The following is a 114164-nucleotide window of genomic DNA, read 5'->3' as shown; positions in this document are numbered from 1 at the left end:
GCGTATCGGACTCGTTGCGCAGCGCCATGCTGGCGGCCGTGGTTTCCTCCACCATCGCTGCATTCTGCTGCGTCACCTGGTCCATCTGGTGCATGGCGGAATTGACTTCCTTCAGTCCGGATGCCTGCTCGCTCGCCGAGGCCGAGATCTGTCGGATGAGGCCGTTGATCTGCAAAACCTGTTCGGAGATCTTGTGCAGCGTCTCGCCGGCCTGGCCGACGAGCTGCACGCCATCCTTCACCTGCGCACCCGATGCATTGATCAGCGATTTGATTTCCTTTGCCGCATTGGCAGACCGCTGCGCCAGTTCGCGCACTTCCTGGGCAACGACGGCAAAGCCCTTGCCGGCTTCGCCCGCACGAGCCGCTTCAACACCCGCGTTGAGTGCCAGCAGGTTGGTCTGGAACGCGATCTCGTCAATGACGCCGATGATCCGCGAGATCTCCTGCGAGGACTGTTCGATGCCCTGCATCGAGGCAACCGCTTTCTGCACAACCTCGCCCGATTTTTCCGCATCTTTCACCGCGATGCTCACGGTATTGGCGGCGATCCCGGCATTGTCGGCGCTCGAATTGACCTGTTCGGTCAGCTCGTTCAGCGCCGCCGCCGTCTCTTCGAGGCTCGCAGCCTGCTGCTCGGTGCGCTTGGCAAGGTCTGCAGCACTTTCCGAGATTTCACCCGTACCGGCGCTGATATTGACCACGCCTGTGTTCACCGAGGCAATTGCCTGTTCGAGGGTTGCCAGGGCTTCGTTGAAGTCCCGCTTCAGGGCGCCATATTCGCCAGGGAAATCCTCGGCGATCCGGAAGGTGAGGTTGCCGCGCGAAAGTTCGGACAATCCGTTGCCGAGGGCTGCGACCACGTGCTGCTGTGTCGCGGAGGAGGCGCTGCGCTCCTGTTCATTGCGACGCCGCTCGCCTTCGGCTTCCTGGCGCTGTGCATCGGCTTCGGCGGCGAGAACGCGGCTTTCGGCCAGGCGATGGCGGAAGCCGTCCAGAGCCTTGGCGACCATGCCGATTTCGTCGTCACGATCCTGGTTCGGCACGGTGTCGTCATATTTGCCGGTGCTCAGCACGGTCACACTGCCGACCAACCCGGCAAGCGGCTTCCGCACGAAGCTGCCGACGGCCAGGTAAAGAGCCGCCATCACGGCGACAAGCACGATCACGCCGCCGATGATCATCATATAGGTCTGGGCTTCGACCGGAGCGCTGATCGCCGCATGCGGAACGTCCACTAGGATAACCCAGTTGGCATTCACGTCGGGCAGCTGGAAGGGATAGACCACCCGGTCGAACCGCTTGTCTGCTTCGCCGAGATCCTTGATCACGCCGCCGCTCAGCGAAGCCAGGGCAGATTTTATGAGATCCGCCCCGGTTTCCTCATAGGGCTTCATCTGAAGGTCCGGTGTCGGCCCCACGATCCATTTTCCGCTTTGCGAAAGCAGGGTCACGCGGCCCGTCTCGAAGGGATGCAGCTTGTTCAGCTTGTCGGTCATCGCCTTCAGCGAAATGTCGACGCCGCTCACGCCGATCAGCTTGCCGCCGGCAATCACCGGATAGGCAATCGACGTCATTGCGGTGTGCTCGCCCGTGGTCTGTTCGGCATAAGGCTGGGTAATCGCGCCCTTCCGGCTCTTCGCGGCAAGTCCATACCACTCGGCCTCGAAATTGGAATTGAAGGTCGAGAAGGTGAAGCCTCCGTCCTTGCTCTTCGTCCAATAGGGGTTGAAGGCGCCGTCCTTGGCCGATCCCGTCTCCGTCTTCCCGGCCATGCTGGGGGACTGGCCGTCAAAGGCGTTGGGTTCCTCGCCAAACCAGCTGCCAAAGGCAAAGGCGTTCTGCTCGAGATTGGCTTTCAGCACGTCGACGACGGATTTGCGATCGAGGTATTTACCCTCCTGCGCGCGCCCGATGACGCCGGCCATCGATCGGGCCGCACCGGCCAATTCTCCGACCGAGCCTGCGACATCCGTCGCAATGGCCTTCGCTTCGGCATTGGCCTGATCCATCGTCAGGGTCTGGACCCGCTCGCGTGTCTGAAGGATAAGAAAGAGGTTCGATACGAATAGAACGACGGCAATGGCGGCGCCGGTCACGACGATCAGTTTCGCTGCCAATGACTTCATCTTGAAAATGGACATTGCTTCCTCATGCTCACATGAAAAACGATGACATTGGAGACACGTGATGCGTTCGCAATGCTGGAACATGCTCCATCATGGAAGCACGGGGGCAGGGAGCCGTCCGGAAAGGTCGGGCGGCCTTGCACCGGAAGATGAAGGTTCATTCGTAAAAAATGCTTGAAGGCAAACGCCCTCAAACCGCCTCAGGCGATTGATTTTTTGCTAATATATCAAGAGTTTGATCAGGAAGACGTTTTATAGCCTGCCCGCGACATCGCCCGCCACGGGGATCGAGGGCTGCGCGCCAGCCTTGAGGCAGGCCAGAGACCCCGCGACTGCCGCGCGTCGAAGCGCCGCGTCGAAGCCGAGACCCGCATCCAGGCTTGCGGCAAAATAGCCGCAGAACGTGTCCCCGGCGCCGACGGTGTCGACCGGCTCGATCTTCAGCCCTTGTGCCTTGTGCAGCACGCCGCCTTCGGCGGCGATCACGCCGGCAGCGCCGAGCGTGATGATCAGCACCTGGCCCGTCTCGCGATGCATGGAAAGGGCGGTCTCTTCCCGTTCGGCGGCCGTCAATCCCTGGCGTCCGGCGAGGAGCTCGAATTCGGTTTCGTTGGCAATCACCACATCCGCGAGTTTTGCCAGGGTCGCGGCTTCCGCCGTCAGCGGTGCCAGATTGAGGATCGTCCGCACGCCGGCGCCCTTGGCTGCCTTGAGCGCCGCTTCCACGGCCTTGGCCGGCACCTCCAGCTGCAGCATCAGTGTATCGCCGGCCTTCAGTGCCGAAACGGCCGCTTCCGCCTGCCCGGCGTCGACCGTGCCGTTTGCCCCGGCAACCACGGCAATCATGTTCTCGCCGTCGCCGCCGACCAGGATGAGAGCCGTACCCGTCGGCCCGTCGACCGTCTTCACGCCGGAGAGATCGGTTCCCGCCGCGTCCAGCAATGCGACCGCAGGCGCCGCGAATTCGTCGCGACCCACGGCGCTCACCATCCGCACGTCGGCCCCCGCCCGCCGTGCGGCCAGTGCCTGATTGGCGCCCTTGCCGCCGGCCGCCGTGGCAAAGCTCGTGCCGGCCACCGTCTCGCCGGGAACCGGCAGGCGTGGCGTGGTGGCGACGAGATCCATATTGATGGAGCCGAATACGGTGATCATGAGCGCGGGCCTCCCTGAAGCAATTCCCAGCAAAAGTCGGAACCGGTTTTGCGTCCGCAATTGCGAGAAAACAAGACATCAGACCATGGAAGGCGCCACGGAGGTCGCCGGACATGGTCTGGGGGTATTGCGCTCTTGTGGACCAGCCCGTCAGTCTTCGTCAACAACCCTGAGCTTGAGCAGCCCCGTGCGGCTTTCCACGGCCCGGGACGCGCCGTCTCCGGCATCGGCGGCACCGCCGGGCACCTCGAACTCCATCGCCTCGATCTTGGCGCCGCGCTTGGCCAGCTTGTCCGAGGAGGTGATGATCTGTTCAACATCCTTCTGCGCGGCCAGAAAATGGCTCTGCAACTTGCGTGTCCGGTCGTCCAGGCGGCTGAGGTCCTCCATCAGCCGGATCACTTCGCCCTGGATCAGATGCGCCTGCTCGCGCATGCGCTGATCCTTCAGTACGGCCTGGATGACCTGGATCGAGAGCATCAGCAGGGATGGCGAAACGATGACCACCCGCTGGCGATGCGCCTTCTGCACCACGCCTTCGAAATTCTCGTGGATCTCCGCAAAGATCGATTCCGACGGCACGAACAGGAATGCCATTTCCTGCGTCTCGCCCGGCAGAAGATATTTGTCGGCGATATCCTTGATATGCACCTCGATGTCGCGGCGGAACTGCTGGCTGGCGATCTTCTTGTGCTCCGGTGTTTCCCCGTCACGGATCGCATTCCACGCCTCCAGCGGAAACTTCGCATCGACCACCAGCGGCGGGGAATTGTTCGGCATCCGGATCGTGCAGTCGGGCCGCGATCCGTTCGACAGCGTCGTCTGGAATTCATAGGCACCCATCGGCAGCCCGTCGGCAACGATCGTCTCCATACGTGACTGGCCAAAGGCCCCGCGCGTCTGCTTGTTGGAGAGGATCGCCTGCAACCCGACGACATCCTTGGCCAGCGACTGGATGTTGTTCTGCGCCGCATCGATCACCGCCAGCCGCTCCTGCAGCGTGCGCAGGTTGTCGTGGGTCGATTTCGTCTGCTCGGTGATCGTCGTTCCCAGCCGGTGCGTCATGCCATCAAGCCGTTGGCTGATCGACTGGTTCAGTTCCGCCTGCCGGCTGCCGAAGACCTCGGCCATGGTCGCGAGCCGCCCCTGCATCTCGGCCTGCGCTTTCAGCAGTTCGGCGAGCCTTGCCTCGGCCGCCTCGTCGCGCCGCAGCGTATCCTCCATCATCTGAGCCCGGATGCGCGCGGCGCGCATCGAGCCCAGGAACAGGGCAAGAATGGGGAGGAGAACCAGTCCTGCGGCGAGCGCCAGCAGAATGCCGGGGCCGAGCGTGACGGAGCCGATGGTGATGGCGGGAATGTCTTGGATGTTCATCACAAGACTATACGCGATTCGCCCCGCCGAAACAGATCAAAGAGTGAACGTTTCCAGGCCCTGCTGTTTTGGCCTGGTGGACATGAGACTTTTTGTGCGGGCATAACTGATAAAAGACAAGGGCAGGGCCGATAAGTGGTCACCAACGCTATACCCTTCATAAATAGGGGGAAAGCTTCGCATTTTAGAAACCATAGATTTACCATTTCAGGGTCTGCTTATGAAACGGTTCGGCGATTTTGCCGCAGTCTTGCAATGGATAGTAGAATTACGATGGTGTCGCAGAGTGACAATGCCGATCTGAAAAACCGCCTTCGCTTTCTCGGGTTGGACGACAAGGGGCGAGAGACCCTTCGGCGCATGGGTCCCCTGATCCGGGCCAATATCGGCGCTGCGCTCGACATCTTCTACGACAAGATCCGCAAGGTCCCGGAAACTGCGGCGTTCTTCCGTGGCGAGGATCATATTCGCGGTGCCAAGGGCCGTCAGGAAGAACATTGGGGCATCGTCGGCACGGGCGACTACACCGAAAGCTATGTCGATGGCGTCACCAAGGTCGGCAAGGCCCATGCCCGCATCGGCCTCGAGCCTCGCTGGTATATCGGGGGCTACGCGCTGGTCCTCGAACAGTTGATCCATGCCGTGGCCCGCGATCGCTGGCCAAGCCGCTTTGGCCGCCAGAAGGCGCCGCAACTGGCCGACGAGATTTCGGTGGTGATGAAAGCGGCCATGCTCGACATGGATTATTCCATCACCGTCTATCTCGACATCCTCGCCGCCGAGCGCCAGAAGGCCGAGGACACCCGCCTGCGCGCCGAGGCAGAACAGGCGACTGCGCTGGCCGCATTGCGCACGGTCCTGACAAAACTCGCCGCCGGCGATCTCGAAGCGCGTCTGCCGGATGATCTGCCGGCCAATTTCGTCGAAATGGCACGGGACTACAACGCCTCGGTGGATGCCCTCCGCTCCACCATCGGCACGGTCCGCAGCTCCGCCGACGAGATCTTCAAGTCGACGTCGGCCATCGCGGAGGCGACTGACGATCTCGCCCAGCGCACCGAACAGCAGGCAGCCGGCCTCGAGGAAAGCACGGCCGCCCTGCATGAACTCACCCAGAACGTTACCCTCACCGCTGATGGCGCCCAGAAAGCCGCCCAGGTCGTCGGCGTGGCGCTCGACGAGGCGCGTGTGTCCGAAGCGGTCGTCTCCCGCGCTGTCGATGCCATGGGCGCCATCGAGAAATCCTCCGATGCCATCTCCAAGATCATCGGCGTCATCGATGAAATTGCCTTCCAGACCAACCTGCTCGCGCTCAATGCCGGCGTCGAGGCCGCGCGTGCCGGCGAGGCCGGACGTGGTTTCGCGGTCGTCGCGCAGGAAGTCCGAGAACTTGCCCAGCGCTGCGCCAATGCGGCGCGCGAGATCAAGAGCCTGATCTCCCAAAGCTCCACCCAGGTCAATTCCGGCGTCGGCCTCGTCAACAATGCCGGCGACGCCCTGAAACAGATCATCGTCCGCATCGGCGAAATCAACGAGATCGTCGGCACCATCGCGGCCGCCGCCGCCGACCAGTCCGGCGGCCTGCGCGAGGTCAACACCTCGATCGCCTCCATGGACCAGATCACCCAGCGCAACGCCGCCATGGTCGAGGAAACCTCCGCCCAGACCGCAACGCTCGGCGAAGAGGCCGAACGTCTGCTGGCAGCCCTTCAGGGTTTCCGCATCCATGATGGTCACGCCCAGCCCCGGCAGCGCTCGACACCCGTCCGGCGCATGGCGGGATAGAAATGGCCCCCGGCTTGAAATGAAGGGTTAAGGTTCGGTGGTGTTTAGCTTCTGTTTAGAAAACCGTGACAGGTCTGCTTGACGACTGTCAATCACATAACCTCGCGTTGGAACCATGCATCAGAAATCGAACACCGATCTGTCCGAACGCCTCGACTTCCTGGAAATCGACCAGAAGACGCGCGACACCCTGGGAGAGCTCCGTCCGACGATCGGTGATGTCATGGGACCGGCGCTGGACAAGTTCTACGCCAAGGTCGCCAAGACCGCCAAGACGGCAGGTTTCTTCCGCGACGGCGCCCATATGAGCGGTGCCAAGAACGCGCAGATCGGCCATTGGGACAAGGTCGCCAAGGGCAGCTTCGACGAGGATTACGTGCGCGGCGTCACCGCCGTCGGCAAGGCCCATGCCCGCATCGGGCTTGAGCCGCGCTGGTATATCGGCGGCTATTCCATGCTGGTCGGTGAACTGCTCTCCGGCATTCTGGTCAAGCATTGGCCCTTCCCCTTCGGCAAACGCCATGCCGAAACCCTGGCGAATAAGATGAGGGCCGTGGTCAAGGCCGCCATGCTCGACATGGATTATGCCATCTCGGTCTATCTCGACGAGCTGGAAACCAAGCGCAAGGCGCTCGAAGAAGAACGGGCCCGCTTCGAGGCCGACCAGGCGATTGCCATGGAGCACCTGCGCCGTGGTCTGGAATCGCTCGCCCGCAGCGATTTCGAAAGCCACATGACCACCGACCTGCCGCAAAACTTCAAGGAAATGGCCGGCTATTACAACGACACGGTCGACAAGCTGAACGTCTCCTTCGCCGCCATCCGCCGCGCATCGGAAGAAATCCTCGGCGGCACCGATGCCATTGCCCATGCGTCGAGCGAACTTGCGAGCCGCACCACCCGCCAGGCCGCCGGTGTCCAGCAGAGCTCGACCGCGCTCCAGCAGCTCTCCGTCAGCGTCAGCCAGACCGCGGCCAATGCCGAACGCGCCTCGGCGGCCGTGCGCGAGACGCAGCAACAGGCGCAGACCTCCGGCACGGTCGTGTCGCGTGCCGTCAACGCCATGGATGCGATCGAGAAATCGTCCACCGAGATCTCCAAGATCATCGGCGTCATCGACGAAATTGCCTTCCAGACGAACCTTCTCGCCCTGAACGCCGGCGTCGAAGCGGCCCGTGCTGGCGATGCCGGCAAGGGTTTTGCGGTTGTGGCGCAAGAGGTCCGCCAGCTCGCCCAGCGCTCGGCCGATGCCGCCAAGGAAATCAAGCAGCTGATTTCCCAGAGCTCAGGCCAGGTCAAGCAGGGCGTCGAACTCGTCACCGGCACCGGTGAGGTCCTGGGCGACATAATCGCTCGCATCGATGCCATCGACAGCTTCGTTTCGGATATCGCGACCGCCGCCAAGGACCAGGCGACCGGCCTCAACGAAGTCAACCAGGCGACCCGCAACATGGATCTCCTGACCCATGAAAACAGCGGCATGGTCGAGCAGACCTCGGAAGAAACCCGCCGCCTGCGCGCCGAAGTCGCCGGCCTCGTCGAACTGATGAGCCATATCCGCACCCGCACCGAGAACACCGGCCACGGCCAGCGCCGCACCGCCGCCTGATCGCAACATCGGATACGGGAGGAATTCGATGCTTTTTTCGATTTCCTCCCTTTCGAACTTGCGCTAAGGGAGGCTCATGACCATCAAGCCACTCATAATCCTGCCCGATCCGCTGCTGCGCCAGGTCTCCGAACCTGTGGAGCGCGTGGATTCCGAGCTGAACCAGCTTGTCGATGACATGCTCGAGACCATGTACGAGGCCCCCGGCATCGGACTCGCCGCGATCCAGGTCGGCGTGCCGCGCCGACTGCTCGTGATCGATCTCGCCAAGGAAGGCGAAGATCCCAAACCCCTCGTCTTCATCAATCCCAAGATCATCCGCTCCTCCGATGAGCGCTCGGTCTATGAGGAAGGCTGCCTGTCGATCCCGGATTATTACGCAGAAGTCGAACGCCCGGCGACGATCACCGTCACCTCGCTCGATCGCATCGGCAAGGAAGTCACGACCGAAGCCGACGGCCTGCTCGCCACCTGCCTGCAGCACGAGATCGACCATCTCGACGGCGTGCTGTTCATCGACCATATCTCCCGCCTGAAGCGCGAGATGGTCATCAAGCGCTTCACCAAGGCTGCCCGTCAGAAGATTTGATCGAGGCCGCGCAGCTTTGCGCGACCCTCCGCTCTTGAAGGCGAGACCCGACATGGCACTGCGCATCATTTTCATGGGGACGCCGGCCTTCTCCGTCGCCACCCTCAAGGCGCTTCACGCCGCCGGCCACCACATCGTCGCCGCCTATTCCCAGCCGCCCCGCCCGGGCGGCCGCCGTGGCCTGGACTTGCAGAAATCCCCGGTCCATCAGGCCGCCGAAGAGCTCGGAATCGAGGTCCGCCACCCGCTCAATTTCCGCGACCCCGCCGACCGCGAAGCCTTCGCCGCCCTGCAAGCCGATGTCGCCGTGGTCGTCGCCTATGGCCTGCTCTTGCCCCAGGCCATCCTCGATGGCACGCGCCTCGGCTGCTACAACGGCCACGCCTCGCTCCTGCCGCGCTGGCGCGGTGCCGCCCCCATCCAGCGGGCGATCATGGCCGGCGATGCCGAGACCGGCATGATGGTGATGAAAATGGACAAGGGCCTCGACACCGGCCCCGTGGCACTCACCCGCAAGATCGCGATTGCCCCCGATATGACCGCCGGCGAACTGCATGATGCTCTGAGCCTCGTGGGGGCCGAGGCCATGGTCGAGGCCATGGCGCTCCTGGAAAAAGGAGCGCTCGAAACCGTCGCGCAGCCGGAAGAGGGCGTGCTCTACGCCGCCAAGATCGACAAGGCCGAAACCCGCGTTGACTTTGCCCGTCCCGCCCGCGAGGTTCACGACCATATCCGGGGTCTCGCCCCCTTTCCCGGCGCCTGGACCGAAATCGAGGTCGGCGGCAAGCCCGAGCGCGTCAAGCTGCTCGCATCCCATCTGGCCGAAGCAGACGGCCAACGCGGCGCTCCGGGCACACTACTTGACGATCACCTGACCGTTGCCTGCGGCACCGGCGCCGTCAGCCTCGTGCGCCTGCAAAAGGCCGGCGGCAAGCCGCTCGATGCGCAGGATTTCCTGCGCGGCACGCCGCTTGCCAAGGGCACGGTGATCGCCTGATGCCCCGCTTTCGCATGATCGTCGAATATGACGGCACGGCCTATGTCGGCTGGCAGCGCCAGGACAATGGCCATGCCGTGCAGTCGGCCATCGAGAATGCCATTCTGGCGCTGTCGGGCGAAACCGTCGTCATCAGAGGCGCCGGCCGCACCGATTCCGGCGTACATGCCAAGGGCCAGGTCATCCATGCCGATCTCTCCCGCGCCTGGGTGCCCTACAAGCTGCGCAATGCCCTGAACGCCCATTTGGCCCAGGCCGGCGAACAGGTCTCGATCGTCGATGTCGCCGCCGCCCCGGATGATTTCGACGCGCGCTTCTCAGCCCTTCGCCGCCATTACCTCTACCGCATCATCACCCGCCCCGCGCGTCTTGCGCTGGAGGCGAACCGCGCCTGGTGGGTGCCGAAGCCGCTCGACCACGAGGCCATGCATGAGGCCGCCCAGCAGCTCGTCGGCCACCACGATTTCACCACCTTCCGCTCGGCCCATTGCCAGGCGGCAAGCCCGGTGCGCACGCTCGACCGGCTCGATGTCTCCAGGCATGGTGATCTGATCGAGATCCGCGCCAGCGCCCAGAGTTTTCTGCACAACCAGATCCGCTCCTTTGCCGGAACGCTGAAACTGGCCGGCGAGGGCAAGATGACGCCTTCGGATGTGCGCGCCGCGCTCGACGCCCGCGACCGTGCCGCCTGTGGCCCGGTGGCGCCCCCGGAAGGGCTCTATTTCATGCGGGTGGATTATCCCGGCGACGAGCCGCAGCCGGACATCTGAGCAATTCCGGCTAAGGGCGTTCCCAATGTCTTTGCGCAGAAACTGCTCGACCCCGAATACGTTGCGCCAGAACGACGCGTCTATCGATGAAGCGTACCGCCACGCCCTGTCCTGGCCAAATCACGGTCGGCTTTCGTATTCGCTACTCACTGACAACCCATTCAAGACCGAGGCCCTGGCTTCGCGACGCCGCTATGTGTATCCTCGTTGTCTTCGTCATCACTATTGTCATAGTCGGCAGCAAGTTCGTCAGGCGTATATGCGTCCTTCTGCCGTGCGTCTCTCATTGCCGCAATCTCAACCATGCCCTCGCGTGCGCGGATCGTGAGCACCAGAGGCGGCATACTCACTTTGCGTGTACCTTCCAGAACACCTTTCTCGGTCATTTGCGGGAATGACGAAAGAAGGTCCTTCTGCCTCTCCAGACGCTCGATGAGCTTTCTGGCCGCAGCGGGGTTCACCTCAGCAAGTTCGATAACCTTGTTGAGGAACCAGCGTTCTGCACTCTTGGATAAACGGACAGGAGGCATCAACCAGCCCGCTGGCTGCGTCGGTATTCGGCTGCATCAACGATAGTTCGAGCCTTATCAAGCACGTCTTCAAGATCGACACTTTCGCCGCTATCCAGTTCAGCGATGCCTTGGGCATCCCTGAGAACTTCAGCACCTTCACCTGCCAGATATTGGCCGAGGGCTTTCTGCATCACCCAAGTCCGATCCCGATCAAGGAGCCTCGCGATTTCATCGAATTTGGCAACCAGGTTCGATGGCAGGCGCAAGGAAACCTGGGTTTTTTCGTTGTTCAACATGGCCAGGAGCTCCGTATTTCAGTGAAATACAACGTAACCCAATCAGGAAGAAAGTCAATTTCTATCGCCCATACCGGCCCCAACAAAATCGAATAAGCCTATTTAAATCAGTAGCTTAGAGATTTTCATTGGTCATCAATATTCGGTAGAGCCGACGCTAAAGGGATAGGCCGTCAAAAGTGTGAAGCGATGTTGCGTCCGGACTTCTGTGAAGAAGGGCCTCAGCCCGGATAAACGCCGAGATAACGTTCCAGCACTTCCGCCAGGATCATTGAGGGCACCAGCACCACCATGATGATCGTCGACACCGTCAGCAGGTGATCGCCGATGATCATCCGGACGATCCGGAACAGGATGGCAATCAGCGTCACCATCAGCAGGAACCAGAGAAGCGCCACCAGTCCGCTGAGGCTGGGCAGCAGCATCATGATCAGCACCAGCAGGCCATAGGCGTAAGAGGCCGGCAAAGCCAGCCAGTTCGTCACCACCACAAGCGCGGCGAATTTTTCGCCGAGCCCGACCATCCAGCACAACACGCCCAGCAGAATGACCGGCACCAGCCAGTTCGCCGCTTCCACCAGGGTCAGCCGAAAGAAGAACAAGAGCCCGGTTGCCGTGCCTGTCGGCTGGCCCTCGAGAAACAGCACACGCCACCAGGCGAACGAGAGAAGGATTGCCGGCAACGCCCAGGCGATCGACCAGAAGGAGCGCGCGGCTCCCCGGTCGCTGAAATCGAGATGGGCAAACCCCGCCGGGTCCTGCTTCACCAGCAGCCACAGGCCCTTCAGGTAGATCTCGATTTCCTTAAGCGTGGGCATGGGCGAACCACTGCTCGATGAAGGTCTGGTAGATCACCGTCAGCGTTTCCAGGTCGGCAACCGAAACCCGCTCGTCGACCATATGCATGGTCTGCCCCACCAGGCCGAACTCCACGACAGGGCAATAATCCTTGATGAAACGCGCATCCGATGTGCCGCCAGTGGTCGAAAGCTTCGGCGTCCGACCTGTGACCGTCTCGATAGCCCCCGATAGCGATGAAATCAGGCTGTTGCTGCGCGTCAGGAACACATGGCTCGGCCGTTCCGACCACACGATTTCATAGGCCATCGCCGCGCGACCCGGCCGAAGCTCTGGATCGACCGCTGCCGCATCGAGCCGGCGCAGGATCTCGGCCTGCACGCTCTCGGCATCCCAATGGTCGTTGAAGCGGATGTTGAACTTGAAGCGGGCGGTCGCCGGAATGACATTGGTTGCGGCATTGCCGACATCGATCGAGGTCACCTCGAGGTTCGACGGCTGGAAGTTCTCCGTGCCTGCGTCGAAGGCCGGGAACATCAGGCTTTTCGCCAGCGACAGCGCGCCGCGCACGGGGCTGTCGGCAAGATGCGGATAGGCGGCATGGCCCTGCACGCCGCGCACGGTCACCGTGCCGGAAACCGATCCGCGCCGGCCGATCTTGATCATGTCGCCCAGCGTGTCGGGATTGGTCGGCTCGCCCACCAGGCAGGCATCCCAGCGCTCGCCGCGTGCGGCCGCCCATTGCAGAAGCTTCACCGTGCCATTGACGGCCGGTCCCTCTTCGTCGCCGGTGATCAGCAGCGAAACGGAACCCTGCGGCACCTTGCCGGCGTCCACCAGCCGCGCATAAGCCGAGATGAAGCAGGCAATCCCGCCCTTCATGTCGACGGCGCCCCGGCCGAAGAGCATGCCGTCGCGCACCTCGCCGGAGAACGGCCCGGCCGACCAGTCGGCCTCGTCGCCGACGGGCACCACGTCGCTGTGGCCGGCAAACATCAGATGCGGACCATCGGTGCCGGCGCGGGCATAAAGGTTCTCGATGTCGGGCGTATCCACATCGCGCTCGACCATCCGGTCGACGGCAAAGCCGAGCGGCTTCAACAGGTCCTCCAGCACCGAAAGCGCACCGCCTTCGGCCGGCGTGACCGACGGGCAGCGGATCAGGGCTTGGAGAACATCGACGGGGCTGGTGGCGTTCATGGCGGTCTATCTGGGCTGTGCGTCGGTGAGAAAACGGGTCCTTGCCGAGACTTAGCCGAAGGCTACGGCGGTGTCATCTCGTGTGCAGCGACAGAAGTGTCGCACAGCCGGACCGGTGGAGAAGGGCGCCGGCCGGAACCGGCGCCCTCGCATGCAATCAGTCGCGCAGCAGCTCGTTGATGCCGGTCTTCGAGCGGGTCTGTGCGTCGACGCGCTTGACGATGACGGCGCAGTAGAGGTGCGGCGCCGCAACGCCGTTCGGCATCACCTTGTCGCTTCCCATCGAGCCGGCGACGACGACGGAATAGGGCGGCACTTCGCCATAGGTCACTTCGCCGGTTGCGCGGTCGACGATCTTGGTCGACTTGCCGATGAACACGCCCATGCCGAGCACCGAGCCCTCACGGATGATGCAGCCTTCGACGACTTCCGAACGGGCGCCGATGAAGCAGTTGTCCTCGATGATCGTCGGGCCCGCCTGCATCGGCTCCAGCACGCCGCCGATGCCGACGCCGCCCGAGAGATGCACATGTTTGCCGATCTGCGCACAGGAGCCGACAGTCGCCCAGGTATCGACCATGGTACCTTCGCCGACATAGGCGCCGAGGTTGACGAAGGAGGGCATCAGGATGGCATTCGGCGCGATATAGGCCGAGCGGCGCACGACAGCATTGGGAACCGCGCGGAAGCCGGCCGCGCGGAACTGGTTTTCACCCCAGCCCTCGAACTTCGACGGCACCTTGTCCCACCAGGTGGAGGCGCCGGGGCCGCCCTTGACGACTTCCATGTCGTTCAGGCGGAAGGAGAGAAGCACGGCCTTTTTCAGCCACTGATGCACGGTCCAGGCACCATCTTCGCCACGGGTCGCAACACGCGCCTTGCCGCTGTCGAGCAGGTCGAGCGCTGTTTCCACGGCATCGCGGATCTCGCCCTTGGTGGCGGTCGAGACCGTGTCGCGGTTTTCGAAGGCCGCTTCGATGACGTGTTCGAGCTGGGTGAGATCGGAGGCGCTCATCTGAATTCCTTAAACTTCGTTGTCTAACCTTGGGGATGGAAGCGATCAGGATCTGATCGAAAATTCGCGCAAAGCTCTAGCGCATAAGTCGCTGCATGAAAACAGCGTCTGGCGGCCTTGCGCGTCGGAAAGGAACAAGCATGGCGAGACTGAAAAACGGCAAACATCGGCGCAAGGACGGCTCCTGGGATCCGTTGAAGGATTCATCCACCGATCGCCAGACCGCGCAGGTCATCCCGCGCACGCCGCAATCCGCGTCTTCGTCCTACACGCTCGCCTATGTCGACGATGAATTCCTCTGCCGCGAGGAGTTGCGCCCGGTGCGCCTGCAGCTGGAATTGCTGAAAACCGAGATGATTCTCACCGAGCGCAACATCAAGTCGACGGTCGTCATGTTTGGCGGCGCGCGCATCCCGGCGCCCGGCCAAGAGGCCTGGGCGGCGAAAAACGATATCCAGAAGAAGAACCTGGAGAATGCCTCGATCTATTACGATCAGGCCCGCCGCTTTGCCCAGCTGTGTTCCAACCAGTCGAAGAGCAGCGACTATCACGAATATGTCGTCGTAACCGGCGGTGGCCCGGGTGTCATGGAAGCGGGCAATCGCGGTGCCGCCGATGTCGGCGCGCCCTCGATTGGCCTCAACATCGTGCTCCCGCATGAGCAGGCGCCGAACCCTTACGTCACGCCCGAGCTCAGCTTCAACTTCCACTATTTCGCCATCCGCAAGATGCATTTTTTGATGCGCGCCAAGGCGATCACCATCTTCCCCGGCGGTTTCGGCACGCTGGACGAGTTTTTTGAAGCCGTGACGCTGATCCAGACCAAGCGCATGGCGCCGATCCCGCTCATCCTCTTTTCCAAGGCCTTCTGGCACGACATTATCAACTTCGAAGCGCTCGCCAATTTCGGCACCATCGCACCGGAAGATCTGCAATTGCTGCACTTCGCCGAAACGGCGGAGGAAGCCTGGCAGATCATCGCCGACTTCTACGACCTCAACGCAGAAGCGGCCCCGTAAAGGGCCGCTCCATCGCGTGTTCGGTCTGGTCGTTCGGCAGTCGGCTCCGGCTTAGCGGAACATCACCGGCCGCTTTGGCATGTCGTCGACGCTGATCACGCCGTCCTTGTTGCGGTCCATGCGCTCGAACATCCGGTCGCCCAAGGCGATGGCCTCGGCCTTGCTGATCTGGCCGTTTTCGTCCTTGTCGGCCACCCGCATCATGCGGGCAGGGCCGCCCATGCCGTGTTCGCGGCGACCTTCGCCGCGCTCGGCCCGCTCATTGTGCCAGCCATGGCGCTTGCCGTCATGGTGTTTGCCCTCATGGCGCGGGCCACCGGCCATATTGTCGGGAGCCATCGCATCGGGACCGGCATCGGCCATGTCCTTGGGCACTTCGCCCGGCGCCGGCGGGGCAGGGGGAACGGCGGCTGCGTCACCCGGCTTTGCAGCCGTGCCGGCCTTCATTTCGGCGCGGGCCTTCAGAATTTCCGCCCGCATGGCCTGGCGATGCTGGCGCATTTCGCCCGGCGTGATCGAGCCGTCATTGTCCGCATCGATCTGCGTGAACAGCGCCTCGCTGCCGGCCGTTGCTTCGGCCTTCTCGATCTTGCCGTCCTTGTTCGTGTCGAACTGCTGCAGCATGCGGACGAACATGACTTCGGGGCCGCCGCGCGGCGGACCGCGCCGCTCGCCGCGATCCTGGGCAAAGGCGCTGCCGGCCGCAGTGCCGACCAGGAGAGACGCCGCAAGGGTGGCCAAGGTGATGGTTCTGCCGTTCATCTGTGGTCCTTTCAAAGACTGGGTCTATGGAAGAACTCTACGGCCTGCCGCCCCGCTGGCCTACTTAACGATCCGTAAGGCGCATGAAACTTTCGTAAGCTTCCGCTAAATTCAGGCGGCATCTCCCAGCACCTGGCCGAGAAAGCCGGCGAGATCGTCGGTCATGTAGTCGACATTGTCACCGTCGAGATGCTCGACCCGCTCCCAGGTTTCGAGCAGCGCCGTTTCCAGATTGCGCGGGACCAAAAGCACCGTCTTCATGCCGAGCGCCTTCGGCACTTCGAGATTGCGCGGCAGATCCTCGAACATCGCGGCATGTTTCGTGTCGATGCGGTTGAGGCTGGCGAACTTGTCATAGGTGGCGCCTGCCGGCTTCGGCACGTAGTCGGCCGCCACGATGTCGAAGATGTCGTCGAAATGGTCAAGGATGCCGAGTGCGCGCGCCGCATCCTGCGCATGCGCCACCGTGCCATTGGTGAAAATGAATTTCCGCCCCGGCAGCCGCTTGATGGCATTGCCCAGCGCCTCGTCGGGCAGGAGCATCGAATAGTCGATCGCATGCGCCTTTTCGAGAAAGGCATTGGGATCGACCTTGTGATGCAGCATCAGGCCGGCGAGCGTCGTTCCATGCTCGTGGTAATAACGCTTCTGCAGCACCTTGGCCTCGACCGGGTCGACCTGCAGCAGCTCCGCCACGAAGGCGGTCATGTTCGTGTCAATCTGCGCGAAAAGGTTGATGTGATGCGGATAGAGCGTGTTGTCGAGGTCGAAGACCCAGTCACGCACATGGGCAAAATCATCGGGCGAGGGGAGCTTGGCAGGTTTGGTCATCGGGTCCTTATGGCAGAAGCCTCAGAGGATGCAACGGGGCGCCATGACGGCGTGGCTTGAACGGCTATCGAGGAAATAGGATTGGTTGGCGCTTCGGGAAGTGCTATTGCGAACGCATGGAAAAGAAGATGTCGATCCGGACCGGCAAGGCCAGTGTGATCCTCCAGGATCGCAAGCGTCTGCCATGCCGTTTCCATCCCATCGCCTCCGGCACGATCCGCCACCGCTCGGCCTGATCCGGGCCTCGTCGGGGCCATTTCCACCCAAAGCTTTCGTCGTCGTCGCGGCGTCCATGACGCCCGCACATCTTTCCGGATCGATCCCCCATGGAATTCTGGGCCATCATCACCATCGGCAGCGCCTTCCTGCAAAATATGCGCTCCGCCCTGCAGAAACATCTCAAAAGCCGCATGGGCACGACAGGGGCCACCTTTGTGCGCTTCGGCTTCGGCCTGCCCTTCGCCTTCCTCTATCTCGCGATCCTGCATCTGGGTTTCGGCCGGCCCTTGCCGGTGCCGGGCCTGGTCTTTGCCGGCTGGGCGGTCATCGGTGCGCTCGCCCAGATCGCCGCGACCTTTCTGCTGGTGCATCTCTTCTCCTTCCGCAACTTCGCCGTCGGCACCGCCTATTCCCGCACCGAGCCGGCCCAGGCAGCGCTGATTGCGCTGATCTTCTTCGGTGAGACAGTGACCGCCGGCACCTTTGCCGCGATCCTCGTCTCGATTGCCGGGGTCATGCTGATTTCGGTGGCCCGCACCACGCTGACGCCCTCCGCTCTGGTGACCTCGGTCGTGAGCCGCACGGCGCTCATCGGCCTCGCCTCCGGCTTCTTCTTCGGCCTCTCCGGCACCGCCTATCGGGCGGCGTCCCTGTCGCTGGCGCCGACCCTTCCGGCGCCCGATGCGGTAATGCAGGCGGGCTATACGCTCTGCGTGGTCATCGTTGTGCAAACCGTCTCGATGCTCGCCTGGATGCTGTGGCGAGACCGGGCGGAGCTTTCCCGCATCCGCGCCGCCTGGACGATCAGCGCGCTCGTCGGCTTCGTCGGCGCGACGGCCTCCTTCGGCTGGTTCATCGCCATGACCCTGCAGCAGGTGGCGGTGGTCAAGGCGCTGGCCCAGGTAGAGATGCTCTTCACCTTTGCCTCGTCGGTCCTGTTTTTCAAGGAGCGGATCAACCGGCTGGAGGTGGCGGGATGTGGGTTGATCGTGCTTGGGGTGTTGTTGCTGGTGTTGGTGTGAGACGCCATCTCCCCTCTCCCCCGCAAGGGGGGAGAGGGGCTCCGCGCTTGTGTCTCGGCCCCCTCATGCTGAGGTGCCCTCGCATGGCGAGGGCCTCGAAGCATCCCTCTTGGTTGCTGTATCGGTGGCCTCGTGCTTCGAGGCCGGGCGTTGCCCGGCACCTCAGCATGAGGGGTGGCGGGGTGGCCTCGTCCTTCGAGGCCCGACGGTGTCGGGCACCTCAGGGTGAGGGGTGATGTATCACTGTCAAAAAACCCAAGCTTCGCCGCCGGTCGGGATCAACTCCCTCCGGGGATGGCCATGCTTGTCTCGGACGAGGCGCCAGAAGCAACCTGTCTAAGTAATGTATGTGGCTCCTTCCGGCGCCTCGTTCGACGTCTATTCCCGCTGCATGCGTCCCTCTGACAAGGCGGCGACGGTCCTCGTCATCCTCGGGCTTGACCCGAGGACCGAGGAATGACCGGGCGCGGGTCCGGCTGCGGCGGCACGCAATATGCCGCTTCAGCCTGGCCGGTGGCCCGGGAGGTTCCCGCCGGATGGTGCACCAATCCGACCGGGACCCTCGCCCGGGGGATGATCGTCTGGCCATTTGCGGCCTGGCGTCCATCCCCGCCGTTTGTTTCGCCCCGCTGTCTGGGTGTTCGCGACAGCGCGGGCGCCTTGTCTGTGTGCCTCTGAGGCACGTCCTTCCGATCAGGGTATCCAGGCTTTGGGGCATCCGACCCCATCACCCTCGTCAAGCCCTTCGTCCGGAGGGAGACCGTTGCAGCGGGCCGGGGGTCTGTGCCTGCGACAGCACGCCACCCCGGCGCCGGCCCCGCCTCGCCTGACATCGCATCGTCAGGTGTATCCGAGGGCGGGACAGCGATGATTCTACGAAAGGAAAAAGGGTGGGGGATGAAAAAATGTGTCGGGGTTTGATTTTGTTGGGAAATGTTCGGAATTCATCCCCCTTTTTTGGGAAGTGGGGCTGTCTGTCATGACCGTCTGGCCTCGGAAGGCTTGTGTTTGGATCCTCGGGTCAAGCCCGAGGATGACGGAGTGTGGGGGAGTGACTGGTATCCTCCGCTGCTGTCTTCACCGGATACGTCTGCGGATAACGTCTGCGGAGGATACCCCTATCCCCCCGAGAGGTCGTCATCCTCGGGCTTGACCCGAGGATCTAGACACAAGCCAATCTCGGGCTCCATGCCCCCCCCTTGCGGGGGGAGACTTCGGAGCGGCGGCCGAAGGCCAGAAATCGATCCAGTGAATCGATTTCAGCGAACGGAGGCCTGAGCGCGACGACGCGCGAAGGCTGTGAGAGGAATTGGCCCGATCAGGGCCAAAGCTTGAGATTTCGCAAGAGAGGGGGTCGGTGATGTCGGCGCCCACGGAACTGTGCCCCTCTCCTGGAAAATCTGAAGTTTAGGCGGCTTGCGCTCGCCTAAGCCTTCGATTTCCGTCCTCCCCCGCATGGGTGGAGGTGGCGCGCCGCTGGCGTCGAGTACCTGGCCCTTTGCCCCTCACCCTACCCTCTCCCCGCAGGCGGGGAGAAGGTGCCCCGAAGGGGCGGATGAGGGGCAGCTGCGGAGAGGCCGGCAAAAACATTTGCGCTTTTGCCACCGCGCGGTACATCCAGGATACGCAATGCGCAGAACCGCCGGAGATCCCATGAGCCCATCAGACAAGCCCGGCGCTGCCGGATCCGCGCAGGCCTATCCGAAGCGCTGGACGGCGCTCGCCGTGATGATGCTGGCGAATTTCATGAACCTGCTGGATGTCACCATCGTCAATGTGGCGCTGCCGAGCCTGCAGTCGGGCCTGGGGGCGACGTCGAGTGAGATCGAATGGGTCGTGGCGGGATATGTGCTGGTCTTTGCATTGGGGCTCTTGCCCTTTGGCCGGCTGGGGGATGTGCGCGGCAAGAAGCGCGTGTTTCTGGTTGGCGTTGGTGCGTTTACCTTTGCCTCGTTGCTCTGCGGCCTGGCGCCCGGCATCGACAGCCTGATTGCAGCGCGCCTGCTGCAGGGGGCGGGTGCGGCCGTCATGACGCCGCAGGTGCTGGCGATTGCCCAGATGATGTTTCCGCCGAAGGAGCGGGCCGCTGCCTTTTCGCTGTTTGGCCTCAGCGCCGGTCTCGCCTCGGTGTCCGGGCCGCTGCTCGGCGGCTGGCTGATCAGCCTGGATCTCTTCGGCCTCGGCTGGCGGCCGATCTTTCTCATCAACATTCCGGTCGGCCTGGTCACCATCCTGCTCGGCTGGCGCCTCATCCCGGCGCTGCCCGTGCGCCCTGGGTTGAAGAACGATCTGGTCGGCATCGTGCTTGCGGCCTTCGCGATCTTCTGCGTCATCTTCCCGCTGATCGAGGGGCGCGGCTTCGGCTGGCCGGCCTGGTGTTTCCTGATGCTGGCGCTGTCCGTGCCGTTCGCCATCGCCTTTGCCCTGTGGGAACGCCGCCAGCATCGGACAAACGGGCCGGAGCTGCTGCCGCTCAATCTGATGACCAATCGCAACTATGTCATCGGCACGCTGATGACGGCGACCTTCTTCTCGACGCTGCCGGGTTTCTTCCTGACCTTTGCGATGTTCCTGCAGCAGGGTTTTGGCTTCACGCCGCTGCAATCGGGCCTCACCACGGTGCCGTTCTCCTCCGGCATCTTCGTCGCCTCGCTGATCTCGGGGCGGCTCGGCAACATCACGCCGCGGCTGCGCGTGATCACAGGCGTGTTGATGGTCATCGTCGGCATGGCGGCGCTGCGCTATCAGGTCCTGGGCTTCGGCGATGTGGCGGATCGCGTGGCGCTGCTGCCTTGGCTGCTCTTGAGTGGGCTCGGCATGGGGATCGCGATTGCGCCGATGTTCCAGCTGGTGCTGGCGGGCGTGCCGCCGCATGATGCGGGTTCGGGCTCCGGCGCGCTGCAGGCGATCCAGCAGGTGGGAAGCGCGCTTGGCATTGCCATCGTCAGCCAGATCTTCTTTGCCGATCTTTCAACGAATGTCGCTGCCGGCATGGCCAACCATGCGGCCTATATCCATGCGCTGGCGACCGGGCTGTTCTACAATTTCGGCGGCTATGCGCTGGTGCTGGTCGCCGTGCTGATGATGCGCGCCCATGCGGGACCGGCCGTGCAGGAAAGGCCCCTGCCGGTCGAGTGACCGGAAGGGGATTTTGTGCCTCAGGGCACGAGAAGCGTTCCGGCACCGGTTTCGGTGAAGAGTTCGAGCAGGACCGAATGGGCGGTCTTGCCGTTGAGGATGACCACGCCCTGCACGCCGGCCTGGATTGCCTCGATGCAGGTCTCGACCTTCGGGATCATGCCGCCTGATATCGTGCCGTCCTTGATCAGCGCATGCGCTTCCGCGACCGACAATTCCTTGATCAGGTTGCCGTTTTTGTCGAGCACGCCGGGCACGTCGGTGAGGAAGAGCAGACGCGAGGCGTTGAGCGCGCCGGCAATGGCGCCGGCGAAGGTATCGGCATTGATATTGTAGGTGGCGCCGTCGCGGCCGGGGGCGACAGGCGCGATGACCGGGATCATTTCCGAGCGGGCGAGCAGGTCGAGAAGCGTCCGGTCGACCTCGACCACTTCGCCGACAAAGCCGAGATCGAGCACGCGCTCGATATGGCTGTCGGGATCGCGGACCTTCTTCTGCGCCTTTTCGGCAAAGACCATGTTGCCGTCCTTGCCGCAGAGCCCGATCGCCCATTCGCCGGTCTGGTTGATCAGCGCGACGATTTCCTTGTTGATCGAGCCGGCGAGCACCATTTCGACGATCTCGACCGTCTTCTGGTCGGTGACGCGCAACCCGTTTTCGAAGCGTGATTCGATGCCCATCTTGGCGAGCATGGCGCCGATCTGCGGGCCGCCGCCATGCACGACGATCGGGTTGACGCCGGACTGCTTCAAAAGCGCGATATCGGCGGCAAAGGCCTTGCCAAGCTCGGGATTGCCCATGGCATGGCCGCCATATTTGACCACGATGGTCTTGTTCTCATAGCGCTGCATGAAGGGCAGCGCCTGGACGAGAAGGCGGGCCTGGATTTCGCTTTCGGGAGCTGACATGGAAAACCTCGCATTGGATCGCGGCCTTTTAGCGCAAGTGGCGCCGCGATGGAATAATCGCCTCGCAATATAAGCGGCAGATGACATGCATCTTCATCCCCTCGCATTGCAGAAAGAAACGGCTGCCCTACATTAGCAGCGGTTGGAGCACGGGGGCATCATGGAACGCGACGAGATCGGCGAGCTGCTGGCCCGGGTGGCCCTTCGCGACCGTGCGGCGTTTTCGCGCATCTATCAGAAGCTTTCGCCGAAACTTTTTGCCATCTGCCTTCGTATGTTGAAGGACAGGGGCGATGCCGAAGAGGCATTGCAGGACGTTTTCGTCCGGATCTGGGACAAGGCCGGCAGCTATACGGGCGATGGCCTCAATGCCTATGGATGGCTGTGTGCCATCACGCGCTACCGCTGCATCGACCGCTTGCGGGCACGGCGTCCGCAAGGCGAGGATCTGGACGCAGCGGAAGATCTGGCCGATCTTGGGCCAGACCCCGAACAGACGGCGATGCTGCGCTCTGAAGGCGCACGCATTGACACATGCATGGAGGCATTGGATCCTGACCGGGCGCGCGCTGTCAGGCAGGCTTATGTCGAAGGACTGTCCTACCAGGAGCTGGCTGAAACCTATGCCGTTCCGCTGAACACGATGCGCACATGGCTGCGACGCAGCCTTTTGAAACTGAGAGAATGCATGGATGAGCACGCCCGACCAGAGCAAGGGTGACAGATCGCGGGACGAGGTCCTCGCCGGGGAATATGTCCTCGGCGTTCTCGGCGTGCCTGAACGCGCCGAGGTGGAGGCGCGTCTGCGCCATGACCGCCAGTTTGCCGAGGTCGTGCGCCGCTGGGAGGCCAATCTTCTCCAGTTCAACGAGGATTACGCCGAGGTTCCGGTTCCGGATCAGCTGTTCGGCAAGATCGAGCAGCGGCTGTTTCCTGCGATGGCGGAGGCTGCGGCCCCGCGTGGGCTGTGGAATGCACTCTGGCTCTGGCGCGGACTGAGTTTTGCCTCGCTCGGCGGCCTGGCGCTTGTCGCCGGCCTGCAATGGGCGCCGGCCTTGCGGCCGCAGCCGGTGGCCACTCGGCTGACGGCGGAGCTGTCGGGTGAGAAGAGCGATATTGCGCTGGTCGCCAGCTACGACGCCCGTTCGGGCCAGCTGGCGGTGACGCCGGTGGCAGCCGGTGGGGCCGAGCAGAAATCGCTGGAGCTCTGGCTGGTCGAAGGCGAACAGCCGCCCGTCTCGCTCGGCGTGCTGCCGCAGACGGGGCAGGGCGAGATTGCCGTGCCGGACGCGCTGCGTGGCCGTCTGGCGGAAGGCGTGGTGCTCGCCGTCAGTCTCGAGCCGTTCGGTGGTTCGCCGACGGGCAAGGCGACGGGCCCGGTACTGGCCGTTGGCCCTGTTCATCCCTGATTGGTTGAAAGTTTTCAATGAAATCAAGAAGATGAAAGAGCGGCGAGAAAATTCTCGCCGTTTTTGAAACTTCTGTTCGAAGCGGTCCGTCCTTTGTGATGTCCCCGATAGAGGGATCCCACTCAGGCGTCCGATGGCCCGAACCGTCAGGACGCGTTCAAGAACACCAAGGACAGAGGAAACCGTAATGTTCAAGATCGCCCTTCGCCCGCTCGCACTCACCGCCGCCCTTCTTGCCGGCACCGCAACCGTCTTTGCCGCCAATCCGATGGTCGGCGGCGCTGAAATGCTCGACAGCAAGAACATCGTCGAAAATGCCATGAACTCGAAGGATCACACGACGCTCGTCGCCGCCGTCAAGGCTGCCGGCCTCGTCGAGACGCTCCAGGGCGCTGGCCCCTTCACCGTCTTTGCCCCGACCAACGAAGCTTTCGCCAAGCTGCCGGCCGGCACTGTCGACAATCTGCTGAAGCCTGAGAACAAGGACCAGCTCACCAAGGTTCTGACCTGCCACGTGGTCGGCAAGGCCGTGATGGCCGAAGCCCTGGTCAAGATGATCGCCGATGACGGCGGCGAGCACGACGTCAAGACCGTCGGCGGTTGCGTGCTGAAGGCAAAGGCTGCTGACGGCAAGGTGACGCTGACCGACGAGAACGGCGGCGTCTCGACCGTCACCATCGCCGACGTCAAGCAGTCGAACGGCGTCATCCACGTCGTCGACGCGGTGATCCTGCCGAAGATGTAAGATCGGGGGATAGGGGGCTGTTCAGCCCCCTGTTCCAAAACAGGTGCCTGATCGTCAAAGGCCCTGTTTGACGGCCTCGGTGATTGCGCCCCGCAATTGCTCGAGGCCGTCTGCTTTTTCAGACGAGGTCGCGAGCACTTCCGGGAAGGCGGCCGGGTGTTTCTTGATCTTCTCCAGCGTCTCGGCGATCAGCCTGGGCACACCGGCTTCCTTGATCTTGTCGGTCTTGGTGAGCACGATCTGGTAGGAGACGGCGGCCTTGTCGAGCAGCGTCAGCACTTCGTCATCGTTCTTCTTGATGCCGTGGCGGCTGTCGATCAGCACATAGACGCGCTTCAGCGTCGCCCGACCCCTCAAGTAATCGAAGACCAGCTTGGTCCAGGCATCGACCTGTTCCTTCGGCGCCTTGGCATAGCCGTAGCCGGGCATGTCGACGAGCGCCATCGGCGGCAGGTCGCCGGCCTGGCCGGAAAAGCCGTCGGGCACGAAATAATTGAGTTCCTGCGTGCGGCCCGGCGTGTTCGACGTGCGGGCAAGCCCGGCCTGGCCGACCAGCGCATTGATCAGCGACGACTTGCCGACATTCGAGCGACCGGCAAAGGCGACTTCGAGCGGACCTTCCGGCGGCAGGAACTCCATCGACGGCACGCCGCGGATGAAGATCCACGGGCGGACGAACAGGGGATAGTCACTTCTCTGATTGGGGTCGCGCATCGCTGAGGCCTCTCGTGAACCGGTCAATTCAGGGTTTTGCGCGGCAAAGTCAAGCCGGCGCGCTGTTTGCGCTGTCTCTCGGGGGGCGCGTGTGGCTGACGAGATAGGTGAAGAGCGCGGCCATCACGATTGCACCGCCCAGGATCGTCCGGCCCGAGGGGATCTCGTTGTGCAGGAGGACCATCCAGACGGGCGCGAGGATCATTTCGGCCGTGCCGAGGAGGGCGGCGAGTGCGGACGGGATCATGCGCGCGCCGGTGACATAGAGCGCCATGCCGAGGCCAAGATTGAGGGCGCCGAAGCAGAAGAGCAGGGCGAGATCATGGCCGCCGACGACAAGGGCGCTGGCCTGGGTGGCGGCGATCGCGGACGCGATGAAGGAGCCGCCACAGGCAGCCGGCGTCATGCGGATGCCGGGATAGCGACGCGTGATGACCGTCATGCAGGCGAAGATCGCCGGGATGCTGGCGGCAAGCGTCAGCCCGAGGATAGAACCGCCTTCGCCGATCGAGGCCGAGACCATGATGCCGACTCCGAGAATGACGGCAAAGATCGCGCCCCAGGTGATCGGCGTGATCGGCTCGCTAAGCACGATGCGCGCGAGCAGGGCGGCAAACAGCGGGATCGAGGCCATGAACAGGACGACATTGGCAACGGGCGTCATCGACACAGCGAGCACGAAGAAGGTCGAGACCAGGGCGAAGCCGACGGCGATGGAGAGGCCGGGCCAGCCGAGCGCGCGAAACAGACGAATGGTGCCCTTTGGCCCGTCGCGCAGCAGCATGAAGACGGCAAGGAAGAGGCCGGCGAAGAGGCAGCGCCAGAAGACGATCGTCCAGCCGTCGGCCACGCCGATGAAACGCTGGATCGCGCCGCCATAACTCCAGGCAATCGCGGACCCCAGGACCAGGGCGATACCGGCGAGCGAACGGGCGGGGGGAAGGGAGGCGGACTGCGTCATGACATCTCTGAACTCTGCGGCAACGAGAAAGCCCCGGCAGGACCGGGGCTTTCAAGGATCATTTGGTTTCGGCGGGTTTTCGCCGGAAGACCTTGCCGATGTTCTTGAACAGTTCGATGTCGACGCCGTGGCGCTTCATGATGATCGACTGCTGCAGGACCGAGAGCGTGTTGTTCCAGGCCCAGTAGATGACGAGACCGGCCGGGAATGTGCCGAGCATGAAGGTGAAGATCACAGGCATCCAGTTGAACAGCATCGCCTGGGTCGGATCCGGAGGCGTCGGGTTCATGCGCATCTGCACCCACATGGTGACACCCATGATGATCGGCCAGACGCCGAGATGCAGGAAGGTCGGGGCTTCGAAGGGAAGCAGGCCGAACAGGTTGACGAAGCTCGTCGGATCGGGCGCCGACAGGTCCTGGATCCAGCCGAAGAACGGCGCGTGGCGCATTTCGATGGTGACGTAGATGACCTTGTAGAGCGCAAAGAAGACCGGGATCTGCAGGAGCACCGGCCAGCAGCCGGCAACCGGGTTGATCTTTTCTTCCTTGTAGAGCGCCATCATCGCCTGCTGCAGGCCCATGCGGTCGTCGGCATACTTGGCCTTCAGCTCTTCGAGCTTCGGCTGCACGCGCTTCATGTTGGCCATGGAGGCATACTGCTTGCTGGCCAGCGGGAAGAACAGGAGCTTGACGACGATGGTGGTGAGCAGGATCGCCACGCCGAAATTGCCCACGAGATGATAGAAATAGTCCATCATCTTGAACATCGGCTTGGTGAAGAAATAGAACCAGCCCCAGTCGATCATCAGGTCGAACTTCGGGATGTTCAGGTTGGCTTCATAGGCATCGATGACCGGAACCTGCTTGGCGCCGGCAAAGACCAGCGTCTTCAGCGAGGTGTTCTGGCCGGCCGGAATGCTGACGGCGTCGGCCTTGAAGTCGGCCTGGAAGCGCGGCTGGCCGTCGGTGAAGTGCGAGAAGCGCGATTCGAACGGCAGCGTCTGGGCCGGAATGATCGACGAGGCCCAGTATTTGTCGGTGATGCCGAGCCAGCCGCCGGTTGCCTTCGGATTGACGACGGCTTCCTTCTCGATGGCGGAATACTTGTCCTGAACCAGGCTGCCTTCCGTGCCGAGCACACCGAGGAAACCTTCATGCAGAACGAAGATCGAAGGCGTTGCCGGCTTGTTGTAGCGGGTGATGCGGCCATAAGGCGCGATGCTGGCGGACGTCGTGCCACCATTGGCGATCGTGTCCTCGACAGTGAACATGTAATGTTCGTCGACGGAGATCTTGCGGGTGAAGGTGAGGCCGGCATCATTGGTATAGGTGAGCGTGACCGGGGTCGCTTCGGTCAGCGTCGCGCCTGCGGGCGCGGTCCAGACCGTGTTCGGGCCGGGAACCTGACCGGCGTTTTCGCCGGCGATGAAGCCAAGCTCGGTGAAATAGGCGTCCTTGGTCTCGGCCGGATTGAAGAGCGTGACGATCGGGCTCGTCTTGTCCACCGTCTCCCGGTACTGCTTGAGCTTCAGGTCGTCGAAGCGCGCGCCGGTGAGGTTGATGGAGCCCTGAAGGTCCTGCGTGTCGATGGCGACGCGGGCGGTCTTGGCGACGGCAGCCTCACGGCTTTCGGCCGAGCCTGCGGTGGCGGCACCGGCGGGCAGCGCGCCGTTCACGGCGGTTCCAGCAGCCGGCGTCGTCGTTGCGGCGGCGGGATCCGCGGCCTTGGCGGCCTCCTGCTGCGCGATCTGGGCTTCCTGAGCCTTGCGCTGGGCTTCGATACGCGGGTTCATGTAGAAGAACTGCCAGGCAAGTACGATCAGCACCGATAAGGCAATCGCGACGAAATAATTGCGGTTGTTCTTCATCATTCTTTCCTGGGACCGGTCTTGTGCGACCGCGTGTTGTTCGTCTGGCGGTTTTCAATACGATGGATCAGCTGTTGCGACAGCTGACTGAAGGGTGCACCGAGCACCTCGCGCCGGCCGACAATGACATAGTCGTGTCCCGGCTTCATTGCAAACGCCGCATTCAGCCGCACGGCTTCTTTCAGCCTGCGCCGCATGCGGTTGCGTTCCACTGCATTGCCATGTTTCTTGGTGACCGTGTAGCCCACCCGGGCCTGCGCGTCATCCTTGCGGTCGAGGACCTCGAGGAGGAACAGTCGACCCTTGCGCGCTTCGCCTTTTCTGACGGCGAGAAACTGGGGCCGGCTTTTCAGCCGGCCGACAGATGTCTTTGTGTCCGTGGACGTCATGGGCCCGTCAATCTCGTCGGGCACTTCAGGCCTTAGGCCGAAAGCTTCGCACGACCGCGCGAGCGGCGAGCGTTGAGGACCTGACGGCCGCCCTTGGTTGCCATGCGTGCACGGAAACCGTGGCGACGCTTGCGAACAAGCTTGGAAGGTTGGAAAGTACGCTTCGACATTTATTTAATACCGCGGTGTGCGGCCCTTCTTGGATGTGCAATCAAGAGATTGCATCAGCGTTTGGTTTTGTCGCACGGGTAAGCGCCGCCGGGGCGCCTTTTCCGAACGTGCGCGGCTTATACGGGCGGGGGTGCGAAGAGTCAATCGCGCGAAGCCGGATTTGAGCGGGGCCGTGACCGCGGCGCAATCGTGCTCGTGAATGACCCTTCGGCCGGCCGCGCCACCCCAAATCTGGTGTGGAACGGAGCTTTAAACACTCCCTCCTAAGGTTCCCGCAAATTGGGAGAGATGCGCCAAGGCGTGTCGCGTGGAGTGGAGTGCGGGTCGTGAAGGTCAGCGGCAAGGTTTATTCATTGGTCGGCATCTTGGGAGTGGCGGCGATCGTCATCGGTGCCATGGGCCTGTTCGTGACGGTGCAATACGGCGCCAAATCGGCAGCCTTGCTGCAGATCTCGCAGCGTGCCTATCTCGGCGAGCGCCTGAACCGCATGGTGACCGCTGTCGTCATGGACGCCCGCGGCATTTACGCGGCACCCAACAGCGAAAAGGCCAAACCCTTCGCCGAAGGGATCATGAAGAGCCTGGACAAGATGGATGCCACGCTCGCCCAATGGAAGCCGCTGGTGCCCGAGGCGCAGAAGGCGACCTTCGACGGCATGACGGCGAAATCGGCGGAGTTCCGCACCTTCCGCGCGGAAACGGCGCGTCTCGGCGTGGACGTCGGTCCGAAGGACGCCAATGCACAGGGCAATACGGACGCGAACCGCGCCAACCGCAAGACATTCCAGGCCGATATCGACGCCGTCGTCGATGCCGACCTCGCCGAATTGACGGCCTTGACCAACAGCCTGGCATCGTTCCGCAGCACCATGATGCTGCTGATCTCCAGCGTCACGCTGCTGGCGGTCGCCGTCGGCGCCGGCCTCGGCATGCATATCGGCGTCAACCATCTGAGCCGTCCGATCCGCCGCGTGACCGCAGCGATGAACGGCATTGCCGGCGGCAATTACGGCACCGAAATCCCCTATAGCGGCCGTCCCGACGAAATCGGCGAAATGGCCGCTGCCGTCGAGGTGTTCAAGGAGAATGGTCTTTCCGTCCAGCGCCTCAATGCCCAAGAAAGCGCGATGCGCGCCAAGAGCGACGACCTGCAGAGCAGCATGGCGGCCGTCGTCGCCTCTGCGGCAGCCGGCGATTTCTCCCGCCGCATCGAGAAGGACTATGAAGACGCCAACCTCAACCGCTTCGGCGCCAATATCAACGAGCTTCTCGCATCCGTGGAAACGGGCGTTTCGGAAACCAACCGCGTCATCGGCAGCCTGGCCGCCAACGACCTGTCGCAGGAGATGAATGGCAATTTCCGTGGCGTCTTCGCCGAGCTCCAGGCCAACGTCAACAAGTCGTTCCAGAGCCTGCGGCAGTCGATGTCGGACATCCGCGGCCGGACCGAGTCCATCAACGACAATACGGTGCAGCTGACCTCGGCGGCCAACGACCTGTCGAAACGCACCGAGCAGCAGGCCGCAGCCCTGGAAGAAACGTCGGCAGCCCTCGACGAGATCACCGTTGTCGTTCGCCAGTCGAGCGAGCGGGCCCAGGAAGCCAGCAACATGGTCACCGAGGCCAAGCACAGCGCGGCCCAGTCGGCCTCCGTCGTTGGCGAGGCGGTCAACGCCATGGGCCGCATCGAGCAGGCCTCGCGGGAAATCTCGCAGATCATCAACGTGATCGACGAGATTGCCTTCCAGACCAATCTTTTGGCGCTGAATGCCGGCGTGGAAGCCGCCCGTGCGGGCGAAGCCGGCAAGGGGTTTGCCGTCGTCGCCCAGGAGGTGCGGGAACTCGCCCAGCGCTCCGCCAATGCGGCCAAGGACATCAAGACGCTGATCACCAAATCCGGCGAGGAAGTCGCCGGCGGCGTGAAGCTGGTGCAGCGCACCGGCGCCGCGCTCTCGGAAATCGAAAGCCGCGTCCTGAAGATCAACGACCACATCCATTCGATCGCAGCCGCGGCCAAGGAGCAGTCGACGGGTCTGGCCGAGGTTAACACCGCCATCAACCAGATGGACCAGGTGACCCAGCAGAATGCGGCCATGGTCGAGGAGACCTCGGCCTCCACGCACAAGCTCTCGGGCGAAGCGGCGGGCCTTGCCCAGATCGTCGCGCAGTTCAAACTCGGCGGCGATGTGCGCGGCATGCGCGCTGCCCCGGTGGCGGCCCAGCAGCATCGTCCGGTCGCCTCGCCGGCGCGGCAGCTCGCCGGCAACGTGGCGCGCGCCGTCAGCGGTTCCGGTCGTGCGGCGGCGGCGGCGGCCCCCAAGGGCGACAGTTGGGAAGAATTCTGATCCCCAAGGGGCAGTTCTGATGTCGACGGCCGCAGCATCCGATGCTGCGGCCGTTTCGTATTCATGACCAAAGATTAACGTGTGCGGCGATCTTCCACTTGGCCTTGTCTATCGCACTGCACTAAGATAGCGGCGCGCCCCGATCCGAAATCGACCTTTGGGATGACAGGAATTCGACGTGATGTTTGACCGGCAGGACAGCGATATGCAGTCCGACCTCTCGGGCGGCTACCGCATGCCGAGCCGGATCAGAGGGCTGTCCGGCAAGCTCTTGTGGCTGACCATCGCCTTCGTGATGCTGGCGGAAATCCTGATCTTCGCGCCGTCCGTGGCGACCATGCGGCAGCGCTGGCTGCAGGACCGGCTGAACACGGCGGCGGCCGCCGGCGTCGTCATCGACGGCCTGCAGCCGCTCGAACTGCCGCGCGGCGTCCAGGAAGATACGCTGGCGACCACCGGCACCAAGGCGATCGTGTTGCGCAAGGACGGGACCTCCCGGCTGCTCGCGGTGACCGAAATGCCGACGGAAGTCGATGCGGCCTATGATCTCGCCGACTACTCCGAGATCGAATCGATTCGCGACGCCTTTTACACGTTGGTCTTCGGCGGCGACCGGCTGCTGCGCGTCTATGGGCCGATTGCCGATTCGCCCGACACGACGATCGAGATCGTCATGGAGGAGCGGCCGCTTCGCCGCGCCATGCTGGGCTATGCGCACAACATTCTCATCGTCTCGCTGATCATTTCGGTGATTACAGCCCTTTTGATGTTCCTTGCCATCAACAGGGTGATGATCATGCCGGTGCGCCGGCTTGCCCGCAGCATGCAGGCCTTTGCCGAGAACCCGGAGGATCCGGAGCGCATTCTGGCGGCCACCGACGGCAAGGACGAGATTGCGGTGGCCGGGCGTCACCTGACCCGCATGCAGGATCAGCTGCAGAAAACGCTGCGCCAGCAGAAGACGCTGGTCGATCTGGGCCTGGCGGTCTCGAAGATCAACCACGACATGCGCAACATCCTTGCCTCCGCCCAGCTGATGTCCGACCGGCTGGTCGATGTCGATGATCCCCTGGTCAAGAGTTTCGCGCCGAAACTGCTGCGCGCGATCGACCGGGCGGTCGGCTATACGAGCGAGGTCCTGTCCTACGGTCAGACCTCGGAAGCCGAACCGCAGCGGCGGCGCTTCCGCCTCGCCGAACTCTGCCAGGAGGTGCGTGACCTCCTGCAGCTGAGCCACGAGACGGGCATTGAATTCGTCGATCTGATTGCTGCCGACATCGAGATCGACGGCGACAGCGAGCAGCTCTTCCGCGTCATTCACAATATCTGCCGCAATGCCGTGCAGGCTCTGGCGAGCTTCACGCCTGAGGATCCCGATCATCCGCGCCGGATCACGATCTCGGCCCAGCGCACCGGCTCGGTCGTGGCGATCACCATCGACGACACAGGCCCCGGCATGCCGGCCAAGGCGCGCGAAAACCTCTTTGCCGCCTTCCGCGGCTCGGCCCGCTCGGGCGGAACGGGGCTGGGGCTGGCGATTGCCCGCGAGCTGGTGCTTGCCCATGGCGGCACGATCGCGCTTGTGGAAAAACCCGGTCCCGGCACCCTGTTCCGCGTCGAAATCCCCGACAGACCAGTGGCTCTCGACGACTGGCGCGCCCGCGCCTGAGGGCCTCTTTGACGGTTGTCTGAGGGGAAGTGACGGCAAAATGACTCTTTTTTGAAAAAGGGCGCTTGCATTCCAAAGCGTCACGCTTTAGAGGATCGCCAACGCCGACGAACAGTCGGCTGGCACGCACCCGTAGCTCAGCTGGATAGAGCACCAGACTACGAATCTGGGGGTCAGGAGTTCGAATCTCTTCGGGTGCGCCATTCTTTCTTTTCCTTGAAATCACTGTCCACACCAGACTTTCAGTCTGTTGCCGTCGCGCTTGATGGAACATGTCGACGAACTCAGTGCCGGCGATTTCACCCTGATGGGCCGATGCCGCGCGAATGGTATTGCACGACGGGCGATGCAGAAATGCGTCGCCCGTCTTTGTTTTGCCGCTTCCTCGGACAATAGGGCTTGGTGAACACGAAAGCGTGTTCTAACTGTCAACATTATCGTTTCAGGTCCGGATTCGGCCTTCCTTCGATGCGGCAGCGGGGTCGCGCGTCATCGGCAGGGGAAAGGCAACAGGCCGGGCCGATGCCGCCAATGTGAGATATTCAGATGAGATGGAAACGCACGATTCAGCTTCTCGACGTCCATGCCGAGGGCGAGATCGGTCGGGTTGCGATCGGCGGTGTGCCGAAGATCCCCGGTGACACGGTGGCCGACCAGCTGGCCTGGCTGAACACGGATCCGAAGGGCCAGGAATTGCGGCGCATGCTGGTGCTTGAGCCGCGCGGCGCGCCGATCGGCTCGGTCAATCTGCTCCTGCCGCCCAAGCATCCGGACGCCGATGCGGCTTTCGTCATCCTGCAGCCGGATCAGGCCCATGCCAGCTCCGGATCGAATTCCATCTGCGCGACGACCGCCTTGCTCGAGACCGGCATGGTGGAGATGCAGGAGCCGGAAACCATCGTGATGCTGGAAACGGCGGCGGGGCTGGTCAAGGCGACGGCGACCTGCCGCGACGGCCGCTGCGAGCGGGTGAAGCTGACCATGGTGCCGTCCTTCGTGCACGAACTGGATGTGCGGCTGGAGACGGAGCACTGGGGCACGATCACCTTCGACGTGAGTTATGGCGGTATCTTCTATGCGCTGCTCGATGTTGGTCAGGTCGGCCTGACCATCGACAAGGCCAATGCCCGCGCGCTGGTCGAGGCCGGCATGATTCTGAAGGAAGAGATCAACCGCAAGATCCCGGTCGTTCATCCGGAAATCCCCGCCATTTCGGGCGTCGCCTATGTCATGTTCCGTGACGTCGATCCGGATGGCGCGATCCGCACCTGCACCACCATGTGGCCAGGCCGCGTCGATCGTTCGCCCTGCGGCACCGGCAATTCCGCCAACCTCGCGACGCTGCATGCGCGTGGCAAGGCGAAAGTGGGTGACGTCATGCTGTCGCGCTCGATCATCGGCTCGGAATTCGAGGTCGGCCTGTCCGCCCTGTCCGAGGTTGCCGGCCGGCCGGCCGTGATCCCGACCATCAGCGGCCGCGGTTTCACCTTCGGCCTGCATCAGGTGGCGCTGGATCCCTTCGATCCCTTCCAGCGGGGCTTTGCCCTGACCGACGTCTGGGGACCCTCCTCGGGCTCGATCGGCTAGGGCTGGAGGCTTTGGATGACCTGTGATGGATGCCGGGCATTTGATGCAATTCCGAGCGGTCTTCCTAGGTGAATTGTAAGGGTCTTGGTCGCAGCCATCTTGCTATCTGGTGGATCGACCGAGATAAGTGCATTCTCGATATCGTCAGCGAAAAGATCAACAAGTACTGCAGTAGATGAAGCCACATACAACGACAGGTTCCATGGTTCAAACTCTTGCAGGCGTGCCGATGACACTCAAAGGCTGCTCGGTATTCTCTGGCCTGAGCCTGGAAGAAGATCGTGAATGGCTGTCGCGTTGCCATTCGCGGACGCTGTCGGCTGGGGAAAGTCTGGTCGATTTCGAAGATATGTCCAAGGATGTCTTTATCGTCCAGACCGGCGAGATCCGCGCGGTTCTGCGCTTCACCGTCGGCAAGGAAGCGATCCTCGGCAGTTTCAAGCGCGGCGACATTCTGGGGGAGCAGGCGGCAATCGACGATCTCGCCCGCTCGGCAAGCCTGATGGCCGTGAGCGACGCGACGGTGACGGTTATTCCCTATACCGTGTTCCACGACATCCTGAAGCAGCGCGCCGATGTGGCGCTTGCCCTGCTTCAACTGCTGTCACGGCGCATCCGCGCGATGAACGACCGGCTTTCGGAACTGTCCTTCCTCGATACCAAGCACCGGCTTTACAACACGCTGCTGCGCCTGTCGCGGGTGCGCAATGATGGCGGCCGTGAGCGCATCATCTCGCCGCCGCTCGTTCATGCGGAACTGGCCGAGCATATCGGCGCGAGCCGTGAAACCGTGTCGCGGGAAATGTCGCGGCTGGCGCGCGAGGAACTCGTGGAACGCACCAGCCGGGCCATCGTGTTGAAGAACCCGGTCGAACTGTCCCGCCGCATCTCGCGCGCGCTGGAAGGCTGAGCGGGCCTCGGCCGCCGGTCAGGGATAGATGACGCCCTTGCGCAGGATGACATTGGCATAAAGTCGCGGTTCGCCGGTCTGCACGACGGTGTGCGCGGCCTTCACCCGATTGTAGAAATCCGCACCGATCAGCTTTGTGACAGGCACCTTCGGCTCGTGGCGGGCACAGCAGTCGATGATCTCCTGATGCACCGGATCGACCTGGTCCGGCTTGCCGCCGACCACCGAGCGGAAGATCGCCTCGGGAACGAAATCGTCGATCGGCATGACGCTCAGGATCGCATTCAGAACGGGAACAAGCGCATGGCCGTCGAGCCGCACCAGACGGCGGGCGTGTTCGAGCGCCGGATAGTTGCCGTCGACGATGGCGATCTCGTCGCCGTGCCCCATGGCGCGCAGGGTCGCGAGAAGCTCGGGGCTCAGGAGGGGATCAATTCCCTTCAGCATGGTGTGTTTCCTTGAACAAGACTGTTTGGTCGATGAGGTAGCGGTCGAAGATCGGCAGGCTCGCCCCGCCGATGGCGCGGGCCTGGGCGCCCACTTCGCCTTCGATGATGTCGGGCACCATGACGCCCTGGAGGTCGAGGCGGTTCATGGCTTCGATCGTGGCCTGGACGAGGCGTTTGCGCACCCAGTCCGGGAAGCCGCCATCGATGATGGCCGCGGCAAAGTCGATGATCGATGAGGCGGCGACGACGGCCTGGGCAAGGGCGGCCGCCGTGTCCTGGATCCAGATTTCCAGCGGTTCGCCGAAATCGATCCACTGGTCGGCTGCATACCAGAGCGGCTGCGGGTCGATGCCGCGTTCGCGCAGGAGGTTTTCGAGCACGAAGATCGAGGCGATGTCCAAGAGCTGTCGCGTCTCGCCGTGTTTGTCGCGCACGGGAAGGGGGCCGATCGCGCCGGCAGTCCCGGTGCGCCCGACGAAGAGGGCGGCATTGACGACGATGCCGCCGCCGATGAAGGAGCCGATGTAGAAATACACGAAGTCGGGATAGCGCTGTCCGGCGCCGAAGACGAGTTCCGCACCGCAGGCGCTGGTCGCGTCGTTGCGCAGATAGACCGGATGGCCCATACGCGCCTGGACGGCGGCCTGCAGATCCACTTCGCGCCAGATGTCCATGGCACCGGGCGGTGCACCCACCTCTTCGGCCCAGTTCCACAGCTCGAAGGGTGCTGCAATGCCGATGCCGGCGATGCGGCTGCTCTGCGCCACTTCCATGCCCGCCTCAAGTTCGGCGATGCCGTCGCAGATGAAGGGCAACAGGTTGTCGGGATGCGGATAGCGATAGGTCTGGTGCTTCTGCTGGCGGATGGTACCGGCGAAATCCATCAGCACGAGGTCGGCACTGCGCCGGCCGATCTTCACGCCGAAGGAAAAGACCGCTTCGGGATTGATGAACATCGGCACGGAGGGCTGCCCGACGCGGCCGCGAATGGGCTCGCCGCGCATCAGCAGTTCGTCGCTTTCCAGAGAGCGCATGATGACGGAGACGGTTTGCGGCGAAAGCCCGGTCAGGCGGGCGATGTCGGCCTTCGAACAGCCTGGATGCTGCCGCACCAGCGACAACACGAGGCGTTCGTTATAGGCGCGCACACGGACCTGGTTCGAGCCGCCGCCGGCGCTCGATCTCAGGCCCTGTTCGGCCCCCTGCATGTAGACATCCTGTGACACCAAGGCCGCTCCTCCCGACCGCTCCCTTTTACGGCAGCTCCGCGAGAATGTCACAGCGATTTAATAATTCAACTGGATTTATTTATTGACAGCCCAAAACTTCTGATGTTTTTAATGGGGTCGTGGAGGAGTGGGGCCGAGAGACCCCGATCGGATTGCGGAGGCGCAATCCGAGCCGACACGTTGCGGCCGGAGGAGCTGGCCCACCAACTTTCGGGAGGATACCAAATGAAAAAGTCTCTGATTACTGCTGCCCTGTCGACGCTCGCACTGGGCGTGGTTTTCGCCGCTCCGGTCCAGGCTGCCGACGTTTCGGCCTGCCTCATCACCAAGACCGACACCAACCCCTTCTTCGTCAAGATGAAGGAAGGCGCGACCGCCAAGGCTGCTGAACTCGGCGTGACCCTGAAGTCCTACGCCGGCAAGGTCGACGGCGACCATGACAGCCAGGTTGCCGCCATCGAATCCTGCATCGCCGATGGCGCCAAGGGCATCCTGATCGCGGCGTCCGACACCAAGGCCATCGTCGACCAGGTCAAGAAGGCCCAGGAAGCCGGCCTTCTCGTGATCGCGCTCGACACCCCGCTGGATCCGGCAACCGCTGCCGACGCCACCTTCGCAACGGACAACCTGCTCGCCGGCAAGCTGATCGGCCAGTGGGCTGCAGCGACCCTCGGCGACAAGGCCAAGGACGCCAAGATCGGCTTCCTCGACCTCGTTCCGTCGCAGCCGACCGTCGACGTTCTGCGCGACCAGGGCTTCATGATCGGCTTCGGCATCGACCCGAAGGACCCGAACAAGATCGGCGACGAAGATGATGCACGCATCGTCGGCCACGACGTGACCAACGGCAACGAGGAAGGCGGCCGCAAGGCCATGGAAAACCTTCTCCAGAAGGATCCTGACATCAACGTCATCCACACCATCAACGAGCCGGCTGCTGTTGGCGCCTACCAGGCTCTCAAGGCCGTGGGCAAGGAAAACGACGTTCTGATCGTTTCGGTCGACGGCGGTTGCCCAGGCGTCAAGGCCGTTGCGGATGGTCAGATCGGCGCCACCTCGCAGCAGTATCCGCTGCTGATGGCATCGCTCGGCGTGGAAGCGATCAAGAAGTTCGCCGAAACCGGCGAAAAGCCGAAGCCGACCGAAGGCAAGGACTTCTTCGACACCGGCGTTGCTCTTGTCACCGACAAGCCGGCAGCCAGCGTTGAATCGATCAGCGTCAAGGACGGCACGGACAAGTGCTGGGGTTGATCCCCAAAGCGTGATGGCGGACCATGAAAAGATCGGGGCGGCCCATGGCCGCCCCGTGTTGAATACCGGGCCCGGAGCCCGGCAGAAGAACCACATCGGGAGGTAAGTTCTATGGCGGGAGCCCAGGAATTCGAGAAGGTGCTGACCCAGAGTGAAACGAGCGTGGCGACCTTCGAGGACCGCTCCACTCTGCGCAAGATACAGCACTTCCTACACTCAACGCCGGCGGCTGTGCCTCTGATCGTTCTCGTGATGTCGATCATCATTTTCGGCCTGACGATCGGCGGCAAATTCTTCTCCAGCTATACGCTGACCCTCATCCTCCAGCAGATTGCCGTCGTCGGTATTCTCGGTGCTGCCCAGACGCTGGTCATCCTGACCGCCGGCATCGATCTGTCGATCGGCGTGGTCATGGTCATTTCAGCGGTGGTAATGGGCAATTGCGCCATCCACTACGGCATTCCCTCCGGCATTTCGGTGATGATCGGCCTGGCCGTCGGCGGCCTGTGCGGCCTGCTCAACGGCGTGCTCGTCGCCAAGGTCAAGCTGCCGCCCTTCATCGTTACGCTGGGCACCTGGTACATCGTGATGGCCACCAATTTCATCTATTCGGCCAATGAGACCTTGCGCGATGCCGATGTCGAGGCGATCGCACCGTTCCTCCAGGTCTTTGGCGAAAGCTTCAAGGTCGGCAAGGCGGTGTTCACGCTCGGCGTCGTCTTCATGCTGGTTCTGGTTTTCGGGCTTTGGTACGCGCTCAATCATACGGCCTGGGGACGGCATCTCTATGCGGTGGGCGACGACCCGGAGGCCGCACAGTTGGCCGGTATCCGCACCGACCGCGTCTTGCTCGGCACCTATACGCTGGCGGGCGTCATCGCTGGACTGGCCGCCTGGGTTTCGATCGGCCGTAATGGTTCGATTTCGCCCTCGGCTGCGGTCACCGACTATAATCTTCAGGCGATCACCGCGGCCGTGGTCGGCGGCATCTCGCTCTTCGGCGGGCGCGGCTCGATCCTCGGCACGCTCTTTGGTGCCCTCATCGTCGGTGTGGTCTCCATGGGCCTCAACATGCTCGGCGCCGATCCGCAATGGAAGGTGCTCCTGACGGGCGTGCTCATCATCGCCGCCGTTGCAATCGACCAGTGGATCAGAAAGGTAGCAGGCTGATGACCCAGGAACCCATTCTCACCGCGCGCGGCCTGGTCAAGCGTTACGGCCGTGTGACCGCCCTCGATCAGGCCGATTTCGACCTTTATCCGGGCGAAATCCTTGCCGTCATCGGCGACAACGGCGCCGGCAAGTCTTCGCTGATCAAGGCGATCTCGGGCGCCGTCACCCCGGATGAGGGCGAGATCAAGCTCGAAGGCCGGACGATCAACTTCCGCTCGCCGATCGAGGCGCGCAAGGCCGGCATCGAGACCGTCTACCAGAACCTGGCGCTGTCGCCGGCACTCTCGATCGCCGACAACATGTTCCTCGGCCGCGAGATCCGCAAACCCGGCATCATGGGCTCGGTCTTCCGCAAGCTCGACCGCCCCGCGATGGAAAAGTTCGCCCGCGACAAGCTGACCGAACTTGGGCTGATGACCATCCAGAACATCAACCAGGCGGTGGAGACGCTGTCGGGCGGCCAGCGCCAGGGTGTGGCGGTCGCCCGTGCTGCAGCCTTCGGTTCGAAGGTGATCATCCTCGACGAGCCGACGGCAGCGCTCGGCGTCAAGGAAAGCCGCAAGGTGCTCGAACTGATCCTCGACGTGCGCTCGCGCGGCATGCCGATCGTGCTCATTTCCCACAACATGCCGCATGTCTTCGAAGTGGCCGACCGCATCCATGTCCATCGCCTGGGCAAGCGGCTCTGCGTCATCAACCCGAAGGACTACACGATGTCCGACGCCGTTGCCTTCATGACAGGCGCGCGGCCGGCGCCGGATACCGGCATTGCCGCATGAGCCTTGACGTCCAGGGACTGGCGGACGAGATCATCAGGCGGGCTCACGGCAGAGCCCGCTTTCTCGTCGGCATTGCCGGACCGCCGGGCGGCGGCAAGTCGACGCTCGCCGACGCTTTGTCCGAACGCCTGAAACAGGCGGGCGAGGCGCCGGCCGTCCTGCCCATGGACGGCTTTCATCTCGACAACCGTCTGCTGATCGAGCGCGGCCTCCTGCCCCGGAAAGGGGCACCTGACACCTTCGACGTGCGGGGTCTGCGGGACATTCTTCAGGCCGTGCGCGCCGGTGGTGAGGTTCTCGTCCCGGTCTTCGACCGCGACCGCGAACTGGCGATCTGTGCGGCCCGCTGCATCGCACCGGACGATCGCATCATCCTGGTCGAAGGCAACTATGTCCTTCTCGACCGCGAGCCGTGGCGTCCGATCGCCTCGCTGTTTGACCTCACCGTCATGGTGGCGCCGCCGCAGGACGAACTCGAGCGCCGTCTGATCGCCCGCTGGGTTCATTATGGACTGTCCCAGGACGAGATCCATGCCAAGGTGCATGGCAACGACCTGCCCAACGGCCAGCTGGTGCTGAGCGCCAGCCATCCGGCGGATATCACGCTCAATTTCGGCTAAATTGCTGGTGTGGCTGGGCAGTTCGATCCTTCTTTAATTCTTAAGTTCTAATTAAATGGGCGATCGATAAAATTGTATCGGTTTGCTTCAGCCAATCTCAGCCTCCCCCTGATACAACTCCTCCATGAAAGATTAACGCGTGCAACGTCTTCCCGAGAGTGCGGGGGGACGGAAACAGTCCCAGGGACCAGCGTCGGAGAGGAGTGGTGGCATGACTATATTGATCGTTGAAGACAACCCGACCAATGCGATGATCATCAAGCATCTGGCCAAGAAGGTGACCAACGAAGAGATGGTCGTCGCGTCCGATGGCAATGCTGCGCTGACCTTCTGTCATGCCGAAAACTTTTCCATGCTGATCGTCGACCATCTGCTGCCGGGCATGTCCGGGCTGCAGTTCATCAAGGCCGTGCGTCTGATGGACCGCTATCGCGACGTGCCGGCGGTGATGGTGACGGCAGAGACGGATCCGCGTCTGCGCGAGGAAGCCCGCGCCGCCGGCGTCACCGATTTCCTGCACAAGCCGGTCGAGGCCGTGGCCTTCCGCAAGCTGGTCGCCGACCACCTCGGCTCCGCCGCGATCGTCTCAGACCTGCCGAAATCCGCTTGATCAACACCATCTGGAGAAGTCCCATGAAAGGCATGCTGCTTGCGCTCCTGATCGGGGCTGTTTGCTCAACGTCTGCGCTGGCCCTGGATGCACCGAAGGGTCCCGTCGTTCTGACCGTCAAAGGCGCGATCACCAACACCAATGTCGGCGACACGGCGGAGTTCGATCTGGCCATGCTGGAGGCGCTCTCCGGCCGCAAGGCCACGATGGAAACACCCTGGACGCAGGGCATGGTCACCTTTGAAGGGCCGCTGCTGAGCGCGCTGCTCAAGGCTGTCGGCGCCACGGGGTCGACCCTCTCGGTCAAGGCCCTGAACGACTATGCGGCCGAAGTGCCGGCTGACGATGCCAAGCTGGCGACGATCCTGGCGACCCGCATGGATGGCAAGCTGATGTCGGTTCGCGACAAGGGACCGCTGATGGTCGTCTATCCCTTCGACCAGGATCCCAGTCTCTACAATGAGAAATACTTCTCGCGGTCTGTCTGGCAGATCAAGGAAATCGAGGTCGGCAAGTGAAAAACAGGGAAGAGACACTCCGGAAGGCGGCAGGAGGGGGCAGTGTTGCCTTCATCCTGCAGCTGATTTCGGCTGTCCTTCTCTCCGTGCTCCTGATCCTCTTCGTCGACATCGCCCGCCAGTACCGGATCATGGAAGACGGCGTGCGGGAAAACTCCATGTGGTCGGTTTATCAGCTCGACCGGGAAACCCGCCAGCTCGACTACAGTCTGTCGGTCCTGCGTCGCGGCGAGGCGACGGACAAGGCCTATCAGGAACTCGCTCTGCGCTACGACATTCTCTATTCGCGCATAGCAATCCTCGATCAGTCGAAGTTCGGCAGCTATTTTGCCAAGGACATGAAGATCCAGGCTCATATCGGCGATATCACCAGAACCATCTCCGACATCCAGCCGATTTTCGATGGGATCACCGCCGGCACCTATCCCACGCGTGAGCAGCTGGACCAGCTCGAAACGATCATTTCGGGCATGGGGCGCATCACCGAGCAGTTCCTGCTCTATACCAATACGCGTGTCAGTTCCGAGCGCGCCGAAAGCCGCCAGATCATCCTTGGGCTGGAGCGGACTTCGGGCATCATGCTCGTCCTGCTGATGATCTCCGTGGTCTTCCTCGTCGTGACCCTGAACCGGCAGCTGAAATCCGTCCGCGAAACCAGCCGCGAACTGCAGGACATGGCCTCCGAACTGACGGAGGCCTATGAGGCGGCCGATGCCGGCAACCGGGCGAAGTCGCAGTTCATGGCCACCATGGGGCATGAAATCCGCACACCGCTCAACGCCATCCTCGGCATGTCGGAACTGCTGGAACTCTCGGAATTGCCCGACGATGCCCTGTCGAGCGTCAAGACGATCCGCTCTTCCGGCGAAGCCCTGCTTGAGATTATCAACGAGATCCTCGATTTCTCCAAGATCGAACACGGCAAGCTGGAACTCGAGGAGCGTGCCTTCGACATCTGCGGTCTGGCCGAAAGCACCGTCAGCATCATCCGCGGCCGCGCGGACGACCACGGCAATACGATCATTCTCGATCTGCCGGAATCGCTGCAGGCGCTCTTCGTCAAGACCGACCCGACCCGTCTGCGCCAGGTCCTGCTGAACCTGCTGTCCAATGCGGTCAAATTCACCAGCCAGGGTACCGTCACACTGCGCCTGCGCGAATTCTACCGCGAAGGCAAGCTGATGATCCGCTTCGAGGTCGAGGACACCGGCATCGGCATCGACGAGGCCGGTCTCGACAAGCTCTTCAAGCCGTTCTCGCAGGTCGACGCTTCGATCAGCCGTCGTTATGGCGGCACCGGCCTTGGCCTCACCATCTGCAAGCAGATCGTCGAGAAGCTGGGTGGCGAACTCGGCATGAGCAGCACGGTCGGCGTCGGCTCGATCTTCTGGTTCGAGCTGGCCGTGGTCCCGGTCAGCCGCGAAGAGGCAGACAGCGTCGCCGCCAAGATCGTCGCAGACGAAACCCTGCCGCGCTATCGCATCCTTCTCGTCGAGGACAACAAGGTCAACCAGATCGTTGCGTCGCGCTTCCTCGCTCGCCTTGGGCAGGAGGTCGAGATTGCCAATGACGGTGCCGAAGCGGTCGCCATCACCCGTGGCCAGATCTTCGACCTGATCCTCATGGACATGCAGATGCCGGTGATGGACGGCATCGAGGCGACGCGCCGGATCATCGCCGAAGGCGGACCGTGTGCGGCCACCCCGATTATCGCCATGACCGCCAATGCCTCGGATGACGACCGTCGCCGCTGCATGGATGCCGGCATGCAGGGCTTCGAATCCAAGCCCGTGACCCTGGAGAGACTGAAGCAGATGATCGCCTATGCCACCACGCCGGACCGCGCTGTGTCGCCGTCCCAGGATCAGTCAGAAGGGGGCAAGGCCGCTGTGGAACGCTTCGAGCTGCCGGAACCGGATATGAGCGGCATGCCGATGCGTGCCCTGCCGGGCCTCGGGATCGAGGGGCTGGACGAAGCCCGTCATGCCGAACTGGTCGATGCCCTGGGCGAAGACGTTTTCCAGGAGCTGGTCGAGTCCTTCTTCAACGATGCGGAAGAACTGCTGGTCGAACTGGACGAGGCCTTGCGCAAGGCGGATGCCGAGAAGCGGGACCGTGTGCTGCACACGATCAAGGGGGCGGCCTCGAATGTTGGACTGAACGATCTCGCGGTGAAGGCCAATGCCTTGCGCCATCAGGCGCCGGAGCCGGCCGACATCGAAATGCTGGGCGACGAAATCCAGGCCCTCAAATTCAAACTCGTTGCATAGAAGCACGGAGGTGACCATGCGTATCTTGTTGGTTGACGATAACAGCACCAATCTGAAGCTTCTGACCAAGCTGGTTGGCAAGCTCGACAGTTGCGAGGCGGTGCCCTTCGCCAGTCCCGATGCCGTGCTGTCGGCTCTCCCGGAGCTCGATTTCGACATCGCGATCATCGACTACCAGATGCCGGTCTATAATGGTGTCGAGCTCTATACGGAAATTGTCCGCTTCGAGAAATATGCCGAGGTGCCGGTTATCTTTGTCACCGCCGACAAGGACATGACGACGCGCATGGCGGCGCTGAATGCCGGCGCCATCGATTTTCTCACCAAGCCGGTCAACCCAGTCGAGTTCCAGGCCCGTGTGCAGAACATCGTCAGCCTTGCCCGCGCCCGCCGTCAGCTGGCCGATCAGGCCGAATGGCTGCGCCGCGAGGTGGAGCGGGCTGTCGGTGAACTGCGCGAGCGCGAGCAGGAGATCATCCATCGCCTGACGCTGGCGGCCGGCTACAAGGATCCGGAGACGGCGCGCCACACATTGCGCGTCGCGTCCTATTCCGAGGCGATCGCCATCGAACTCGGCCTGTCGCCGCAGCTTTGCCACGACATCCGCCTGGCCGCCCCGATGCATGACATCGGCAAGGTCGCGATGCCCGATACGGTGCTCTTGAAGCAGGGCCGTCTGACGGAGGCGGAATACCGTCAGATGCAGGCCCATGCCGAGATCGGCAGCGACATCCTCGGCCGTTCGCATTCTTCGCTGCTGCAGCTCGCGTCCGAGATTGCCGCCAGTCACCACGAACGCTGGGACGGGCAGGGTTATCCCAACCGCCTGTCCGGCACGGCCATCCCGATCTCCGGTCGCATCGTCTGCATCGCGGATAATTTCGACGCATTGACCACCGAGCGGCCCTACAAGCCGGCCTGGAGTTTCGCCCGCACCGTCGAGCATATCCTCGGCCGCGCCGGGACGCAGTTCGATCCGGATTGCGTCGCGGCCTTCGAGCGGGCGCTGCCGCGCATTCAGGCGATCATGGACCAGGATCGTCGCGAGCAGGCCGAAGAGGCAGAACGCGCCATGGCGGCATCGCCGGATCGTATTCCGGGCGAACGGGTCGCCTGAGATCCTTTGATCACGGCGACGAACATGCTAAGGGCGGGCAGATTTCTGTAAGCCGGAGGCATGTCGCATTATGGTATCCCTGACGATCCGTCGCCCCGATGACTGGCATCTGCATCTGCGCGACGGCGCCATGCTGGAAGGCGTGATCGGCGACACCAGCCGCCATTTCGCCCGTGCCATCATCATGCCGAACCTTGTGCCGCCAGTGGTCACCACGGCGGATGCAAAGGCCTATCGCGAGCGCATCGTCAATGCCATTCCGGCAGGCGATCGTTTCGAGCCGCTGATGACGCTCTACCTGACAGAGCACACCAATCCCGACGACGTGGAAGAGGGCAAGCGCTCCGGCCTGATCACGGCGGTGAAGCTTTATCCTGCCGGTGCGACGACCAATTCCCATGGCGGCGTGCGCGACATGGACAAGGCCATGCCGGTGCTGGAGCGCATGGCGAAGATCGGCCTGCCGCTGTGCGTGCATGGCGAAGTGACGACACCCGAAGTCGACATCTTCGACCGTGAAAAGGTCTTCATCGACACGGTTCTCGATCCGCTGCGCAAGCGTCTGCCTGAACTGAAGGTCACCATGGAGCATGTGACGACGGAAGACGGCGTCGGCTATATCCAGTCGGCCGGGAAGAACCTCGCCGGCTCGATCACCACGCATCACCTGATCATCAACCGCAACGACATTCTGGTCGGCGGTATCCAGCCGCATTACTACTGCCTTCCTGTCGCCAAGCGCGAGAACCATCGCCAGGCGCTGCGCAAGGCGGCCGTCTCCGGCGATGCAAGGTTCTTCCTCGGCACCGACAGTGCGCCGCATGTCGATCCACTGAAGGAGTGCGGTTGCGGCTGTGCGGGCATCTACACCTCGATCAACACCATGAGCTGCCTTGCCCATGTCTTTGAACAGGAGAATGCGCTGGACAAGCTCGAAGCCTTCACGTCGCTGAATGGCCCCGCCTGGTATGGCCTGCCGGCGAACGAGGAGACGATCACCCTGGTGAAGCGCGAGGAGCCCGTCGAGTTCCCGGTGAAGATCTTCACCGGCGCCGGGCCGGTCACGGTCTTCAACCCGAAATTCTCGCTGCACTGGGATGTCGCCTGAAACGACAATGCCTCGCGGTTGACGCGAGGCATTTTTCTTGGGCGGTTGTCGGCGATACCGGTCTCAGCCACCGAGTGAGCCGAGCTGCGGCCAGAGGCCGAGCACGCCGATGACGATCAGGTAGATCGCGACAACATAGTTGAGCAGCCGCGGCATCACGAGGATGAGAATGCCGGCGATGAGAGCGACGAGGGGCTGGATGACGAGGATGTTTTCCATCGGATGAAAGTCCTGCGGTTGGAGGCCAGCGGTAAAGGCAAATACCGCCAATTTGTTCCATCGCGCCACTCTGGTCAGTCCTGCCGCTTGCTGCTATTGGCCTTGAAACGAGACCGATGAGGAGAACGCCATGATCCAGACCCCCTTCACCGACCCCGCCGTCATGGCAGACCTCGTGGCGAAGATGCTCTGGGAGATCAAGGCGGTGCATTTCAATGCGGCCGAGCCCTACAAGCTCTCCTCGGGCATGAAGAGCCCCGTCTATATCGACTGCCGCAAGCTTCTCTCTTATCCGCGCGTACGTTCCGCCGTCATGGATTTCGCGGCAGCTACCCTGATGCGTCATGCCGGCTTCGAGCAGTTCGACTGCATCGCCGGCGGCGAGACGGCCGGCATTCCCTTTGCGGCCCTGCTCGCCGACCGCTTGGGCCTGCCGATGATCTATGTGCGCAAGGCGCCGAAGGGCCATGGCCGCAATGCCCAGATCGAAGGCCACATGCCGGAAGGGTCGCGCGTGCTCGTCATCGAGGATCTGACGACCGCCGGCGGCAGCATGTTCAAGTTCATCGATGCGGTCCGCGCAGCAGGCGGCGTGGTCGATCACGGCATCGCGCTGTTCTTCTACGGCATCTTCCCGGAGGCGCTGCAGCGCTTCGACGACGGCAAGGTGAAGCTGCATTACATCGCCACATGGCGCAATGTGCTTGCCGTCGCGCGTGAACAGAAGCTGTTCGACGACGAGACGCTGTCGGAGGTCGAGGCCTTCCTCGATGCGCCGCTGGAATGGTCCGGTCGGAATGGTGGGGTTTCGTCGCTCGCCTGAGCAATTGCTCATGGTCGCACTGGAAATCGGGCGCGACTTGGTTTAAATCGATTGAAACGGAAGACTGGGAGGTCGAGATGATCCTGTGTTGCGGCGAAGCGCTGATCGACATGTTGCCACGCGAAACCACGCTCGGCGAGCGGGCCTTCTCGCCCTATGCCGGCGGCGCGATCTTCAACACGGCGATTGCGCTCGGGCGGCTCGGCATCGACACCGGCTTCTTCACCGGTCTTTCCGACGACATGCTGGGCGACATCCTGCGCGACACGCTGAAATCCTCCGGCGTCGACTACAGCTATTGCGCCACGCTCTCGCGCCCCTGCACGATCGCGCTCGTCAAGCTCACCAACGGCCAGGCATCCTATGCCTTTTACGACGAGAATACGGCGGGCCGGATGATCACGGAAGCCGATCTGCCCACGCTGGATGACAGCTGCGAGGCCCTGCATTTCGGCGCGATCAGCCTGATCCCGGAACCCTGCGGCTCGACCTACGAGGCGCTGATGACGCGCGAGCACAAGACCCGCGTCATCTCGCTCGACCCCAACATCCGCCCAGGCTTCATCAAGGACAAGCAAGCCCACAAGGCGCGCATCGCCCGCATGGCCGACATGTCCGACATCCTGAAATTCTCCGACGAGGATCTCGATTGGTTCGATCTGCCGGGTACCCAGGACGAACGCGCCGAATACTGGCTGACGCGCGGCGCCAAGCTCGTGGTGCTGACCAAGGGCGCGGAAGGTGCGACCGCCTATACCGCGAACTTCAAAGTCTCTGTGCCCTCGAATAAGGTCGAGGTGGTCGACACTGTCGGCGCCGGCGATACGTTTGACGCGGGCATTCTGGCGTCGCTGAAGCGTCAGGGATTGCTGACCAAAGACAAGGTTGCGACGCTCTCGGAAGAGGCGGTGCGGCAGGCGCTGACCGTCGGCGCGAAGGCGGCGGCCGTGACTGTGTCGCGGGCAGGGGCCAACCCGCCGACGGCGGCCGAGATCGGGTTCTGAGGCGCGGCCGGAAGGTCGGCCTGTCAGGTCAGGCTCCGTCTCGCCACCCCCTCGGCGAGGCCAGCCTTGCAATCCCGTTTGCCAGCAAAGGTTGACGCAAGATTGGATTGCTACTTTCCGTGCCACATAAGGGAGAGCAATCATGAAAGTCGACACAGCCGCCAGCTATATGGTCTCTGGCGCGCGCACCACTGCGGCGATGCGCGCTGAAACACAGGCATTTGGTGCGATGGTGTCCGCACGGGCGCAGGATACGCAAGAAACGACCGGCGGCAGCGATGGGCAAGAGGCGCTCGATTTCACCCGCATGACCCGCCAGGAATTGTTCGACTGGATGAATGAACAGCTCCGCAGCGGAAAAATGTCTTTCGATGAAAGCGCGCCCTTTCTGGGCATGACCTTGAAGATCTCGGCGGAGACCGGCGAACCGGTGGATATGGCGACAGACAACTCGCGGATAGACTTTACCGAGAAAGCGCGGCAAGGCATCGAGTTCTATGAGTTGCATTTCGACCAGGCATCGGCGGATGCGCTACAGGCGGCATTGGAGAAAATGCTGGACGCGTAAGATCACGCTCAGCGGCGGAAACAGCTTGCTGGATGGCTGTTTCCAGCTGGACGGCAACGCCTTTAGGTGTCTTACGATCCCGCCGGTCGGTAGGTCCCGTTGTCGTCAGATACGATCGACAGCGGCTCAGACCTGTTGTCGTCTCCCTGCTCCTCACCTTCCTGCTTTTCCAAAGCCTTTGTCAGCTTGTCGTTCGCATCCGGGTCCTTGGCGCTGTCGATCACGTCCTGAATGGACACGCCGAGCTTGTCGAGGCCGAGTTCCTTCTCGAGGCTCTTGACGGCCATATCGCCGCCCTCCGCCTTCAGCTTGCCGAGCGCCTTCTGCATGGCACTGGAAAACTCTTCTCTCGACCCGTAATCCGACGCGTCGACGCCCAGCGCTTTGCCGGCGCGCTCGATCAGATCGATCTTCAGCTTGTTGATGTTCACGTGGTTCACGCTGAAGAAGGATTCCGAGATTTTCGATTGTGCCTGCGTGGGCTGCGCGGCACTGCCGATCTTGCCATCAAGACCGTTCGCGGTTGCGACAAGCGCGTCAGTCCCGGCCCCGTCCTGTTCGACCGCGCCAGCGGAGCGTGTCTGCTGAAGAATCAGAAGTGCTGCAGAATTGGAGGGGGTGACGGTGGTCATCGCAGGATCTCTTATCCTCGGATGGACGCCATCATGGGCAATCCGGGCGACAGAACCAAAGCATCATGCATCAGCCAGACAGGTGATTTGCCTGCAACCTATCAGGGAAAGGTTAATGAATCCAGTGGCGGCCTTTCACTGAAACGGCACGCTTGCGGCGTGCCCCGACCGTGTGCAGGATTGGCCAAACGGTGATGCGCAGGCGGCCGTCAATGACAAGCCGCCCTGCATGCCTTACAGCGGACTGATGATCAGATGTGGCATCCCGTTTGACGTCTTTTCTGCGGAATGACCTCTATCATCGACGACGCCTCTTGCCACGCGACGCATGTTGGAGAAACCCTCAAAGGTAACGGTGTCCACCGGCTCGTCGAAACAGACGGACAGGGCGTGGCCGCTTTCCGAAGACGTGATCGCGGTGATTTCGCCCTTGAATGCCTGCCCGAGATAATGGCCCCTGACCCTCTGGTGCAGATAAAAGACGGGTGGAGCAAGTTTTGCCAGTTGAGCAGACAATGTGTTCCAGTCGCGCGCGCCGTTCCGGTGTGCGATCAGTTCCAGGGCCTTGGCGTGGCCGACAACTGTGCCTTCCGCCGCGAGCGTGACCCGCAGCGCCTTTGCCTGCGCCTTTGCTTCCGCGATGCTTTTGACTGTCATGGTCGAACCCCCGTCGCAGCGATCCCGATACCGGCACGGCCCCGCTCCTTGATGGCAGTCAACAACACAAGGACGGTGATCACCACCGCGAGAGCATCGGCGGCGGGATAGGCGAACCACAATGCATTCCCGCCCAGCAAGATTGCGGCAGTCCCGATCAGCAAGGGCACGAGCAGGACGGGTTTGACGAGCGTGAGAAGCGCTGCGCGGGCCGGCTGGCCAAGAGCCTGGAAATAAAGGCCAAGCACGAGGACAGGCCCCGAAAACAGATAGAGGGCTGCCATGATCCGGAGGATCCGGCCGACGTCATCGATCACAGCCGCGTCTGCGACAAACATTGCCCCCAAGGCACTGCCCTGGCTCAACAGCAGACCCTCAACGGCAGCGCAATAAAGCAGTGTTGTCGTCGCCGCGATCCGAAGGGTGGCATCGGAGCGCGCATAAAGACCCGCGCCCACATTGTTGCCGACGATGCTCTGCATCGCCATGCCGACGGCCATGCTGGGCAAAAAGGCAAAGCCGAAAATCCGTGTCGCGATGCCGTAGGCTGCGATGGTTTTGGCATAGTCGGCGCTTGCCGAAAAGCGCAGGGCCACAACGACACTGGCAGCGGAAAGTGCCATTCCGGCAAAACCCAGGCTGAGAGGCGCGCCCAGGACCGCGATTGCTTGCCAACGATTGGTCCAGCGGTTTCGCCAGAGGCTGGCGAGCGGCAGCATATCGGCTTTGAGCCGGCGCAAGACGAGGAGCAGGGTCAATCCGAGCGCCTGCGCCAGCACGGTGCCGAGGGCCGATCCGGCCACGCCAAGCTCCATGCGCGCCACAAGAACGGAGTTCAGCACGATGTTGGCAAGGGTAACCCCAAGCGACATCAAGGCCATGGTGCCGGCATGGCCCTCGTTCCGGCAGGCATCGGCGTGGACAGCGAGGAGGAACTGGATCGGTGTTCCGGCCACGGAAATCGCCAGGAAAACCCAGACCATGTCCGCAATCGACCCGTCGGAGCCGGCAAGGTGGATCGAGAAAAGTCTGCCGCCGGCGCAGAAAAGCACGATGAGTACCAAAGCGATGGACAGGGCAAGTCCGTGGGCGCCGGCAAGCGTTGCCGAGGCTTCCTCGCGGTTTCCGGCGCCGAGTTGGCGGGCAAGCAGGCTCGACATGCCCCCGCCGACAAGGGTCGCCAGCGCGATGGTGATCATCAGGATCGGGAAGGTCATGCCGACCGCCGCCATGGCATCGGCACCCACGTAATGGCCGAGAAAGAAGGCATCGACGATGCCAAGTATGCCATTCATGCCCATGATCGCAATCATCGGCAATGCGGTGACGGCGAAGAGCCTGCCGGGAGAGGCAGTCAGAAAACGGTTTTCGGGCGATTGTCGCAGCGACATCACTCACTCCTCCAAAGAGGCATTTCGATGGTGATGGGGGCCTGCATTGCCCACCGACGAAATGCTTCGAGGGTGAGAAGAAACTGCGAACCGGCTTTACCGTGACTTGCGTCTGCAGGCGGCAGGTGCTCGGAACCTGAGCGCCAAGAACCATTGAAATGGGAGATTGTCAATGACGGACCGCTCGTGCAGGGTCGCCGGGGAGAGCGGTGTGCTGACAGGGCCGTCTATGCGAGCGCGGGGGAGCCATTTCAACGTCCTCCATCTTCCGCACGAAAGGGGTAACTCCGGGCGGAACGGCGAGCTGTCATGCCCCGGTCGTTAAAAGAGCTGATATCGAGGGTCATGCCTTCGACGCAGGCCTCTTGACCTCGCTGAGGGTGCTCGACTGCCTGCCGCGCCCCCCAGGTCGCCTTTAGGATTGGGCGAACGGATTGACGATGCGCAGGCTGTCATCGATGTTCATGCCGTCCTGCATGTCTTCGGACAGCAATGTGTCGCAACCGGCCACGAGTGCGGTCGCAACGATCATCGCATCATAAATGGAAAGCCCGTAACGCTCTGAGATGACAAGCCCCGTCTCGTGGGTTGCAACCGTGAGCGGTTCGACATTCAGCAGCGCCCTGATCATGTCCAAAAACAAATGAGTGTCCGGCCAGGACATCCGCAGCTTGCGGCGCAGGACATTGGCGGTTTCGTTGAGGACCTGAACGCTGATCGTGCCACCCTTGGCAATTTCGGCCTCCGCTCGATCGGCTTTCTCGGCATCGCTCGAGGCGAGATAAAGAATTACGTTCGTGTCGACGAACCTACCGGCCATTCGCCTCATCCCGGTCGAACGTGAAGTCGGCCGGCAGCCGTCCCCGGAAGGCTCGCAGGCGCTGAAGCAGATCTTCAGGTGTCGGCTTACGGGCGACATCGAGCGCGCGCCAGTCTGTCGCGCGAATTTCGATGTCATCGCCTTCCTTCAGCTTCAGCGCTTCGACCACGCTAGCGGGAAGACGCACCGCGAGACTGTTGCCCCATTTGGCGATCTGCATGATCAACTCCGATGATATACCTGCGGCTTAATGTATATCAACGTGGTTACTCGATCAAGCATGCAGCCTTGTTGTCCTCTAAGACCACGTCAAAGAACTGCGTTGCCGAAGCGTCAAGGATTGCGGACGGGCAGGGGTCGTCTTCAGGTGCAGACGAAGCGTCGGTGCCCCCCGATCAAAGCTCGGCCTCGGCCAGTCGAGACAGTGTGCTTCTGCCCAATTCGGCCATCACGGGGTTGGTGTCCTTGTAGTACCAGACCAGGCCCATGGCTTGCTGGAACGCCCAGGCGGCTCCTCGTTGCCATTCGAGGTCATCGACGCCAAGTGTTTCCCGGAAAGTGGTTCGGGTCTCGTGGTTGAGGAGATGCCATCCGGCAACGAGATCGAGGGCCGGATCGGCCGGACCGAACCCACCGGTGTCAAGCACGCCGATCAGACGCTCTCCCTTCACCAACAGGTTCGTCGGAATGAGATCCTTGTGGCACATTGCCTCGGTCCGCGAAGGGGGGAGCACACGAAGGCGTTTCCACATGCGGCGAAGGTGCGCGACATCCAGGAGGCTTTTGCTCTTTTCGAAGCAGACCTCCATCCAGGCGTCGTGATCGGTCAGCTTTCCACCTCGACCGGGACCGGAAAAGGTCCGCCCCTTCAGGTCGACCTTGCGCAAAGCGCTGATCAAGTGAGCAAGATCGCGCGCGAAATCGAGTGAAGTGCTGAGACCGTGAGGAGTAGCGACATCGCCGTCGATCCAGGTCTGCACCAGCCATGGCATCGGAAACCCTGCGCCCCACTGTCCGATGCCAACCGGTACCGGGCTGGGAAATGCACAGTACTCATGGAACTCGCGACTGGCTTCGATTTCCTGTTCCAGGGTTCGCAGAGAAACGGCGGGATCCATCGTCCGGAGCGGAAAGCGGGCTGCATGTCTCTCGCCAATCCGAAAGATCGCATTCACTGTGCCTGCGGTCTCAAGTTCCCGGATGTCCTGGCCTCGAAACTGCGGAAACTGATCCGCTATCAGGTGACGGACTTGCTCAACGGTAATGGTCAGTTGGTCTTCATGCACGCGCTGCTTGCCTCGGGAGTCTGGATTGCGGTGTCCTAACCGAAGGGCAGAGCGGCCACTTCACCCCGTCTTCCGCTCCGAAAGCGCCGAGACCAGTCCGACCGTCGAGCTGTCATGCCCGGTCGCGGCGACCTTGCCCTGCACCACCGGCAAAAGCCCCGTCGCCAGTTCCTTGCCGAGTTCCACGCCCCATTGGTCAAACGAATTGATGCGGAAGATCACGCCTTCGACGAAGACGCGGTGTTCGTAAAGCGCGATCAGGCGGCCGAGCGTGTAGGGGGTGAGCTGGTCGTAGACAAAGGTGATCGAGGGGCGGTTGCCGGAGAAGACGCGGTGGGGGGCGAGGAAATCGGCGTCCTCGTCGGTCACGCCCTTGGCGGTGAGCTGGCCCTTGGCTTCGGCGAGTGTGCGGCCCTTCATCAGGGCTTCCGACTGGGCGAGGCAATTGGCGATCAGGAGGTCGTGCTGGTGGCGGAGCTCCGGTTCGAAGCCGTTGGCGGCGATCATGAATTCGGCCGGGATGACGCTCGTGCCCTGGTGGATGAGCTGATAGAAGGCGTGCTGGCCATTGGTGCCGGGCTCGCCCCAGACGACGGGACCGGAGGCACCCTGGACGGGCTTGCCGTCGATGGTGACGCTCTTGCCGTTCGATTCCATGTCGAGCTGCTGCAGATAGGCCGGGAAACGCGACAGGCGCTGGTCATAGGGCAGGATGGCGCGGGTTGGGTAGTTCAGCACCTTGCGGTGATAGACGCCAAGAGCGCCGAGCAGCATCGGCAGGTTGTCGCGGAAGGGGGCGGTGCGGAAATGCTCGTCCATGGCGTGGGCGCCATCAAGGAACTGGCCGAAATGATCAGGGCCGATCGCGATCATCAGCGGCAGGCCGATGGCCGACCAGATCGAATAGCGCCCACCGACCCAGTCCCAGAAGCCGAAGACGCGGGCCTGATCGATGCCGAAGGCGGCGACCTTGTCGAGCGCGGTCGAGACGGCGCAAAAATGATGGCCGACGGCCGCTTCCCCGAGCGCGTCCGCGACAAAGGCGCGGGCCGTCTGGGCATTGGTCATCGTCTCGATCGTCGTGAAGGTTTTCGACGCGACGATGAAGAGGGTGGTTTCGGCATCAAGCGTCTTCAGCGTGTCGGCGATATGGGCGCCGTCGATATTGGAGACGAAATGCAGGCGCGGGCCGTCATGGAAGGGCGAGAGCGCCAGTGTCGCCATGACCGGGCCGAGATCCGAGCCGCCGATGCCGATGTTGACGACATCCGTGATCGCCTTGCCGGTCGCACCTTTGGTCTCGCCCGAGCGAATGCCCTCGGCGAAGGTGCCCATGGCCTCGAGCACGCCGTTGACGTCAGGCATGACGTCGCGGCCTTCGACCATCACGGGGCGGTTCGAGCGGTTGCGCAGCGCCGTGTGAAGAACGGCGCGGCCTTCGGTGAAGTTGATCGGCGCACCTGAGAACATCTGGTCGCGCTTGTCGGCGACGCCGGCGGTCGTCACCAGTTCCTCGAGCAGATCGAGGATTTCGCCGTTCACGGCGCATTTGGAATAATCCATCAACAGGTCGCCGAGCGTGACGCTGAAACGCGAGAAGCGCTGCGGATCGGCGGCAAAGGCGGCGCGCAGGTCTTCGGCATGGGTGGCGGCAACGGCGCTCGTCAGCTTGTCGATGATGGCTTGCATCGGAATGTCCCTGTTAACATGGTTGCCCGGGACATTAGTCGCAGCACAAGGCGCTATCAAGACAGGGGGAGCCTGACAGCTCCCCCAATTTCAATCGATTTATTTCTCGTCGCGCAATTCGCGGCGCAGGATCTTGCCGACATTGGTCTTCGGCAGTTCGGTGCGGAACTCGATGTAACGCGGACGCTTGTAATTGGTGAGGTTGGCGGCGCAATGGGCCTTGAGTTCATCGATCGTCAGCGCCTGGTCCTTCTTGACGACGAAGAGCTTGACTGCTTCGCCCGAATGCCCGTCCGGCACGCCAACGGCGGCGCATTCAAGCACGCCCGGATGCATCACGGCGACTTCCTCGATCTCGTTCGGATAGACGTTGAAGCCCGAGACGAGGATCATGTCCTTCTTGCGGTCAACGATCTTCACATAGCCGCGCTCGTCCATCAGGCCCATGTCGCCCGAGCGGAAGAAGCCATCGGCGCTCATCACCTTGGCCGTTTCTTCCGGGCGTTGCCAGTAGCCGGCCATGACCTGCGGCCCGCGGATGCAGATCTCGCCGACCTCGCCGATCGGCAGCGTGTTGCCGTCCTCGTCGCGGATCTCGATATCGGTGGAGGGCAGCGGCAGGCCGATCATGCCGGAGAATTCGCGTGCGTCGAGGCGGTTGACGGTGGCGACCGGCGAGGTCTCGGACAGGCCGTAGCCTTCGGTGATCGGGCGGCCGGTCATCTCCAGCCAGCGTTCGGCGACGGGCCGCTGGATGGCCATGCCACCGCCGAGCACGAGGAGCAGCGAGGAGAAGTCGAGCTTCTTGAACTCCGGATTGTTCATCATCGCGTTGAACAGCGTGTTGAGGCCGGGGAAGACATGCGCCTTGAACCCCTGCAGCTCCTTGATGAAGCCGGGAATATCGCGCGGATTGGCGATCAGCAGGTTATGGCCGCCAAGTGCGACGCCCATCAGCGAATTCACGGTCAAAGCGAAGATGTGGTAGAGCGGCAGGGCGCAGACGAAGTTTAGCACATCCGGGCGTTTGCCACCGGCCAGCGCCGCTTCCAGCCAGAGTGCGATCTGCTGCTTGTTGGCCAGAAGATTGGCATGAGTGAGCGCCGCCCCCTTGGAGACGCCGGTTGTGCCACCGGTATATTGCAGGAAGGCGATGTCGCCGGGCGCGACCGCGACGGGCTTCAGCGTGAGCTTGCTGCCCTCTGCCAGCATGGCCTTGAAGCCGACATGACCGGGAATGGTCCAGGCCGGCACGAGCTTTTTCACCTTGCGCACGACAAAATTGACGATGTGCCCCTTGAGGCCCAGCATGTCGCCCATGGTGCAGACGATGACGTGCTTCACATCCGTGCGGTCGACGACCTGCTGGACGGTATGGGCGAAATTCTCCAGCACGACGATCGCCTTCGCGCCGGAATCCTTCAGCTGGTGTTCGAGTTCGCGCGGCGTATAGAGCGGGTTGACGTTCACCACGGTCAAGCCGGCGCGCAGGATGCCGTAAACGGTGACCGGGTTCTGCAGGATGTTCGGCGTCATCACCGCGACGCGGTCGCCCTTGACGAGGCCCTTCGATTGCAGCCAGGCACCGACCTTGCGGGACTGGTCTTCCAGTTCGCGGAAGGTCATGGAACGGCCCATGCTGGTGAAGGCCTGCCGCTCGGCGAACTTCGCGCAGCTCGCTTCGAACAGGGCGCCGAGCGACGGGTGAGAATGCGGGGCGATCTCAGCCGGCACCGAGGCGGGATAGGATTGAACCCAGATCTTTTCGGCGGCGCGGCCGCTGAGGCGGCTCATAGTTTCCGTCATGTTATCCTCCCGAACCATTCTTCTCGTCTGCTCACCAGGCGGGCTCCTCCCCTTATCCTGGAACCTCATGCTAGCGCAAAGGTCGTGCAAGTCTCGAAAAATTATATAACCTTGACGTAAACGTCAATACGCACGCCGGAACCGTGACGGGTCGAGACCAGCCGGGGGGCGGAAAAGCCGGAAAGCACCCGCTCCAAGGCCGCCAATTCCGGTAGCTTTTGGGGAACCATCTGGGGCCAGGGTCGTTGATTCACCACAACCAACAACGACAGGAGGATACCATGGACCAGGTTAACCGCGCCGTGGACGGCAAGGACCCCTATGTGAAGGACACCCCGACCCTGATCGCCAGTGACAAGGTCGAAGGCACGGCTGTTTATGGCGTCGATGGCGACCGGATCGGCTCCATCCAGCGCATCATTCTGGAAAAGCGCGGCGGCCGCGTGGCCTATGCCGTCCTGAGCTTCGGCGGTTTCTGGGGCATCGGCGACGATTATTACCCGCTGCCTTGGGAAACCCTGACCTATGACGAGCAGCTGGACGGATACCGCATCGGCCTGACCAAGGAACAGGTCGAAGGCGCGCCGAAATATCGCGACGACAGCGAAGACTGGTATCGCAACAACGGCCGCTCGGTCTACGACTATTACGGCGTCCCGCCCTACTGGATCTAAGGGATCCGTTCGGAAACACTGACGGAAGGGCCTCGCTTGCGGGGCCCTTTTCGTTTGCGCGAAGAAAGGGGGTTCGGTGGACGGCAGCGTAATCGCGCTGCAGCAGGAGAGACGTCAATCAAGCCGCCCGAGCCCGTACTAAAGTTTACGGCACTCGCGCCCTGGGCTCTCCTGACATGAAAAGCCTCCTGGGAAAAGCCCGTTTCTGCGGGTGGCCGGATACAGGACAGGCGCGGCGTGCATATTTGGCCGGTGGCTGGCGCAAATGGAGTGGATTGCCCGGCGGTGCGCGATTAGGCTCGACCTGACGCCAAAGGCAACCTGCGCATCGATCGGACCGCACATGACCGACACCCCGATGGCTCCGACCGAGCCAGCCATTCTCGATTTTCTCGCCACCTGCGCGGCATTCTACCCCGATGATGCCGTGGAGGCTCCGATCGACCAACAGCGTCAATGGTACGACGCGCTCTGCGCCCAGTTCGACCGGCCGCTGCCGGCGGGCATGGTGACGCAGGACGACAGGGTGGAGGGCCGTATTCCGGTGCGCTGGTATCGGCCGAAGGATATCCGGACCGATAGGGTGCTCTACTACATCCACGGCGGTGGCTTTGTTGTCGGCTCGCTCGACAGCCATCATGCGATCTGCGCTGAGCTGGCGGAGCAGGCTGGCGCTGAGCTGGTGTCGGTCGATTACCGGCTGGCGCCGGAACACGTCTGGCCGGCTGCCCATGACGATGCTTTTGCGGTGCTCGCATCCCTGCTTGAGAGCGGGCGCAAGCTGGTGCTGATCGGCGACAGCGCCGGCGGCAATCTTGCGGCAGGGCTGACGCTTCGCGCACGCGACGAGGGGCTGACGGGCATTGTCGGGCAGGCACTGATCTATCCAGCCCTCGGCGGTGATCTCGTGTCCGGCTCCTATGCCGAGATGGCCCATGCGCCAGGACTGACGACATCAGACGTCGCTTATTACAGGGCCGTGCTGCAGGCACCGGATGACAGCCCGGTCGCCCATCCGCTTCGCAGCCGATCGCTGGCCGGGCTGCCGCCGACCTTCATCACGGTTGCCCATTTCGATCCGCTGCGCGATGACGGCCGCGCCTATGCAAGCCGTCTCGCCGAAGCCGGCGTCGAGGTCTGGTTTCGCGAGGAGCCGCAGATGGTGCATGCCTGGCTGCGCGCCCGGCACATGAGTGACGGCGCGCGCATCGGGTTCGAAGCGCTCTGCGCGGCGGTCACCCGTTTCGCCGCGCAGGGTTAAAGTTGGCGCGTCACATCAGATCGCGCGGGATCGCCTTTTGCGGGAAGGTCTTCTCGAACACCTTGATCTCACCTTCGTAAGCGATGACAGACGCACTGATCAGCCAGTGGGTCTCCGTGCAGGCGATGCGCGAGGTCGACACCGTGCGCACGAACCAGCCGGACCGCTGCATGTCGCAGGTCCAGACGGAGGTGCCCGTCATCGACTGGGGATCAACCGGCGAGATCGTCCAGATCTCGTCGCGGACCTGCCGTGTCGAGAGACCGGTGCCGGGATGTTCGAACAGGCCGGTATCCTCGTAGATCGTATAGGAGGTACGGTCGACCTGGAGGTCGCGCAGCACCTGGCGGCGGGTCTCGGACGGGGCATGTTCGATATAGGTCGGCAGCGGATTGGGATTGTCCGGCTGCTTCATCTCGAAGGTCTCGTGCGCGCCGAGCTTCGGCAGGGCAAGGCCGAGCGTGGCGGTGTCGAGCGTCAGTTCCGCGTCGGTTGGCGCCGGCAGCACCATCGGCCAGTAAGCGGAAGAGAGCGACAGGCGGATGCGGTGGCCGGGGCGGAAACGATAGCCGCAGGCATCAAGCGTCAGGCGGATCGGCGTCGGTTCGCCGGGTTTCATCGGCTGCGGATCTTCATTGCCGTTGCGATGGGTGAGGTTCAGCACACCGAAGGCGACGCGGGTGGCCGAGCCATCCGGATGCACGTCGACGATGCGGGCAATGAGATTGGCGACCGGCGCGTCGCTGGACAGCATCACGGAGAGTTCCGGTCGGCCGAAGATGTCGAGTGTGTGGGTCAGTGGTGCCGTCTGGACGGTGAGCGATCCCGCATCGTCGTGGCGCTGGTCGCCGGCAAGCTCTGCATCCGGTTTCAGCGTGAACCATTCGCCGGCGGCGGTGCCGGTGTCGAGCGGTGACTTCAGCGTGACGGGATGCGCGGGCGCATGCGGGACCGGATGTCCCTCGGTCAGCGAGCCGAAAGCCTCGACATAGAAATTCTGCATCTCCGGCGCCTGCCAGCTGTCCTTGGAGATCCAGAAACCCGGATCGACATCGCGGCGCGGCGCAGGTTTTACGGCGTCGAGGATATAGGCGCGCACCTGCGGAACGGCCTCGGTCCCATTTGCCTCGCCGCGCAGCCAGCGGTTCCAGAAGGCGATGGCCTCGCCGTGGAAATCGGCGCGCGGTTTCGGCCAGGCGAAATGCGGGTATTTGTGGATCCAGGGGCCGATCAGGGCCTTGGAGCGATCGGACATGCCTTCGACGGCGAGCAGCGGTGTGTTGCGATAGCCATCCGCCCAGCCGGCGATGACCAGTGAAGGCACGGCGACGTCGGAGAAATCCTCGCCGATCGAGCCGTGTTTCCAGAAGGCATCGCGGCGCTGGTGCTCTAGCCATTCCTCCAGGAAGAAGGGTTCGTTTTCCAGCCGCTCCATCCACATCTCGCGCCAGCGGTCGCCGACGATTTCGGGGTCGGGCGAGCGCGACTGGTAGGCAAGCATTGTGGCGGCCCAGGAAAGCTGGGCCGAGAGGTGGCAGCCGTTCTTGTAATGGATATCGTCGTTGTAGCGGTCGGTGGTCGAGGCGATCGAGATGACCGCCTTGAGGGCAGGCGGGCGCAGCGCCGCGACCTGCAGGCAATTGAAGCCGCCCCAGGAGATGCCCATCATGCCGACCGAGCCGTTCGACCAGGGTTGCGCTGCGATCCAGGCGATCAGCTCGCAGGCATTGGCGAGTTCCAGCTGGGTATATTCACCATCGATGACACCGTCGGATTCGCCCGAGCCTCTGATGTCGACGCGCACGCCGGCAATGCCGGCGGCGGCGAAGACCGGATAGGTGGATTCGTCGCGCGGGCTTGTTCCGTCGCGCTTGCGATAGGGCAGGAATTCGAAGACGGCCGGTACGGGATCGCTCTCAGCGCCATCCGGCATCCAGATGCGGGCGGCAAGCCGTGTGCCGTCGGCAAGGGTGATCCACTGGTTTTCGATGGTGGTGAACGGACGAGATGTCATGCTGTGCCTTCAGGTGGAATTCGGGTTTGTTGTTTTCCCCTCCCAAACCCTCCCCACAAGGGGGAGGGCTTAACCCAGCCGCTGCCCTTAGTGGCGGAGCCGAGCTTGTCTCATGTTCTCTCCCCCCTTGTGGGGGAGATGGCCGCCCTTCGACAAGCTCAGGAGGCCAGAGGGGGTTCTTAGTGCTGCGTCCTCAGTGCCCGGCACTCTCCATGCGGCGGGTGGCGAGCGCCCGCTCCAGCCAGCCGAGTTCCATCTCGGGCACGGATTTGAGCAGCAGGTCGGTATAGTCGTCGAAGGGCGGCGAGAGCACTTGCGACTTTGGCCCGAAGCGCACCAGGCGACCGCGATGCATCACGGCCACGCTGTCGGCGATAGCGCGCACGATGGCGATGTCGTGGGTGATGAACATGTAGGACACCTGCGTTTCCGCCTGCAGCCGCATCAGCAGCGACAGGATGCCTTCCGCCACCAGCGGATCGAGCGCTGACGTGGGTTCGTCGCAGAGGATGAGTTCGGGTTTGGCGGCGAGCGCTCGGGCAATCGCCACGCGCTGCTTCTGCCCGCCCGACAGCTCCGCCGGATAGCGATCGACGAAGCCGGAGCCCATCTCGATGTGCTCCAGCAACTCCTTGACGCGGGCAGTTTTCGCTGAGCCATGCAGTCCGTGATAGAAAGTGAGCGGCCGCCCGATAATGTCGCGCACAGTCTGGCGCGGGTTCATGGCGGTATCGGCCATCTGGTAGATCAGCTGGATACGCCTGAGATCATCGCGGCTGCGTTGCTTCAAGGCCGGCGTCAGCGCCTTGCCGTCGAAGGTGACGGTGCCGGAGACGGGCGGCAGGAGGCCGGTGATGACGCGCGCTAGGGTAGACTTGCCGGAGCCGGATTCGCCGACGACGGCGAGTGTCTGGCCCTTGGGCAGGTGCAGGGACACGTCGTGCAGCACCTTGAAGCCGTTGGAATAGCCGGCCGTCACATTCTCGATCTTGAGCTGTCGATCGCTCTGGTCGGTGGCTTCCTCCTTGCGGGCCTGGCGGACATTGACCAGCGCGCGCGTATACTCCTGACCCGGCGCCTCGATGATCTGCTGGGTCGTGCCGTATTCAACGGTCTTGCCCTGGCGCAGCACCATGATGTCATCCGAGATCTGTGCAACCACGGCCAAGTCATGGGTGATGTAGAGGGCGGCCGTATGCGTCTCCTCGATTGCGTGCTTGATCGCGGCCAGAACGTCGATCTGGGTGGTGACGTCAAGTGCGGTCGTCGGCTCGTCGAAGACGATCAATTCCGGGTTGGAGCAGAGCGCCATGGCGGTCATGGCGCGTTGCAACTGGCCGCCGGAGACCTGGTGCGGGTAACGATCACCGAAAGTCTTCGGATCGGGCAGGCCGAGCACACCGAAGAGGTAGGTGGCGCGGGCGCGGGCCTCTTCGATCGTCATCAGCCTGTGCGCGACGGTTGCTTCGATCACCTGGTCGCCCAGCCGATGGGCCGGGTTGAAGGCGGCGGCGGCCGATTGCGCGACGTAGCAGACCCGGTCGCCGCGCAGCTTGCGAATGCCGGATTTTCCGAGCTTCAGGATGTCCTGACCGTTCAGCAGGACCTCGCCGCCGGTGATGCGCACACTGCCGCGTCCGTAAGCAAGTGCCGACAGACCGATGGTCGACTTGCCGGCACCGGATTCGCCGATCAGGCCGAGGACGCGGCCCTTTGGCAGGCTGAAGGAGACGCCTTCGACGATGGTGATGTCCTTGGGCGGTTCGCCCGGCGGATAGGATGTGGCCTCGATCTTGAGATCGCGGACTGTGAGGAGTTCAGACATCGCCACGGCCTCCCTTCAGGCTGGATGTGCGCCCGAGCAGCCAGTCGACCACCAGGTTGACGCAGACAGCAAGTGCGGCAATGGCCGAGCCGGGCACGAGCGCTGCGGAAATGCCGAAGATGATCCCGTCCTTGTTGTCCTTCACCATGCCACCCCAATCGGCCGCCGGCGGCTGGATGCCGAGGCCGAGGAAGGAGAGGGTGGAGAGGAAGAGGATCGAGAAGGCGAAGCGCAGGCCGAATTCGGCGAGCAGAGGAGAGAGCGTATTGGGCAGGATTTCGCGGAAGATGATCCACAGCGTGCCTTCGCCGCGCAGCCTGGCCGCTTCGACGAATTCCATGACCGCGACATCGAGTGCCACGGCGCGGCCGAGGCGGTAGACGCGGGTGGAATCGAGGATCGCCATGACCAGGATCAGCACGAAGAGGTTCTGCGGCAGGACTGCCAGAACGACGAGCGCGAAGATCAGCGTCGGGATCGACATCATCAGATCGTTGAAGCGCGACAGCGTCTGGTCGATCACGCCGCGCGAAACGGCAGCGGTGAAGCTGAGGAAGATGCCGAGGGAGAACGAGATGACGGTGGCAGCAAGCGCCACGGTCAGTGTCGTGCGCGTGCCGTAGATCATGCGCGAGAGCAGGTCGCGGCCGAGATTATCGGTGCCCAGCAGATAGGTGCCGCCCATCGGTTCCCAGACGGCACCGACGATTTCACGCTCGCCATAGGGCGCGATGAAGGGGGCGAAGAGCGCACAGAAGACGGCTAGCGCGATGCCAAAGATGCCGACCCAGGCGCTGATGGGGATCTGTTTCAATCTCATCGCGGATGCCTCAGTCTCGGATTGGCGACAATCGCGATGATGTCGGCCAGCATGTTGAGGAAGATGTAGACGGCCGCGAAGATCAGGCCGCAGGCCTGGACGACGGGCATGTCGCGCACGGTGACTGCATCGACCATGTACTGGCCCATGCCGGGATAGACGAAGACCACTTCGACGACGACGACACCGACGACGAGATAGGCGAGGTTGAGCGCGACGACGTTGACGATCGGGGCAATCGCGTTCGGGGCGGCGTGCTTGACGATGGCGCGAAGCGCCGAGAGACCCTTGAGTTCTGCGGTTTCCATATAGGCCGACGACATGACCGAGAGGATGGCGGCACGGGTCATGCGCATCATGTGGGCGAGCACGACGAGGACGAGCGTCGCCGTCGGCAGCGCCATGGCCTTCAGCCGGTCGGCAAGCGCCATGCCGTCATGCACCGTCGACGGGAAGGTCGCGATGTTGAGGTTGATGGCAAAGACCAGGATCAAGAGATAGCCGATGAAGAATTCCGGCAGCGAGATGGCGGCAAGCGAGATCACGTTGATGATGCGATCCGGCGTGCGGTTGCGGAAGTGGACCGCGAGCATGCCGAGACCGACGGCGAGTGGGACCGAGATGGCGGCGGCGAGAGCCGCCAGATACAGCGAATTGCCGAGCCGCTTGCCGATCTGTTCGGTGACCGAGTTGCGGCTTGCCCACGACGTGCCGAAATCGCCCTGCAGGGCGCCGCCGAGCCATTCGAAATAGCGGGTGACGATCGGCCGGTCGAGGCCGAGATCGGCACGGATATTGGCGACCGCCTGGGGCGTGGCCGACTGGCCGAGATAGGTGGTGGCAAAATCGCCGGGCAGGGCTTCGACACCGCCATAGATCAGCATGGAGACGGCCAGCAGCAGCAGCATGCTGAGCGCCAGGCGCTGCATCACCAGGACGATCAGCGGATACCGCTGGTATAAAGTCAGACCCGGCGGACCGCCGGCATCGGTTGATTGGGTCATGGGATTCCAGCCGCTATCCAGAAAAACGGGTATGGCCCGCGTACCTCATGTGCGCGGGCCGATTGACCGGAGCAGTGCGTCCGGCGCCTGTCGTTTCCGACAATCAGGCGTCCAGCCAGACGCGGGTTGCGACATAGCCGTTCGACATGTCGTTGCCGATGTCGTGGACGTAACCCTTGACCGACTTCTGCGCGGCGTTCACGAAATCGTTGAACATCGGCAGGATCAGGCCACCCTCGTCGCGCACCATCATCGCCATCTCGCGATACATGTCCTTGCGCTTTCCCTCGTCGAGTTCGGCGCGCGCCTGGAGCAGGATCTTGTCGAAGTCCGGACGCAGGAAACGGGTGTCGTTCCAGTCGGCGGTCGAAAGGTAGGCCGTGGAATACATCTGGTCCTGGGTCGGACGGCCGCCCCAATAGGAGGTCGAGAAGGGCTGGACGTTCCAGACATTCGACCAGTAGCCGTCACCCGGCTCGCGCTTCACCTCGATCTCGATGCCGGCCTTCTGGGCACTGCCCTGGTAGAGCACTGCGGCGTCGACGGCACCGGGGAAGGCGACTTCCGACGTGCGCAGGAGGACCGGGCCGGAATGACCTGATTTCTTGTAGTGGAAGGCGGCCTTGTCCGGATCATAGGTCCGCTGCTCGATTCCCTCGGGGAAGAGGGCATAGGTGCTGTTGATCGGGAAGTCGTTGCCGACCTTGCCGTAACCGCCGAGCACGGTCTCGACCATGGCTTCGCGGTCCATGGCATATTTCAGCGCCAGCCGCAGGTCGTTGTTGTCGAACGGCGCGGTGTTGCAATGCATGATGAAGACATAGTGGCCGCGACCTGATGTCGAGAGGATCTCGACCGTCGGCGCGCGCTTCAGCATGTCCACCGTCTTCGGATCGACGCGGTTGATGAAATGCACCTGGCCGGAGGCGAGGGCCGCAATGCGGGCGGTCGCATCGTTCATGCCGATGATCTCGATCGTGTCGACATAGCCGCGGTCCGAACGCCAGTCGGCGGTGTTGCGCTCCAGCGTGGCGCGCACGCCGGCTTCGAAGCTGGTGAGCTTGTAAGGGCCGGTGCCGATCGAGGCGAGCGGATCGTCGTAACCGCCGTTCGGCTGGATGACGAGGTGATAGTCGGTCAAGAGCAGCGGCAGGTCGGCATTGCCTTCGGTGAGCACCAGGACCAGCTTGTCGCCGTCCTTCTTGATCTCCTTGATCGACTTCATCACGCCGAGCGCGCCGGATTCCGACTTCTCGTCGGTGTGGCGCTTCAAGGTGGCCACGACGTCGTCGATGGTCAGTTCCTTGCCGTCATGGAACTGCACGCCCTTGCGGATGGTGAAGGTCCAGGTCGCGGCATCGGCCGAAGGCTCCCAGCTTTCGGCGAGTGCCGGTACGGCAGCGCCGGTCAAGGGATCGCTTTCGACCAGCATGTCGCCCCAGCAGCGGCCGATGCAGAACATGAACTGCGACAGGAATTTGGCCGGGTCCTTGCTGTCGGTGGCCGAGCCGCCTTCGAGGCCGAGCTTCAGATTGCCGCCGCGCTTGGGTTCCTGGGCGGAAGCGCTGGTGGCGTAAAGCGAGCTGGCGGCCGTCAGCGTCAGGCCGGCGGCCATGGCGCGGCCCATGAATTCGCGACGGCTCAAGGCCGCCGAGGTGAGGCTGGAGAAGAATTTGTCGTTGCTCATCGTCTGTTCCCTTGTTCTGGTTGGTTATGCGTCCGGCATTTTTATCCGTGACGGCGGCGATCGTTGAATGTCGCACTCGGGCCGATCGCCGGGCCCTCACGCGGCTGCTGGAAATCTATCTTCCTTTCCACACGGGATCGCGTTTCTCGGCAAAGGCGCGCGCGCCTTCGATCTGGTCTTCGCTTCCGTAAAGCACGTCCACCGTGCGGTATTGCCGCTTGGTGATCTTGTTCATGGTCGACTGAAAATCGCGGCCCTCGGCATCGCGCACGATCTCCTTGATCGCGGCATAGACGAGCGGCGGGCCGCTTTCGAGGAGCCGCGCCAGTGCCCAGGCCCGCTCCATCAGGGCTTCCGAGGGCAGGATCTCGTTGACGAAGCCCCAGCGATGGGCTTCCACGGCATCCAGCCAGCGGCCGGTCAAAAGCATGTCCATGGCGATATGATAAGGGATGCGCTTCGGCAGCTTGATCGAGGCGGCATCGGCCACCGTGCCCGAGCGGATCTCCGGCAGCGCGAAGGTGGCATGATCGGCGGCGAGAATGAGATCGGCGGACAGCGCGATTTCGAGGCCGCCGCCGCAACAGATGCCATTGATCGCCGCAATGACCGGCTTGTTGAGATCGCGCAGTTCCTGCAGGCCGCCGAAGCCGCCGACCCCATAGTCGCCATCGACCGCATCGCCGCCCGCGGCCGCCTTCAGGTCCCAGCCGGGACAGAAGAATTTTTGGCCCGCACCCGTGATGATGGCAACCCTCAATGTGTCGTCGTCACGGAAGTTTGCGAAGATTTCGCCCATGATCCGGCTGGTGGCGAGATCCACGGCATTGGCCTTGGGGCGATCGATCGTCACCTCGAGCACGGCGTTCTCACGGCGGGTGCGGATCGGCTCGGTCACGCGTTCAGCTCCTTGTCCGGATGAAGGCATCGACGGCGATCACGCCCTCACCTTCCGGCAGCACCAGAACCGGATTAAGATCCAGTTCTTCCAGTCTCGTTGCGTTGTCTGCGACATAATCTGCGACACAGGCGACGAGTTGCACCAATGCATTCTTATCGCCCGGCGGCCCGCCGCGATACCCCGCGATCAGCTTCGAAACCCTCAAGCCGTCGATTGCCTTGCCGATTTCGGCAGGGTTTGTGGGAAGCAGGAGGATCGTGCTGTCATCGATGAGATCGACGAGAACCCCTCCGGCACCAAGGGTTAGAACCGGGCCGACCACGGGATCGCGCAGCGCGCCGACGATCAGCTCTGCCACGGGCTTCGGTGCCATTTTTTCCACAAGAAAGCGGTCAGCAATCGAAGACATGGCCGTGGCCGCCGCGAAGACCTCCGACGCGCTTCTGATGTTGAGCCGCACGGCGCCGACATCGCTTTTGTGAGCAATGCCAATGCCCTTGACGGCTACGGGATAGCCGAGCCGATCGGCCACCGAAACCGCCTGATCGGCATTGCGGGCGATCAGGCCATAGGGGACACTGACGCCAAAAGCGGCGAGCATGGGTTTGGCGCGGTCTTCGTAGAGAGACTGGATCTCGGTTGCCACGGCGGGGGCGGTGAGCAGCGGCGCGGGAGCCTGTCGCGCCCAGGCGGCATGGACGCCATGGGCAATTTCGATGGCGGCAAGCGCCTCGTCGATGCCGCAGAAAGGCACGACGCCTTCGCCGATGAGGCGCGTGGCGTCCGCCTCCGGCATGGTTTCGCCAAGGCTTGCGACGATGCCGGTTGCTGCACCCGTTCGCCGCTTTGCGTCGAGTACCGCGTCGACGGTTGTCATCCAGTCACCTGCATCGCAGCGATCGCCGCGCGGAAAATCGAGAACGACGAGATTGATCCCATAGTCGCCGCCCATCACGGTCGAGAAGGCGTCCGCCTGCCGTGCGCGGTGGCCCCAGACGAAGGTGTGGTAGTCGAGCGGATTGGAGAGTGTCACCATGGCACCGAGCGTGTCGCGCAGTGCCGGGAATTGTTCGGGTTTGAGATCCCGGAACTCGACCGCCTTGTCGACGCCCGCATCCGCCATCAGCGAGGCCTCGCCGCCCGAACAGCTCATGGCCGAGACTGTGTTGGCGGAGAGCGGACCGCAGACATGCAGCAGCTTCAGCGTTTCCAGCATTTGCGGCAACGACTGCACGCGGCCGATGCCGAGACGCTTCAGGAGCGCCGAGGACACCCGGTCGTTGCCGGCCAGGGAGGCGGTGTGCGACAGCGTCGCGCGCTGTGCGGCGGCAGACTTGCCGACTTTTAGCGCCACCACGGGTTTGCTGAGCGCGCGGGCGCGGGCCGCGAGATGTTGCAGGTCTTCGAGATTATCGAAGCTCTCGATATGAAGGCCGACGGCCGTGACCCGCTCGTCCTCTACCGCTGCGGCCGCAAGGGCCGACAAACCGGTCTGGGCCTGATTGCCGGCCGTCATCAGATAGGCGATCGGCAAGCCTCTGGCCTGCATCGTGATGTTGAGCGCGATGTTCGAGGACTGGGTGAGGATCGCCACGCCCCGGTCGACATGTTTCATGCCGTGCTGGTCGGGCCAGAGCAGGGCGTCGTCCAGCATGTTGATGAAGCCGTAGCAATTGGGGCCGAGCATGGCCATGGTGCCGGCGGCAGCCACGAGTTCGGCCTGCAGGGCAGGGCCATCCGGCAGTTCCTGCACGGCTTCGGCAAAACCGGAGGCATAACAGATCGCGCCGCCGGCACCCCGCTGGCTGAGGTCGCGCAGGATCTCGACCGTGAGGGCACGATTGACCCCGACAAAGGCGGCGTCGGGTGCGCCGGGAAGGTCGGCAACCGACCGGTAGCAAGGATGGCCATGAACCGTATCCCGCGTCGGATGAACCGGCCAGATCTGGCCGCGATAGCCCGCCTTGACGCACTGTTCCACCACCCGCGCCGCCTCCTTGCCGCCGAAGACAGCGATGGTTTCAGGGCGGATCAGGCGGGAGAGCGGCGCGCGGGCGTCTGTCGTCATCCAAGCCCCCTGCCGAGCCATCGGTCTGTCAGGAAGTAACCGAGCCGGATCGCCTGGAAAAGCGCCAACGGCTCCGTGCCTTCCGGCAGTTCGGATACCGAGAGGTCGGGGTCGCAGCTCAGCCACAGACCCTGATACGGGGCCTCTGGCCATCCGGGGGAGGAGTGGGGGAGAGCGGTGATCGCGGGGGAGGAGCTTTGTGGCATCATCACGCTCCGAACGGCCGCAACAGATCGCGGCTAATGATGTGGCGCTGGATTTCCGAGGTGCCGTCCCAGATCCGCTCCACCCGCGCGTCGCGCCAGAAGCGCGCCAGTGGCAGGTCGTCCATCAGCCCCATGCCGCCATGGATCTGGATCGCTTCGTCGGTGACCCGCGCCAGCATTTCCGAGGCATAGAGCTTGGCGGATGCGATCTCGCGATTGGCCGGCAGGCCCTGATCGAGGCGCCAGGCGGCGGCGAGCGTCAGATAGTCCGCCGCATCGATCTCGGTGATCATGTCGGCGAGTTTGAACGACACCCCCTGGTTCGCGCCGATCGGCTTGCCGAACTGGTGTCGCTCGGCGGCGTAGGGGACCGCGAGGTCGAAGACCCGCCGCGCTCGGCCGACGCAGCTCGCGGCCACCGTCAATCGCGTGCCGTAGAGCCAGGCATTGGCCAGCTCGAAACCCTTGTGGACCTCGCCAAGGATCTGGGCCGAGGGCAGGCGGCAATCGTCGAAATCGAGGATGCAGTTCTTGTAGCCGCGATGCGAGACCGAGGAATAACCGTCCCGGATGGTGAAGCCGGGCGTGCCGCGATCGACGAGGAAACAGGTGATCAGCTTCTTCACCCCCTTTGGTGTTTCCTCCTCACCGGTCGCGACGAAGACGATGACAAAATCGGCGATATTGGCATGGCTGATGAAATGTTTGGTGCCGTTGAGCACCCAGTCCCCGCCTTCAGGGCGCGCGGTGCAGCTCATGCCGCGCAGGTCCGAACCCGCACCCGGCTCGGTCATGGCCAGCGCATCGAACTTGTCGCCGCGCGTGGCCGGCAGCAGGTAGCGTTCGCGCTGGTCGTCATTGCATCCCATGAGGATTCCGGAGGGGCGACCGAAGAACACGGTGAGCGCCATGGAGGCCCGGCCGAGTTCGCGTTCGACCAGCGTGAAGGTCTGGTGATCGAGGCCACCACCACCGACCTCTTCGGGCATGTTGCAGGCGAAGAAACCGAGTTGCTTCACCTTGACCGCGATCTCCCAGCCCATTTCCGGCGGCACGAAGCCTTGTTTCTCGACCTGGTCCTCCAGCGGATAGAGTTCGCTCTCCACGAAGCCGCGGACCGTCTCGACGATCATCTGCTGCTCTGCGCTTAGGGCGAAATCCATGCGGCTATCCTCCGGCCTTCAACAACATGCGGCTACCTCTTCTGCCCCACATGACGGCCGGCGCCTTCGGGCAAAGGCAGGCGGGCATGCGCGGCGAGCAACGGTTCCAGTTCTGACAGGATCGCGGGCAGCGGAGGCACGGTTTTGCCTTCCGCCGAGGAGACGTGCAGCATCAGGTGCTCGCAGGTCGCGACCACCGCATTGTCCGATGCGCGGCGAAGCCAGAAGAAGCTGTGCAGCTTCTTGCCATCCGAGGGCAGCAATTGCACGTCGACAGAGAGCGCGTCGCCGAGCTTGCACTCGTCGAGCAGGCGCAGATGGTTCTCGACCGTGTAATAACTGTGGCCGGCTGAGACGTAATCCATGTCGACGCCGATCAGCCGCAGCAGTGCATCGGAGCTGTCGGCAAAACACTGGCTGTAGCGGTATTCGGTCATGTGGCCGTTGTAGTCGACCCAGGAGGGGTGCACGCGGAAGTCCGCAAGCTTGATCGGCTTCGTAACATCCGCCGCAGCCGGTGCCGGTGCGGATGACCAGAGATGCGCCTCGAAATCGGCCAGCAGCTTGCCGGAACCCCAACCTTGCCCGGCATCGCCGGCCTTCAGGGCCTGCATGATGCCGACGAGGTTCTGATCGCGAATGCGTTCGAGATCGCGGATGCCACGCGCGCCGGATTGCGCGTCTGACTGCCCGGCGATCTTGTCGACGAGTTCGTCGTTGAGATCGACCACATCGGTGAGCTTGGTCCAGGGCCAGGAAAGGCAGGGGCCGAACTGAGCGAGGAAATGCCGCATGCCCGCTTCGCCGCCTGCGATGCGATAGGTTTCGAACAGACCCATCTGCGCCCAGCGCATGCCGAAGGAATAGCGGATCACGTCATCGAGCGTCTCGGTGTCGCAGATGTCGTCCTTGATCAGCCAGAGCGCCTCGCGCCACAGCGCTTCCAGCAGCCGGTCGCCGACAAAGCCCTCGATCTCCTTGTTGAGGATCACGCCCTTCATGCCGATCGGCGCGAGTTTCGCCTTGGCGTCTTCCAGCACCGCGCGGCTGGTCTTTTCTCCGCCGACGAGTTCGGCAAGCGGCAGGAGATAGACGGGATTGTATGGATGCGCGACGAACATCCGCTCGGGATGTTTCATGTCGCGCTGCAGATCGGTCGGCAGGATGCCGGAGGTCGAGGAGCCGATCAGCGCCTTGGGGTCGGCTGCCGCATCGATCTGGGTGATCACGCCGCGCTTGAGATCGACGCGTTCCGGCACGCTTTCCTGGATCCAGTCGGCGCCCGCGACCGCCTCCGCAAGCGAGGCGGCATAGCTGAGCTTCCCCTTGGGCGGCAGCGGCGCCATGGTCAGCATTTCATAGGCGCGCTCGGCATTGGCCAGCACTTCGCCGATGATACGCTCGGCTTCCGGATGCGGATCTAAGATCGTCGTGTCGATGCCGGCCAGCACGAAACGCGCTGCCCAGGCCCCGCCGATCACACCGCCGCCGATACAGGCCGCTTTTTGAATTCTGCTCATCACGTTCTCGTCCGCATTTCGGTTTGTCGAGTGACCCGTCCCCGCGATCATCCGCGAACGGGCGGGGCATCAGCGCTTGGTGAGCTTCAGCTTCTTGCGCACCTCATCCGGCCCGATGATCCGGGCACCCATGCCCTCGATCACGGTCACGGCCTTTTCGACGAGCTGGGCATTGGTGGCGAGCAGGCCCTTGCCGGCATAGAGATTGTCTTCGAGCCCCACACGCACATTGCCGCCGGCAAGGACCGCTGCGGCCGGATAGGCCATGGCATTGCGGCCGATGGAAAAGGCCGAGAAGGTCCAGTTTGCCGGCACGTTATTGACCATGGCCATGAAGGTGTTGAGGTCATCGGGGGCGCCCCAGGGAATGCCCATGCAGAGCTGGATGAGCACCGGATCCTCGATCAGGCCTTCCTCGACCAGCTGCTTGGCGAACCATAGATGCCCGGTATCGAAGGCCTCGATCTCGGGGCGCACGCCAAGATCCGTCATCAGCTTCGCCATGGCGCGCAGCATCGACGGCGTGTTGGTCATGACGTAATCGCCGAGCGAGAAATTCATCGTGCCGCAATCGAGCGTGCAGATTTCCGGCAGGCACTCGGCCACATGAGACACGCGCTCGGTGGCACCGACCATGTCGGTACCCTTGGGGTTGAGCGGCAGCGGCTGCTCGACATTGCCGAAGATCATGTCGCCGCCCATGCCCGCCGTCAGGTTCAGCACGACGTCGACATCGGCCGCACGAATGCGATCGGTCACTTCCTTGTAGAGATCGTTGCGGCGGCTGGCGGCACCCGTTTCGGGGTCGCGGACATGGCAATGTACGACGGCAGCCCCTGCCTTGGCGGCATCGATGGCGGACTCGGCGATCTGCTTGGGAGTGATCGGAACATGCGGCGATTTCGAGGTGGTGTCTCCGGCGCCGGTGACGGCGCAGGTGATGAAGACATCCCGGTTCATGGCTAAAGGCACGTATTATTCTCCCTCGTTCGTTAGGCCTATTACGAGACAGAATGCCGCAGCATGCTTTGCAGGATCGGATAGCTTCTATACATTATCGGAAATCTTGAGAGTTCCTGCCAATGTCCGACCGTCCCGCAACGCTCACCGTCCCAACGACCGTGCTCGACCTCCTGGTTGTGCCGGAGACAAACCTGATCCTGGTCGCATCGGTGATCGAGCCATTGCGCCTGGCGAACCGGGTGAGTGGGCTGGAGCTCTATCGCTGGCGTATCCTCAGCCCGGACGGCCAGCCGATCGAGACCAAGAGCCACATCCCGATTCCGGTGGATGGTGCCTTTCGGCCGGGAAATGAGGAAGACCCGCTCTTCGTGCTCTCCAGCCACAACTGGAAACGCCACGCCACATCGGATCTGAAGCGGCTTCTGGCGAAGTCCGCGCGGCATCGCAGTCTCGTCGCCGGGATCGAATCCGGCGCCTGGTTGCTCGCCGATACGGCCCTTCTCGACAATTTTTCGGCAACTTTGCACTGGGAAGACTATGACGATTTTTCCGCCGCCTATCCGCAGGTGAAGACGGTGCGCGAGCGCTTCGTCATCGACGGCAAGCGCATTACCACGGGCGGCTCACTGCCGACGCTCGATCTGATGCTGGAACTGATCCGACGCAGGCATGGCTATTCGCTGGCGCTCGAAGTGTCACGGCAGTTCATCTACGAGCAGGGGGGCGTCAGCAGCGATGCTGCGGCCATGCCCTCGACCGGCAGCATAAGGCTCGCCGATCCCCGCGTCAGCCAGGCGATGCGGGTGATGGAGGAGCATCTGGACCAGCCGCTGCCGCTGGTGCGGCTGGCGCGCCGCATCGGCATCAGCGAAAGGCGGCTGCAGACCCTGTTCATCGAGGCGATCGGCGCGCCGCCGCACATCCATTACCTGGCGCTGCGCCTGAACGCTGCCCGCCGCAAGGTGATCGAAACTCGCACCGCCTTCGCCGACATCGCCGCTGCGACCGGCTTCAACTCGGCCTCGGCTTTTTCCCGCAGCTATAGGGCGCATTTTCGCGAAAGCCCGTCGGATACGCGGCGAAGGTTGAAGGGCTATGGGGCGGGGTGAGATGTCAGTCGCCTGGGTAGTCGGTACGATGATTAGATTTCATCTAAGACGTGTAATTTTTTAACTCAACCGAATTGGCAGCCAGCAAATCTCTGATATGCTGTGCCAGCCTCTTAGTTGGGTGTGTGTAGCTACAGCTCACTCTATGCCGGGTGTTTAGCCAGGCTGAATCTTATTGTGCGACATTGGGCGCCGGCTTCGGGAATCCGAGTCGGCACCGGCATGCGCTCGGCACCACCTCGGATTCCCGAAGCCGGCCGCTTAAAGTAAGGGGTTACTAAAATTGAAGCACCCGTTAATTGACGAAGCTCAAAATGGACTTCGCAAACGGGTGCTTTCTCTTTTCAAGGGCGCGTACAGCTTTCCTCGAGAGAGCAACATCGTCTTCGTCTGCGGCGGAAATAAAACAAGCGATATGCGTCCTCGCTTCCGTAAATATGCAGAGGAAAATGCTGCGGAGTTTGACATTTTTCATCCCGAGTTTGCGATGGAGAACCTTCTTAGCAGCTCACTGTCGGAGCCGTTTGACATTGCTGATTTTGAATCGTCTATCGGCAATCTGAGTAAGGCTATCGTTATTTTTCCCGAGGCTGCTGGGTCGTTCGCTGAAACCGGATACTTCTCTGCAATCCCAGGACTGGCGAAGAAGACAATCCTAGTTTTGGATGCCAACTACCAAGGATATGACAGCTTCATCTCTCAAGGCCCCGCAAAGAAGATTGAGGAGTTATCAATCTTTAGGCCTGTCCTTCAGATGAGCTATAAAAGGCCCGATTTTGAGCTCGTGCTCCGGCGAGTAAAAAAATTCCCGCTCTCCTCGACTAGAAAGCAGCTCGCTTGGCAGAAGCTCTCTGATTTGGAGGACTTCGAGATTTTCTGTCTGGTGCATGAAATTGTAAGTTTTATGTCAATCGCAACGCTTGACGATATCGAATTTATATTAAGGGGTCTTTCGGAAAGTCATTTGTCGGTGCATCGGTTCCATCAGATTACATCTATTTTGGTTGGCTCGAAATATCTTGAAACGTTTGGGGACTACGGTCACCTGCGGCCCAGTACCACAAAAGGAAGCTTGCTGAAGGTCGTTGAAGGAAGGCGCACAGAGTATAACGATCTCCGTCTTGAGTTGGCATCTGTCTATCAAGATGTCGGCGGCGACTTTCTCAATCTGATTGGAGGCCTCTGATGCTCAAAGAGACGCTTAGTAAACAATCAGGGGTCACGATAGAGAACTTGGAATGGCTCGCGGAAACCGCCTCTAAGCGATACAAGACCTACGAAATTCCTAAGCGGAACGGCGGGCTTCGGACGATTCATCATCCAAGCCGGGGCCTCAAAGGTATCCAAAGATGGGTTAGTAAATTTTTGCTTCGCAGGCTTCCGGTCCATGTTGCAGCACAAGCTTACGTGCGTGGCGCAAGCATCAGGAAAAACGCGGGCCTGCATGCAAACAGCAAGTTCACCTTGAGAATTGATTTTGCGGATTTCTTTCCTAGCTTTTCGAAAGAGCATGTTGAGGTCTTCCTCGCAGCCGTTGAAAGAGAGCGACAAATTGGGCTTGTTCAGCAAGATATCTCGTTTGTAAGTCGGATTGTCTCGCGGCATGGTCGACTGACCATTGGCGCGCCGTCTTCGCCTATGCTCACCAATGCCATGATGCATTTGTTCGATAGCCAAATTAGTGAGTTCGCGGAACGCCAGAAGCTGATTTACAGCCGGTATGCTGACGATCTGTTTTTCTCTAGCAATGGACCAGACAATCTGAGTGACGTGGTCGCAACTGTGCGGCAGATAGCTGATAGTTATCCTTACGCGAACTTGCGACTTAACCCTGACAAGACCGTTTTCCTTTCTCGACGCTACTCGCGGCGAGTCACCGGGCTAGTCCTTACAACAGATGGGAAGGTCTCAATTGGGCGTGAACGAAAAAGAGCGGTGAAAGCACAGGTCTATAAATTTATTCAGGGAGAACTCGATAACTTCGAGGTTCCCACGCTGCGCGGCTATCTAGCATTCATCCAGGACGTTGAGCCAGAATTCTGGGAGAGCCTGAATAGGAAGTATGGGGCCGATACCATGCTGACTGTGCGCGGAAAGCAGCATTTTGCAGCGCTGCTGTAGGTAGCCTCTTCAACACAAAGTCTGTGTAAGAAATTCTGTCGTTGGCGTCAGTCGCATCGCGAAATAGCTATGAAGACCGTATGCATTTATATGCAAACGGCCGTGGAGCCACATAGTCATCAAAAGGCTCCACAAGGCTGAACTGGGCTAAAAAAGGCCGAAATGGGCTGAAAAGGCCAAAGCCAAGGAAAAAATCTATAAGGCGGGAAAGTGATGTGACAGTATTTTTGACTTCCGAAACTGAATTATAATTCGTTGATTTTATTGTTTAGTTTCAGGAAAATGGTGCCGCTTGCAGGAAACGCCCCGCAATACCCTAAGCCATTGAAATATATTACATATTTCGCTGTCATTTCAGGCGCTTGTGTAGCGCATTTGTGTAGCAGTCTTGAGGGTCTGTCAAGAACGGTAGCGGGAGGTATCCAAAGCGCACCCTTCGGAACTCATGAAGGCGTGCGTGGAATGTGTGAAGCTTCCGATTGCCTAGCCCCATTCAATTGGTCGTTGACGGGAAGACGTTGAACGTGCGGAATGACACAGGGGAACTCAATGGCTGCGAGCTAGAACATGTCCAGAGGCGATAAATATGCAAGCGCGGCGCTCGGGTTCGTGGCTGGCGTCGGCCTAGTACTTGTTGCCGTTGCCTTCGATACCTTCTTCGCATCAGGGTCGAGCATCGCCACTTACCTACCGCAAGATGATACAGTTGCCCAATGGCTAATGATGATCTTCTCACTTTTAGGGACGATAATCAGCGGCCTTGCAGTGTTTTACGTTAAGGACACCTTCGATCAGTCGGTGATTGCCAACAGACAGGCACGGGAGTTTTTTGCCTCCGAAAACCGCCCGTGGCTTTCCCTTGGAAGACCCAAGGTCTCAGTCAACATCGATCGGAATGACATCTTCTTGCAGGTGCCCGCAAGGAACATCGGCAATACCCCAGCGGTGGCGGTGGAGCTTCACGCCGTCGCGAGAAGCGGACAGCTCCTCTTTGTACAAAGCGTAAGCCGAGTCCAAAGCTTCGCTAGCATCACCAACGGAACCGGATGGCAGAACGCGCACAAGGCGATATTCCCAGGCAGGAAGAGAGACCTCGTTACTTTCGAGAACGTGCCGATATCCGGCAAAGCCGAGCAGGGCATCTCGGTTGTGTATTGTGTGACCTACAGATCCAGCGGCGGTGAAACCATCTTCAAGACGGCGGGAGAGGTCAACTTTTTGCGGCCAAGCGGCACCGATGATGTTGAGGTGCAAACGTTCAGTTTCTTCGGCGTCTCAGTGGCCGAATAAGATCAGAGCCTAGGATGGACCAAGACGAATTTTGGAGAACCGATGGAGGCAAGACCTTGGCAGCGGCTCAGGGATATCTCCAAGCAGCATCCATCGTCCGCTGCTCAGAGCAATGGCTTGTTCCCCCCGTGCCCCTCGCTCGCCCCACACTGCATCTCGTCGCCCACGCTCTGGAGCTTTTCCTGAAGTACCCGCACCTCGCGTCTGGCGTGCCGCGAAAGGTAGTGACGCGCGACTACGGACACGACCTCTCGAAGCTTTGGGCCGATCCAAAGGCAGAGAAAGTGAAGCTTGCCTGTTGGGCTGCTGGAGAGGCGTCATGGAACCAAGCCCGCGCCTCCGGGCAGTGGCCTGATGATGATTTCTCAGACCGCCCACGTGACGTTCTCAATGCCGCCGTGGAAAAGCTGTCACTACTTCATGGCAGGGAAAGCCACCATGCACTCCGCTACCCGGCGCTAGACAGTGAGTGGACCCCGCGCCCGATGTTCCTCATCGAGACATTCAGCGTGGCGGTTGAAAGCGCAATTCAGGACCCGCACGGGTTTTGCTAACGACCGGGGTATGCGTCTTGCCTTCCTCGACCCCAACGGTCTTCGTTGCGCTCTTCACTATGAGGACTTGGGGGAAGTGCCTGAGGGGGCAGCGGTAGGAAGGCCCCCGGATGTTTTTTGGGTGCCACATATTCGAGACCCTATCTCTGACTAGAAGCGCGCGGTTTCCCCGGTGGCCTCTCCCGGCGCTGCACACGCTAGATTGACTGCGGCCTTCGGTCTGACAGTAATGACCGACGTGGCCACTGTGAGGGCGCTAAGGGAGAGCAGCGTATGCCGGACGATGACACTAGCCAACTTCCCCACCTAGGAAATGATGAGCGAGACAGAAGCGCTTCAATCTTGAGAGCTGTTGTGGGAGTGGTTCCGATTGGAGGCAGCGCGCTAGCTGAGATCGTCACAAGCATCATCCCGAACCAACGCCTAGACCGGATCGAGCGGTATCTCTTACTTCTAGCGCGGCAGTTGGAAGAACGGTCTGCTGATTTGGAGGCTTTGAAACGCGACCCCGAGGCAATAGCCGTGATTGAGGATGGCGCATTCCAAGCGGCGAGAGCGGTGACAGATGAACGACTGCGCAGGATAGTCTCATGCGTGGTCGATGGGATCACTGAGAGCGATGCTGAGGCGCTGCGCGGGCGGCAGCTACTCGAAATCTTGTCTCAGTTAAATGACAAAGAGTTGGCAATCTTGGTCGCCTACGATCAAGGTTCTTGGCAAGCATTTGATCATCTTCGGCCACCCCCGAATGTTATAGGTGCTGATCCAAAGGTGTCAGAGGCGAACGCGCTTTGGGAGGTCTCCCTCGAAAAGCTGGAACGTTTCGGCCTAATCGTGTTCATGCAGAAGACGGAAAAGGTCGGCAGCTTCACAGCATACCCAATATTTGACGTCTTTGGTAAGCGTTCGGGCCACCGCTCTATCTCGTCTTTTGGAAGGGTGTTTCTTCAGGTTGTTGGCCTAGCGCGCACAAAGGACATGTCCGAAGCTTAGAAGGTCCCACATGGGCAAGGTCTAGCGGCACTGTCTCAGGTTGGCCAAAAGCAGTGCCACAAGAATGGGTGTTGACTTTTGGGACGGAGAGGTTCATTTGGTCTAAGACCTCAATGGCACCAAAGGAGCCTCGACCATGACCGCAGCCCATCTTGTTGGATACGCCCGCACCTCGACCCTAGACCAGATCGCAGGACTTGAGGGACAGGTGCGCGACCTGACAGCCATCGGATGTTCCAAGGTCTTCCAAGAGCAGGTGTCTTCGGTCGATACCAAGCGCCCCGAACTGGAGCGCGTCCTCGAATACGTGCGTGAAGGGGACACCCTGGTCGTGACCAAGCTGGACCGTCTAGCCCGCTCAATGACCAACCTCATGGAGATCATGGGCAAGCTGAGAGCCAAGGGTGTGGAGTTGCGCGTACTGGCCTTGAACCTCGACACTTCGACCCCGACCGGGAAGCTCATGCTGAACATGCTTGGGTCTATCGCAGAGTTTGAGCGCGACCTGATGCTTGAACGCCAGCGCGAAGGGATCGCCAAGGCCAAGGCTGATGGCAAGTATCAGGGACGGGCACCAACGGCACGGCGCAAGGCTGACGATATCCGACGCCTGAAGACCGAAGGGAAGACTGCCGACGCCATCGCCGCAGAGTTGGGCATTGGGCGGTCCAGTGTGTTCCGGGTCTTGAGGGAGGGCTAGGCTCTTTCCTTTGTCTTTTCATGTAACTGTATAACATTACACAGACGCATACGTGCGCACATCTGTTCCTATTTCGGTCGCCCCAACGGCATCCTGCCGCACCGCTCAACACCCAGCCGGAAGCCGCCCTATTGGAACGTCGCCGTGGTCTTGTCGTAACGCTTGCCCCCGGCCATCGCAGAGATCTCGACCAGCTCGACCAATTCGTCCTCCTGATCAATGCCGCTATGGACAAGCTCGGCAATGAGTTCACGCGTGTTCGGGTCTTTGGCCATCCAAGCGCCGTGAGCATTCCGCACCTTGCGGATGGCACGGGCAATCAGGATGCGTTCAGCCGGGTCTTTCCTGTCTTCTGACATAGCTGCCTCCATCGTTCCCTATGCTGGAACATGAATGCGACAGGGGCAAGACATGAGAATTCAGGGGTCAGAGGCTGCACTGCTCAAAGCCTAGCCGCACGCCCAGCCAACCGCATGGCCGAAGCAGTGCAAACGAATGCCCGAAATCGAAAAGCAACCGGCCGGGCGCGCTCACTTCCATCCTCCGATGTAGTGCAAACGAAACATTGGGCACTTTTCGTAAGCCATTACAAATGCTTGAAAATACTTTTGTGACCCACGTATTTGCCCGTTGACCGTCCCATTTTCATCGTGTTGTCGTGCCCCGTTGGCCCTGCATTTGGCGGGCCTGAAGAGGACCAAGACCACATGCACATATCGATGGAAACCAACGCATTCGAGTTTGACCTGACACGCCTTGGCCTCTTCGTCAGGGTCATGGGCCGTGAAATCTACTGGGAGTTCGGCGCCCGTCCGATCTTCAGCCGCAGCCGCCCCGCAAAGCTTCAAGCAGGAACGTAACGCATGTCCAAAGGCTGCTTCACGATGGTCAAAGGGCTGGAGGTGTTCCAGTCCCATTGGAAGTCCTTTCCGGTCCAACACATGCGGTTCTTCTTCGAAGTCGCACGCAACGATCTGGAGCGCCGGGAATGGGGTGTGATGGAAATGGCTGAGCGTCTAGGCGTGCCACAGGCTACCGCTTCCCGCCATATCCAAGACCTGTCCAAATGGAACGCACCGAAAGGTCACGACCCCCTTGATCTTGTCACGACCCGGACCTCTCCTGACGATTACCGCAAGCGCATCCCTATGCTCACCAACAAGGGTCTTCAGGTATACCGGCGCCTGGACGCCATCCTGTCCAACCGGGCCTAGACCGGGGGCGTACCTATCCCCCTCACTTAGATCCACAGGCAATTCACGAGGCTCTTCCCATGGCCATCCACAGGCACAACTCTCTCTATGTCGTGACCATCCGGGGCAAGGGTCGTGGGCCTCTTTTGGTCGATGCCGCCACCACGCGAGACCAAGCCCGCGAACTTGAGACCGCCATGATTGCAGCCCTGCACGAGGAACGCCCATGGCCATCCGTCAGACCAGCCAAAGGCACGCTTTCCGCAGTCCTCAGCGCTGCCTGGAGACGGCCGGGAGGATGGCACACGAAGAGGACCGGCCCCGTTCTCTATGCCTTCGCGCTGGAGTTCGTCACGTCCATGGGTGCCGACCGCATGGCTGAGGAGATCACCGAAGAGGGGCTGAGGTCATATCTGGTCAGCCGTCCCAATGCGGAGTTAGCGGCGCGGTCGGTGCTTCAGCTTCTCGAAGTGGCAAGCGACAGTGGGGCGGCAAGCTGGCGACCAGGGAGGAGGCGGGGTCAGTCCGACCAATGCCCCATCGCATTGCGTCAGGAACGCCACACGACGCGCACCAAGTTCGTCAGGATCGCGAACCCCGGCAACGGCCCGCTATGGCTGAAGACTGAGGCCGTGGTCAGTGCGTGGGCCTAGCGGTCGGCGGGAATTACCACATGCCTTTGGCTGTCTGGGAGTTACCCCACCACTTCAGTTCGGTCTGAATTAAAACTCGCCTTAGATCGACAGGCAATTACCCCATCACTTTGGTTGCCGGGCAATTACCCCGCCCCTTAGATCGACCAACAGACCTAACCCCCTGCCTTCGACGGTCTGAATTACCACTTCCCTTAGATCGACAACCAGTTACCCCCTGCCTTTGAGAGCAACGAATTACCCCCCGCCTTCGACGCGCAAACCTAACTACACGCCTTCGACCGGCGTGAATTACCCACCCACTTAGGTCACGGGACAATTACCCCCTGCCTTCGACAGGCAGTCCTAACGACTTCACTTAGATTGGCCATGAGTTACCACATGCCTTAGATCGACAGCGAATTACCCCGCGCCTTTGATCAGGGCACCTAACGACGTCCCTTAGAAGGTCATGAATTACCCCACCACTTAGACCGGCACGAATTACCCCCTCACTTAGGATGCGCGGGAATTACCACTCCACTTCGACAGTGTTGAGTTACTACACGCCTTCGACAGGCCGACCTAACCCCCCGCCTTTGACCGTCTTGAGTTACCCCCCACTTAGATCGTCCAGCAATTACCCCACGCCTTAGATGATGCGACCTAACCACATGCCTTCGACGGCATTGAGTTACGACACGCCTTCGACGGTCTGTGAGTTACGACACCACTTCGACCAGCATGAGTTACCCCTCCACTTCGACAGTGTTGAATTACTACACGCCTTCGAGGGGCCGACCTAACCCCCAGCCTTTGACCAGCGTGAGTTACAACTCCTCTTAGATCGGCAGCGAATTACCCACCGCCTTAGATGATGCGACCTAACCCCATGCCTTCGACAGCATTGAGTTACGACGCCCCTTCGACGGTCGGGAATTACTACACCACTTCGATAGTGCTGAGTTACCCCGCGCCTGAGGTCTCAAACCAAACGACTCCTCTGTGACGGGCTTCATACAGACCGCGCCCCGTTATCCCAGCCCGCTGCCCTTTCACGATCCGCCCTCTCCTCCACCATCCCACCGTCGCTTGACGCGACTGACCCAGACCACCGCACCGACCCAGCGCCTCCATGTTCGTGGAAGTCCGTGAGGGCGTTTGCGTTGCCGTGCGCGCATGTGCGTTTGGCTAGTCGCGTCTAGCGACACTGGCTGGCAGCGAGGCGTTGGGCGGATCTTGTGAGCGCAGCAAGCTCTATCCCCCCAATAACTGAAAGACTTCCGCATGACAGAAATGAACCCCGGCCTTGAGGTCGAGGAATGGCGACCCGTGCCCACGATGCCGCATATCGAGGCGTCTTCACACGGGCGAATTCGCTACATCGGCCCCAAGCGTTCTCGTATGCAGCCCGGCCATATCATCCCGCAACAGGCCGACAAGCTTGGATACCGCTACGCCAACATTCCACTGGTCGGCGATGGTCCCGCGCTCTCCAAGAGACATGCCGTGCACCGGCTTGTCGCTCTCGCCTTCCATGGTCTCCCGCCGCTGTCCAATCAACGTATCGTGGTCGGCCATCTTGACGATGACCCCGGTAACAATCGCCCGGCAAACCTCAAGTGGATGACCCAACGCGAGAACTGCAATGCCCCCGGCTGCATGGCCAAGCATCTGCGGAACAACAGGGGCGCCAATAATCCGTTCTACGGCAGACAGCACTCGCCAGAGACCCGCGCCAAGATGAGTGCCGCAGCCCTGGGCAATGACTACAGCAAGCGGCGCTCGCATGGCTAGGGACGCAACCGAATTCCAGCACAAGGCAATCATGGCGCTGGCCTCCGAAGGCTTCCCACGGCCTTCCATGGCCGACCTGTTGGGCATCTCGCTCCGCAGTGTCCGACGCTACCTCAACACGTCTTGCCCAGCCTATGCCGAAGAGATGGCAGGGCGGGACCAGCGGGCGGCAGAGGTTGAAAGCCTTCGACCCGTTCGGGCGGTCACACCCTTCATCCAAGAGGGCGACTGCATCCGGGTCCGTGACCACCGCGACCGCATTCTTGAAGAGGTGCAAAAGGGTCGGTCACAAGCGGAGATCGGGCGGCTTCTGGGCATCTCTCGACGCATGGTCCACTACCATTTGAGGGTGGCCAAATTCGAAGCGACCCAAATAAGCAAGACCGAGTAAGACCCTGATATGTATGGATATTCACCTGAATTGAGGCGTTACATCCCTACTATATAGCTTCAGGCTCTTCTTATAGCTCTGCTTTCAGCCTCCGCTCACAGACCCTCCTTGTCGGTTATTTCCCCCATGATCACCATGTCCGACAGTAAGCCCAAGGCAACGCTTCGAGCCATAGCTTTGAGCCTTCCTATGGATCGCTGTCAGACCATGGTGATGGGGGAGAAATCCAATCAAGCCAGACCATCACAGCACCGCCTGAAGCATGGCCGAAAGCCATAGCCTGAAGGGGCTGCACTCAGACCGTAGTGACCATGGGTCTCCCATCAACAGGGGTCGGCCCCGTCATCCCGGTCTTCAGCAATAGCGCGCGGCGATTTCTGCCCGCTCCAATTCAACGACGACACCCGTCATCAATGCCCCGGCCAAGCGCTGGGCGTTCCTTTTGGAGACCTCCACATGACTGACGAGAACACCAACTACGAATTCCTCCGCATGGCCAACCAAGGCAAGAAGCGGAACCGACCACTGAACGACCAGCTCACGTCCGCTATGGCCTTCCTTGGCGAAATGGGCGTGACGATGGAAGTGTTCAGCGGCGGGCAAGTCACAAAGCAGGAAGCTGCGAAAGGCTTGGGAACCCGCACCGGCTCGACCCGGCACGATCACGGCAATGCAGCAGACGTGTTCTTCTACAAGGACGGCCGCCGCCTCGATTGGACCAACGCTGAAGACCTCCCGGTCTATCAGGACATTGTCCGCAAAGCCCGTGCCAATGGTGTGACCGGCTTCGGTGCTGGCCCTGGCTACATGCAGCCCGGCTCAATGCACATTGGCTTCGGCAACCCCGGAGTCTGGGGTGCAGGTGGATCGTCCAGCACGGCCCCAAGCTGGCTTACAGAAGCGTTCGGCAGTGTTCCGCAGGGAAAGCCCATGCCGTCCTTCGCAGAGGCGGCAGCGGCCCGCAGTAACGCTAATCAGGCGCTGCTTCAGGGCGGCTTCGACCAGACCGGCGAACAGTACCAGCCCCGCGCCAACCCTCCGCAGGTGCCGACCCCATCCGCAGCACCGGCCGGGACGCCCGACAATTGGCAACCCTCCTCATGGATGGACAGGGCCGGACCCACGGACAGCTTCACGACACCGCCCGGCGCGGCTGGCCCAGAGCCAACTTGGGGACAGGTTGGCGGCGCCGCTATGCGCTCGACCCCGACCGTGCAGGTGATCCAGTACGGCAACAATCTGGCCATGCAGCCGGATCAGTCGTGGCTCGACAACACCGATATGGGCAAGTTTGGCACCAAGCTGGACGGACTGAACCCTGACGAACGTGAATGGGTCATCGGCCGGGCCGTATCTGACAGCAGCGCCATGGAGCTACGCCGCCAGCTTGACCGTTCGCGGGACGACAGCCAGATCTTCGAGCGCTCGCCCCTGGCAATCGGCGCAGCCTTCGCAACGAACATCCTCGATCCGGTCTCACTCCTGGCCGGTGGCGTGGTCGGCAAGGGGGTCGTCATGACTTCCAACGCCCTGCGTGCAACGACAGCCGCAAGCCGGGTCACGAGGATGGCTGAAGCCGGGATCATCGGTCTCAGTGATGCGGCCATTGCCTCAGGCATTCAGGCCCAGGTAGACCCCAACTTCGGCGTTGACGACTTCGCGATCAATGCGCTGACCGGCGTGGCCATCGGTGCCGGGATCGGATCGATCGTGCGCGGTGCGGAAGTCTCGGACGACTTGGCTGAAGCGTCCGCTGCGTTCGGCAACAAGGCCCGCAACATGCTGGCGGATAAGGCCGAAGGCATGGGCTACAAGCTAGGCCCTCAGGCTGAGGCGTTCCTGCGTCCCAAGGACAGCTCGGTCGGCGCCATGCGCAACCCGACTCCAAATGCAGACGTCAGGCGGGGCCTTGAGCGTGCTGCCGACAAGCTCTTGCCCGGCTTCCTCTCTTCCGACGTCCTCCTTCGGACCAAGGCGGGATCAGGGGTCGCGGATCTCTATAAGCGGATCATGCCAGACCTCACAGGGACCGGGGGCGACCGGATGCGCGGGGCAGGGAGTGCATGGGAGGTCAACGAGCGCCTGTCACGCACCGACTTGGCAAATGGCCAGCGCGCCTTCCAATCGAACTTCGACCAGTGGGCCGAAAGCCAAGGCTTCACCGGGGTCAAGAAGGTGCTGAACCATGCAGAGCTGGAGCAGGACTTTGACCGGCGTGTTGCCATCGCCATGGAACACCCGCACACGGCAGACCCCGACAGCCCGATCCAGAAGATGGCAGACTGGTATCGCAACGAGGGTTACGGGAAGAAGCTGGACGAGGCCAAGGCGTCCGGCGCCGAGTGGGCGCAGAAGGTCGAGCGTGATGACAACTACGTGCCGATGATCTACCGGCGCAAGGAAGTCTCCCAGGTGGTCGACCGCATCGGCATGGACGGTCTCGTTGACGTCGTGAAGCAAGCCTTCCTGCGTGCCCAGCCGGATCTCTACAAGCGGATGGATGCCGCCCCCGGTGGAGCAAAGGCACGCAAGGCTGCTGAAGCAGCACGAGACGCCAAGGTCGAACGGCTGGCCAAACGCTTCGTTGACACGGTCATGGCGACCAAGGTTGACGGCAGCGCACCGCCACGGCTTGCCGCCCTTTCCGGGGACAGTGAGACCGCAGTCCGTGAGATGCTGGCCGACGCAGGGGCCAAGGCCGATGAGGTCGAAGAGTTCTTGGAGGCGTTCGGCTACAAGCAGAAGACCGGCCCGAATAACTTCAGACGCCGGGCTGTCATGGAACGGGAAGAGCCATTCATTCCGTCCATGTTCAAGGATCTGCCCAACGCTCGGGACTATGCCACGTCGTTGCGAGACCTCACCCGCCGCTCTGCACGGGACAACTATGAGGACTACGCCACGTCGATCAACCGGCACATTGCCTTGCAGAAGGCAGGGTATCGGTCTGAGGCAGAGCTTCGGACTTCGATCAGCGAGCTTACGGACTTCGACAAGCTGAAGCGTGAGGGGCGGCTAGAACCGGGTCTGACCAAGTCCGCACTGGACGAGGCCCGCGTCGAACTGACCTTCCAAGCCGACAAGCTCATGGGCAAGGAGATCTTCCCAGACATGAGCATGAAGGCCAAGCTCACCGTCCGCATCTTCAAGGATCTGGCATTCGTCCGGTTCATGCAGCAGAGCGGGATTGCCAACGTTGGGGATCTCCCGGTGATTGCCTTGCGCTATGGCGTTCGGAACCTCGTCAAGACAGCACGTATGCGAGACTTCTTCGACGTGTTCAAACGGGGCGGGACAGAGGCGGACGAACTATTCCGCGAAGTCCAATCATCGCTTGGGGTCGGCTTCCGTACCTCAGACCGGCGCATGTTCGTGACCCACGAGGATATGAACGTAGACGGCGAACTGTTCGATGCCGACAGCACGACCAAGTTCCTTGCCCGCGTTCAGGCCAAGACCGCGACCCTGTCCAACCTGACGGCCAACATCGGGGGCATGAACCCGGTGACGGACTTCCTTCAGACCATGTCCGCAAGGGCCATCTCTCAGAAGTTCGTGGACATTGCCACGGGCCGGGCCAAGGTCAGCCAGCAGTGGTTGAACGAGTTCGGTCTAGATGAGCGGACCCTTGCCGATATCCGCATGGTCGCCGGGAAGATGGACCTGACCAATGATGGAGTGATCCGCCGTTGGAACAGCGACAAGCAGCGCAAGCTGTCCCCTGAACAGGCTGAGGCTTACGACAGGTTCCTTGGGATCGTCCGTCGCGAGGTCAACAAGACCGTGCTGGAGCCATCGCCTAACGCCCTCCGCAAGCGTTTCGCCGGGCCAATCGCTGGGCTTCTCATGCAGTTCAAGTCCTACATGTTCAACGCCTTGGCAGTGAACACCGTGGGCGGGCTGAAGCTGGGGCCGACCTACATAGCCAAAGCCCTGCTTGTGTCCTCGCTATGGGGCAGCATGATCTATGCCGGGCAGCAGTACCTGAACAGCTTCGGTCGAGATGACCGGGAAGAGTTCCTGAAAGAGCGCCTATCGCTCGACGGGATCATGGCCGGGGGCTTCCAACGTGGTGCCTTCTCGTCGGTGTTCCCCATGATCATCGACACGGTGTTGGCAGGGGCAAGCATTCCGGCCGGTGAGGATCTTCGGGTCTTCAGCAATGCCCGAAGCTCTGGCCTGGGGTCCGATCCGCTCACAGGGTCGCCGGTCTACAAGAACGTGACCGACCTGAAGAAGTTGGCCGAAGGCATGGCCGCAGCCGCTATGCGCACCGACCAAGAGATGGACCAGACGGAATACCGGCAGTTCCGTGACCTGACCCCGTTCCTTCGGATGATGGGGCTGCTTCAGGCAACGAACGCGCTTCTGGCATTCGCCCCGGCTGATACCGATGGGGCAGTGGTCAGACAGGCTAGATAGTAGCCGCAAGACAGGTGGAGGCTATCCAAGAGCGTGGCCTCCACCGCCACCAACGAACAGACCGCAGCACTCAATGCAATTCCCGCAGAGTCGCGAGTCGAAATCTATACAGGCGCCGAAGCAGCGCGTGACCTCTTGCCCTCGGCAGCGGCCTCAAGATCGAGCTTGGAGATTGCTGCCAGCATGTCTTCAACCGTCCCGTGATAGTACTTATCGCCCTCGCTTTGGGCGGCATGGCCTTGGATGGCATCAGCAAGCCGGTCGCTACATCCGGCCCGGCCCAACTCGGTCTTCACCCACCGCCGCCATGCATGATTGGGCGCCTTACGTGGGTCATCGATCCCCAGACCGCGAACCCATGCGGCTAGGCGGTTGGACACGCCTTTGGACGGGTGCTTTTGCTCATCGCTTGTAGGCGAGGCGGCGCGCGCTTTCGTTCCACCATAGAACAACGGCCCAGATCCCCGCGCCTTCACGAAGTCAAGGAAGCCGTCCGCCACGATTGTTGGATGGATTGGAATGGTCCGCTCAGACATTGCGTTCTTCAGTCGCCCCCCATCCGGGCTGGGCGTGATCCTGATGCAAGGGACGCCGTCCACCGTCGTCACCATCGACCCCCAGAGTTGCGTAAGCTCTGCTACCCGCGCGCCTGAGGAAGCCTGAAGCCATGGTATCCAGCGCTTATATGCCGCCGTCTCATTTCGGGATGCGGTCAAGATCGTTGCGACTTCTTCAGTGCTGAACGGCAAGCGCCCAGTGCCAGCCACTTCCTTTTGATCAGCCTTGACCTTCGCGAATGGGTTCACCGAAATGCCAGTGGTCGCCGCGTTGTCCACCGAATATCCGTAGAGGCGGCGAAGAGCAGCGATGAAGGACATATCGATCTTCTTGAGACCCGCCGCCAAGAGGTCATCTTTCCAGCGCGAGGCGTCCGCATCCGTGACCCGGCTGGGGTCGTCATGGCCCACAAAGTCTTTGAAGCGCCGAAGGATGCTGCGCCATCTGGTCAGGGTCGCCGGGGCATGTGGCCCGCTGTTTTTCCAACGGTCGAAGAGGTCGTCAAACGTGACAACGCCGCCTTTCACAATAGCGGCTGCTTGCCTCACAGGGGGCGACAGTGGCGCATAACGGGCTTGCGTGCTGTCTGGTCCATAGTCTGCTGCACGGCGCTTGTTGAGCATCTGTATGGCCTCTGCAAGCGTGGTCGGCATGGCTTCGATGAAGTCCACCTGAGACCGCTGGCTAAGTGCCACGCCAAGGCTAGTCGCCGTCGAGATCATGAAGGCGTCGATATCGACCCAACTCCGCAACACGTCCAAAGCCCGTCGCCGTCCCTCCTCAGTGCCAAGGCCGATGAAACGCTCAGAGCGTTCTGTCAGATCGGCCATGACTTCGAGTTCGACAGGGCTGGGCGGATTGTCTTCATGCGGTGCCGTCAGCCGCTTATAGAGCGCGCCGCATAGGCCGTTGATCTGCTTGAACGTGAGGTCTTCCGGCCCGCGCCGGGCTGCCTCAAAGAAGGCGTTGACCTGTTGTTGGGCGGCTGCATGGCGGGCCTTGTAGATGGCTGGTTCATCGCTCCGCAGCGAGAAGACCACAGTGTCGCCAATCTTGGTCTGAACTTCGAAGGTCTCAGAGACCCCGAGTGTGGCCGGAAGGGTTGCCACGAAGGTCCGACCCCGCAGCGTCTCCACGAGGTCCAGCGGCACGCGCTGCCTGAATTGAGCGTTCGCGCTGTTGTTTCTTTTCGTGGGTCTAGCCATCCGATAAACCATCATGTGCATCCCTGTTGTGTAACAGTATGCGCCCGGCAACCTTCTGAAAACCCAGAAGGAAAACAAATTCAATGATCCTAGGAAAGGCTGGTGCCGCTTGCAGGACTCGAACCTGCGACCCCATCATTACGAATGATGTGCTCTACCACCTGAGCTAAAGCGGCATTTGCGAACAGGCTCGGCCCGTTGCTTATGGTGAGGGGCTGATACAGGGATTGCCGGGCGATTTCAAGCCGGTTTTCGGGGGGCGGGGAAAATTTCCCCGGCGTGGTCACAGGTGGCCCTCGATGTCTGGGTCGAGGCCGAGCGGCTTATTTCACCGGCCAGGTCTTCGGCCAACTGCCGGGATCGATCTCGTCGGTTTCGCTGAACTGTTCCGGGCAGTCGCGGAAGCTCTCCTCCACCAGCACCAATTGCGGGCCCATCGCACCCTCGGCGAGGCGCCACTGGCTGTAGGTGCCGCAATCGCCGATGCCTCGGCCCTTGAAGAAGGAGGAGAAGCTCTTCTTTTTCCAGTCGTAGTCGAGGTTGAAGGCCTGGGATGTGGCGCTCGGGGCGCCGTCGACCATGGTCGGGAAGGCAAGCGGGGCGATCATGCCGAAGCTATCGACATAGGCGGCATAGGGCACGTTGTAGGCGCCGCTCGAGCCGCAAGGCGTGATGTAGATCGTCGTGTTTTCGTCGAGTTGATGCGACAGCGCATTGCCGTTGAACATGGTGGGGTCCGTGTCGGCGCAGTCGCCGCCTTCGGCGAAATGGGGGCGGATCGCCTCCGGCAGCTCGGCGATCGTCGCGATGTCGCTGATCGGAAGCGGCGGGTTTGGCGCCTTGTCGCCCCTGGCGCTCAACGCGTCCACATGGTCGATGCGATCCTGGTATTCGTCGATGAACAGGAGGCTGGCGGCCGCACCTGATAGCGGCAGGTCGCCCTTGGCGGTCTGGCCGCCGCGCGTCATCGTGATGGTGGCGGTTGTGCCGTTCTTCAGGCTGTCGATAAGCCCATTGCCGATGAAGTCGCCGTTGAGGGTGAACGCATAGGTGCCGGCATCCGCCGTGACCGAGGGGCCTTTCAGCGTCAGCGGCTCGGCTCCATCGACGGCGATGCTCACCTCCGGCGCACCTTCGGCTTCGGTGACGGCGTTGTCGCGCGGCGAAACCACCAGCACGACCGGCGCCTCCGGCTTGCCGCTACGCTGCAGCTCGAAGCCGGACAGCGGGTTGTCGGAGAGGAACTGCCGCATGGTGCAGGCACGGGTCTGGCTGCAGGAGACCTGCCAGGCCTTGAACTCCTTGTAGGAGACATCCTCGGCCTGGCTGGAAAGGGTGCTGCCCAGCAGGGTGGCGAGCGTGAGGGTGAGTGTCAGGTGGCGCATGGGGTCCCCGCAAATTAGATCTGCGGGGACGCTAGCAGGGCCTGCCTCAGCCGCAAATCGCCTTTTTTGCGCCTATGTATTCGCGCTCCAGCCGATCGACGACTGCCGCCACCGGCTCGATGGCCTTGACCGCGCCGATGCCCTGGCCGCAGCCCCAGATATCCTTCCAGGCCTTGGCCCCTGATGTCGCCTTGTCGAAGTCCATCTTCGACGGATCGGCTTCCGGCAGATGATCGGGATCCATGCCGGCGGCAACGATCGAGGGCTTCAGGTAGTTGCCGTGGATGCCGGTGAAATAGTTGGAGTAGACGATGTCGTTGGCATGGGCGTCGACCACCGCCTGCTTGTAGGCATCCGACGCGCGGGCTTCGGTGGTGGCGATAAAGGGCGAACCGATATAGGCCATGTCGGCACCCATCGCTTGCGCGGCCAGCACCGCGCCGCCATTGGCGATCGCGCCGGCAAGCAGCAGCGGCCCGTCGAACCATTCACGGATTTCCTGGACAAGGGCAAACGGTGAGAGCGTGCCCGCATGGCCGCCGGCGCCGGTCGCGACCGCGATCAGCCCGTCTGCACCCTTGCGGATGGCCGAATTGGCGTGGCGATTGTTGATCACGTCATGCAGAACGATACCGCCATAGGAATGCACGGCGGCATTCACTTCGGGCACAGCGCCGAGCGAGGAGATGACAACAGGCACCTTGTATTTGACGCACATCATCAGGTCGTGCTCCAGCCGCTTGTTCGACATGTGCACGATCTGGTTGACTGCGAAGGGCGCGGCCGGGCGATCCGGGTTCTTCGCATTGTGGGAGGCGAGTTCTTCGGTGATCTCGGCCAGCCACTCGTCGAGCTGCGCCTCCGGCCGGGCATTGAGCGCCGGGAACGAACCGACGATGCCGGCTTTGCATTGCGCCAGCGTCAGCTGCGGATGCGATATGATGAAGAGCGGCGAGGCGACGACGGGAAGCCTCATGTTGTCTTTCAGGATCGACGGCAGGGCCATCACTTCACCTCCCATGAAGTTTACGTTTACGCAAACGTCAAATAACAGATCTCGGGGTAACAGGAAAGAGACGCCGAAGGGCGGCAATGCCGCCAACCTGTGGCAAGATCGAAGCGCATGGTCTCATTCCTGTGTTTATTCGTGGCCATAGGAGGTTTCCGGGCTTGCCCTTGAAAAATCGAGCGTTTACCGAATCGAAACTATGGATGTGATGTGGCAGGGGCGATCCCCGAAGGAGTATGGCGACCAATGAGCGGATTGGAAACAGCCATCCGGAACGCCCTGGAGCGCTCTGACCGGGCCAATGCCGAATCACGGGCACGGGTTTATCAGTCGGCTCGGCAGGCGCTCGAAACGGGGCTGCGCAAGCAGAACATCGAGGATCCCGAGGCGATCAACCACCAGCGCCGCCGCCTGGAGGCGCTGATCCACGCGATCGAGCTGGAAGAGCGCGCGCGTCTGGATATGCGCGTCGAACCGCCGGTTGCCGCCGCGACGGCCGCGCCTGCCGCCAGAGCGGAGGTTGCGCCCGCGCCGCAGGTTACCGTCGATCGGCCGGGTCGCGTGGAACCGGGCTTTGCCGCCGACCCCGTCGAACATGTGGAGCCTGTCGCCGACCGGGAGCCAGTCTTCGACGAAGACATGCAGACACCGAAACCGGATCTGCGCGAGGCCCATGCGGCCGACGAGGGGCCGATGCCGGACATGCGTTCGGAACGGGCTGTCCAGCCGCGCAAGCGTCGCCGAGGCGGTGTCGCACGTCTGATGATCTTCACCATCTTCCTGGCCACGCTCGGGATTGGCGCCTGGTGGGTCTACTCGTCCGGTCTGCTTTTGACGGCAGCCGAGCGCGATACCAGTGTTCCCAATCCGCCGCCGCGCGCCGAGGAAGAAGACTTCACCGGCAACCAGGCGCCGGTCGAGACGCCCAAAGGCCCTCAGGCCATCGATACCCGTGGCGGCTTCACCGACGACTGGATCAGCGTCTTCACGCCAGATCAGGTGTCCGCCTTGCATCCCCGTGCCAACGCGACCGTCGATATGGTGACGGCCAGCGACGGTACTGCGGCGCGCATCGTCTCGCGCAGCGGCGACGCAGCGGGCGCGATCGAGATCACGGTTCCGGCAGAGGTTTTGCAGGAACTGGCGGGTCGCACCTCGACCATCGCCTTGACCGTCCAGTCACCGGACGACAATCCGGTGCAGATGTCGGTGGAATGCGATTTCCCGCGCATGGGGGATTGCCCGCGCCATCGGTTCACCGTCAACCCGCAAAAGCTCGACGCACTGTTCCGCGTGACCTTCGACAGCGGAATGGCACCCTCGACACCGGGTCGCCTGATCGTCAATGCCGATCTCTCGGGCAAGGGCCGGGGCGTCAACCTCTACGCCGTCCGCGTTCTGCCGGGGCAGTGATCACCTCGGTCGTTGCTGAAGGTTTCATCCGAACCTGAGGGCGGCCTCCTCAGTCAAGAAAGCCGGGGCCGCTGCCGATGATCTTCTTGTCGAGCTTGCCGATCTTCTCCTTGTCCTTGCCCTCGTAGTCGAGCGACAGAAGGATGTGGCGGATCAGGTTGAGCCGTGCCCGCCGCTTGTCATTGGCATGCAGGACGGTCCAGGGCGCACGCTCCGTATGGGTTTCCTTCAGCATCCGGTCGCGCTTCTGGGTGTAGTCGTCCCACTTGTGCAGGGCGGCGATATCCATTGGCGACAGTTTCCAGCACTTCAGCGGATCATGCCGGCGGTCGTGGAAGCGCTTCAGCTGCATCTCCTGTCCGGTGTCGAGCCAGAACTTGAAGAAGTGGATGCCCTCCTGCTCGATCAGTTTCTCGAAGCGCGGCGCCTGCTTGAGGAAAGCCTCGTATTGCTCGGGCTTGCAGAAGTTCATGACCGGCTCGACGCCCGCGCGGTTGTACCAGGAGCGGTCGAACAGCACGAATTCGCCGGCGGACGGGAAGTGCGAGATGTAGCGCTGGAAATACCATTGCCCCGCCTCTGTCTCGGTCGGCTTGGTCAGCGCCACGACGCGGGCCGAGCGGGGGTTCATGTAAGCAAGCGTCGCGCTGATCGCGCCGCCCTTGCCGGCAGCATCCCGCCCTTCGAACAGCGCCATGACGCGCTGTCCGGTCTTCTGCATCCAGAACTGCACCTTGACCAGTTCGATCTGGAGTTCGGTAAGTTCGGCGACATAGTCCTTTTCCGAGAGCTTCTTGTCATAGGGAAAACCGCCGGACTTCAGCGCCTCCTCCTCGATCCAGTCCGGCAGGTCCGGCAGGTCGATGTCGAAGATCCGCTCCTTGCCGCGGATCTTCAGGGTTACGGCGCGGCTTTGCGTCTGTGCATCCATGGTCTTCCTCCGGCTCGATCGGCCTTGTTTGTCTTCAGTAATTGAGCGCAAGCGAAGATAGAGCGCAAGGCTTGTGTCCAACATCCGGGTCTGCGGGGCGCGCATGGGGGATAAAGCTGACCTGGCCATGGCAGGCCACCGGAACTTCTGTCATGAATCACCGCTATCAGGCTTGGCATGGATAAAGCGCGAGGTGCGTCGCAGGTGGCAGACAACGACGGGCAGAGCAGCGGCTGGCGCCGCCCCATGAAGCACCTTCTGTCGCGCTGGCTGGCAATTGTCGCTTCGGCGCTGATGGCTTTGGCGGCATGGTATTCCGGTGCGGCCCCCGGTTACGCGCTCGTGCTTTTCGTCCTGCTTGTCGGGCTCGTGATGGTGGTCGATCCACCCGGCGCGAACGAGAGGGGGCCGACGATCGTCAACCCGCAGCCCGCCATGCCGGCCGATCCGCTGCCGTCGATCCGTGCCTCGATCGAGGCGCTCGACATTCCTGTCTTGGTGATGGGGGCTGGCGCCGACCTGCTTGCCCAGAACGCGGCGGCCGAACGCGCCTTCGGTGATCTCGGCGAAGGGCAGCACGTCTCGGCCCGCTGGCGCTCGCCAGGCATTCTCGACATGATCCGCGAGACGATCGAGACGGGAACGCCCAATCAGATCGAACATTCGGAGCGTCTGCCGTCGGAGCGCGTCTATATCGTGCGTGTCGCGCCCGTGGAGACGGATGGGCGCCCGCTCTTTCTTCTCTCCTTCCGCGACATCTCCGAGCTGCGCCGGCTGGACCGCATGCGCAGCGATTTCGTCGCCAATGCCAGCCACGAACTGCGCACGCCGCTCGCCTCGCTGCGTGGTTTCATCGAGACCATGCAGGGGCCTGCCAAGGACGATGCCAAGGCCAAGGAACGTTTCCTCGCCATCATGCTCGATCAGGCGAACCGCATGAGCCGCCTCGTCGACGATCTCCTGTCGCTGTCGCGGCTTGAATTGAAAGCACATCTGCCGCCCGACCAGATGGTCGATCTGAAGCCGGTGCTGGGTCATGTGCGCGACAGCCTTGCTCCTCTGGCGGCGGATCTCGGCGTCGAGATCCGCCTCGACCTGCCCGAAGAGAAGATCGAGGTGATGGGGGAGCGGGACGAACTCGTCGAGGTTTTCGAGAACCTGATCGAGAATGCCTGCAAATACGGCCAGGACGGCAAGGTGGTGGATGTCGTGGTGCGTCGAGAGCCGGGCGTCGGCACCGAGGTGCGCGTCCGTGACCGCGGGCCGGGCATTCCGGCCGAACATGTTCCGCGCCTGACCGAGCGTTTCTACCGGGTCAATGTCGAGGACAGTCGCTCGAAAAAGGGCACGGGCCTCGGCCTTGCCATCGTCAAGCACATCCTCACCCGTCACCGCGCACGCCTGCTCGTGAAGTCGGAACTGGGCGTTGGCAGCGAGTTTACCGTCCGTTTTTGACATAAAACCTCCATCCAGCCTGAAGGCGTCGTAAATTTCGATGCATTTTCAGAGGCTTGATATGTCACAAATGTTTCATCCAACTGACATAAAAGCGTGAGCTGAGAGCCGTTATGAACGCAGCTGCCGATGCTTGGCAGACGCCGCACGGCCGCAAAGACACACAAGCCCATTCCGGGAGATGACTATGACCGCTCTGAAACTTTCCCTCGCTGCCTTGGCGGCCACCGTGGCCTTCGCCGGCGCAGCCGTCGCCCGCGACCAGATCCAGATCGCTGGCTCCTCCACCGTTCTTCCCTATGCATCGATCGTTGCCGAAGCCTTCGGCGAAAACTTCGACTTCGGCACCCCGGTTGTTGAAGGTGGCGGCTCTGGCGCCGGCCGCAAGAAGCTCTGCGAAGGCGTGGGCGAAAACACCATCGACATCGCAAACTCTTCGTCGCGCATCAGCAAGTCCGACATCGAGCTCTGCAAGACCAACGGCGTGACCGACATCCAGGAAGTCCGCATCGGTTACGACGGCATCGTCTTCGCCTCTGAAATCAGCGGCCCGGAATATGCCTTCACCACCGCTGACTGGCACAGCGCTCTGGCTGCCAAGGTCGTCAAGGACGGCAAGCTGGTCGACAATCCGTACAAGACCTGGAACGAGATCCGCGCCGACCTGCCGGCCCAGCCGATCCTCGCCTTCATCCCGGGCACCAAGCACGGCACCCGCGAAGTCTTCGACGTGAAGGTCATTGAAGCTGGCTGCGAAAAGGACGGAACGCTCGAAGCCATCCTCGCTTCCAACAACGGCGACAAGGATGCTGCCAAGAAGGCTTGCACCGCGCTGCGCACCGACGGCGTCTCTGTTGACATCGACGGCGACTATCCGGAAACCCTGGCACGCATCGCCGCCAACAAGAACGCCATCGGCGTCTTCGGCCTGTCCTTCTACCAGAACAACACCGACAAGCTGCGTGTTGCCACCATGGAAGGCGTCGTTCCGTCGGTTGAAACCATCGCCAAGGGCGAATACCCGGTTTCGCGTCCGCTCTACTTCTACGTCAAGAACGCTCACCTCGACGTCATCCCGGGTCTCCAGGAATACGTAGAGTTCTTCGTTTCTGACGAAATCGCCGGCCCGAACGGCCCGCTCGCAGCTTACGGTCTGGTTTCGGATCCGGAGCTGGCCAAGACGCAGGCGGCCGTCAAGGCTCGCACGCCGATGGCGCCGCTGAACTAAGTCTCGAGTTTGACCGGCGGCACCAAAGTGCCGCCGGTTTCCGTTTCCAGGAGACATGGCGGGGCAAAATGGACGTGAGTATCATCATCCTGGGCGTATTGGCCCTTGCGGCAATCGGCTACGGCCTCGGCAGGCGGCGGGCAATGGCCCTCTCGGCAGAGCGTGGCATGAAGCTGCATTCTCTTCCTGGTTTCTACGGCCAGACGGTCGCACTGATCACCGCCGTGCCGGCGCTGATCCTGCTGATGATCTGGCTGACCGTGCAGCATCCGATCATCGATGGCCGGATCAGCGGCATGATCACGGACGCGTCGGTTCCCGAAGGTGGCGCCCACAGCCTCGTCATGGCGGATGTCCGCCGCATCGGCGACGGGCTTGCCGTTCTGCGTGAAACCGAGGCGAAGGCTGGCAGCAATGTCGATATCAAGGCACTGGACGCCGACAATATCCGCAGCCGCCTGGCCGGTGTCGGCATCGCGCTCGGCGCGGATGTCCCGGCCGAGGTCTTCGAGGCTGCCAAGGCTTATCGTGCTGATATCGACTTCAGCCAGCTTCTGATGACCATCGCCGTGTTTGCGCTCGCCATCGGTGCCCTGCCGCTTGCCTACATCCGCATCGACCCCGAGCTTCGGGCGCGCAACATCAGCGAGAGCTTCGTCAAGGCGATCCTGATGATCTCCTCGCTGGTGGCGATCATGACCACGGTCGGCATCGTCGGCTCGCTGGTTGTCGAAACCTATGTCTTCTTCACCATCTATCCGGCGCAGGACTTCTTCTTCTCGACGGTCTGGAACCCGCAGTTCCGCGGTGGCTCCGACCTCGGCATCCTGCCGCTTCTCTGGGGCACGTTCTACGTCTCGCTGATCTCGCTGGTGATCGCGGTTCCGATCGGCCTGATGATCGCGGTCTTTCTGTCGGAATATGCCGGCCCGAAGACCCGCAGCATCGTCAAGCCGGCCATCGAAATGCTCGCCGGTATCCCGACCATCGTCTACGGCCTTTTCGCGCTCGTCACGGTCGGTCCCTTCCTGCGCGACTGGCTCGCCCAGCCGCTCGGTCTCGGAAGCTCATCCTCGTCCGTCCTGACCGCCGGTCTCGTCATGGGCGTGATGATCATCCCCTTCGTCTCGTCGCTGTCGGACGACATCATCAATGCCGTGCCCCAGGCGCTGCGTGACGGTTCCTATGCGCTCGGTTCCACCCAGTCGGAGACGATCAAGCAGGTTGTCCTGCCGGCCGCCCTTCCGGGCATCGTCGGTGCCGTGCTTCTGGCGGCCAGCCGCGCGATCGGGGAAACCATGATCGTCGTGCTCGGGGCCGGTGCCTCGGCCAAGCTCGATCTCAATCCCTTCGAGGCCATGACGACGGTGACCGTCAAGATCGTCAGCCAGCTGACGGGCGACACCGAATTCGCAAGCCCAGAGACCCTGGTCGCCTTCGCGCTCGGCCTCACCCTCTTCGTCATCACGCTCCTTCTGAACGTGATCGCCCTCTACATTGTCCGTAAGTACCGGGAGCAGTACGAATGACCGACCTCACCGCATTCGGAGCCCCCGCAGCAAAGGGGCAGCCGAAGTCTCTCCTGAACCTCGACGAACGCACCCGCAAGCGCAACGCCGCCGAAGCCCGCTTCCGCCTCATCGGCAAGGCTGCCGTTGCATTCGGCATCATCGCGCTCGTCGGTCTGCTCGCCTCGATCTTGTCGAACGGTCTGTCGTCCTTCCAGCAGACCTATATCACGATCGATGTCTATCTCGATCCGGCCAAGCTCGATCCGTCCGGCACCGGTGATCGCGCTGCCATCGCCAAGGTCTCGACCTTCGGCTACACACCGCTGATCGAAAAGGCGCTGGGTGACGCAATCGCCGCCAAGGGGCTGGCCTCGGAAGGCCTGACGCCCAAGACGGTTGGTGAACTGATCTCCAAGGATGGCCCGGCCAACCTGCGCAACTACGTGCTGGCTGATCCCTCTGTCATCGGCAAGACGGTCTCCTTCGACCTGCTCGCCGCCGGCCGCATCGACGGCTACTACAAGGGCCGCGTGACAATGGAGAGCGCCAAGCTCGACCGCAACGTTTCGCCCGAGCAGCTCGTGCTCGCCGACACGCTGAAGCAGGCCGGCATCCTGGTGACCAAGTTCAACTGGGCCTTCTTCACCGCCCCCGATGCATCGGACACCCGTCCGGAAGCGGCCGGCCTCGGCATCGCCGTCATCGGCTCGGCCTATATGATGCTGATCGTGCTGGTCCTGTCGCTACCGATCGGTGTCGCCACCTCGATCTATCTTGAGGAATTTGCGCCGCAGAACTGGTTTACCGACCTCATCGAAGTGAACATCGCCAACCTGGCGGCCGTTCCCTCCATCGTCTTCGGTATCCTGGGTCTTGCCGTGCTGATCAACTTCATCGGCCTGCCGCAATCGGCACCGGTGGTGGGTGGCCTAGTGCTGACCCTGATGACGCTGCCGACCATCATCATCGCCACCCGTTCGGCGCTGAAGGCGGTCCCGCCCTCGATCCGCGATGCCGCGCTCGGCGTCGGGGCCTCGAAGATGCAGTCGATCTTCCACCACGTGCTGCCGCTCGCCATGCCGGGCATCCTGACCGGCGCGATCATCGGCCTGGCCCGTGCGCTCGGCGAAACCGCACCGCTGCTCCTGATCGGCATGGTCGCCTTCGTCAAGGAATTCCCCTCCGGTCCGCCGGACGGTTTCTTCCAGCCCGCTTCGGCTCTGCCGGTGCAGGTCTACAACTGGACCCAGCGCGGTGACCCGGCTTTCGTGGAGCGCGCCTCCGGCGCCATCATCGTCCTCCTGGTCTTCCTGATCCTGATGAACCTGGTAGCAATCATTCTTCGTCGCCGCTTTGAGCGTCGTTGGTAAGGGGGTGTATGATGATGAACAATCTCTCGACAAAGATGACGACGACGAAAGCGCCAATCATGACTGAATCCAAGATCACCGCACGCGACGTGCAGGTTTACTACGGTGAGAAGCAGGCCCTGCGGGATGTGAACATCGAGATCCGTCCGCGCTCTGTGACCGCCTTCATCGGCCCGTCGGGCTGTGGCAAGTCGACCTTCCTGCGCTGCATCAACCGGATGAACGACACGATCGCGAGCTGCCGCGTCGAGGGCAACATCCTGATTGATGCCGAGAACATCTACGACACCAAGGTCGACCCGGTGCAGCTCCGCGCCAAGGTCGGCATGGTCTTCCAGAAGCCGAACCCGTTCCCGAAGTCGATCTACGAAAACGTCGCCTACGGCCCGCGTATCCACGGTCTGGCCAAGAACAAGGCCGATCTCGATGAGATCGTCTCGACCGCGCTGCAGAAGGCCGGCCTCTGGAACGAAGTCAAGGATCGCCTGGATGCCGCCGGCACCGGTCTGTCGGGTGGTCAGCAGCAGCGCTTGTGCATTGCCCGCGCCGTTGCCGTCAGCCCGGAAGTCATCCTGATGGACGAGCCCTGTTCGGCGCTCGACCCGATCGCGACCGCCAAGGTCGAGGAGCTGATCCACGAACTGCGCGAGAACTACACGATCGTCATCGTCACGCACTCGATGCAGCAGGCCGCCCGCGTCTCCCAGCGCACGGCCATGTTCCACCTGGGCGAGCTCGTCGAAGAAAACGACACCGACAAGATGTTCACCAACCCGGACGACCAGCGCACGCAGGACTACATCATGGGCCGCTTCGGCTGAGTTTTCTCGGTCACATCAGGCTCTCTTCAACATCAAGGATTAGGCTATGGCTTCCTCACACATCTATTCGGCCTTCGACGAGGAACTGAAATTTCTGATGCGCCGCATCTCCGAGATGGGCGGTCTTGCGGAGCAGATGGTCGCTGAAAGTGTACGTTCGTTGGTCAATTCCGACGCAGCACTTGCCCAGAAGGTCATCTCCGACGACGTCGTCATGGACGCGATGGAAAAGGAAATCGGCGAAAAGGCCGTTGTCACCATCGCCAAGCGCCAGCCGGTCGCCTCGGATCTTCGTGAAATCATCGGTGCCCTTCGCATCGCCGCCGACCTTGAGCGCGTCGGCGATCTCGGCAAGAGCAATTCGAAGCGTGTCGTTGCCATCCAGGCAACAGGCGTTCCGCGCAAGCTCGCCCGTGGCCTCGAACATCTCTCCGACCTGGCACTCGCCCAGCTCAAGGAAGTGCTCGACGTCTACACGACCCGCTCTGCCGAGAAGGCGAAGTCGATCCGTGACCGCGACGAGGAGATCGACGCGATCTACACCTCGCTGTTCCGCGAACTGCTGACCTACATGATGGAAGATCCGCGCAACATCACCAGCTGCACGCATCTTCTGTTCTGTGCCAAGAACATCGAGCGCATCGGCGACCACGCAACGAACATCGCCGAGACGATCTATTACATGACCACCGGTGCGGTTCCCGAAGGCGAACGCCCGAAGGAAGACCTGACGTCTTCCGTCGGCGCGATCAACGAATGAGCCGTGGCCGAAGCGAGGTAATGGTTTGATGCAGCCGAAAATTGCCGTCGTCGAAGACGAGGAGGCGCTGAGCGTCCTCCTGCGTTACAATCTGGAGTCGGAAGGATACGAGGTCGAGACGATCTTGCGCGGCGACGAGGCCGAGATCCGTCTGCAGGAACGGGTGCCGGACCTGCTGATCCTCGACTGGATGCTCCCGGGCGTTTCCGGCATCGAGCTCTGCCGGCGCCTGCGCGTCCGTCCGGAGACCGAGCGCCTGCCGATCATTATGCTGACGGCGCGTGGCGAGGAAAGCGAGCGGGTACGCGGTCTGGCGACGGGTGCGGACGACTATGTCGTCAAACCGTTCTCGACGCCGGAACTGATGGCCCGTGTCAAGGCGATGCTGCGACGGGCAAAGCCCGAAGTGCTGTCGAGCGTCCTGCGTTGCGGCGACATCGAGCTTGATCGCGAAACCCATCGCGTTCATCGCAAGAGCCGCGAAGTCCGCCTCGGCCCGACCGAGTTCCGCCTTCTCGAGTTTCTCATGACATCGCCCGGTCGCGTCTTCTCCCGCTCGCAGCTGCTGGATGGCGTCTGGGGCCACGATATCTATGTCGATGAACGCACCGTTGACGTGCATGTCGGGCGCCTGCGCAAGGCTCTGAACTTCTCCAACATGCAGGATGTCATCCGCACCGTTCGCGGCGCGGGCTACTCCATGGAAGCATGATTTGCCCGAAAGGAAATGTATTCGGAGGGCACCAACCGGCTGAGACAGCAGGGCTTTGCGAATAAAGTGCTGTTTGATCAGCGCGTTGCGAAACGTTCGCGGTAAAAAGAGGGCGTGATACTCAACCGCTTCTGGAAAACCCTGTGAAGCGTATACAAGCTGCCGAAACCGGATCGCTCTGCAATTCGTGCAAGCGGCCAATCCGAGCTTTCCAGCAGTAGCTTCGCTCGATCGATCCGGATGGTTTCGACGAACTGCGCAGGCGTCGTTCCGGTCTGTTTGCGGAAAGCGCGCGAAAAGCTGCGTTCGCTCATTCCGCATCGCGCCGCGAGAGCCGGGCCCGATAAGTCGCCAACCGGATTCCCGATGATATCGTGAAGGAGCGATCGCAAGCGCGGCGCCACGTCGCTTTGGATGGCAAGGCTGCTGCTGAACTGTGACTGCCCTCCTGGGCGCCGCATGAAAAGAACCATCTGACGGGCCACAGCCAGAGCAACTTTGTGGCCGAAATCGGCTTCGATCATCGACAGCGAAAGGTCGATGCCTGCGGTGATACCTGCCGATGTGAAAACGGGCGGATCCGCGACGAAGATTGCATCTGGTTCGACGACAGCCTGTGGGCAGAGTTTTTCGAGCAGTGCGACCGAAGCCCAATGAGTGGTCGCCCTCTTGCCATTGAGATAACCGCCGGCGGCCAATACAAAGGCTCCGGTACAGACGCTGGCCAGACGACGGGTTGCCGAGATCCGAGTGGACAGCCAAGGCAGCAGGTCCGAGTTGAAGATCAGATCGCGAAGCGCGTCTTCGCTGCCGCCGGGAACGATGATCGTGTCCAGGTCGGAAGGCAGGTCCCGCAAGGCGATCGCTCCCCCCAGACTGAGGCCAGTCAGGCCACTGCAGGATACCGGCCCGCCCAAGGGAGACGCGAGGATGATTTCGTAGGATTGCCCGGTATCCGTCAGATGCTGGTTGGCAATCGCAAACGCTTCCATCGGCCCGACGACATCCAGTGTCTGGACACCATCATAGCCAATAAACGCAATCTTCCGGTGTGAAGAGACGCCCATCATCATTGGCTCAAATTGCGATATGTTTGACATTTTGGCCAGCCCTCCACACCGGTAATCTGCGTCTGGAAAGCAATCCGGAGATGACTGTGACCAGACCAGGCCTTATCCTTGTGACGCTTGCATTGAGTTGCATCCTGGCGGGAGCGACATTGTCGTCACAATCCGCTCCAGAAGTTTCTGGCGTGGAAGTGCCCCAACCCAAAGCCGGGCGGCTGCGCCCTCTTGTCGCAATCGTGGCTGATAATGCCGGGACGGAGACGACGGACCTCATCGTCCCCTATGGTGTCTTGAAGGAAGCGGATGTGGCCGACGTCATCATCGTTTCCAGCAAACCTGGTCCTGTGACGTTGATGCCGGCGCTCACCATCGAGGCTGACATGACGATCGCGGAATTCGACAGGCGTTACCGGCAAGGAGCCGACATCGTCGTCATCCCCGCCCTGCATGACAGCGAGAATGAAGCGATCGTCGAATGGGTTTCGCGGCAATACAGAAGCCGGGCCTTCATCCTGTCGATATGTGAAGGCGCCTGGGTCGCTGCCAAGGCCGGTATTCTCGATGGGCGACAGGCCACCACGCACTGGTATGCGATGGACAAGATCGCAGCTCGATATCCCAAAGCGGTCTGGGTGCAGAACAAGCGATATGTGGTCGATCAGAACGTCATGACGACGACCGGCGTCACGGCCTCCCTGCCGGCCAGCCTCGCACTTGTCGAAGGCATCGCCGATGAGCGTACCGCAAGTGCGACAGCTGCGCATTTCGGGGTAACGGCTCTCGGACCGCTGGCATGGAGCCCCGAACACGATAGCGCCTCGTTCCACCTGACAAGCGGCAGGATTGGCTTGATCATGTGGAACTATCTGGCTTTCTGGCGACATCAAACCCTGGACGTTCCAGTCTTTCCCGGTGTCAACGAGGTCGCACTTGCGCTTGTATCCGACGCTTGGTCGAGAACCTATCGTTCGAAGGTCGTCGCGACCTCCTCTGCCGCTTCGGTTCGTACGCATTCCGGCCTTCATCTCATTTCGGACCGAGCTCCCGCCGGTGCGGCAGCCATTGCCATATCAGATGAACCGGCTTTGGGGCAGTTTGACCAGGCGCTTGACGACATCGAGAAGCGTTATGGAAAACGAACAAAGGACGTCGTGGCACTTCAACTCGAATACGAAAAATGAAGGCTCGACCCAACGAAGTTCGTCTTCTCTGCAAAGGCAAAAGGCCTTTAGACCGTGTCCGTTGAGCAGAGAATGAGCTTGGGCAGATTTTTTCATGTCTCAAAGGCGAAACGAAAACGGGCCCCGAAGGGCCCGTCCGGTATTCGATGCGTCTGCTATCAGCGTGCGGCCTTGCGGCGTTCGCTGACCGGCTGGTAGGCGAGCTTCGCGTGATAGGTGCAATAGGGCGAAGCGTCGCTGATTTCGCAGCCGCAGAAATGGAAGTCGTCCTTCATCGGATCGCCGATCGGCCACTTGCAGGTGCGTTCCGTCAGTTCCGTCAGCGCCAGGCGGCGCGAGATCGGCACGACAACGTTGAGCGGACGGCTGACTTCGATCTCCTGGAAGGCGTCGACTTCGACTTCTTCCTTGAGCATGGTGGCGCCGGCAGCACGGGTCACGGTGCGGGTGGTTGCAGCTGCCGGGCGCGCCTGAAAATTCGCCGGGCGCTGGGTCGTCGCAGTGCGCTTGGCAGGACGGGCCGAGGAGGAGCTGCCGCCGGCTTTCGCACGACCAGGCAGGTTCAGTCGGTGCACCTTGCCGATGACGGCATTTCGGCTCACGCCGCCCAGTTGTGCTGCAATCTGGCTCGCGCTCAGGCCTTCGGCCCAGAGACGCTTCAGTTTTTCAACCCGCTCATCAGTCCAATTCATGCCATACTTCTCCGCCGCTCGCGTGTGTCATGGCAGAATCCGTCACCGTTGCTTCGAACGAATTCGAAACAAAACCGCCTCGTAACTGTCGGTGATCACTTCCGCCGCATGCAATCTCTTAATGAAATTTAACCTAGTGGCAGGCCGACTCTGTGACAAGAGTCGCAGGAATCATCTGGAATCGATTTCGTGGTTTTCCCCAACTTGCTTCCCGAGTGAGTCAAGTATGCAACAGGTGGAATCTGCCATGGGACTCGCGTGGTGTCGCCGGCTGGGTCGCACGGCCAAAACGGAGTTTTCCGCAAGTTTCGTTGACATTGCAGGGTTAAATGCAGATAGTGCCCACGCCGCCGCAAGGCGGCATTTTTAATTGTCGAAAGCCCATCGAGGCTGAATTCCCGCAGCAGTAGCGGGGCTCCAGAAGGATGACGAACGCCATGGCCGAAGCAACGCCCCTCTACCAGACCTACAATCGGGCGCCGCTGCGTTTCGAGCGAGGCGAGGGCGTGTGGCTGGAGACCGAGAGCGGCGAGCGTTACCTCGACTTCGCAGCCGGCGTTGCCGTGACCTCCGTCGGCCACGGTCACCCGCATGTGGTCGGCGCTCTGAAGGATCAGGCGGACAAGGTCTGGCATCTATCGAACCTCTACGAGGTTCCGGGTCAGGAGACGCTTGCCCGCCGCCTGACGGAAGCAACGTTCGCCGATCGCGTCTTCTTCACGAATTCCGGTGCGGAGGCGCTGGAATGCGCCATCAAGACCGCGCGCCGCTACCATTTTGCCAAGGGGCACCCGGAGAAGTTCCACATCATCACGATGGAAGGCGCCTTCCACGGCCGCACCATCGCAACGATCGCAGCCGGCGGACAGGAAAAATATCTGGAAGGGTTCGGGCCGAAGGCGCCGGGCTTCGACCAGGTGCCCTTCGGTGATCTCGATGCCGTCAAGGCTGCCATCACGGAAGCGACGGCCGGCATCCTTGTCGAGCCGGTGCAGGGCGAGGGCGGTATCCGGCCGATCCCCGTCGAGATGCTGAAGGCCCTGCGGGCCATTTGCGATGAGCACGGACTGCTCCTGATCCTCGACGAAGTCCAGTGCGGCGTCGGCCGTACCGGCAAGCTCTTTGCCCATGAATGGGCCGGCATCACGCCCGATCTCATGGCCGTGGCCAAGGGTATCGGCGGCGGCTTCCCGCTTGGCGCCTGCCTGGCAACGGAAGACGCGGCCTATGGCATGAAACCCGGAACCCATGGTTCGACCTATGGCGGCAATCCGCTTGCCATGGCAGTCGGCAATGCCGTTCTGGACGTTGTGATGGCAGAAGGCTTCCTCGACCACGTTCGCGACGTCGCCCTTGTCTTCCGCCAAGGCCTGGCGTCACTCGGTGATCGTTATCCCGATGTCATCGAGGAGGTGCGCGGCGAGGGCCTGATGCTTGGCATGAAGGCCAAGGTGCCAAACACCGAACTGCTGATGGCCATGCGCGACGAGCATCTGCTCGGCGTACCCGCCGGCGACAACGTCATCCGCCTGCTGCCGCCGCTGACCGTCACCGCTGCCGAAGCCCGTGAGGGCATCGCCCGCATCGAGCGCGCCGCCGAACACATCAGGGCCAAGGCCGCCGCAACCGCGTAAGTGCAAGACAGGTATCATCAATGGCATCCCCGAAGCATTTCCTCGATCTCTCTGCCGTATCCGCCCAGGACCTGCGTCACATGCTGGACGATGCGCGCACGCGCAAACAGGCCACCAAGGCCGGCAACGCCGACAAGCCGCTGGCGGGCAAGATGCTCGCGATGATCTTCGAGAAACCCTCGACCCGTACCCGCGTCTCCTTCGATGTCGGCATGCGCCAGCTGGGCGGCGAGACGCTGTTCCTCTCCGGCACCGAAATGCAGCTCGGCCGCGCAGAAACCATTGGCGATACCGCAAAGGTCCTGTCGCGCTACGTCGACGCCATCATGATCCGCACGACCGACCATGCGCGCCTGCTGGAACTGGCCGAACATGCGACGGTACCTGTCATCAACGCGCTGACCGATCTGACGCATCCCTGCCAGATCATGGCGGACATCCTCACCGTCGAGGAGCATCGCGGCCCGATCGCCGGTAAGACGCTCGCCTGGACAGGCGACGGCAACAATGTTCTGCATTCGCTGGTCGAGGGCTCGGCCCGCTTCGGCTACAAGATGAACATGGCGGTCCCGCTCGGCTCCGAGCCGGACGACAAGATCCTCAACTGGGCGCGCAACAACGGCGGCGAGATCATGCTCTGCCATGATGCCGACCGGGCTGTCGCTGGCGCTGACGCCGTGATCACCGACACCTGGGTGTCGATGAACCAGGAGCACAAGGCGCGTGGCCACAACGTCTTCCAGCCCTTCCAGGTCAATGCCGACCTGATGAAGAAGGCCAAGGACGAGGCGCTCTTCCTCCACTGCCTGCCAGCGCATCGCGGCGAGGAAGTGACGGACGAGGTGATCGACGGCGCCCAGTCCGTAGTCTTCGACGAGGCGGAAAACCGCCTTCATGCACAGAAGTCCATTCTGGCCTGGTGCCTCGGCGCCATCTGAGGCGTGAGACCGGCGGCCGGGCGCTGACTTGACCTTTGGCACAGGTGATCCCATCTGTGCGCTTTCTGATCGGGCTGCTCAAGCCCTGCGATTGGGCGTTCCGGCGCCAGGAGTACATTCATGTCGAACAGACAAGCAGAACTCGGCGAATTTGGTTTCGCCGGTGACGATAGCGTGGTGCCCTTTCAGGTCGAGGGACTTGATGTCCGCGGTCGTGCGGTGCAGCTGGGGCCGCTGGTCAACACCATTCTCGATCGCCACGCCTATCCGGCACCGGTCGCCCGCCTTCTGGCGGAAGCGATCGTGCTGACGGTGCTCATCGGCACCTCCTTGAAATTCGAAGGGAAGTTCACCGTGCAGACCAAGGGCGACGGCCCGGTCGACCTTCTGGTGGCCGACTTCACGTCGCCCGAAAGTGTCCGCGCCTATGCCCGCTTCAACGAGGAGGCTCTCGCCGAAGCCGTTGCCGCCGGGCGTGCGTCGCCGGAGCAACTGCTGGGAACGGGCGTGCTCGCCTTCACCATCGACCAGGGTTCGTTCATGCAGCCGTACCAGGGCATCGTGCCGCTGGACGGGACATCGCTCGAGGACATTGCCGGCGTCTACTTCCGCCAGTCGGAGCAGATCCCGACGCGGGTGCGCCTGGGTGCCGCGGAACTCTTCGACCGTGACGAACATGGCAAGCCGCGCCGCACCTGGCGGGCGGGTGGCCTGATCGCGCAGTTCCTGCCGGAGGCGCCCGAGCGTATGCGCCATCCTGACCTGCACGGCGGGGACGGCGACGACCGTGACGAGGTCAATCTCCATGGAGACGAGGCCTGGGACGAAGCTCGCATGCTGGTTGATACGATCGATGCCGACGAACTGACCGATCCCCAGGTCGGCGTCGAGCGGCTGCTGTTCCGTCTGTTCCACGAGCGTGGCGTCCGAGCCTTCCCTCCTCAGGCGGTGCAGGATCGTTGCAACTGCTCGCGCGACAAGATCAAGGGTGTTCTGCAAGGCTTTTCCGCCGAGGAGATCGAGGCGAGCACCGAGGATGGCCAGGTGACGGTCACCTGCGAGTTCTGCTCGACCAGCTATCACTATCAGCCGAACGAGCTTACTCCGGCTTGAAGAAGTGAGCGACGGCCGGGGGGCTGACCCGGCCGGCTTCCTGCCGCCTCTGGGTCCCTTGCCGAAGCAAAGACCAGAATACCCGATCATTCATCTATTCTAAATCCCCCTGAATTACGCTGTCGTCAGACCTGGTTTGAGGACTGCGATGCGGCAGCATGCTCGAAAATCTCCGACAGAAGGCGCCTTGACGGCGCCGGATGGTTTGACCGAGGGCGCAGGACCCTGGTCGCCCGTCACCTTGTTCCGCAGCCTCAAAAGCCAGTACCATGCCTGGACCAGCGCCACTCGACGTCGAGCCATGGCGGATGCCTATCGGCCCATCGTCCGTGGCTTCCTGCTGCCGGGCTGCGCCTATTATCTGTTCGTGACCTGGGGGCACTGGGGCGACGAGACGGGTCCCAATCTCCTGATCCTCGCCGGCCTCAGTCTCGCCACCGCAATCTCCTATGCCTTGTTCCGCTGGGTTCTTCTCCCGGCCGGTCGTACCCCTCTGGCGCGCCTCGAAGCGATCGGACTGGCCACCAATGCCCTGATGTATGGCAACGTCGTGGCTTACATGACGCTGCATTTCGAAGAGCAGAAACTGATCTATTTCGTTCTGATGGCGGTCGTCTTTTCGACGACCGGCGTGACGCTTCGGGCCACGCTTGCGAGTGTCATCGTCTCCATCGCCAGCATGTTCTGGTTCGCCCAGAAGGCGTCGCCGGAGATCGCGCACCAGTTCGCCTTCATCGGTGTTGCCACGTCCTTTGCCTCGCTTGGCATGGCGACGCTGTTGCGCAAGGCGATCCTGCGCCAGATCGATGCCCGTCTCTTCGCCGACCAGCTCGCCGCCCTCGATAGCCTGACCGGGATCGCCAATCGCCGCTCGATCTTTGCCCGGATCGACACGCTGGTCGAGGCAAAGACCCCGTTCTGGCTCGGCATTCTCGATCTGGACGGCTTCAAATCCATCAATGACATCTATGGCCACGCCATCGGCGACCGGGTGCTCTGTGAGGTTGTCGACCGGCTTGGTTTTCAAAGCGCTGCCGGCGTCCAGTTCGGCCGCATCGGCGGCGACGAGTTCGCGGTTCTCGTCATCGGTGAGCACGAGGCGGCAGACGTCGAGGAGATCGGCAACGCCCTGATCGCGGACATCAGCCGTCCCTACGACATGCGTCCTCTGCAACTGTCCATCGGCGGCACCGTCGGCTTTGCCCGTTTTCCCTCCATGGGCACGACCGCCCGCGAGATCTACGAGAAAGCCGATTTCGCACTCTACCGCGGCAAACAGTTCGCCCGGGGCTACACTGTGATCTTCACGGACGATCAGGATGCCGAAATGCGGGAGGCGCTTGCGCTGGAGCGAGCTCTGCGCGAAGCCAATCTCGAACAGGAACTCTATCTCCTGTTCCAGCCGCAATTCGATCTCACCCGGGCAAAGGTCGTGAGCTTCGAGGCCCTTGCCCGCTGGCAGAGCCCGACGCTCGGCCTCGTGCGCCCGGACCGGTTCATCCGGGCGGCTGAACGGGCCGGCCTTATCCAGAATGTCACGCGTGTTCTGTTCGGCAAGGCGCTCGACGCCCTTTACCTCTGGCCGGACGAGATCACCATTTCCTTCAATCTGTCCGCCCAGGACCTGGCGGACCGCGCCTTCATCTTCTCTTTGGTCGCCCAGGTCACGGCGCGGGAGATTGCGCCGGGGCGCCTGGAATTCGAGATCACCGAAACCGCCGTGATGAAGGATATCGACGCTGCCCGCGTGCTGCTGGAAAATCTCTCGGCGCTCGGTTTCAAGATCGCGCTCGATGATTTCGGTTCCGGCTATTCGAGCTTCGAATATCTGGACCAGTTGCCCCTCGACAAGGTGAAGATCGACAAGAGTTTCGTGCGCAAGGTGGCTCAAAGCGCCACCTCTCGGGAGATTGTCGCCGGGATCATCAAGCTGTGCAGCAATCTTGATCTGAAATGCGTTCTTGAAGGCGTTGAAACCGAAGACGAGATGCGCACGCTGAACCCGCTCTCACCGAAGTTGATCCAGGGCTATCTTTTCGGCGAGCCGATGTCGCAACGTGATGTGCTCGGCCTGCTGCTCGCAGCCGAACAGGTGAAGGACGGCATGACAGCCGCCTGACCGGCCGCCTCGTTCGGCTTGCCATTGCGGCTCCCAAGCGTTAGGAAGTCTGCATCCACAAGGACCCGGTGCAAATCCGGGTGGCTCTTCTGGCCGCCGATCCGCCAGACAACCTCAGCAACGCAACCTTCCTCCGTCGGGTTCTCCCCGGCTCGTTGTCCTATTCTGTGGTTTTCCATGACATCTTTCGTAACCTACCGTCGCGAGTGGTCCGCCAACCCTCTGCGTGAAATGCTCGCCGGCGCTGTCGCCACCTTCGCCCTAATCCCAGAGGTCATCGCGTTTTCCTTCGTCGCGGGTGTCGATCCGCAGGTCGGCCTCTTCGCCTCTTTCGTGATCGGCATCGTGATTGCCTTCACCGGCGGTCGCCCGGCCATGATCTCGGCTGCAGCCGGCTCCGTCGCGCTCGTCGTCGCGCCGCTTGTTGCAGCGCATGGTCTTCCCTATTTGCTGGCTGCAGGCCTTCTGGCCGGCCTGATCCAGATCGTCTTCGGCCTGCTGCGGCTCGGTGTCCTCATGCGTTTCGTGTCGAAGTCGGTTCGCACCGGCTTCGTCAACGCGCTCGCGATCCTGATCTTCGCGGCGCAGCTGCCGCATATCCTGCATGGTGGTTGGCTGAACTATGCGATGATCGCGGCGGGGCTCGCGGTGATCTATCTCGTGCCGCGCCTGACCACGGCAATACCCTCGCCGTTGATCTGCATTCTGGTTCTGACGATCGGTGCGTCGGTCATGAACCTGCCGGTCTTGACGATTGCGGATCTCGGTCACCTGCCGGAATCGCTTCCCGTCTTTTCCTGGCTGACAGTGCCGCTCACGCTGGAGACGCTCAAGATCATCGCGGGGCCTGCGCTGGCGATCGCCATGGTCGGCTTGCTGGAATCCATGATGACGGCGAGCGTGGTCGATGACCTGACGGATACGCCGAGCTCGAAGAACCGGGAATCAACCGGTCTCGGCCTTGCCAATGTTGCCGCCAGCCTGTTCGGTGGCATCGCCGGTTGCGGCATGATCGGCCAGACGGTCAGCAATGTGAAATATGGCGGCCGCGGCCGGCTTTCCACGCTGTTTGCCGGTGCCCTTCTGCTGGTCCTGATGGTTCTTCTCAAGCCCTGGGTATCGCAGGTGCCGGTCGCGGCACTGGTCGCGATCATGATCATGGTGTCTGCCGACACCTTCGACTGGTCGTCGCTGCGCAGCCTCGTCGTGCATCCGAAGATGTCCAGCGTCGTGATGGTCGCGACCGTGATCGTCACCGTCGTGACGGCCAACCTGGCACTCGGCGTCGCCGTCGGTGTACTCCTGAGTGGGGTGTTCTTCACCTTCAAGGTGGCGAGGCTGCTGCAGGTCGAGACGACAACCGATGACGCAGCGGGCGTGCTCACCTACCGCGTCACGGGCCAGGTCTTTTTCGCCTCGGCCGACCTCTTCGTCGATGCCTTCGATATCCGGGATGGCGAAGGTCTGCGGGTGGTCATCGACCTTACCCAGGCGCATCTCTGGGACATTACGGCCGTTGCCGCTCTTGAGCGTGTCACGCAGCGTTTCGAGACACATGGTATTCCGGTTGAGGTTCTGGGCCTCAATCAGGCGAGCTCGACGCTGATTGACAGCCTTGGCGCGGCCGGCGAAGCCCGAACGGCCTGAGTTTGCTCTCACCACGAAACGCAAGCCGCCGCATTCCGTTGGAGCGCGGCGGCTTTGATCGTTGAGGAATGAGAGATGGACTGTCAGGCCGGTGCGGCGGCAGACGCATCCGCAAGGGCTGCCTCGACGGCCAGATCCGCCATGACGAGAATGGCCTCGCGGGACGTGGCGGCAGCGATGAAGCGGCCATTGTGGCAGAAGGTGGCGCCCTTGACGCCGCAGACGGCTTCCAGATCGCCATTGATCAGACCGGCCCAGGCCGCGGGAAGATTGGCCCGGAGTTCAAAGCCCTCGTCCGTGCGCCGGATGCCGGTGATGCACCAGTCTTTGTCTCTCGGGTGGACCACAAAGAGCAGATGCTCGGCCCCTGACTTGACGATCGCCGGGCGGAACGGCATGCCGAAGGGCAGTTCCAGGACGCGCCGGTCGCCGGTCTCGGCGATCGCCGCAGTCACCAGCGCTTCCGCGCGGCATTTGGCGGCACGCTGGGCAATACCCGCTTCGACCAGGCTCCGTGCAATGGCGAGCGCTGCATGGAAGCTGCGATCCTCGGCACCGTCATCCCGGTCATCGAAGACCGGCTTCAGCGTTTCGAGGAGGCTCGGAAGTGTGAGGCCTGCAAGCGGGCCGGCACTCGCCGGGTTGAGCGCGCCATTGTCCATCAGGTCGACCGGCAGCACGAACTTCTGGTCGAAACCCTGATGGATCACATCGATATCCCGCTCGGGAATCCCGAGAGCCGCGAGATAGGCGCGGCCATGATGTTTCCACACCAGGCCGAAGGAGCTGTAGGGCTGGCCATCGTCACGCAAGGGCGCGCCGCGCTGGTGGTGATCGAAGATTTGCGCTTCCGCATCATAGAGCCCGCCGACGTCGTAGATGATGCGGTCGGCTCCGGGGGTGATCCATTCCGGCGCCCGGCTGCGCACGATGCGTGCCTGCGGGAAAAGCCGCGTGAGGATGACACTGGACAGGAGTTCGTCGGCATGGAAGCCACCGCTGTGGGTGACGAGATAATCTGGCCTCATGCCGGGATTTACCTTTTGCTAAACAGGGCGAGTGTTCAGTCTGATAGCGTCAGCCGCGACCGAACTCAACCCGATCTAGTTCAGCGTGCGCTGCATGCCAGGGCTATCAAGAGAAAAGGCCGGGATATCGACGTCAAACGCTTCGCCGTCGTCGGTTTCCATCCGG

At 62.0% G+C, this 114164-nt stretch carries 102 protein-coding genes, 2 tRNA genes, 1 pseudogene and 1 other annotated feature (2 of these 106 only partly in view); of the genes and pseudogenes, 58 read left to right on the top strand and 47 right to left on the bottom strand.

Annotation, left to right across the window (positions count from 1 at the left end; genetic code table 11):
• The 3 genes from DMY87_RS05210 to DMY87_RS05200 all read right to left on the bottom strand — a co-directional run.
• Positions 1-2143, bottom strand: partial view of a methyl-accepting chemotaxis protein gene (locus tag DMY87_RS05210; protein ID WP_110790171.1) — the 5' portion only. It extends 212 nt beyond the left edge of the window; only the first 2143 of its 2355 coding nucleotides appear in the window; it begins with the start codon at positions 2141-2143; its stop codon lies off the left edge, out of view.
• Positions 2144-2380: 237 nt separating this feature from the next.
• Positions 2381-3280, bottom strand: coding sequence for a ribokinase (locus DMY87_RS05205; protein ID WP_110790170.1), 900 nt, complete (start codon positions 3278-3280; stop codon positions 2381-2383).
• 150 nt (positions 3281-3430) lie between these two features.
• A complete protein-coding gene (locus tag DMY87_RS05200; RefSeq protein WP_110790169.1) occupies positions 3431-4654 on the bottom strand; it encodes a DNA recombination protein RmuC in 1224 nt (407 codons plus the stop codon).
• 273 nt (positions 4655-4927) lie between these two features.
• Here DMY87_RS05200 and DMY87_RS05195 point away from each other — a divergent pair, with 273 nt between their 5' ends.
• The 6 genes and pseudogenes from DMY87_RS05195 to DMY87_RS05170 form a co-directional block, all read left to right on the top strand.
• On the top strand, positions 4928-6439 hold the full coding sequence (locus DMY87_RS05195; protein ID WP_110790168.1) for a globin-coupled sensor protein: 1512 nt from the start codon (positions 4928-4930) through the stop codon (positions 6437-6439).
• A gap of 115 nt (positions 6440-6554) precedes the next feature.
• Positions 6555-8048 carry a globin-coupled sensor protein gene (locus DMY87_RS05190; protein ID WP_110790167.1) on the top strand — a complete coding sequence of 498 codons (1494 nt, stop codon included), beginning with the start codon at positions 6555-6557 and terminating at the stop codon, positions 8046-8048.
• A gap of 76 nt (positions 8049-8124) precedes the next feature.
• Positions 8125-8637 carry a peptide deformylase gene (gene def, locus DMY87_RS05185; protein ID WP_110790166.1) on the top strand — a complete coding sequence of 171 codons (513 nt, stop codon included), beginning with the start codon at positions 8125-8127 and terminating at the stop codon, positions 8635-8637.
• A 52-nt stretch (positions 8638-8689) separates the two neighbouring features.
• Positions 8690-9634, top strand: coding sequence for a methionyl-tRNA formyltransferase (gene fmt, locus DMY87_RS05180; protein WP_110790165.1), 945 nt, complete (start codon positions 8690-8692; stop codon positions 9632-9634).
• Positions 9634-10404: a tRNA pseudouridine(38-40) synthase TruA gene (gene truA, locus DMY87_RS05175; RefSeq protein ID WP_110790164.1), complete on the top strand. Its 771-nt coding sequence runs from the start codon at positions 9634-9636 to the stop codon at positions 10402-10404. Before fmt ends, truA begins: the two co-directional genes overlap by 1 nt.
• A 9-nt stretch (positions 10405-10413) precedes the next feature.
• Positions 10414-10557: pseudogene (locus tag DMY87_RS05170) on the top strand (IS1595 family transposase); the annotation flags it as partial.
• 8 nt (positions 10558-10565) lie between these two features.
• On the opposite strand, the gene DMY87_RS05165 reads toward DMY87_RS05170, so the two are convergent.
• The 5 genes from DMY87_RS05165 to dapD all read right to left on the bottom strand — a co-directional run bounded on the left by DMY87_RS05165 (position 10566) and on the right by dapD (position 14225).
• On the bottom strand, positions 10566-10934 hold the full coding sequence (locus DMY87_RS05165) for a type II toxin-antitoxin system RelE/ParE family toxin (protein WP_110790163.1): 369 nt from the start codon (positions 10932-10934) through the stop codon (positions 10566-10568).
• Complete coding sequence (locus DMY87_RS05160; protein WP_110790162.1) at positions 10934-11212, bottom strand: CopG family ribbon-helix-helix protein; 279 nt, start codon at positions 11210-11212, stop codon at positions 10934-10936. The genes DMY87_RS05165 and DMY87_RS05160 overlap by 1 nt, the downstream gene beginning before the upstream one ends.
• Before the next feature lie 221 nt (positions 11213-11433).
• Complete coding sequence (locus tag DMY87_RS05155) at positions 11434-12030, bottom strand: hypothetical protein (RefSeq protein ID WP_110790161.1); 597 nt, start codon at positions 12028-12030, stop codon at positions 11434-11436.
• Positions 12017-13210 carry a succinyl-diaminopimelate desuccinylase gene (gene dapE / locus DMY87_RS05150; protein WP_110790160.1) on the bottom strand — a complete coding sequence of 398 codons (1194 nt, stop codon included), beginning with the start codon at positions 13208-13210 and terminating at the stop codon, positions 12017-12019. Before dapE ends, DMY87_RS05155 begins: the two co-directional genes overlap by 14 nt.
• A gap of 157 nt (positions 13211-13367) precedes the next feature.
• Positions 13368-14225, bottom strand: coding sequence for a 2,3,4,5-tetrahydropyridine-2,6-dicarboxylate N-succinyltransferase (dapD, locus tag DMY87_RS05145; RefSeq protein ID WP_110790159.1), 858 nt, complete (start codon positions 14223-14225; stop codon positions 13368-13370).
• Between the two features lie 140 nt (positions 14226-14365).
• On the opposite strand from dapD, the gene DMY87_RS05140 reads away from it, so the two are divergent.
• Complete coding sequence (locus DMY87_RS05140; protein WP_165826141.1) at positions 14366-15244, top strand: LOG family protein; 879 nt, start codon at positions 14366-14368, stop codon at positions 15242-15244.
• 51 nt (positions 15245-15295) lie between these two features.
• Here DMY87_RS05140 and DMY87_RS05135 read toward each other — a convergent pair whose 3' ends face one another.
• Positions 15296-16006 (bottom strand): EF-hand domain-containing protein, encoded by a 711-nt coding sequence (locus DMY87_RS05135; RefSeq protein ID WP_110790157.1) that lies wholly within the window; start codon positions 16004-16006, stop codon positions 15296-15298.
• A gap of 111 nt (positions 16007-16117) precedes the next feature.
• Positions 16118-16837: a pyrimidine 5'-nucleotidase gene (locus DMY87_RS05130; protein WP_110790156.1), complete on the bottom strand. Its 720-nt coding sequence runs from the start codon at positions 16835-16837 to the stop codon at positions 16118-16120.
• A gap of 326 nt (positions 16838-17163) precedes the next feature.
• Here DMY87_RS05130 and DMY87_RS05125 point away from each other — a divergent pair, with 326 nt between their 5' ends.
• Together DMY87_RS05125 and DMY87_RS05120 are read left to right on the top strand one after the other, a co-directional pair.
• A complete protein-coding gene (locus DMY87_RS05125; protein WP_110790155.1) occupies positions 17164-18078 on the top strand; it encodes an EamA family transporter in 915 nt (304 codons plus the stop codon).
• 1653 nt (positions 18079-19731) lie between these two features.
• Complete coding sequence (locus DMY87_RS05120; RefSeq protein WP_110790154.1) at positions 19732-21216, top strand: DHA2 family efflux MFS transporter permease subunit; 1485 nt, start codon at positions 19732-19734, stop codon at positions 21214-21216.
• Between the two features lie 20 nt (positions 21217-21236).
• On the opposite strand, the gene argB is transcribed toward DMY87_RS05120, so the two are convergent.
• Positions 21237-22124, bottom strand: coding sequence for an acetylglutamate kinase (gene argB / locus DMY87_RS05115; protein ID WP_110790153.1), 888 nt, complete (start codon positions 22122-22124; stop codon positions 21237-21239).
• 160 nt (positions 22125-22284) lie between these two features.
• Between argB and DMY87_RS05110 the strand changes: the two genes are divergently transcribed.
• The 3 genes from DMY87_RS05110 to DMY87_RS05100 all read left to right on the top strand — a co-directional run bounded on the left by DMY87_RS05110 (position 22285) and on the right by DMY87_RS05100 (position 24278).
• On the top strand, positions 22285-22845 hold the full coding sequence (locus DMY87_RS05110) for a sigma-70 family RNA polymerase sigma factor (protein WP_110790152.1): 561 nt from the start codon (positions 22285-22287) through the stop codon (positions 22843-22845).
• Positions 22817-23533 carry an anti-sigma factor gene (locus tag DMY87_RS05105; RefSeq protein ID WP_110790151.1) on the top strand — a complete coding sequence of 239 codons (717 nt, stop codon included), beginning with the start codon at positions 22817-22819 and terminating at the stop codon, positions 23531-23533. The genes DMY87_RS05110 and DMY87_RS05105 overlap by 29 nt, the downstream gene beginning before the upstream one ends.
• Positions 23534-23720: 187 nt before the next feature.
• Entirely contained in the window at positions 23721-24278 is a 558-nt protein-coding gene (locus tag DMY87_RS05100) for a fasciclin domain-containing protein (RefSeq protein ID WP_110790150.1), read from the top strand.
• A gap of 54 nt (positions 24279-24332) precedes the next feature.
• On the opposite strand, the gene yihA is transcribed toward DMY87_RS05100, so the two are convergent.
• Genes yihA through rpmH form a run of 5 tightly spaced genes read right to left on the bottom strand, consistent with a single transcriptional unit; the run spans position 24333 to position 28382 of the window.
• Positions 24333-24992 (bottom strand): ribosome biogenesis GTP-binding protein YihA/YsxC, encoded by a 660-nt coding sequence (gene yihA, locus DMY87_RS05095; protein WP_110790149.1) that lies wholly within the window; start codon positions 24990-24992, stop codon positions 24333-24335.
• 49 nt (positions 24993-25041) lie between these two features.
• On the bottom strand, positions 25042-25953 hold the full coding sequence (locus DMY87_RS05090) for a DMT family transporter (protein WP_110790148.1): 912 nt from the start codon (positions 25951-25953) through the stop codon (positions 25042-25044).
• A 58-nt stretch (positions 25954-26011) separates the two neighbouring features.
• A complete protein-coding gene (yidC, locus tag DMY87_RS05085; protein ID WP_110790147.1) occupies positions 26012-27823 on the bottom strand; it encodes a membrane protein insertase YidC in 1812 nt (603 codons plus the stop codon).
• Positions 27823-28224, bottom strand: a complete 402-nt coding sequence (gene rnpA, locus DMY87_RS05080) for a ribonuclease P protein component (RefSeq protein ID WP_165826160.1) — start codon at positions 28222-28224, stop codon at positions 27823-27825. The genes yidC and rnpA overlap by 1 nt, the downstream gene beginning before the upstream one ends.
• Positions 28225-28244: 20 nt before the next feature.
• Entirely contained in the window at positions 28245-28382 is a 138-nt protein-coding gene (rpmH, locus tag DMY87_RS05075; RefSeq protein WP_062611277.1) for a 50S ribosomal protein L34, read from the bottom strand.
• 327 nt (positions 28383-28709) lie between these two features.
• Here rpmH and DMY87_RS05070 point away from each other — a divergent pair, with 327 nt between their 5' ends.
• The 5 genes from DMY87_RS05070 to DMY87_RS05050 all read left to right on the top strand — a co-directional run bounded on the left by DMY87_RS05070 (position 28710) and on the right by DMY87_RS05050 (position 34894).
• Positions 28710-30728 (top strand): methyl-accepting chemotaxis protein, encoded by a 2019-nt coding sequence (locus tag DMY87_RS05070; RefSeq protein ID WP_110790386.1) that lies wholly within the window; start codon positions 28710-28712, stop codon positions 30726-30728.
• Positions 30729-30933: 205 nt separating this feature from the next.
• Positions 30934-32397, top strand: coding sequence for a HAMP domain-containing sensor histidine kinase (locus tag DMY87_RS05065; protein ID WP_245408834.1), 1464 nt, complete (start codon positions 30934-30936; stop codon positions 32395-32397).
• A gap of 126 nt (positions 32398-32523) precedes the next feature.
• Positions 32524-32600: transfer RNA gene (locus DMY87_RS05060), tRNA-Arg, on the top strand.
• A gap of 343 nt (positions 32601-32943) precedes the next feature.
• Positions 32944-33984, top strand: a complete 1041-nt coding sequence (locus tag DMY87_RS05055) for a 4-hydroxyproline epimerase (protein WP_110790144.1) — start codon at positions 32944-32946, stop codon at positions 33982-33984.
• Between the two features lie 202 nt (positions 33985-34186).
• Positions 34187-34894 (top strand): Crp/Fnr family transcriptional regulator, encoded by a 708-nt coding sequence (locus DMY87_RS05050; protein ID WP_245408820.1) that lies wholly within the window; start codon positions 34187-34189, stop codon positions 34892-34894.
• Between the two features lie 18 nt (positions 34895-34912).
• On the opposite strand, the gene DMY87_RS05045 is transcribed toward DMY87_RS05050, so the two are convergent.
• A complete protein-coding gene (locus DMY87_RS05045) occupies positions 34913-35341 on the bottom strand; it encodes an RbsD/FucU family protein (protein ID WP_110790385.1) in 429 nt (142 codons plus the stop codon).
• On the bottom strand, positions 35325-36551 hold the full coding sequence (locus tag DMY87_RS05040; protein ID WP_110790142.1) for an ROK family transcriptional regulator: 1227 nt from the start codon (positions 36549-36551) through the stop codon (positions 35325-35327). The genes DMY87_RS05045 and DMY87_RS05040 overlap by 17 nt, the downstream gene beginning before the upstream one ends.
• Before the next feature lie 246 nt (positions 36552-36797).
• Here DMY87_RS05040 and DMY87_RS05035 point away from each other — a divergent pair, with 246 nt between their 5' ends.
• The 9 genes from DMY87_RS05035 (at position 36798) to pyrC (ending at position 46018) form a co-directional block, all read left to right on the top strand.
• Positions 36798-37823 carry a sugar ABC transporter substrate-binding protein gene (locus tag DMY87_RS05035; RefSeq protein WP_110790141.1) on the top strand — a complete coding sequence of 342 codons (1026 nt, stop codon included), beginning with the start codon at positions 36798-36800 and terminating at the stop codon, positions 37821-37823.
• Between the two features lie 111 nt (positions 37824-37934).
• Positions 37935-38993 (top strand): ABC transporter permease, encoded by a 1059-nt coding sequence (locus DMY87_RS05030; protein ID WP_110790140.1) that lies wholly within the window; start codon positions 37935-37937, stop codon positions 38991-38993.
• Positions 38993-39775 (top strand): ATP-binding cassette domain-containing protein, encoded by a 783-nt coding sequence (locus tag DMY87_RS05025; protein ID WP_110790139.1) that lies wholly within the window; start codon positions 38993-38995, stop codon positions 39773-39775. The genes DMY87_RS05030 and DMY87_RS05025 overlap by 1 nt, the downstream gene beginning before the upstream one ends.
• Positions 39772-40395 (top strand): nucleoside triphosphate hydrolase, encoded by a 624-nt coding sequence (locus DMY87_RS05020; RefSeq protein WP_110790138.1) that lies wholly within the window; start codon positions 39772-39774, stop codon positions 40393-40395. The genes DMY87_RS05025 and DMY87_RS05020 overlap by 4 nt, the downstream gene beginning before the upstream one ends.
• Before the next feature lie 211 nt (positions 40396-40606).
• A complete protein-coding gene (locus DMY87_RS05015; RefSeq protein WP_110790137.1) occupies positions 40607-41005 on the top strand; it encodes a response regulator in 399 nt (132 codons plus the stop codon).
• A gap of 23 nt (positions 41006-41028) precedes the next feature.
• The gene (locus tag DMY87_RS05010) at positions 41029-41523 is read left to right on the top strand and encodes a putative pterin-binding protein (RefSeq protein WP_110790136.1); all 495 of its coding nucleotides are present in this window, start codon (positions 41029-41031) and stop codon (positions 41521-41523) included.
• Positions 41520-43793 carry an ATP-binding protein gene (locus tag DMY87_RS05005; protein WP_110790135.1) on the top strand — a complete coding sequence of 758 codons (2274 nt, stop codon included), beginning with the start codon at positions 41520-41522 and terminating at the stop codon, positions 43791-43793. Before DMY87_RS05010 ends, DMY87_RS05005 begins: the two co-directional genes overlap by 4 nt.
• A 16-nt stretch (positions 43794-43809) precedes the next feature.
• Entirely contained in the window at positions 43810-44910 is a 1101-nt protein-coding gene (locus DMY87_RS05000) for an HD domain-containing phosphohydrolase (RefSeq protein WP_110790134.1), read from the top strand.
• A gap of 70 nt (positions 44911-44980) precedes the next feature.
• Positions 44981-46018: a dihydroorotase gene (gene pyrC / locus DMY87_RS04995; protein ID WP_110790133.1), complete on the top strand. Its 1038-nt coding sequence runs from the start codon at positions 44981-44983 to the stop codon at positions 46016-46018.
• 63 nt (positions 46019-46081) lie between these two features.
• Here the strand turns inward: pyrC and DMY87_RS04990 are convergent, their stop codons facing one another.
• A complete protein-coding gene (locus tag DMY87_RS04990; protein WP_110790384.1) occupies positions 46082-46237 on the bottom strand; it encodes a DUF3096 domain-containing protein in 156 nt (51 codons plus the stop codon).
• 130 nt (positions 46238-46367) lie between these two features.
• On the opposite strand from DMY87_RS04990, the gene DMY87_RS04985 reads away from it, so the two are divergent.
• From DMY87_RS04985 to DMY87_RS24335, 3 genes are all read left to right on the top strand, one after another.
• Positions 46368-47060, top strand: a complete 693-nt coding sequence (locus tag DMY87_RS04985) for an orotate phosphoribosyltransferase (RefSeq protein WP_110790132.1) — start codon at positions 46368-46370, stop codon at positions 47058-47060.
• Positions 47061-47137: 77 nt separating this feature from the next.
• Positions 47138-48064, top strand: coding sequence for a carbohydrate kinase family protein (locus DMY87_RS04980; protein WP_110790131.1), 927 nt, complete (start codon positions 47138-47140; stop codon positions 48062-48064).
• Between the two features lie 142 nt (positions 48065-48206).
• Positions 48207-48632, top strand: coding sequence for a hypothetical protein (locus DMY87_RS24335; RefSeq protein WP_205908140.1), 426 nt, complete (start codon positions 48207-48209; stop codon positions 48630-48632).
• A gap of 71 nt (positions 48633-48703) precedes the next feature.
• Here the strand turns inward: DMY87_RS24335 and DMY87_RS04970 are convergent, their stop codons facing one another.
• The 8 genes from DMY87_RS04970 to DMY87_RS04935 form a co-directional block, all read right to left on the bottom strand.
• Positions 48704-49264, bottom strand: a complete 561-nt coding sequence (locus DMY87_RS04970; protein ID WP_110790130.1) for a hypothetical protein — start codon at positions 49262-49264, stop codon at positions 48704-48706.
• 234 nt (positions 49265-49498) lie between these two features.
• Entirely contained in the window at positions 49499-49921 is a 423-nt protein-coding gene (locus tag DMY87_RS04965) for a glyoxalase superfamily protein (RefSeq protein WP_110790129.1), read from the bottom strand.
• A complete protein-coding gene (locus DMY87_RS04960) occupies positions 49918-51312 on the bottom strand; it encodes an MATE family efflux transporter (protein ID WP_110790128.1) in 1395 nt (464 codons plus the stop codon). Before DMY87_RS04960 ends, DMY87_RS04965 begins: the two co-directional genes overlap by 4 nt.
• Positions 51313-51727: 415 nt before the next feature.
• Positions 51728-52132: a PIN domain-containing protein gene (locus DMY87_RS04955; RefSeq protein WP_110790127.1), complete on the bottom strand. Its 405-nt coding sequence runs from the start codon at positions 52130-52132 to the stop codon at positions 51728-51730.
• The gene (locus tag DMY87_RS04950; RefSeq protein WP_110790126.1) at positions 52122-52352 is read right to left on the bottom strand and encodes an AbrB/MazE/SpoVT family DNA-binding domain-containing protein; all 231 of its coding nucleotides are present in this window, start codon (positions 52350-52352) and stop codon (positions 52122-52124) included. The genes DMY87_RS04955 and DMY87_RS04950 overlap by 11 nt, the downstream gene beginning before the upstream one ends.
• 175 nt (positions 52353-52527) lie before the next feature.
• Entirely contained in the window at positions 52528-53418 is an 891-nt protein-coding gene (locus DMY87_RS04945) for an aminoglycoside phosphotransferase family protein (RefSeq protein WP_110790125.1), read from the bottom strand.
• 60 nt (positions 53419-53478) lie between these two features.
• A complete protein-coding gene (gene pgi / locus DMY87_RS04940; RefSeq protein ID WP_110790124.1) occupies positions 53479-55107 on the bottom strand; it encodes a glucose-6-phosphate isomerase in 1629 nt (542 codons plus the stop codon).
• A gap of 99 nt (positions 55108-55206) precedes the next feature.
• Positions 55207-56913 (bottom strand): long-chain fatty acid--CoA ligase, encoded by a 1707-nt coding sequence (locus DMY87_RS04935; RefSeq protein WP_110790123.1) that lies wholly within the window; start codon positions 56911-56913, stop codon positions 55207-55209.
• 281 nt (positions 56914-57194) lie between these two features.
• Here DMY87_RS04935 and DMY87_RS04930 point away from each other — a divergent pair, with 281 nt between their 5' ends.
• Both DMY87_RS04930 and DMY87_RS04925 read left to right on the top strand, forming a co-directional pair.
• Complete coding sequence (locus DMY87_RS04930) at positions 57195-57587, top strand: PRC-barrel domain-containing protein (protein WP_110790122.1); 393 nt, start codon at positions 57195-57197, stop codon at positions 57585-57587.
• Between the two features lie 343 nt (positions 57588-57930).
• Complete coding sequence (locus DMY87_RS04925; RefSeq protein WP_110790121.1) at positions 57931-58848, top strand: alpha/beta hydrolase; 918 nt, start codon at positions 57931-57933, stop codon at positions 58846-58848.
• Between the two features lie 10 nt (positions 58849-58858).
• Here DMY87_RS04925 and DMY87_RS04920 read toward each other — a convergent pair whose 3' ends face one another.
• From DMY87_RS04920 to bcoG, 10 genes are all read right to left on the bottom strand, one after another.
• Positions 58859-60862, bottom strand: coding sequence for a CocE/NonD family hydrolase (locus tag DMY87_RS04920; protein WP_110790120.1), 2004 nt, complete (start codon positions 60860-60862; stop codon positions 58859-58861).
• 193 nt (positions 60863-61055) lie between these two features.
• On the bottom strand, positions 61056-62687 hold the full coding sequence (locus DMY87_RS04915; RefSeq protein WP_110790119.1) for an ABC transporter ATP-binding protein: 1632 nt from the start codon (positions 62685-62687) through the stop codon (positions 61056-61058).
• Positions 62680-63507, bottom strand: a complete 828-nt coding sequence (locus DMY87_RS04910) for an ABC transporter permease (protein WP_110790118.1) — start codon at positions 63505-63507, stop codon at positions 62680-62682. The genes DMY87_RS04915 and DMY87_RS04910 overlap by 8 nt, the downstream gene beginning before the upstream one ends.
• A complete protein-coding gene (locus tag DMY87_RS04905; RefSeq protein WP_110790117.1) occupies positions 63504-64511 on the bottom strand; it encodes an ABC transporter permease in 1008 nt (335 codons plus the stop codon). The genes DMY87_RS04910 and DMY87_RS04905 overlap by 4 nt, the downstream gene beginning before the upstream one ends.
• A 103-nt stretch (positions 64512-64614) precedes the next feature.
• On the bottom strand, positions 64615-66198 hold the full coding sequence (locus DMY87_RS04900) for an ABC transporter substrate-binding protein (protein WP_110790116.1): 1584 nt from the start codon (positions 66196-66198) through the stop codon (positions 64615-64617).
• A 115-nt stretch (positions 66199-66313) separates the two neighbouring features.
• Positions 66314-67096, bottom strand: a complete 783-nt coding sequence (locus tag DMY87_RS04895; RefSeq protein WP_110790115.1) for a carnitinyl-CoA dehydratase — start codon at positions 67094-67096, stop codon at positions 66314-66316.
• Positions 67097-67100: 4 nt separating this feature from the next.
• The gene (locus DMY87_RS04890) at positions 67101-69167 is read right to left on the bottom strand and encodes an acetate--CoA ligase family protein (protein ID WP_110790114.1); all 2067 of its coding nucleotides are present in this window, start codon (positions 69165-69167) and stop codon (positions 67101-67103) included.
• A gap of 208 nt (positions 69168-69375) precedes the next feature.
• A complete protein-coding gene (locus DMY87_RS04880) occupies positions 69376-70536 on the bottom strand; it encodes an acyl-CoA dehydrogenase family protein (RefSeq protein WP_110790112.1) in 1161 nt (386 codons plus the stop codon).
• Between the two features lie 32 nt (positions 70537-70568).
• Positions 70569-72056, bottom strand: a complete 1488-nt coding sequence (locus DMY87_RS04875; protein ID WP_110790111.1) for a carnitine 3-dehydrogenase — start codon at positions 72054-72056, stop codon at positions 70569-70571.
• A 69-nt stretch (positions 72057-72125) separates the two neighbouring features.
• The gene (bcoG, locus tag DMY87_RS04870) at positions 72126-73028 is read right to left on the bottom strand and encodes a 3-dehydrocarnitine:acetyl-CoA trimethylamine transferase BcoG (protein WP_110790110.1); all 903 of its coding nucleotides are present in this window, start codon (positions 73026-73028) and stop codon (positions 72126-72128) included.
• 110 nt (positions 73029-73138) lie between these two features.
• Here bcoG and DMY87_RS04865 point away from each other — a divergent pair, with 110 nt between their 5' ends.
• The 7 genes from DMY87_RS04865 to DMY87_RS04835 all read left to right on the top strand — a co-directional run bounded on the left by DMY87_RS04865 (position 73139) and on the right by DMY87_RS04835 (position 79786).
• A complete protein-coding gene (locus DMY87_RS04865; protein WP_110790109.1) occupies positions 73139-74128 on the top strand; it encodes a GlxA family transcriptional regulator in 990 nt (329 codons plus the stop codon).
• A 283-nt stretch (positions 74129-74411) separates the two neighbouring features.
• Positions 74412-75314: a retron St85 family effector protein gene (locus DMY87_RS04860; protein ID WP_133253000.1), complete on the top strand. Its 903-nt coding sequence runs from the start codon at positions 74412-74414 to the stop codon at positions 75312-75314.
• A complete protein-coding gene (locus tag DMY87_RS04855) occupies positions 75314-76249 on the top strand; it encodes a retron St85 family RNA-directed DNA polymerase (protein ID WP_110790107.1) in 936 nt (311 codons plus the stop codon). Before DMY87_RS04860 ends, DMY87_RS04855 begins: the two co-directional genes overlap by 1 nt.
• A gap of 567 nt (positions 76250-76816) precedes the next feature.
• Entirely contained in the window at positions 76817-77539 is a 723-nt protein-coding gene (locus DMY87_RS04850; protein ID WP_110790106.1) for a hypothetical protein, read from the top strand.
• A 14-nt stretch (positions 77540-77553) separates the two neighbouring features.
• Complete coding sequence (locus tag DMY87_RS04845) at positions 77554-78093, top strand: hypothetical protein (protein WP_110790105.1); 540 nt, start codon at positions 77554-77556, stop codon at positions 78091-78093.
• A gap of 273 nt (positions 78094-78366) precedes the next feature.
• Positions 78367-79086 (top strand): hypothetical protein, encoded by a 720-nt coding sequence (locus tag DMY87_RS04840; protein ID WP_110790104.1) that lies wholly within the window; start codon positions 78367-78369, stop codon positions 79084-79086.
• Between the two features lie 136 nt (positions 79087-79222).
• A complete protein-coding gene (locus DMY87_RS04835; protein WP_110790103.1) occupies positions 79223-79786 on the top strand; it encodes a recombinase family protein in 564 nt (187 codons plus the stop codon).
• A 128-nt stretch (positions 79787-79914) separates the two neighbouring features.
• On the opposite strand, the gene DMY87_RS04830 is transcribed toward DMY87_RS04835, so the two are convergent.
• Positions 79915-80145: a hypothetical protein gene (locus DMY87_RS04830; RefSeq protein WP_110790102.1), complete on the bottom strand. Its 231-nt coding sequence runs from the start codon at positions 80143-80145 to the stop codon at positions 79915-79917.
• A 348-nt stretch (positions 80146-80493) separates the two neighbouring features.
• Between DMY87_RS04830 and DMY87_RS24110 the strand changes: the two genes are divergently transcribed.
• From DMY87_RS24110 to DMY87_RS04805, 6 genes are all read left to right on the top strand, one after another.
• Positions 80494-80646: a hypothetical protein gene (locus DMY87_RS24110; protein WP_165826139.1), complete on the top strand. Its 153-nt coding sequence runs from the start codon at positions 80494-80496 to the stop codon at positions 80644-80646.
• 3 nt (positions 80647-80649) lie between these two features.
• On the top strand, positions 80650-81000 hold the full coding sequence (locus DMY87_RS04825; RefSeq protein ID WP_110790101.1) for a MarR family winged helix-turn-helix transcriptional regulator: 351 nt from the start codon (positions 80650-80652) through the stop codon (positions 80998-81000).
• A gap of 59 nt (positions 81001-81059) precedes the next feature.
• Positions 81060-81632, top strand: a complete 573-nt coding sequence (locus tag DMY87_RS04820; protein ID WP_110790100.1) for a hypothetical protein — start codon at positions 81060-81062, stop codon at positions 81630-81632.
• 1266 nt (positions 81633-82898) lie between these two features.
• Positions 82899-83408, top strand: a complete 510-nt coding sequence (locus tag DMY87_RS04815) for an HNH endonuclease (protein WP_110790099.1) — start codon at positions 82899-82901, stop codon at positions 83406-83408.
• Positions 83401-83799: a helix-turn-helix domain-containing protein gene (locus DMY87_RS04810; protein WP_110790098.1), complete on the top strand. Its 399-nt coding sequence runs from the start codon at positions 83401-83403 to the stop codon at positions 83797-83799. The genes DMY87_RS04815 and DMY87_RS04810 overlap by 8 nt, the downstream gene beginning before the upstream one ends.
• Before the next feature lie 456 nt (positions 83800-84255).
• Positions 84256-88221 carry a hypothetical protein gene (locus DMY87_RS04805; protein WP_110790097.1) on the top strand — a complete coding sequence of 1322 codons (3966 nt, stop codon included), beginning with the start codon at positions 84256-84258 and terminating at the stop codon, positions 88219-88221.
• A gap of 104 nt (positions 88222-88325) precedes the next feature.
• Here the strand turns inward: DMY87_RS04805 and DMY87_RS04800 are convergent, their stop codons facing one another.
• The 4 genes from DMY87_RS04800 to DMY87_RS04785 form a co-directional block, all read right to left on the bottom strand.
• Positions 88326-89999, bottom strand: a complete 1674-nt coding sequence (locus tag DMY87_RS04800; protein WP_165826138.1) for a site-specific integrase — start codon at positions 89997-89999, stop codon at positions 88326-88328.
• Positions 90000-90084: 85 nt separating this feature from the next.
• Positions 90085-90160, bottom strand: a tRNA-Thr gene (locus DMY87_RS04795).
• Between the two features lie 147 nt (positions 90161-90307).
• The gene (locus tag DMY87_RS04790; protein ID WP_110790095.1) at positions 90308-91369 is read right to left on the bottom strand and encodes a DUF1176 domain-containing protein; all 1062 of its coding nucleotides are present in this window, start codon (positions 91367-91369) and stop codon (positions 90308-90310) included.
• Between the two features lie 46 nt (positions 91370-91415).
• Positions 91416-92375: an NAD(P)H-dependent flavin oxidoreductase gene (locus tag DMY87_RS04785; RefSeq protein WP_110790094.1), complete on the bottom strand. Its 960-nt coding sequence runs from the start codon at positions 92373-92375 to the stop codon at positions 91416-91418.
• Positions 92376-92624: 249 nt separating this feature from the next.
• Between DMY87_RS04785 and DMY87_RS04780 the strand changes: the two genes are divergently transcribed.
• A complete protein-coding gene (locus DMY87_RS04780) occupies positions 92625-93791 on the top strand; it encodes a hypothetical protein (RefSeq protein ID WP_110790093.1) in 1167 nt (388 codons plus the stop codon).
• Positions 93792-93840: 49 nt separating this feature from the next.
• On the opposite strand, the gene ppk2 is transcribed toward DMY87_RS04780, so the two are convergent.
• Complete coding sequence (ppk2, locus tag DMY87_RS04775; protein ID WP_110790092.1) at positions 93841-94722, bottom strand: polyphosphate kinase 2; 882 nt, start codon at positions 94720-94722, stop codon at positions 93841-93843.
• Between the two features lie 246 nt (positions 94723-94968).
• On the opposite strand from ppk2, the gene phoR reads away from it, so the two are divergent.
• The 7 genes from phoR (at position 94969) to phoB (ending at position 102579) form a co-directional block, all read left to right on the top strand.
• Positions 94969-96177: a phosphate regulon sensor histidine kinase PhoR gene (phoR, locus tag DMY87_RS04770; protein ID WP_110790383.1), complete on the top strand. Its 1209-nt coding sequence runs from the start codon at positions 94969-94971 to the stop codon at positions 96175-96177.
• Positions 96178-96364: 187 nt separating this feature from the next.
• The gene (locus DMY87_RS04765) at positions 96365-97405 is read left to right on the top strand and encodes a substrate-binding domain-containing protein (protein ID WP_110790091.1); all 1041 of its coding nucleotides are present in this window, start codon (positions 96365-96367) and stop codon (positions 97403-97405) included.
• 68 nt (positions 97406-97473) lie between these two features.
• Positions 97474-98934, top strand: coding sequence for a phosphate ABC transporter permease subunit PstC (gene pstC / locus DMY87_RS04760; protein ID WP_110790090.1), 1461 nt, complete (start codon positions 97474-97476; stop codon positions 98932-98934).
• Positions 98931-100286, top strand: coding sequence for a phosphate ABC transporter permease PstA (gene pstA, locus DMY87_RS04755; protein ID WP_110790089.1), 1356 nt, complete (start codon positions 98931-98933; stop codon positions 100284-100286). Before pstC ends, pstA begins: the two co-directional genes overlap by 4 nt.
• Positions 100287-100321: 35 nt before the next feature.
• The gene (gene pstB / locus DMY87_RS04750; protein ID WP_425353469.1) at positions 100322-101107 is read left to right on the top strand and encodes a phosphate ABC transporter ATP-binding protein PstB; all 786 of its coding nucleotides are present in this window, start codon (positions 100322-100324) and stop codon (positions 101105-101107) included.
• 46 nt (positions 101108-101153) lie between these two features.
• Entirely contained in the window at positions 101154-101867 is a 714-nt protein-coding gene (gene phoU, locus DMY87_RS04745; RefSeq protein WP_110790087.1) for a phosphate signaling complex protein PhoU, read from the top strand.
• Positions 101868-101895: 28 nt separating this feature from the next.
• Positions 101896-102579 (top strand): phosphate regulon transcriptional regulator PhoB, encoded by a 684-nt coding sequence (gene phoB / locus DMY87_RS04740; RefSeq protein WP_062276616.1) that lies wholly within the window; start codon positions 101896-101898, stop codon positions 102577-102579.
• Between the two features lie 77 nt (positions 102580-102656).
• Here the strand turns inward: phoB and DMY87_RS04735 are convergent, their stop codons facing one another.
• Positions 102657-103679, bottom strand: coding sequence for a GlxA family transcriptional regulator (locus DMY87_RS04735; protein ID WP_245408818.1), 1023 nt, complete (start codon positions 103677-103679; stop codon positions 102657-102659).
• A 152-nt stretch (positions 103680-103831) separates the two neighbouring features.
• On the opposite strand from DMY87_RS04735, the gene DMY87_RS04730 reads away from it, so the two are divergent.
• Positions 103832-104827 (top strand): DJ-1/PfpI family protein, encoded by a 996-nt coding sequence (locus tag DMY87_RS04730; protein WP_245408817.1) that lies wholly within the window; start codon positions 103832-103834, stop codon positions 104825-104827.
• A 158-nt stretch (positions 104828-104985) separates the two neighbouring features.
• Here the strand turns inward: DMY87_RS04730 and DMY87_RS04725 are convergent, their stop codons facing one another.
• Entirely contained in the window at positions 104986-105519 is a 534-nt protein-coding gene (locus DMY87_RS04725; RefSeq protein WP_110790084.1) for a GcrA family cell cycle regulator, read from the bottom strand.
• 437 nt (positions 105520-105956) lie between these two features.
• On the opposite strand from DMY87_RS04725, the gene DMY87_RS04720 reads away from it, so the two are divergent.
• From DMY87_RS04720 to DMY87_RS04700, 5 genes are all read left to right on the top strand, one after another.
• The gene (locus DMY87_RS04720) at positions 105957-107153 is read left to right on the top strand and encodes an aspartate aminotransferase family protein (RefSeq protein WP_110790083.1); all 1197 of its coding nucleotides are present in this window, start codon (positions 105957-105959) and stop codon (positions 107151-107153) included.
• Between the two features lie 20 nt (positions 107154-107173).
• Positions 107174-108091 carry an ornithine carbamoyltransferase gene (argF, locus tag DMY87_RS04715; RefSeq protein WP_110790082.1) on the top strand — a complete coding sequence of 306 codons (918 nt, stop codon included), beginning with the start codon at positions 107174-107176 and terminating at the stop codon, positions 108089-108091.
• Positions 108092-108211: 120 nt separating this feature from the next.
• Entirely contained in the window at positions 108212-109204 is a 993-nt protein-coding gene (locus DMY87_RS04710; RefSeq protein ID WP_110790081.1) for an Hsp33 family molecular chaperone, read from the top strand.
• A gap of 187 nt (positions 109205-109391) precedes the next feature.
• A complete protein-coding gene (locus DMY87_RS04705) occupies positions 109392-111323 on the top strand; it encodes a putative bifunctional diguanylate cyclase/phosphodiesterase (RefSeq protein WP_205908138.1) in 1932 nt (643 codons plus the stop codon).
• Positions 111324-111381: 58 nt separating this feature from the next.
• Positions 111382-111437: a sequence feature (sul1 is cis-regulatory element that is thought to sense ions involved in sulfur or methionine metabolism; They are found in Alphaproteobacteria), on the top strand.
• Positions 111438-111500: 63 nt separating this feature from the next.
• Complete coding sequence (locus DMY87_RS04700) at positions 111501-112970, top strand: SulP family inorganic anion transporter (protein WP_110790080.1); 1470 nt, start codon at positions 111501-111503, stop codon at positions 112968-112970.
• 83 nt (positions 112971-113053) lie between these two features.
• Here DMY87_RS04700 and DMY87_RS04695 read toward each other — a convergent pair whose 3' ends face one another.
• Together DMY87_RS04695 and apaG are read right to left on the bottom strand one after the other, a co-directional pair.
• Entirely contained in the window at positions 113054-113998 is a 945-nt protein-coding gene (locus DMY87_RS04695) for an MYG1 family protein (RefSeq protein WP_110790079.1), read from the bottom strand.
• Between the two features lie 75 nt (positions 113999-114073).
• On the bottom strand, positions 114074-114164 hold the 3' portion of the coding sequence (gene apaG, locus DMY87_RS04690; protein ID WP_110790078.1) for a Co2+/Mg2+ efflux protein ApaG. 302 nt of this gene lie beyond the right edge of the window; only the last 91 of its 393 coding nucleotides appear in the window; its start codon lies off the right edge, out of view — the gene reads right to left on this strand; the stop codon is at positions 114074-114076.

This window comes from Peteryoungia wuzhouensis (assembly GCF_003205195.1).
Classification (GTDB): domain Bacteria; phylum Pseudomonadota; class Alphaproteobacteria; order Rhizobiales; family Rhizobiaceae; genus Allorhizobium; species Allorhizobium wuzhouense.
This window is presented reverse-complemented; position numbering and strand designations above follow the sequence as displayed.

What these genes read in the sequence shown, in the direction of transcription:
- DMY87_RS05205 (WP_110790170.1), bottom strand. Translation starts at nt 3,280, where the DNA reads ATGATCACCGTATTCGGCTCCATCAATATGGATCTCGTCGCCACCACG.
- DMY87_RS05200 (WP_110790169.1), bottom strand. Translation starts at nt 4,654, where the DNA reads ATGAACATCCAAGACATTCCCGCCATCACCATCGGCTCCGTCACGCTC.
- DMY87_RS05195 (WP_110790168.1), top strand. Translation starts at nt 4,928, where the DNA reads ATGGTGTCGCAGAGTGACAATGCCGATCTGAAAAACCGCCTTCGCTTT.
- DMY87_RS05190 (WP_110790167.1), top strand. Translation starts at nt 6,555, where the DNA reads ATGCATCAGAAATCGAACACCGATCTGTCCGAACGCCTCGACTTCCTG.
- def (WP_110790166.1), top strand. Translation starts at nt 8,125, where the DNA reads ATGACCATCAAGCCACTCATAATCCTGCCCGATCCGCTGCTGCGCCAG.
- fmt (WP_110790165.1), top strand. Translation starts at nt 8,690, where the DNA reads ATGGCACTGCGCATCATTTTCATGGGGACGCCGGCCTTCTCCGTCGCC.
- truA (WP_110790164.1), top strand. Translation starts at nt 9,634, where the DNA reads ATGCCCCGCTTTCGCATGATCGTCGAATATGACGGCACGGCCTATGTC.
- DMY87_RS05165 (WP_110790163.1), bottom strand. Translation starts at nt 10,934, where the DNA reads ATGCCTCCTGTCCGTTTATCCAAGAGTGCAGAACGCTGGTTCCTCAAC.
- DMY87_RS05160 (WP_110790162.1), bottom strand. Translation starts at nt 11,212, where the DNA reads ATGTTGAACAACGAAAAAACCCAGGTTTCCTTGCGCCTGCCATCGAAC.
- DMY87_RS05155 (WP_110790161.1), bottom strand. Translation starts at nt 12,030, where the DNA reads ATGCCCACGCTTAAGGAAATCGAGATCTACCTGAAGGGCCTGTGGCTG.
- dapE (WP_110790160.1), bottom strand. Translation starts at nt 13,210, where the DNA reads ATGAACGCCACCAGCCCCGTCGATGTTCTCCAAGCCCTGATCCGCTGC.
- dapD (WP_110790159.1), bottom strand. Translation starts at nt 14,225, where the DNA reads ATGAGCGCCTCCGATCTCACCCAGCTCGAACACGTCATCGAAGCGGCC.
- DMY87_RS05140 (WP_165826141.1), top strand. Translation starts at nt 14,366, where the DNA reads ATGGCGAGACTGAAAAACGGCAAACATCGGCGCAAGGACGGCTCCTGG.
- DMY87_RS05135 (WP_110790157.1), bottom strand. Translation starts at nt 16,006, where the DNA reads ATGAACGGCAGAACCATCACCTTGGCCACCCTTGCGGCGTCTCTCCTG.
- DMY87_RS05130 (WP_110790156.1), bottom strand. Translation starts at nt 16,837, where the DNA reads ATGACCAAACCTGCCAAGCTCCCCTCGCCCGATGATTTTGCCCATGTG.
- DMY87_RS05125 (WP_110790155.1), top strand. Translation starts at nt 17,164, where the DNA reads ATGGAATTCTGGGCCATCATCACCATCGGCAGCGCCTTCCTGCAAAAT.
- DMY87_RS05120 (WP_110790154.1), top strand. Translation starts at nt 19,732, where the DNA reads ATGAGCCCATCAGACAAGCCCGGCGCTGCCGGATCCGCGCAGGCCTAT.
- argB (WP_110790153.1), bottom strand. Translation starts at nt 22,124, where the DNA reads ATGTCAGCTCCCGAAAGCGAAATCCAGGCCCGCCTTCTCGTCCAGGCG.
- DMY87_RS05110 (WP_110790152.1), top strand. Translation starts at nt 22,285, where the DNA reads ATGGAACGCGACGAGATCGGCGAGCTGCTGGCCCGGGTGGCCCTTCGC.
- DMY87_RS05105 (WP_110790151.1), top strand. Translation starts at nt 22,817, where the DNA reads ATGAGCACGCCCGACCAGAGCAAGGGTGACAGATCGCGGGACGAGGTC.
- DMY87_RS05100 (WP_110790150.1), top strand. Translation starts at nt 23,721, where the DNA reads ATGTTCAAGATCGCCCTTCGCCCGCTCGCACTCACCGCCGCCCTTCTT.
- yihA (WP_110790149.1), bottom strand. Translation starts at nt 24,992, where the DNA reads ATGCGCGACCCCAATCAGAGAAGTGACTATCCCCTGTTCGTCCGCCCG.
- DMY87_RS05090 (WP_110790148.1), bottom strand. Translation starts at nt 25,953, where the DNA reads ATGACGCAGTCCGCCTCCCTTCCCCCCGCCCGTTCGCTCGCCGGTATC.
- yidC (WP_110790147.1), bottom strand. Translation starts at nt 27,823, where the DNA reads ATGAAGAACAACCGCAATTATTTCGTCGCGATTGCCTTATCGGTGCTG.
- rpmH (WP_062611277.1), bottom strand. Translation starts at nt 28,382, where the DNA reads ATGTCGAAGCGTACTTTCCAACCTTCCAAGCTTGTTCGCAAGCGTCGC.
- DMY87_RS05065 (WP_245408834.1), top strand. Translation starts at nt 30,934, where the DNA reads ATGCAGTCCGACCTCTCGGGCGGCTACCGCATGCCGAGCCGGATCAGA.
- DMY87_RS05055 (WP_110790144.1), top strand. Translation starts at nt 32,944, where the DNA reads ATGAGATGGAAACGCACGATTCAGCTTCTCGACGTCCATGCCGAGGGC.
- DMY87_RS05050 (WP_245408820.1), top strand. Translation starts at nt 34,187, where the DNA reads ATGGTTCAAACTCTTGCAGGCGTGCCGATGACACTCAAAGGCTGCTCG.
- DMY87_RS05045 (WP_110790385.1), bottom strand. Translation starts at nt 35,341, where the DNA reads ATGCTGAAGGGAATTGATCCCCTCCTGAGCCCCGAGCTTCTCGCGACC.
- DMY87_RS05040 (WP_110790142.1), bottom strand. Translation starts at nt 36,551, where the DNA reads ATGCAGGGGGCCGAACAGGGCCTGAGATCGAGCGCCGGCGGCGGCTCG.
- DMY87_RS05035 (WP_110790141.1), top strand. Translation starts at nt 36,798, where the DNA reads ATGAAAAAGTCTCTGATTACTGCTGCCCTGTCGACGCTCGCACTGGGC.
- DMY87_RS05030 (WP_110790140.1), top strand. Translation starts at nt 37,935, where the DNA reads ATGGCGGGAGCCCAGGAATTCGAGAAGGTGCTGACCCAGAGTGAAACG.
- DMY87_RS05025 (WP_110790139.1), top strand. Translation starts at nt 38,993, where the DNA reads ATGACCCAGGAACCCATTCTCACCGCGCGCGGCCTGGTCAAGCGTTAC.
- DMY87_RS05020 (WP_110790138.1), top strand. Translation starts at nt 39,772, where the DNA reads ATGAGCCTTGACGTCCAGGGACTGGCGGACGAGATCATCAGGCGGGCT.
- DMY87_RS05015 (WP_110790137.1), top strand. Translation starts at nt 40,607, where the DNA reads ATGACTATATTGATCGTTGAAGACAACCCGACCAATGCGATGATCATC.
- DMY87_RS05010 (WP_110790136.1), top strand. Translation starts at nt 41,029, where the DNA reads ATGAAAGGCATGCTGCTTGCGCTCCTGATCGGGGCTGTTTGCTCAACG.
- DMY87_RS05000 (WP_110790134.1), top strand. Translation starts at nt 43,810, where the DNA reads ATGCGTATCTTGTTGGTTGACGATAACAGCACCAATCTGAAGCTTCTG.
- pyrC (WP_110790133.1), top strand. Translation starts at nt 44,981, where the DNA reads ATGGTATCCCTGACGATCCGTCGCCCCGATGACTGGCATCTGCATCTG.
- DMY87_RS04990 (WP_110790384.1), bottom strand. Translation starts at nt 46,237, where the DNA reads ATGGAAAACATCCTCGTCATCCAGCCCCTCGTCGCTCTCATCGCCGGC.
- DMY87_RS04985 (WP_110790132.1), top strand. Translation starts at nt 46,368, where the DNA reads ATGATCCAGACCCCCTTCACCGACCCCGCCGTCATGGCAGACCTCGTG.
- DMY87_RS04980 (WP_110790131.1), top strand. Translation starts at nt 47,138, where the DNA reads ATGATCCTGTGTTGCGGCGAAGCGCTGATCGACATGTTGCCACGCGAA.
- DMY87_RS24335 (WP_205908140.1), top strand. Translation starts at nt 48,207, where the DNA reads ATGAAAGTCGACACAGCCGCCAGCTATATGGTCTCTGGCGCGCGCACC.
- DMY87_RS04970 (WP_110790130.1), bottom strand. Translation starts at nt 49,264, where the DNA reads ATGACCACCGTCACCCCCTCCAATTCTGCAGCACTTCTGATTCTTCAG.
- DMY87_RS04965 (WP_110790129.1), bottom strand. Translation starts at nt 49,921, where the DNA reads ATGACAGTCAAAAGCATCGCGGAAGCAAAGGCGCAGGCAAAGGCGCTG.
- DMY87_RS04960 (WP_110790128.1), bottom strand. Translation starts at nt 51,312, where the DNA reads ATGTCGCTGCGACAATCGCCCGAAAACCGTTTTCTGACTGCCTCTCCC.
- DMY87_RS04955 (WP_110790127.1), bottom strand. Translation starts at nt 52,132, where the DNA reads ATGGCCGGTAGGTTCGTCGACACGAACGTAATTCTTTATCTCGCCTCG.
- DMY87_RS04950 (WP_110790126.1), bottom strand. Translation starts at nt 52,352, where the DNA reads ATGCAGATCGCCAAATGGGGCAACAGTCTCGCGGTGCGTCTTCCCGCT.
- pgi (WP_110790124.1), bottom strand. Translation starts at nt 55,107, where the DNA reads ATGCAAGCCATCATCGACAAGCTGACGAGCGCCGTTGCCGCCACCCAT.
- DMY87_RS04935 (WP_110790123.1), bottom strand. Translation starts at nt 56,913, where the DNA reads ATGACGGAAACTATGAGCCGCCTCAGCGGCCGCGCCGCCGAAAAGATC.
- DMY87_RS04930 (WP_110790122.1), top strand. Translation starts at nt 57,195, where the DNA reads ATGGACCAGGTTAACCGCGCCGTGGACGGCAAGGACCCCTATGTGAAG.
- DMY87_RS04925 (WP_110790121.1), top strand. Translation starts at nt 57,931, where the DNA reads ATGACCGACACCCCGATGGCTCCGACCGAGCCAGCCATTCTCGATTTT.
- DMY87_RS04920 (WP_110790120.1), bottom strand. Translation starts at nt 60,862, where the DNA reads ATGACATCTCGTCCGTTCACCACCATCGAAAACCAGTGGATCACCCTT.
- DMY87_RS04915 (WP_110790119.1), bottom strand. Translation starts at nt 62,687, where the DNA reads ATGTCTGAACTCCTCACAGTCCGCGATCTCAAGATCGAGGCCACATCC.
- DMY87_RS04910 (WP_110790118.1), bottom strand. Translation starts at nt 63,507, where the DNA reads ATGAGATTGAAACAGATCCCCATCAGCGCCTGGGTCGGCATCTTTGGC.
- DMY87_RS04905 (WP_110790117.1), bottom strand. Translation starts at nt 64,511, where the DNA reads ATGACCCAATCAACCGATGCCGGCGGTCCGCCGGGTCTGACTTTATAC.
- DMY87_RS04900 (WP_110790116.1), bottom strand. Translation starts at nt 66,198, where the DNA reads ATGAGCAACGACAAATTCTTCTCCAGCCTCACCTCGGCGGCCTTGAGC.
- DMY87_RS04890 (WP_110790114.1), bottom strand. Translation starts at nt 69,167, where the DNA reads ATGACGACAGACGCCCGCGCGCCGCTCTCCCGCCTGATCCGCCCTGAA.
- DMY87_RS04880 (WP_110790112.1), bottom strand. Translation starts at nt 70,536, where the DNA reads ATGGATTTCGCCCTAAGCGCAGAGCAGCAGATGATCGTCGAGACGGTC.
- DMY87_RS04875 (WP_110790111.1), bottom strand. Translation starts at nt 72,056, where the DNA reads ATGAGCAGAATTCAAAAAGCGGCCTGTATCGGCGGCGGTGTGATCGGC.
- DMY87_RS04865 (WP_110790109.1), top strand. Translation starts at nt 73,139, where the DNA reads ATGTCCGACCGTCCCGCAACGCTCACCGTCCCAACGACCGTGCTCGAC.
- DMY87_RS04855 (WP_110790107.1), top strand. Translation starts at nt 75,314, where the DNA reads ATGCTCAAAGAGACGCTTAGTAAACAATCAGGGGTCACGATAGAGAAC.
- DMY87_RS04850 (WP_110790106.1), top strand. Translation starts at nt 76,817, where the DNA reads ATGTCCAGAGGCGATAAATATGCAAGCGCGGCGCTCGGGTTCGTGGCT.
- DMY87_RS04845 (WP_110790105.1), top strand. Translation starts at nt 77,554, where the DNA reads ATGGACCAAGACGAATTTTGGAGAACCGATGGAGGCAAGACCTTGGCA.
- DMY87_RS04840 (WP_110790104.1), top strand. Translation starts at nt 78,367, where the DNA reads ATGCCGGACGATGACACTAGCCAACTTCCCCACCTAGGAAATGATGAG.
- DMY87_RS04835 (WP_110790103.1), top strand. Translation starts at nt 79,223, where the DNA reads ATGACCGCAGCCCATCTTGTTGGATACGCCCGCACCTCGACCCTAGAC.
- DMY87_RS04830 (WP_110790102.1), bottom strand. Translation starts at nt 80,145, where the DNA reads ATGTCAGAAGACAGGAAAGACCCGGCTGAACGCATCCTGATTGCCCGT.
- DMY87_RS24110 (WP_165826139.1), top strand. Translation starts at nt 80,494, where the DNA reads ATGCACATATCGATGGAAACCAACGCATTCGAGTTTGACCTGACACGC.
- DMY87_RS04825 (WP_110790101.1), top strand. Translation starts at nt 80,650, where the DNA reads ATGTCCAAAGGCTGCTTCACGATGGTCAAAGGGCTGGAGGTGTTCCAG.
- DMY87_RS04820 (WP_110790100.1), top strand. Translation starts at nt 81,060, where the DNA reads ATGGCCATCCACAGGCACAACTCTCTCTATGTCGTGACCATCCGGGGC.
- DMY87_RS04815 (WP_110790099.1), top strand. Translation starts at nt 82,899, where the DNA reads ATGACAGAAATGAACCCCGGCCTTGAGGTCGAGGAATGGCGACCCGTG.
- DMY87_RS04810 (WP_110790098.1), top strand. Translation starts at nt 83,401, where the DNA reads ATGGCTAGGGACGCAACCGAATTCCAGCACAAGGCAATCATGGCGCTG.
- DMY87_RS04805 (WP_110790097.1), top strand. Translation starts at nt 84,256, where the DNA reads ATGACTGACGAGAACACCAACTACGAATTCCTCCGCATGGCCAACCAA.
- DMY87_RS04800 (WP_165826138.1), bottom strand. Translation starts at nt 89,999, where the DNA reads ATGATGGTTTATCGGATGGCTAGACCCACGAAAAGAAACAACAGCGCG.
- DMY87_RS04790 (WP_110790095.1), bottom strand. Translation starts at nt 91,369, where the DNA reads ATGCGCCACCTGACACTCACCCTCACGCTCGCCACCCTGCTGGGCAGC.
- DMY87_RS04785 (WP_110790094.1), bottom strand. Translation starts at nt 92,375, where the DNA reads ATGGCCCTGCCGTCGATCCTGAAAGACAACATGAGGCTTCCCGTCGTC.
- DMY87_RS04780 (WP_110790093.1), top strand. Translation starts at nt 92,625, where the DNA reads ATGAGCGGATTGGAAACAGCCATCCGGAACGCCCTGGAGCGCTCTGAC.
- ppk2 (WP_110790092.1), bottom strand. Translation starts at nt 94,722, where the DNA reads ATGGATGCACAGACGCAAAGCCGCGCCGTAACCCTGAAGATCCGCGGC.
- phoR (WP_110790383.1), top strand. Translation starts at nt 94,969, where the DNA reads ATGAAGCACCTTCTGTCGCGCTGGCTGGCAATTGTCGCTTCGGCGCTG.
- DMY87_RS04765 (WP_110790091.1), top strand. Translation starts at nt 96,365, where the DNA reads ATGACCGCTCTGAAACTTTCCCTCGCTGCCTTGGCGGCCACCGTGGCC.
- pstC (WP_110790090.1), top strand. Translation starts at nt 97,474, where the DNA reads ATGGACGTGAGTATCATCATCCTGGGCGTATTGGCCCTTGCGGCAATC.
- pstA (WP_110790089.1), top strand. Translation starts at nt 98,931, where the DNA reads ATGACCGACCTCACCGCATTCGGAGCCCCCGCAGCAAAGGGGCAGCCG.
- pstB (WP_425353469.1), top strand. Translation starts at nt 100,322, where the DNA reads ATGACGACGACGAAAGCGCCAATCATGACTGAATCCAAGATCACCGCA.
- phoU (WP_110790087.1), top strand. Translation starts at nt 101,154, where the DNA reads ATGGCTTCCTCACACATCTATTCGGCCTTCGACGAGGAACTGAAATTT.
- phoB (WP_062276616.1), top strand. Translation starts at nt 101,896, where the DNA reads ATGCAGCCGAAAATTGCCGTCGTCGAAGACGAGGAGGCGCTGAGCGTC.
- DMY87_RS04735 (WP_245408818.1), bottom strand. Translation starts at nt 103,679, where the DNA reads ATGTCAAACATATCGCAATTTGAGCCAATGATGATGGGCGTCTCTTCA.
- DMY87_RS04725 (WP_110790084.1), bottom strand. Translation starts at nt 105,519, where the DNA reads ATGAATTGGACTGATGAGCGGGTTGAAAAACTGAAGCGTCTCTGGGCC.
- DMY87_RS04720 (WP_110790083.1), top strand. Translation starts at nt 105,957, where the DNA reads ATGGCCGAAGCAACGCCCCTCTACCAGACCTACAATCGGGCGCCGCTG.
- argF (WP_110790082.1), top strand. Translation starts at nt 107,174, where the DNA reads ATGGCATCCCCGAAGCATTTCCTCGATCTCTCTGCCGTATCCGCCCAG.
- DMY87_RS04710 (WP_110790081.1), top strand. Translation starts at nt 108,212, where the DNA reads ATGTCGAACAGACAAGCAGAACTCGGCGAATTTGGTTTCGCCGGTGAC.
- DMY87_RS04700 (WP_110790080.1), top strand. Translation starts at nt 111,501, where the DNA reads ATGACATCTTTCGTAACCTACCGTCGCGAGTGGTCCGCCAACCCTCTG.
- DMY87_RS04695 (WP_110790079.1), bottom strand. Translation starts at nt 113,998, where the DNA reads ATGAGGCCAGATTATCTCGTCACCCACAGCGGTGGCTTCCATGCCGAC.